The sequence below is a fragment of the Mycobacterium sp. AMU20-3851 genome, from assembly GCF_043974665.1.
Classification (GTDB): Bacteria; Actinomycetota; Actinomycetes; order Mycobacteriales; family Mycobacteriaceae; genus Mycobacterium.
Genome location: NZ_CP146371.1, coordinates 1529867 through 1641481, shown reverse-complemented (window position 1 = coordinate 1641481; position 111615 = coordinate 1529867). Strand labels below are relative to the sequence as shown.

Genomic DNA, 111615 nt, shown 5'->3' with positions numbered 1-111615 from the left:
TTCACCGAGACCACCTTCGAGCAGTGGCAGCGGGTGATCGACGTGAATCTCAACGGCACGTTCCACTGCATCCAGGCGGTGCTGCCCGAGATGATCGAGGCCGGCTGGGGCCGGATCGTCAACATCTCCTCTTCCAGCACGCACTCGGGTCAGCCCTACATGGCGCCGTACGTGGCGGCCAAGTCCGCCGTCAACGGGCTGACCAAATCGCTGGCGCTGGAATACGGGCCGATGGGCATCACCGTCAACGCGGTACCGCCCGGCTTCATCGACACCCCCATGCTGCGCAAGGCCGAGGACCGCGGGTTCCTCGGCGACACCGACAAGCAGATCGAGCAGACCCCGGTGCGCCGGATGGGCAAACCCGAGGACATCGCAGCAGCTTGTGCGTTCTTCATCTCCGAAGAGGCGAGTTACATCACCGGACAGATCCTGGGCGTCAACGGCGGCCGGAACACCTAGAGCGAGAAGGGATTCAATCGAGTGGGTAATGCAGAGGGCCGGGTAGCCGGAAAAGTCGCATTCATCACCGGCGCAGCCCGCGGCCAGGGCCGCAGCCACGCGATCCGGCTCGCCGAGGAGGGTGCCGACATCATCGCCGTCGACATCTGCAAGAACTACGACACCGTCGGCTACGCCATGGCCACGGCCGAGGATCTCGAAGAGACCAGGAACTACGTCGAGAAGACGGGCCGCCGCATCGTCACGGCGCAGGCCGATGTCCGCAATGAGGCCGAGCTGCGGGCCGCGCTCGACGCCGGGCTCGCCGAATTCGGCAAGGTCGACATCGTGGTTGCGCAGGCCGGCGTCGCCGCGATGAAGGGCCAGCCGCCCATGCAGGCCTGGACCGACGGCATCAACACCAACTTCGTCGGCACCATCAATGCCATCCAGGTGGCGCTGCCACATCTGACCGAGGGCGCCTCGATCGTCGCGACCGCCTCGGCCGCCGCCCTGATGGATGCGCACAACAAGCCGAACCCGGGCAACGATCCGGGCGGCATGGGCTACATGGTCAGCAAGCGGCTCATCTCCGAGTACGTGCACTATCTGGCCACCGAGCTGGCCGTGCGCGGCATCCGTGCCAACGTGATCCATCCGACCAACTGCAACACCGACATGCTGCAGAGCGAACCCATGTACCGCTCGTTCCGGCCGGACCTGGAGAACCCCACCCGCGCCGACGCAGAGCCGGTCTTCGGTGTGCAGCAAGCCATGAAGGTCAACTACATCGAACCCCAGGACATCAGCAACGCGGTGCTGTGGCTGGCCTCGGACGAGTCCCGGTTCGTCACCGGCATGCAGCTGCGTGTCGACGCGGGCGGCTACCTCAAGTGGTACGACTACCACGTCTGATGCTGAATTCACCGTCTCGTAAGGAGCTGGCGCAGTGAAGGTTTCCGTCGATGCAAGCCGGTGCCAGGGCCACACCCTGTGCGCGATGATCGCCCCCGACTCATTCGTACTCGACGATGTCGACGGGCACGCCTCGCCGGTGTCCGACATCGTCCCCGCCGACCAGGAAGACCTGGTGCGCGAAGCCGCGCACTCCTGTCCAGAACAGGCCATCGTCATCGAATGACCGAATCCGCTAGGGAGACAACGCCGTGAGCATCGACCGTGATGTCGTAACTGACGACGAGCGCAAGAAGCACAAGATCCACTTCGACCGGCATACCCCGGAGTACCGGGAGCAGTTCCAGGCCATCACCGAGGAAATGCATGCCAAGTGTCCGATGGCGTGGACCGATGTCTATGACGGTCACTGGGTGGCGGCGGACAGCAAGCATGTGTTCGAACTCGCCCGCTGCCCCGCCGTGTCCAACGATCACGACCTCACCGGTGAGGGAACCGGCTACCAGGGCATCAGCATCCCGGTGGCCAGTCGCGCCAAAACGGTGCGCGGCGGCATCCTGGAGATGGATGAGCCCGACCACGGCACCTACCGCGGTGCGCTGAACCCGTACCTGTCGCCGGCGGCGATCAAGCGCTGGGTGCCGTTCGTCGACGAGATCACCCGGGCCGCCCTGGACGAGCACATCGAGACCGGCCGGATCGACTTCGTCGACCACCTGGCCAACGTGGTCCCCGCGGTGCTCACCCTCGCCATGATGGGCCTCGACCTCAAGAAGTGGCACGTCTACAGCGAGCCGACGCATGCTTCGGTCTACACTCCCGAGCATTCGCCGGACCGCGAGAAGATCAACGAGCAGCACCGTGAAATGGGTATCGACCTGCTCACGAACATGTTCGCGTTCAAGGAGAATCCCAAGCCCGGCCTGATCAATGCGCTGCTGCAGCTTCGCATCGACGGCGAACCCGCACCCGACATGGAGATCCTGGGCAATCTCGGGTTGATCATCGGCGGCGGATTCGACACCACCACGGCGCTGACCGCCCATGCCCTGGAATGGCTGGGTGAGAACCCCGATCAGCGCGAACTGCTCAGCCGGGAACGCGAGACTCTACTCAACCCGGCCACCGAGGAATTCCTCCGGTACTTCACCCCCGCCCCCGGTGACGGTCGCACCTTCTCCGAGGATGTCGAGGTGGAAGGCACCCAGTTCAGAGAGGGTGAGCGGCTGTGGATCTCGTGGGCGATGGCGAACCGGGATCCGTCGGTGTTCGACGAGCCGCACAAGATCATCCTGGACCGTAAGGGCAACCGGCACTTCAGCTTCGGCATCGGCGTGCACCGCTGCGTGGGTTCCAACGTGGCCCGCACGGTGTTCAAGTCGATGCTGACCGCGGTGCTCGACCGGATGCCCGACTATGTGTGTGATCCCGAGGGCACCGTGCACTACGACAGCATCGGCGTCATCCAGGGCATGCGTAACCTGCCGGCCAGCTTCACCCCGGGCAAGCGCCTCGGCCCCGGCCTGGACGAGACGCTGGAGAACCTGCAGCGCATCTGCGACGAACAGGAACTGGCCCGGCCGATCACCGAGCGCAAGGAAGCCGCGGTCATCGACTGGAAGTAGTACAGACGTTTTCGGCGCGGCCCCGTATCCAGGTGCGGGACCGCGCCGAAAGCATGTTCGACGGGAATAGAGCGTGGTTTGTCCAGGTTTTGCCTGGGTAAAGGACTTGTGTGGATCAAGGTCGATCCTGTTAGCCTTTTAATCACAAGATCGGTAACGAAATCGAAGTCCTCCACGACAAGGAGGATGTCGCCCGAATCAGTCGGGTGGGGAAAGGTAAAAACCACATGCTCAAGGTGTCGCGCACGAAGCTTGCCGTCCTGGTTGGCGGTATGGCTCTGTCGGTGCCGATGTCGGTCGGGATCGCCTCAGCCCAGCCCGACCTCGGTCCGGTCATCAACACAACCTGCAGCTACGACCAGGTGATGGCCGCCATGAACGCGGAACGGCCCGACCTGGCCGCGCAGTTCAACGCTCAGCCGATGGCGCTGGGGATGCTGCGCAGCTTCATGAACTCCGGACCGGCCGAGCGCCAGAACACGGTCAACCAGATCGCCGCCTACCCGGGCGCCGCGAGCTACCTGGGTGCCACGCTGCAGTTGGCCGGGAGCTGCAACAACTACTGAGCTGTAAGCCGAAAAAGTCCCGCTTTCCGATGACGGAAAGCGGGACTTTTTGCGTGCGCCGGATCAGCCGCGGGGCAACCCCAGCACCTGTTGCGCGATGATGTTGCGCTGGATCTCCGAGGTACCGCCGGCGATGGTGCCGGAGAAGCTGCGCGCGTACCGCTCGAACCAGCTCGCGTAGTAGTGGTCCAGGTTCATGTGCGCGTACGGCCCGCTGAACGAGGGATGGATCAGCCCCTCGGATCCGGCTGCCACCAGGGCGTTGTTCGACGCCCGCAATTCGGCCTCGGCACCCAGCAGTTTCGGCACCGAGACGGACGCCACGTCGACCTCGCCGCGGGCCGCCTTGGCCAGCCCGACCGAGCCCAGCAGGCGCAGCGCCTGGTAGTCCATGATCGTCGAGGCCAGCTGGTCCCGTTCCAGCGGTGTGGACGGTTTGAAGTCGCCGATCGAGTTGGCGATCCGGTCCGCGAAGCCCAGCCACATCATGGTGCGCTCGTGCCCCAGGGAGCCGTTGGCCACCTTCCAGCCGCCGTTGAGCGGGCCGACGAGGTTCTCCACCGGCACCCGCGCATCGGCGAAGAAGACCTCGTTGAAGTCCTTGTTCTCCTCACCGCAGATGTCGGCGAACGGCCGGCACACCACCCCGTCGGTATCGGTCGGGATGATGAGCACACTGATGCCCTTGTGCTTGGGGGCATCCGGGTCGGTGCGCACGAAGGTCAGCAGCCAGTCGGCGTCATGCGCGCCGGAGGTCCACACCTTCTGCCCGTTGACGACGAAGTAGTCCCCGTCCTGGACGGCCTTGGTGCGCAGCGAGGCCAGATCCGACCCGGCGCTCGGCTCGCTCATCCCCAGCGAGGCGGTCTTCTCGCCGCGCAGCACCGGTACCGCCCACTGCTGCTTCTGCTCGTCACTGCCGAAGGTCAGCAGCGAGGCGGCGATGATGTTGACGCCCTGCGGGTTGAAGCTGTGGTAGATCCGGCGCCGGCACAGTTCCTCGAGATGGACGTAGGTCTGTAACACGGTGGCATTGCGCCCACCGAACTCCGGCGGCTGTGCGGGTAGCAACCAGCCGTTGTCGAACAGCAACCGCTGCCAGTCACGCGCCCACTGCGGCATGTGCGAGACCGAGCGCGGACGCTCCAAAGTGTCTGCCGCGCTGGGCAGATGCTCGTCGAGGAAGGCCGAGAACTCGGCGCGGAACTCTTCGACGTCGGGATCAAATTCGAGTTGCATCAAACTCCTCGGCGATAAGCGCGCGATGTTCGGCGGCGCCGCCGAGCAGAAGCTCGCCGGCCTTGGCCCGCTTGAGCGCGAACTGAAGGTCGTTCTCCCAGGTGAAGCCCATGGCTCCGAAGGTCTGCAGGCCGTGCTGGAAGACCAGCGTCTGGCACTCCCCCGCGCTGGCCTTGGCCATCGCCGCGGCGATCCGGCGGCGCGGGTCGTCGGCGGCGATGGTGAGCGCGGAGAAGTAGGACAACGCCCGCGCCCGTTCGATGGCCACATACATATCGGTGGCCTTGTGCTGGATGGCCTGGAACGAGCCGATGGGCACCCCGAACTGATGCCGGCTCTTGGCGTGTTCGAGCGCCAGATCCAGGATCCGCTGACATGCCCCGACCATGGTGATGGCCATCCCCATCAAGGCCACGTGCCGGGACCGCTCCACCAGCGCCAGCGCGGCCGACGGGTCCAGGTCCAGGCGGTCGGACTCCTCCACCCGGACCCGGTCGAAGGTCACCTCGGCGATGTGCAGGACCGGGTCGAAGACGTCCCTGCGCCGGGTGCTGACGCCCGAGGCTCCTGCTGAATTGACGGCTCCGCCGTCGACCAGGAACACCCCGGCCGGGGTCACGACGGCCAACTGCTCGGCACGGTCGCCGTCGAGCACGAACTTCGACGTGCCGTCCAGTTCCCAGCCCTGCCTGCTCCAGTTGGCGCTGACACCCTCATAGATCGCGGTGCCGGCCTTGGCCGGATCGAATCGCTCCCCGGCCAGCGGCGCGTACTGGGACAACGTGGCGAGAAACGGTGTCGGGTCGGTGGCCCGCCCCAGCTCCTCGAGCACGATGGCGAGCTCGACCGCATTCTCCGGGTCGGTCAGTTCCGTCCATCCGGCCTCCAGGTACGAGCGCCACAACCGGTCCGCCGCATCGGCGTCACCCGTTCCTTCTGCTATCCCGCGTACCAGCGACGCCGGGCACTGTTTGCCCACTGCATCGCGCACCGTTTCCTGCCAAAGCCGCTGATCAGCGTCGAACTCCAGAAGCATCTGACACCTCCCGCCTCCACTCGTTCCGTCCGCAGGAGAATAACATTCTCATGAATGGTGTTGAGATTCTCCGGACAGACCGGTCGACTTTCGCAAAATGGCCGCCACCCGACTGACCAGCAGACACTCTCACCAGCGACGATGTAAGCGTTCCGCTGGAGAACAATATTCTTGATATTGAAGAACAAGGATCTACACTGGGTTTCAGGATGGCGGCCGCGGTCGGCCAGAGCTGAAGGATGAAATCACGGTGAGAGAGTTCAAGGTCGGCGCCGGCGGTGAAGCGCGGGTTGTCACGACGCCCGTCATCGACACCAGCGTGCACATCTTCGTCGAGTCGAACAAGGATCTGCGCAAGAACTTCCTGCAGGAACCCTTCCGTAGCCGCGGCTTCCCGGACTACGAGATGGACTGGTACGGCGCGCCCGGCGGTGAATACGCCCCCAGGACAACGGGTCCCGACGGGCAGTACCCGGGCTCGGATCCGGCCGTCGCGGCCAAGCACCTGTTCACCGACCGGGGAGTGGACATCGCGATCCTGCACCCGATGACCCGCGGCGTCATGCCCGACCGCCACCTCGGCTCTGCGCTGGCCTCGGCACACAACGACATGATGGTGAGCCGCTGGCTGGATCATCCGGAGTTCGGCGAGCGCTTCCGCGGCACGCTGCGGGTCAATCCGGACGACATCGCCGGGGCACTGCGCGAGATCGAGCGGTACAAGGACCACCCGCGGATCGTGCAGCTCGGCGTCCCGCTGCAGACCCGCGAGCTGTACGGCAAGCCCCAGTTCTGGCCGCTGTGGGAGGCCGCGGTGGACGCCGGACTGCCGGTCGCAGTGCACTTCGAGGTGGGATCCGGGGTGATGCTCCCGCCGACCCCGAACGGAATCACCCGCACCTACGAGCAGTTCGTCGGCTTCACCGCGCTGAACTACCTGTATCACCTGATGAACATGATCGCCGAGGGTGTCTTCGAGAAATGGCCGACGCTCAAGTTCGTCTGGGCCGACGGCGCCGCCGACCTGCTGACCCCATTCATGTGGCGGATGGACTGCTTCGGCCGCCCGCACTTGGAGCAGACACCGTGGGCGCCCAAGATGCCCAGCGACTACCTGCCCGACCACGTCTATTTCGTGCAGGGCTTCCTGGACGGCCCCGGGGATGTCGACTTCGCCGGCGAGTGGGCCGGATTCACCGGCAAGGACGACATGGTCATGTACGGATCCAGCTATCCGCACTGGCAGCTCAACGAGTTGACGGTGCCGAGTTCCTACAGCACCGAACAGCGCGAGAAGTTGTGCTGGCGCAACGCAGCCGAGTTGTACGGCATCGACATCGACGCAACTTCATCCGTCGCCTCCGCGGCTGCGGCACAGTAGAGGTATCGAGGAGGAGAGCATGACCACTACAGCCAATCCCCGGACACCCGCCCCCGAACGGATCGCCGTGCGCTGCGTCGACTCCGACGTCCACCCCGCACCCCGGGCCGGCGAGCTGGGGCAGTACATCCCCGAGCCCTGGCGCAGCAAGTACTTCGGCACCCACAAGGTCGGCGACCAGATCTATTACGACGCACCCGACTACGCGCACACCTACGCCATGCGCGCCGACGCCTTCCCTGCCGACGGCCAATTCCCCTGCAGCGACCCGGAGCTGGCGTTCAAGCAGCTGATCATGGAGGCCGGCGCGGATATCGCGATCCTGGAGCCCGCCGCGTACCCCGCGCGCATCCCGGAGGCACAGCACGCGATGTCGATGGCCCTCAACGACTGGCAGGCCAACCACTGGCTGGACAGTCACAACAACTGGCACGAACGGTGGCGCGGATCGATCTGCCTGGCCATCGAGGAACCCGAGAAGAGTGTCGAGGAGATCGAACGCTGGGCCGGGCACCCGTACATGGCGCAGATCCTGATCAAGGCAGAGCCGCGACCGTCCTGGGGCAACCCCAAGTACGACCCGATCTGGGCCGCTGCCACCAAACACGACATCACCGTCAGCTGCCACCTGTCGCGCAGTCACTACGACGAACTGCCGATGCCGCCGGTCGGGCTGCCCAGCTACAACCACGACTTCATGGTCACCTACTCGCTGCTCGCCGCGAACCAGGTGATGAGCCTGATCTTCGACGGCACCTTCGACCGGCACCCGAACCTGCGGATCGTGTTCGTCGAGCACGCCTTCACCTGGATCCTGCCGCTGATGTGGCGGATGGACGCCATCTACGAGGCCCGCAAGTCCTGGATGGACATCAAGCGCAAGCCCAGCGAGTACGTCAAGGACCACATCAAGTTCACCACGCAGCCACTGGACTACCCCGAGGACAAGACCGAATTGTCCCGAGCGTTCGAGTGGATGGAATGCGAGAAGATCCTGCTGTTCTCCAGCGATTACCCGCACTGGACCTTCGACGACCCGCGTTGGCTGGTCAAGCATCTGCCCGAACACGCAAGGGAGGCCGTGATGTTCCGCAACGGGATCGAGACCTATCACCTGCCCGACACCGTGCCGGCGCTCGAGGGCCAGGTCCGGGTCTTCTAGGCATGACACAAGCGGACAAGACGCCCCGGCTGGCCCAGGGGCGTGAACACGTGGTGGCCACCGTCGACGAGATCCCGCACGGTACACACAAACTGGTGCCCATCGGGCGGCATGGTGTCGGGGTCTATAACGTCAACGGCACCTTTTACGCCATCGCCAACTACTGCCCGCACGAGGGCGGCCCGCTGTGCTCCGGGCGCGCGCGGGGGCTCAACATCGTCGACGAGAACGTGCCCGGCGACGCGGTGATGGTGCGCGACAAGGAGTACATCTTCTGTCCGTGGCACCAGTGGGGCTTCGAACTGGCCACCGGGACCACGGCGGTCAAACCGGAGTGGAGCATCCGCACCTACCCGGTGCGAGTGGTCGGCGACGAAGTGCTGGTGCAGGCATGAGCGTATCGACGGATTCCGGCCCCGCCCTGACGGCCGGCGAGCAGTCCATCGAGATCAACGGCGGCAACGTCGTCTACGAGATCCTCGGCGAGACGGGCGAATTGATCGCCCTGACCCCCGGTGGACGGTTCAGCAAGGACATTCCCGGCTTGCGCCCGCTGGCCGAGGCACTGGTCGAGGGCGGGTACCGGGTACTGCTGTGGGACAGGCCCAACTGCGGCAAATCCGATGTGCAGTTCTACGGGCAGAGCGAATCCCACATGCGGGCCGAGACGCTCTACAAACTGGTGACCGCACTCGACGCCGGGCCCTGCATCATCCTCGGCGGATCCGGCGGCGCCCGGGACTCGATGCTCACCACCATGCTCTACCCCGAGATCGTCCGAAAGCTGGTGGTGTGGAACATCGTCGGCGGCGTCTACGGCTCGTTCGTGCTCGGCGGGCACTATGTGACGCCCAGCATCCTCGCGGTCCGCGGCCTCGGCATCAAGGGCCTGCTGAGCGTGCCGGAATGGCGCGAGCGTATCGAGCAGAATCCGGTCAACCGGCAGCGCCTGCTCGACCTCGACGCCGACGAGTTCCTCAAGGTGATGCTGCGCTGGCTCAACGCCTTCGTGCCCAAGCCGGGGCAGACCATTCCCGGTGTGCCCGACGAGATGTTCGACAACATCACCGTGCCCACCCTGATCATCCGCGGCGGCGAGAACGACTGGGATCACCCCAAGCGCACCTCCCTTGAGGTGAGCTGCCTGATCAAGGGGTCGAAGCTGATCGACCCGCCGTGGCCCGAGGACGCCTGGGAGCGCGCCGGCGAGAAGTTCGCCCAGAGTGGCGGAAAGACGTTCTGCCTGTTCGACACCTGGGTACAGGCCGCCCCGGCGATTCTGGAGTTCCTGGGCACCCCGGACGCCTCGTGATGGCATCACCGGAGCAGGATGCGCACCTCGCTGTTCAACGAGGCTTCCAGCGCGGTGTGGATCCGGCTCTCGGGCACCCGTGCCAGGTCGCCCCGGTCCAGGGTCACCTCCACGATGTCCCAGCCCTGTCCACTCGGGAACCGGTTCACCTCGCCGGCCAGGCCGAACCCGGCCAGGACGCCGTGCGCATCGTCGTCGGTGCCACGGCTGACGAAGGTCAGCACACCAGGCTGGACGTCTTCTCCGAAAGCCTTGGCACACAACGTGACGACCTCGGCGCGCAGCGCCTCACCATCCTCGCCGGCCAGCAGCACCTCGACTTCCCGGCGGTTACTCGGCATCTCGGCCAGGTCCGCCGCGACCACCTCGGCGCCGATCGGCATACACAGCTCACGGAGTGTTGCCATGCCCTCGGCTAGCTGTGCGGGTGTCAACCGCCCAGATGGATCGACGTCGACACGCACCACTGCGGTTCTCACGGCCGCCAGCCTAACGGTGGAAAGGAGAATCCGGTCATGACAACCACCGCAACCGATCTCAAGGTAGACGTGTGGCCGGGACTGACCCCCCGGCTGCTACGCACCGGCACCGCCGCCGAAGAGCTCCCCGAGTACGTCGACGCCGGTGGCTACCAGCATCTCGAGGATTCGGGATTGCTGCTCGACGCGGTGTCCGGTTCCGGTCTGCTCGGGCGCGGCGGGGCGGCGTTCCCGATGGCCGTCAAGCTGACCACCGTGCGCGCCGCCGCGCGGGCCGGCCGTCAGACCGTGGTGATCGCCAACGGCGAGGAGGGCGAGCCCGCATCGGTGAAAGACCGTTGGTTGCTGCGCAACCGGCCGCACCTGGTGCTCGACGGTCTGCGCCTGGCCGCGCAGGTCGTCGGCGCCCGGCGCGGGTACGTCTACGTCTCCGACCCGCACGCCGCCACCGCGGTGGAATCTGCGCTGGCCGCCGCCGGCGAGCGGTTGGGACCGCTGCAGGTAACCGTGGTGACCGTCGACCCCGCCTACATCGCCGGCGAGGAATCGGCGGCGGTCCGGGTCATCAACGGTGGACCCGCCAAACCGACCGACAAGCCACCGCGGGTGTTCGAGGAGGGCGTCGGCGGTGACCCGACGCTGGTCAGCAATGTCGAGACGCTGGCGCACCTGCCGTTCATCCTGCGTCACGGCCCGGCCGAGTTCCGGCGCTACGGCACCGAGGCCTCGCCGGGCACCTTCCTGGCCACCGTCACCGGCGCCGGCCGCCCACCCGCGCTCTACGAACTGCCGCACGGCACCAAGACCGCTGATCTGCTTGTCCTGCACGGTGTCAACCCCGACTCGGTGAACGGTGCGCTGATGGGTGGGTACTTCGCCGGTCTGCTGAATCGGTCCATCGTCGAGGCCACCCTGGACCACGAGTCGATGCGGGCGCTGGGCAGCGGTCTGGGCTGCGGGGCGATATCGGTGCTCACCGAGGACTGCCCGGTCGCCGTCGCGGCCTCCGTACTGTCCTATTTCGACCGGGAGAACGCCGGGCAGTGCGGATCCTGCTTCAACGGGACCGCGGCCATGGCCGCCGTCGCCGAAGCGCTGCGCGACGGTGCGGCCACCTCCGACGATGTGGGCCGGTTGCGCCGCTGGTCGGTGGTGCTGCGTGGTCGGGGTGCCTGCGCGACGCTCGACGGCGCGGCGAACGTGGCGGCCGGCCTGCTGGACCAGTTCCCCGCCCTGGTGGAGAGCCACCTCGACGGCGGCTGCGCCGGCTGCGGCGGATTCACGGCCCTGCGACCCTTCGAAGTTGAGGCGGTGTCATGAGAATCAAACTCGACAGGACCCTGTGTGACGGGTTCGGTATCTGCGCCAAGCACGCGCCCGAGTACTTCTCCCTCGACGATTGGGGGTACGCGTGCCTGGAGGGCAACGGTGAAGTGCCCGAACAGGATCGCGACGCGGTGATGCGTGCTCTACTGGACTGCCCGGTGCACGCCATCATCGAGATCCCGGCACCGGGCAGTGCCGCCGCGGCCACCGATGCCCCGGCCACAACAGCAAGGAGCTGATTTGTCCGCCATCCCAGGGCGCCCCCTTCCCCAACTCACGCCGCAGAACGAGTTCTTCTGGACCTCGGGCGCCGACGGGAAGCTACGGATCCAGGAATGCCGGGTCTGCCAGGCCCTGATCCATCCGCCGGCACCCGTCTGCCGGTACTGCCGCAGCCACGATCTGGGCGTGCGGGAGGTGTCCGGGAAGGCGACGCTGTCCGGGTTCAGCGTCAACCACCGGTTCGGTTTCCCGGATCTGCCGCCGCCGTATGTGATCGCCGAGGTCGCCGTTCTCGAGGATCCGCGGGTCCGGTTGACCACCAACATCGTCGACTGCGATGCCGACAGCCTGGAGATCGGTCAACCCGTCGAGGTGAGCTTCCTGCATCTCGATGATGTCTGGCTGCCGGTGTTCAGCCCGTCCACCGATCCGGACGCTCCGATCGCACTGCCCGAAGACGAGATCCCGCCAACGGATTTCGGCAAGTACGTGCGGCCGATGCTGACCACCGAGAAGTTCGAGGACGCTGCGGCCATCACCGGCATCGGCGCCTCGCGCATGGGGCGCCGGTTGATGGTGCCGCCGCTGTCGCTGACCATCGAGGCCTGCGAGGCCGCCGTCGCCGACGCCGGGCTGACCTTCGACGACATCGACGGCCTGTCGACCTATCCGGGTCTTGACGTGGCGGGCATGGGCGAGGGCGGCGTCAGCGCACTGGAAGGCGCCCTCGGGCTACGGCCCACCTGGATCAACGGCGGCATGGACACCTTCGGGCCCGGAGGCTCGGTCATCGCGGCGGTGATGGCCGTGGCCACCGGGATGGCTCGCCACGTGCTGTGTTTCCGGACCCTGTGGGAGGCCACCTTCCAGCAGCTGATGAAGGAAGGCAAGATGTCCCCGCCCGGGGGCGCCCGGACCAGCAACTGGCAGCACCCCTTCGGTGGCATCTCGGCGGCACACACGCTGGCGCAGAACGCGTCCCGGCACTTCCACCGGTACGGCACCACCCGCGAGACGCTGGGCTGGATCGCGCTGAACCAGCGCGCCAACGCTGCCCTGAACCCGACGGCGATCTACCGTGACCCGCTCACCATGGAGGACTACCTGTCCGCCCGGATGATCACCACCCCATTCGGGCTCTACGACTGCGATGTGCCGTGTGACGGCGCGGTCGCCGTCGTCGTCTCGGCCGTCGACGCCGCGGAGGACCTGCCGCACAAGCCGATCCGGTTCGAGGCCGTCGGCACCCAGATCATCGAGCGCCTCGACTGGGACCAGACCACCCTCACCCACGAACCGCAGGTGCTCGGCCAGTCCGCTCACCTGTGGTCGCGCACCTCGCTACGTCCCGACGATGTCGATGTGGCCGAGTTGTACGACGGCTTCAGCTTCAACTGCCTGTCCTGGCTGGAGGGACTGGGCTTCTGCGGTATCGGCGAGGCCAAGGACTTCCTCGACGGCGGCAAGGCCATCGCCCGTGACGGTGTCATCCCGTTGAACACCCACGGCGGCCAGCTCTCGCACGGCCGCACCCACGGCATGGGGTTGATCCACGAGGCGGTCAGCCAGCTGCGTGGCGATGCCGGGGAACGCCAGGTCGCCGACGCCAAGGTCGCGGTGGTCAGCAGCGGCGGCCTGACCCCCAGTGGTGTGCTGCTGCTGCGGGCCGATGACTAGCGAAGGCGAGCGCGCGTGAGGATCGCGGCGAGCAACGAGCGAGGACCGGAGCAAGCGGGAGCCGAGCCGACAAACAGCGGCGGCCCACGATGACGGTCACGGTCCGTCCCCGGGTGGTGATGGTCGGCGCGGTGCCGATGTCCGCGTTGGTGGCCGCGGTACCGGAGCCGCGTGCGGTGATCGTGGCGATCCACGGCGGGGCGACGACCTCGGCGTACTTCGACTGCCCCGGCCGCCCGGACCTGTCGCTGCTGCGCGCCGGCGCGGCAGCCGGTTTCACGGTGGTCGCGCTGGACCGGCCCGGGTACGGCGCCTCGGCGCTGTACCAGGACACCATGGACGAGCCGGCCGCCCGGGTGGAGCTCGCCGTGGGCGCGGTCGACAAGATCCTCGGAGCGGGTCCCCGCGGAGCGGGCCTGTTCGTCTTCGCCCACTCGCTGGGATGTGAACTGGCGCTGCGGATGACGGTCGAGATGGGACCGTCGGATGTGCTCGGGGTCGAACTCGCCGGGACCGGTGTGCGGTACGCGCCGGGGGTCAAGGAGATGCTGAGCCAGGCCAGTGTGACGGCACGCCCGGTGGGCCTGCGCGAATTGCTGTGGGAGCCTGTCGAGTTGTATCCGTCCGAGGTACTCACCGGGGCGCTGAACGCGCCGGGCGTCGCCTATGAGGGCCGGGTGAGCGCGCATTGGCCGCGGCGGAATTTTCCGGCGCTGGCCGAGCAGGTGCGAGTCCCCGTGCAGTACAGCCACGCCGAGCACGAGCGGGTGTGGGAAACCTCCCCGGCCGCGCTGACCGACCTCGCGGCCTTGTTCACCGTGTCACCGCGGGTGCAGATCACCGAGCGGCCGGACAGCGGCCACAATCTCAGCGTCGGGCTGTCGGCGCCGGCCTATCACGCGCAGGTTTTGTCGTTCATCGAGGAATGTATCGCCACCGGATCCGGTGGTGTGAAAGAAGCGGAGGCCGGTTGATGCGGGTTGGATTCATCGGATTGGGCAGTCAGGGCGGGCCGATGGCACGCCGGATCGTCGAGGGCGGGTTCGATCTGACGCTGTGGGCCCGGCGGGCGGCGTCGCTGGAGCCCTACGCCGACACCGCCGCCAAGGTCGCGGCCAGTCCCGCCGAGCTCGGTGCCGCCAGCGATCTGGTGTGCCTGTGCGTGGTCGGCGACGACGACGTGCGCGAGGTGATCTCCGGCGAGAACGGGGTACTGGCCGGCATGGCGAGCGGCGGCACCATCGCCATCCACAGCACCATCCATCCCGACACCTGCCGCGAGATCGCCGAACTCGCGGCAGCGAAGGGTGTTTCGGTCATCGACGCTCCGGTCAGCGGCGGCGGTCCCGCCGTCGAGGCGGGCACCCTGCTGGTGATGCTCGGTGGCGACGAGGCCGATGTCGAGCGGGCCCGCCCGGTCTTCGCGACCTATGCCGATCCGATCGTGCACCTCGGCCCGATCGGCAGCGGGCAGGTCGCCAAGATCCTGAACAACCTGCTGTTCACCGCCAACCTCGGCAGCGCGATGAGCGCGCTGGAACTCGGCGAGTCCCTCGGTGTGCCGCGGGACCGGCTGTGCGAGGTGATCACCCGGGGGTCGGCCACCAGCAAGGCACTCGGCAGCATCGCCGCCTTCGGCGGCACGCTGGACAACCTGGCTCCGATCGCCGGCGCGCTGCTGCAGAAGGACTGCCGCCACGCCGCGGCGCTGGCCAAGGACGCTTCGGCCGCCGAGGGCGCGGTGTTCGACGCCGCCGATGCCGCACTGGGATTGATGGATCACCCGAGGTGAGCCGGGTCGGCTTCCTGGGCGCCGGCCGGATGGGCGCACCGATGGTGTCGCGTCTGGTGCAGGCCGGCCACGACGTGCGCGTGCTCGGGCGCAGCGAGGCGAAGCGGGCCGCGGTCACCGAGTTGGGTGCCGCCCCGGTCGCCGATGCCAACGCCGCGGTCGACGGGGCCGAGGTGGTGGTGGTGTGTCTGTTCACCGACGACCAGGTGCGCGAGGTCTTGCGCGCCGATCTGCTCGCCGCGATACCGGCGGGTGCGGCCCTGGTGGTGCACACCACCGGCAGCCCGCACACCGTCGAGCGGCTCCGCGATCTGGCGCCGCACCTGGCGGTGCTCGATGCCCCGGTGAGCGGCGGTCCGCACGATATCGCCGCCGGGCAGGTGACGCTGTTCGTCGGCGGAACCGAGGAGGCGGTGGCGCGGGCCCGGCCGGTGCTGGCCGCCTACGGCGACCCGGTGCTGCATGTGGGGGCGCTCGGCGCCGGCCAGAAGGTCAAGCTGATCAACAACACGCTGTTCGCCGCGCAGATCGGGCTGCTGGCCGAGGCAGCGAAGTTGGCCGGCAGCCTCGGCGTGCAAGAGAGCGCTCTGCTGGAGGCGTTGCCGCACGGCAGCGGTGCCAGCCGTGCGCTCGGCAACGTCGCGCGCGCCGGGTCCACCGCCGCCTTCATCGCCGCCGTCGGCGAATTCATCGGCAAGGATGTCGCGGTCGTCCGGCAGACCGTCACCGAACTGGGCGCCGACCTCGGGCGACTCGACGCGGTGGTGGACGCCGGTCTGGGCATCGGGTCCCAGGCGTGAACCGTCACGAAATCAGCCGTTTCGCACCTGCACTGTCAGGACTACTGTTAGCGTTACAGTTTCAAAGCCTTCCGTAACGCGCAAGGGGTGTCAGCCACACCCCGGAGGAGGACTCGGGTATGACCACTGCGGAACTCGTCTTCGACCCATTCTCGGACGAATACTTCGAGAACCCGTTCGAGATCTACCGACGGATGCGCAACGAAGCGCCGCTGTACTACTGCCCCAAACGCGACTTCTATGCCCTGACCCGGCATGAAGACGTCTCGGCAGCGTTGAAGGACCACGAGGCATTCTCCTCGTCGCGAGGCTGCGATCTGGCGATGGTGCAGTCCGGTGAACCGCCGCAGAAGTCGATCATCTTCATGGACCCACCGGATCACCGACACATGCGCAGCCTGCTCAACAAGGCCTTCACCCCCCGCGCGGTACAGGCCCAGCGGGACACCATCGTCGAGCAGGTCGACCACTACCTCGGCCAGATCACCTCCGACGAGTTCGACATCGTGCAGGACTTCTCCGGCCCGTTCCCCGTCGAGGTCATCACCCGGATGGCCGGGGTCGAACCGGACTACCGCCAGATGGTGCGGCACTGGATCGACACCAGCCTGTCCCGCGAACCCGGTCAGATCGGCTACTCCGAGGCCGGGATGCAGGCCAACATCGACACCGGCATCTACTACTACTCACTGGTGCAGAAACGTCGGGAGAACCCGACCGACGACATGATCAGCCGGCTCATCGCCGCGGAGATCCCGCGCGAGGACGGTGAACTGCACAAGCTCGACGACATCGAGATCACCGGATTCGCCACCCTGCTCGGCGGGGCGGGCGCCGAGACGGTCACCAAGCTGGTCGGCACCGCGATGGTGTTGTTCGCCCGCAATCCCGAGCAGTGGCAGAAGCTGCTCGACAACCGCGAGCTGGTGCCGGCCGCCGTGGAGGAACTGCTGCGCTACGAAGGACCGGTGCAGTACAACGTGCGCTACACGCTCAAGGATGCGCACGTGCCCAGCGGGACCATCCCGGCGGGCAAACCGGTCTTCCTGCTGAGCGCCGCCGCAAACCGCGACGAGCGGGCCTTCACCGACGCCGACAAGTTCGATATCGAACGCGACCGCACCGAGGCACAGAATCTGGGCCTGGGCTACGGCATCCACAGCTGCCTGGGCGCGGCGCTGGCCCGGATGGAAAGCGTGATCGCGCTGGAGAAACTCCTCGACTTCATGCCTCGCTACGAAGTCAAATGGGATGGGCTGCAACGCGTTCACATGCAGAACGTGGCCGGGTACTCGCACGTCCCGGTGCGCAGGCTGGCGTCATGAGCAAGATCGTCGTCGACTTCGGCCTGTGTGAGAGCAACGGTGTCTGCATGGGCATCATCCCCGAGGTGTTCGACCTCGACGAGGAGGATTACCTGCATGTGCTCACCGACGAGGTGACGCCGGACAACGAACAGCAGATCCGCGAGGCCGTGCGGCAGTGTCCCCGGCAGGCGATCTCCATCGAGACATAGTCGGATGCGATTCCTGTTCGTACACGGCGGGTTTCACGCTTCCTGGTGCTGGGATCGGACCATCGCCGCGCTGAACGAACTCGGCCACGACGGGATCGCCGTCGATCTGCCCGGGCACGGCGCCCGGGTGGACCAGGAGTCCACCTTGGCCAACCGTCGTGACGCGATTCTCGGGGTGCTGCGGGCCGGCGACGTCCTGGTCGGCCATTCCGGTGGCGGATTCGATGCGACGCTGGCCGCCGACGCCGCACCGGATCTGGTGCGCCACATCGTGTATCTGGCGGCCGCGCTGCCGCGGGAGGGACGCACGTACCCGGAGGCCATGGCCATGCGCGATGACGAGGAACCGGCCGAGGGCTTCGACGCCGATGTCGGGGAGATGCTGGGCTACCTGACGTTCGACGAGGACGGCGCCATGACGTTCGCCGACTTCGACGGGGCGTGGAAGTACTTCTACCACGACTGCGACGAGCAGACCGCCCGCTGGGCGTTCGAGCGGCTGGGCCCGGAACGGTTCGGCGACACCACGGTGACCCCGGTGTCGGTGCCCAGCTTCTGGGCCGCCGACCTGCCGCGCAGTTTCATTGTCTGCGAACAGGACAGGTCGATGCCGCGCTGGCTCGCCGACACCGTCGCCCGTCGGCTCGGGGTGCAGCAGCTGGCCATCGACAGTTCACATTCCCCGTTCCTGAGCCGCCCCGGCGAACTGGCCGAGTTGCTGGTGCACGCGACGACCACCCGGCCGATCGGGCCGCTGGTCCCGCACTGAGGCTGTTCTGTGGCAAGCCCTATCGCAATGTCATCCTGGCAGCGGCGTCATGCATATATATCGATGACGGCGCTCTCAGCGTGACATTGCGAAAGCCCCAACGCCGCTGACGCCGCGCCGGGGCTTCCCGGACTAAGTCGGAGCGGGAGGTCAGAAGCCGGAGAGGATCGCTCCGTTGCAGTCGGCGGCGGCCTGGCGCAGCTTGGCGGCCTCCTGGTAGGCGTCGGAGTAGTACCACTCCTTGGCCGCCTCGACCGACTCGAACTCCAGCAGCACGGTCTGGGTGCCGTGCCACTCCCCCTCCAGCGTCTCCACGGCCGGGCCGAAGCCCAGCACGGTGGCGCCGGCCATGGCCTTGCTGGCCAGCTTGCCGTACTCGGCCATGCCGGCCGGATCCTTGATGTCCTCGGTGATGATCACATAACCCTTGGCCACAGTTTCGAATCTCCTTGTCGGTGAACGTGGTTGGTCAGACGTAGTAGGTCAAACTTGGTGGATCGCATTCTCGGGACAGCAGTCGATGGCCTCCTGAACCGCGGCCTCATGCTCGGCGGGCACCTCGCCGGGCGCGGCCACCGCCCAACCGTCGTCGGACAGGTCGAACACCTCGGGGCACAGCGTCAGGCACATGCCGTGGCCGGCGCACCGGTCCTCGTCGACGGCAACCTTCATTTCACATCGAACTCCAGGTGCAGGTGGGTGAGCCCACGCAGGATGAACGTCGGGATGTAGTTGTAGTCGCGATTGTCCGCCGGGCCGTGGTGTTCCTCGGAGACGCGGATATCGGTGGTGCGGTCGAGCAACCGTTCCAGGCCGACGCGGGTCTCGGCGCGGGCCAGCGGTGCCCCGGGGCAGCTGTGGATACCGCGGCCGAAGGCCAGGTGCTGGCGGGCGTTCTTGCGGGCCGGATCGAAGTCGTCGGGATTCTCGAAGCGGCGCGGATCGCGGTTGGCACCGGCGTTGACGACCATGACCGTACGGCCGGACGGCAATTCCTTGTCCCCCACCGTGACCGGGGTACGGGACAGCCGGAAGTCACCCTTGACCGGGCTTTCGAAGCGCAGTGCCTCCTCGATGAAGTTCGGCAGCAGGCTGCGGTCGGCGCGGACCTGTCGCTGGATGTCCGGCCGGTCACCGAGCACCTTGAGCGCCGTGCCGAGCAGCCGGACGGTCGTCTCCTGGCCGGCCGAGAAGACGTTGGTAGCCACCCGTGCCACGTCACCGGGGCTCGGGGTGGTGCCGTCAGGGAACAGCGCGGTGGCCATTCCGGTCATGATGTCCGAACGGGGATTGGCGCGGCGGTCTTCGATGTACGCCTCGAACTGCTCGTAGAGGAATTCCAGCGGGCTGTGCGACAGCGCCTCGTCCCCGGTGCTGCCCACGCCGCCGCCGGAGTTCTTCGAGATCCCGTCGACAAAGGCGTTGCGGTCCTCCGGCGGGATACCGAGCAGATCGGCGATCACCAGCAGGGTGAAGGGGCTGGCGAACCCCTTGATGAACTCGCCCTTGCCCGGGACCAGGAAGTCGTCGAGCACCTCGTCGGCCAGCTGCCACATCGCGTCCTCGTTCTCCTTGAGGCGCTTGGGCGTGATCAGCCGCATCATCAGCGAGCGGTGATTGGTGTGCACCGGCGGATCCAGGGTGGGCAGCTGGTCGCTGAACGGCAGCTCGTCGCGGTGCTTCTCGATGAGTTCGGCGACATCGTCGCGCCCCTCCAGGGGCACCGGGAAGCCCGGGAACGGACCGGTGACCGAGGTGCACGAGGAGAAGGTCTGCTCGTCGTTGTAGACCGAGACGGCCTCCTCCCAGCCGGTCACCATGGTCACGCCGTAGATGTCCTCGGACTGGACCGGGCACTTGTCCCGCAGCGCGTTGAAATACGGGTAGGGGTCGTCGACCAGCCGGGGGTCCTTGAACCAGTCGATGCCGGCGGGATCGATCGCCATATGTGTCACTCCGTTCACTGACCGGTCTCAGAACTATGAGAATGCGACTCTCACGGTTGAGTATTACATTTCCATAGCGCCGCTTCGCCGTCAACGAGGGCAAACGCCTAATCGCCCCGCTCATCGCCACCAAGCGGAAACCAGATTCTCGCGATGTTGAGCGTTCGCTCAACATGACCCGGCTCAACGCCTATCCTCCGCTGAGGTAGTGCCGCACGGCACGGACGGGACACACCATGACATCCGAACTCGCATCGTCGGCAATCGGCGCCGACGAACCGAACCTGGCCCGCCCCTGGGCGCCACACCGTCGCAACGCCTATCTCGCCCTGACCGCGATCACCGGGTTCGCATTCACCGCGGCGGTGGTGGGCGTCGGTACGGGGTTGCTACCACCGACGTTCACCGTCGACGTCGTCGCCAACCTGGCCTTCGGCCTGCCGGTCATCGTGCTGCCACTGGTCTACCTCTGGACCGGACGGGACGAGCAGCGTCCCCGACTGGAACGCGCCGCCGAACTGACGATGATCTATCTGCCCTACACCGCCGGCAGCCAGCTCGGTTACGAGACCATCTTCCTCATCGGCCACCCGCTGAACTGGTGGACTCCGACCGCCGATCCGGGCTGGAAGTGGCTGTGGTGGCAGTACGGCCTGGCCGACACCCGCTACACCAGTGGCAACGCCTGGATCTTCGGCCTCGAGCTGGTCGGCGTCATCACCGGCACCCTTTTGTTCATCGTGTGGATCCGATTGATGCGCACCGATTTACCGATCGAGTCCCGGATCAGGAATCTGTGGGTCGCCTTCGCCGGCTGCGCCATGCTGATCAGCAGCACGGGTGTCTACTTCCTGTCCGAGGTCCGTGCCGGATTCGGCGACATCGGCCAGGGAGCGTTCGGCCTCTGGTTCAAGTTCATCGCCGAGAACGTGCCGTTCATGATCCTGCCGTTCTTCGCGCTCATCGCGATATACCGCCAGATCGACCATCTGACCCGCCGAGCGGGACCGAAGCCCTAGATCAGCCCCGGCGGCCGCGCCGGACCGCCACGATCACGCAAGCCCCGACCGCGCCGGCGAACAGACCCAGGATCAGGTGCCGCGGACCGCCGGTGGCTCCGTAGGCCCACAACTGCAATCCGCCGGCCACCAGAGCCAGCAGCCCGAACGCGGCACCCGCGACGCGCAACGCCATGTGACCAGTCTGCCAGCATCCTTAGTTGGACTCTGGTCAGCTTCCGTCTTCCACGGTACGGTGCGAAAGTGCCCGCATCACAGCGCAACGTGGAAGCTGACCGTGGTCAGCGCCGGGCGACGTTCCAACGCTCCAACTCGCGCGCGACCAAACGAATGCTGGTCCAGGCCGCCATGGCGCTGTGGCGCACCAACGGCTACGCCAACACCACCGTCGCCGAGATCTGCCGGGGCGCCGGCGTCTCGAAGGCGTTGTTCTACTTCTATTTCCCCCGCAAGGAGGACGTGCTCTTCGAGGTGGGCGTGATGTCCACCCGGTCCGCGCAGCGCACCATCGCCACCCTGCTGGACGACGACTACGACATCGACGCCGTGGTCGGCGCGGCGCTGACCGACCTGGAGCGGTCGATGACCCGCAATCCGCGCGAGCTGGTCATCGAGACCATCCTGGAGGGCTACCGGCACGAGCACCGCCTGCTGGCCAGCGGAGAGGGCCGTCCCGACCTGGACGGCGGCATGTTCACCGAGTTGTTCGAACGCGCGGTGGCCGACGGCAAATTACCTGCCGATATCGACACCGGCCACCTCGCCTATCTGGCCATGATGATGGTCAGCGAGGGCGCGCGGCACTGGGCCGCAGGCGCTTTCGGCACCCGTTCCTTCGTCGACGTCGTCGGCGCCGATATCGCCACCCTGATCGCAGGGACCACCGGACAAAGGAGACCGTGATGGCATGGGATTTCGAGACCGACCCGGAGTTCGCCGAACTCCTGGACTGGGCGAATGCCTTCGTCCGCGACGAGGTCGAGCCGCTGGACCTGATCTGGCCGCACCTGCAGTTCACCCCGCTGAACGAGGCTCGCCGGCGCGTGGTCGACCCGCTCAAGGAACAGGTGCGCCGGAAAGGGTTGTGGGCCACCCACCTCGGGCCCGACCTCGGCGGGCAGGGCTACGGGCAACTGAAACTCGCTCTGCTCAACGAGATCCTGGGCCGATCGCAGTGGGCGCCGATCATCTTCGGTTGCCAGGCGCCCGACACCGGTAACGCCGAGATCATCGCCCACTACGGCACTCCCGAACAGAAGGACCGCTACCTGCGCCCGCTGTTGGAGGGCGAGGTGTTCTCCTGCTATTCGATGACCGAACCGCAGGGCGGTGCCGATCCGACCCAGTTCACCACCGCCGCGGTCCGCGACGGCGACGACTGGGTCATCAATGGGCACAAGTTCTTCTCGTCGAACGCCTCGACCGCGTCGTTCCTGATCGTCATGGTGGTGACGAACCCCGATGTCAGCCCTTACCAAGGCATGTCGATGTTCCTGGTGCCGACCGACGCACCCGGGGTGACCATCGTGCGCAACTCCGGGCTCTACGGGGAGGCCGACGGCGACGGATCCCATGCGCTGATCCACTACGACAACGTCCGGGTACCCGACTCGGCACTGCTCGGCGGTGAGGGCCAGGCCTTCGTCATCGCGCAGACCCGGTTGGGCGGCGGGCGTATCCACCACGCCATGCGCACCATCGGGCTGGCGCAGAAGGCACTGGACATGATGTGTGAACGGGTCCTGTCCCGGCACACCGCGGGCAGTCTGCTCGCCGACAAGCAGGCGGTGCAGGGTTACATCGCCGACAGCTACGCCCAACTCAAGCAGTTCCGGCTGCTGGTGCTCTACACCGCGTGGGAGATCGACAAGTACAACGACTACAAGAAGGTACGCAAGGACATCGCGGCGGTGAAGGTCGTCATGCCCACCGTGCTGCACGACATAGCCTGGCGGGCCATGCAGGTGCACGGTGCACTCGGCGTCACCAACGAGATGCCCTTCCTCGGCATGGTGACCGGTGCCGCGGTGATGGGCCTGGCCGACGGACCCACCGAGGTACACAAGACCACGGTCGCCAAGCAGGTACTGCGCGGCTACACCGGTACCGACGGACTGTGGCCCACGGAATGGCTGCCCGGCAAGCGGGACGCCGCACGCGCCCGGTTCGCCGAGTACCTCGAGATGGAAGCGGGAAATCTGTGAGCGACAGCGCCCCCGCGATCGATGTTGCCCGCGTTGCCGATTGGATGGACGATGCCGGCCTGCCGGGCAGCGGCGCACCGCTACAGGCCCGGTTCCTGTCCGGCGGTACCCAGAACGTCATCTACGAACTCACCCGCGACGGTGAGCGCTGTGTCATCCGGATGCCACCGCCGGGAGCACCCGCGGACCGCGACAAGGGCATCCTGCGCGAGTGGCGCATCATCGAGGCCCTCGACGGCACCGATGTACCGCACACCACGGCCATCGGGGTATGTGACGATCCCGCCGTCCTGGGCCGGCCGTTCTACCTGATGGGGTTCGTCGACGGTTGGTCCCCCATGGACACCCACGGCACCTGGCCGGAGCCGTTCAACAGCGATCTGGGCACCCGCCCCGGCCTGAGTTACCAACTGGCCGAGGGCATCGCGTTGCTGTCCAAGGTCGACTGGAAGGCGAAGGGACTGCACGATCTGGGCCGCCCGGACGGGTTCCACGAGCGCCAGGTGGACCGCTGGATCGGATTCTTCGAGCGCATCAAGAAGCGCGAGTTGCCCGGACTGGACACCGCGACGGCGTGGCTCAAGGCACACAGGCCGCTGGACTTCATCCCCGGTCTGATGCACGGCGACTACCAGTTCGCCAATGTCATGTACAAGCACGGCGCACCGGCTCAACTCGCCGCGCTGGTCGACTGGGAGATGGGGACCGTGGGCGACCCCAAACTGGACCTGGGCTGGATGGTCCAGAGCTGGCCGGCGGACGAAAACGACACCGCCGCGATGAATTACGTCGACATGCGCGGCGCGCCGTCGCGTGACCAGGTGGTCGCGCACTACGCCGAGGTGTCCGGCCGCCAGGTCGACGACCTGGACTACTACCTGGTGCTGGCCAAGTGGAAACTGGCGATCGTGCTCGAACAGGGTTTCCAGCGCGCCGGTGACGACGAGAAGCTGCTGGCCTTCGGGCCGGTGGTCACCGACCTGATGCGCTCGGCCGCCGACCTGGCCGAGACCACCGACTACCGGTGAAGGCCGCGCTCTGCCCGGCCTACGGCCCGCCCGAGGTGGTCCGCGTCGAGGACCTGCCCGACCCCGTCCTCACCGACGGTCAGGTGCGCGTGCGGATCACCGCCGCGGCGGTCAACTTCCCCGACGTGCTGCTGGTCGCCGGCCAATACCAGGTGAAGGTCCCGCCACCGTTCGTCCCCGGCAGCGAGTTCGCCGGCGTCATCACCGAGACCTGTGGTGACACCGGGCATTTCACCGTCGGCTGCCGGGTGACCGGTGCCGGGATGTTCGGCGCCTTCGCCGAGCAGGTCTGCTCCCCGACCACGGGTCTGACACCGATCCCCGACACCGTCGACGAGTACACCGCCGCGGCGTCCGGGGTGGCGTTCCGCACCGCCTACCACACCCTGCGGTCGGTGGCCCGGATTCGCCCCGGGGATGAGGTCGTCGTGCTCGGGGCCGGTGGCGGTGTCGGCCTGGCAGCGGTCGCGCTCGCCACGGCGCTGGGCGCGCGGGTCACCGCCGTCGCGTCCTCGGCGGACAAACTCGACGCGGCTGCCCGGCACGGTGCGGCCGAGGTGATCGACCACCGGAGTGCCGAACTGCGGACAGCGCTCAAACAGACGCTGCCCGACGGCGCGGCGGCCGTCCTCGACCCGGTCGGCGGGGAGCTCTCCGAACCGGCACTGCGCGTATTGCGCCGCGGCGGCCGGTTCGTCACCATCGGGTTCGCATCCGGCACCATCCCGCGCATCCCGTTGAATCTGGTATTGGTCAAAGGCATTCAGATCATGGGCTTCCAGTTCCAGGACATCGACGCGCGCGAGTTCAGCCGCAACGAGGACGAGCTGGCGGATCTGCTGGTCTCGGGTGCGGTGACCCCGCACATCGGGGCGACCTACCCGCTCACCGACACCGCCGCGGCGCTGCGCCATGTCGCCGACGGGCACGCGATCGGCAAAGTGATCATCGACATCGGAGGACAGTGATGCGTATCGGACTGATGGTGGGCTCGGACCGGGAGCGCGCGCGCCCCGACCGGTTGCCGGGATTGCTCGCCGAAGCGGTCGCCGCGGAGTCGGCCGGATTCAGCTCGTTCTGGTTTCCGCAGGTGCCCGGATACTTGGACGCCCTGACCGCGGTGGCCCTGATGGGGGCGAGCACCTCCCGCATCGAACTCGGCACGGCGGTGGTGCCGATCCAGACGCGTCATCCGATGATCCTGGCTCAGCAGGCCCTGACCACCCAGGCCGCGTGCGGGGGCCGGTTCACCCTCGGCATCGGCCCCTCTCATGACTGGATCATCAAGGGACAGTTGGGGTTGTCATACGACCGGCCGGCCGCGCTGGTCCGCGATCATCTGGATGTGCTGCTCGCAGCCTTCGCCGGACCCGGAACGGTCGACGTCGACAACGATGCGTTCGCGGTACACAGCCCGGTGGACGTCACCGAGGAGACGGTGCCGGTACTGCTCGCCGCGCTCGGTCCGACGATGCTGCGGATCGCCGGTGAACGCGCCGAGGGGACCCTGCTGTGGATGGCGGATCAACGGGCGATCGGCGAGCACATCGCACCCCGGATCAACAAGGCTGCGGATTCGGCCGGACGCGCCCGCCCACGGGTGGTCGCCGGCGTTCCGGTCGCGGTGTGCGCACCCGGGGAGGTGGATGCCGCCCGCGCCCACGCGAGCGAGGTTCTCGGGCATGCGCATCTGTCGCCGAACTATGTGCGGCTACTCGAGCACGGTGGCGCCGAGGATGTCGGCGACACCATGGCCGCCGGTGACGAAACCGCGGTGCTCGCCTGCCTGCAGGGTTACCGGGACGCCGGCGTCACCGATCTCGCCGCCCGGATCGTCCCGATCGGAGCCGACGCTGCCGCGCGGCAGGCATCCCGGCGGCGCACTGCAGAGTTCCTGGCCGGGATCGGTGAACTCTAGTGCGCTGATTCGCTAGTGAGAATCCGTGGGCGGATAGAAGTATTCGCGCCACGCGACGATCTTCTCGCCCCGCACCTGATAAGCCCCCATGACCGGCCAGCTCTTCTGCTTACCGTCGACGACCCAGTGGTCGAAGCGTTCCATCAGCACCACATCGCCGTCCACCGCGAGATAACGGACCTCCAAGTCGACGCACTTACCACCGGCGAAGAAGGCTTTCATCATTTCGTGGATCGCCGCCCGGCCGGTCAACTTCGGCCAGTCGGGCCCGATATCGAACGTTGCATCCTCGGCGAAATGACTGATGACCTCGTCGACGTCGTTGCGGCCCCATGCGGCAATCTCGGCGCGGACGATCTGCTCGGCTGTCATTGTGTTCCCATCCAGCTGTTGCGACACTCTGTTTGCACTCCTTTGAAGATTCGTAGCGGGCACTTACCGGTTCCCCACCGGGTCATGACGCAACCATCGGCAGTTCCTCCCAACCCCGGACCGTGGACGTGGGTGACAGGCTCGCCGCGGCGAGGTCGACATCCCAGTCCGGGAATCGGGTCAGGAGCTCATCGAGGGCGATTCGGCCTTCGAGGCGGGTCAGGGCGGCGCCCAGGCAGAAATGCGCGCCTATCCCGAAGGTGAGCAGCCCCGAAATCTTGCGGTGGATGTCGAAGACATCGGGATGAGGGTGGACACGGTCGTCACGGTTGGCCGCACCCGCCACGAAAAGTATTGCGCTGCCGGCCGGAACCGGCTGGCCGTGGAACTCGGTGTCGACCGCGACGTACCTGCCGATATGCGGCGCGGGCGGCTCGAAGCGCAGGATCTCCTCGATGGCGCCCGGGATGAGGGACCGGTCCTCGGCCAGTTGCCGGCGCTGTTCGGGATGCTCGGCGAGCACCTTGGCCGTCCAACCGATCAACCGCGTGGTCGTCTCGTTGCCTGCACCGGCGACAACCTGGATGTAGGCCAGGATCTCACTGCGGGTCAGCCGCCGCTTGGTGCCGGTTTCATCCACGAACTCGGTGTGCAGCAATTCACTCATGATGTCGTCGGACGGATGGTCGACGCGCCAGTCGAGGTAGTCGGCGAACACCCCACTGCGAACGAGGTTGTCCTCCTTGAACTTCATGGCCTTACCGGGGGCTACCCGCAGGTTGGCATCACTGCGGTCGCGGATCTGTTCTTGATCCTCCTCCGGGATGCCGAGCAACATCCCGATGACCCGCATCGGCATCCGGGCGGCGAATTCGGCGATCACATCGAACCGGTCGAGTTCCATCAACGGGTCCAGGCAATCGGCCGAGAATGCCCGGATCTTCGGCTCCAGTGCGGCCACCGTCTTCGGAGTGAACATCTTGGACACCAGTTTGCGGTGGATGGCATGGGTGGGCGCATCCTCGTAAATGACCAGCCCGGGGGGCATCTCGATACCGGATTTGATCAGTTCGAGGATATTGCCACGCCCCGACTTGAACGTGTCGCGATCGGACAGGCCCTTCGCCACGTCGGTGTGGCGACTGACCGCGTAGAAGTCGTGCCGCTCGTTGTAGTACAGCGGTGCCTCATCGCGCAACCGCCGGAAGGTCGGGTAGGGATCGCGATTGATCTCCAGGTCGTAAGGGTCGTAGTACACGTCGCTCGCGGACATTACCTGCTGTGTGGGCATGTGGCCGGTCCCTTCGGTGAGTAGTGGCAATCCTCGGATGCTCGTGCGCGGCTTCGTCACCGCCACGTCATCACGCGCCCATTCCGCCGTCGACCGCGATGGCCTGGCCGGTGAGGAAGCCCGGGGCGTCGTCGCACAGCCACACGGCGATGTCGGCGATCTCGTCGGCCTCGGCAAGCCGACCGATGGGTGTGGCGGTGAGCAGACCCTCTATCACCTCCGCTGACATCGAGCGCCGGAACATCGGTGTGTCGACGGTTCCCGGGCAGATCGCATTCACCCGCACACCCTGGCCGGCGTATTCGCGCGCCGCCACCCGGGTCAGCCCGACCACGCCGTGCTTAGCGGCGGTGTAGGCCGGCACGGTCGGGGCGGCCCGCAGGCCGGCCACCGAGGCGCAGTTGACGATCGCCCCGCCACCGGCATCGATGATCGCCGGGATCTGATGCCGCATGCACGACCAGGTGCCGGTCAGATCGACGGCGATCACCCGGTTCCAGTTCTCCATGCTGCATTCGGCGGTGCGCTTACCGTGCTCTCCGTCGATGCCTGCCGAGTTGAAGGCGGCATCCAGACGGCCGAAGGTCGCTACGGTCCGGGCCACCGCAGCGGCGACATTCTCATCGTCGGTCACATCGCACGGCAGGAAACTGCAGGGACCCCAGGCACTGAGCTGCGCCTCGGCCTTGAGTCCGGCCTCCTGGTCGACATCGGCGAGTGCCACCGCGTATCCGCGCCGGACAAACGCCGCGGCTGCGGCCAGGCCTATTCCCGAGCCCGCGCCGGTGACGAACACGACCTTTTGATGCTGCGTCATGGGCACTGTTCCTCGTTCCTGGACACATTGCTGCTATCGGGCCGGCACTGCGCTGAGTTCCTTATGCGGCCTGTCGACCGCGTTGTCACCCAATCGATCGATGACCACGAGTCCATCTCGGATGACGGCCCGCAACGCCTCGTCGGGACGCGCGAGAAGCGACAGATCCTCGACGGGGTCACCGTCGACGATGATCAGATCCGCCAGTGCACCGGGTTCGATCACGCCGGACCGGGACGGCGGATCCACCAGCAGCTCACCGGCATTGGCCGTGCCCCAGCTGAGCACGTCGACCGGTGCCAGACCCTCGATCTGTCCGTAGTAGGCGAATTCACGACCGTAGTTGCCGACTTGGTGGTCCAGCGGGTCGTCGTCCATCACGTCACGGAAGACCCCGCTGTAATCGTCACCGATCAGGATGCGAACCCCGGCCGCCTGTGCCAGCGGCAACATCGCCCGGACATGGTCGTACTGTGCCCGGGTGACGCCGAACTTCTCGGCGTAGCCGAGCTCGAGCAAGCTGCGCAGGAAGATGAGGCTGGGCACCCAGAAGGTTCCGGCTTCGGCCATCGCGGCGATGACCTCCTCGTCGACCTCGTCGCCGTGGTCCACGACGTCGAGCCCGAGTTCGATGCACTCCATGATCATTGCTTTGTCGGCAACATGGGCGCGGACCTTGGCGCCCCGTTCATGTGCAGTACTGATGATCGCGGCGATCTCTGTGCGAGACATGTTGCGAATGGTGCGGTTCGGCTGGCCGTGCCCGGCACTGGCGAAGATCTTGATCGTTTCTGCTCCACGGTTGATCTCCTGGCGCACCAGTGCGCGCAGGGCATCCGGACCGTCGGCGCACACGTCGGTCCCCGGAGTTTCGTACGCCTTCCACCACCGACCGCCGTTGTTCATGTCGCCGGTGGTGCCGAGGTGATGCCCGCACGCCCGGATCCGGGGGCCCGGGATGATGTCCTCCTCGATGGCCATCTTCAATTGCGCATCAATGTCATTGGAGCACGACGCGCCCGAGAAGCCGGTGAAGCCGCTCTCCAAGAGCACCCGGCAGGTGCGCACCCCGATCGCCATCAGCACACCCGGCGGGCGTTCCTTGCCCAGCCGGTCGCTGTCGGCGATATTGAACTTGTAGAAGTCCGAATGCAAATGGCTGCTGATCAGGCCCGGCATCAGCGTCATGCCGTTGGCGTCGACGACATCGGCCGGCGGGACCGGTGCTGCGTCGTCGATCGTGCTGATCGTGTTCCCGTCGATGGTGACACTGTGTCTGCCGGACAACAGTTGTCGGCCGTCGAAGACCTTCGCGTTGGTGATCACCAGCATCCTCGTCCCCTTCCGTTCTATTCCGCGGCCCGGCCGCGCCGGCTCAGCCGCCAGTCCGGGGGAAATTGGCCATCGTTGTCCTTTACGGTGTCGGTCAGGTTGTCCAGGGTGTCCTCGTCCAGCTCCATACCGCGGGCATCGGGATCCGGCCGGAGCTGGTCCAGAGTGGATTCCAGCAGGCCCGAGACGATGCTGCCCATGTACTCACCTTGATGCTGCTTGTAGATCTCGAAGAAGGTCTTCTGGGCGAACACGGTGTCGGTGGGTCGACTGCGTGAACAGGCCAACGCGTACTTGTCTGTCATCGCCTCGAGTTCGTGGAAGGGAACCACGGCGTTGACGAAGTTGCAGTCGTACATCTCCTTGGCGGTGAACGGACGACCCGTGAACACCATTTCCATGAACTTGCGCGCACCCATCGTGTTACACCACTGCCATTGTCGCGCAGCGAAGCCCGCGTAGCGCCAGGCGGCGTGACCGAACAACGAGTCATCCGAGGCGACGACGATATCGGCGTCGGCGGCCTGGTAGAAGTGCCATCCGTAGCAGTAGCCCCGCACCTCGAGAATGCTGATCTTCTTGAAGTCCTGGAGGCTGCGCATCCCGGCGCTGGGGTCGGTGTAGAACTGCACGGTGGATGCGCGGCGACGGTAGGTGCCCACCGGCGGGTAGTTCACGTCGGCGTCCTCAGGAACGCGCACCGCAGCATTCATGCTGCCCTCTCCGCGCCCCGCCATGGTGTCGAGAAGCTCGGAGAGGTCGGCGCCGCTGCCCAGGTTCGGACCGTTGGCCCGGATGACAAGGACCTTCACGTCGTCGTCGATGCTGGCGTTGTGCACCAGATCGGCGTAGCGATGCTGAGCCGCGATCGTCATCGCGTTGAGTTCATCGGCACGATCCAACGTGATCGTCGCGATCCTGGTCTTGGGATCTTTGTAATAGAGCACGATCTGCTCTGCCGACGGACGATGGCCCTGCTCTGCACGCTGCGTCTGTTCGGTCATATGCCGGGCTCCTTCGAGGTTTTCCGTCACGGTGCGCCGATGCCGACGGGCTTCGACTCCGGGTTCACGCGTGCGGCGACCATCTCGGCCAGTTCGAACAACCGCACCTTTCCGGTCGGCGTCCTGGGTATGTCGTCGTGGCTGATGAACACGATTCGGCGGGGTACCTTGAAGCTGGACAGCGTCTCGCGCAGCGCCGCCCTCAGGTCGGCCTCGGATGGGTCATGTCCAGCTGCCGGCACGACCGCGGCCGCAACGAGTTCGCCGATCTCGGCATCCGGTAGTCCCGTGACGAGCGCGAGTTCCACCTCGGTGAGCGCATTCAGCGCGGCCTCGACCTCCAGACGAGATACGTTGGCCGAGTTGGTCTTGATCATGTCGCTGCTTCGACCGATGAAGAACGCGTAGCCGTCTTCATCGATGCGGACAAGGTCCTTTGTCGGGAAGAACCCGTCGGCGGTGAACACCTCATTGCGGGGCACCTTGTAGAGGCCGGTCATCAACGCCCCACCACGGAGCTGCAGCTCACCGATCTCACCGGCAGTGACCTCGATACCGGTTTCCGGGTCAACCACCCGACGTTCGATACCGTTGACGGCACGGCCGGCGGCACCGGCTTTCGAGTCCGGGAGCCGCCTCGTCACCGGCTCCGCGCTGTGCGGCGCGAAACTCTCGGACATCCCGAGCATCCTGGTCTGCAGATGCCGCGGGATGGATTCGCCGTTCTCATCCCAGGTGGGCCCCGTGGTGATCTTGATTTCGTCCAGGTTCATGTGCCGAGCCTTGGCGGCCGCCTGTAGCCGTGCCAGCAGGTGCCAGACCACGATGTTGGTGATCGCATGATCCTCGATGGTGTCGAGGATGACATCGACGTCGGGACTGCTCGGGTACACCAATGTGCTTCCGATGCTGAGGACCTGCAGTGCGGCCGATATCCCGCCCATCCAGAACGCCGGCAGCAAGGACAGCGTGCGATCGTGCGGTTGCACGTCGAAGTAGGTGGCCAGCACCGGGGGTTGGCGGGCGACGGACCATTGGCTGTGCACAACGGCCTTCGGCGCGGCAGTGCTCCCCGAGGTGTAAACCACGAAAGCGTCGTCGCCGGGCACCACCTCGTCCTCCAGCGCGGCCAGCAGCGCAATATCCGGAGCGTCAGGGGAGTCGGCGTGTTCGAGCAATTCCCCGACTGGACGCGCCCAAACCAGACCGGAGCAATCGTCCAGCCACACCGACCGCAGATAGGGCGCCGCCGCCAGCCGCAACGCCGCTGGATTCGCACCGTCCAGACCCGGCAGCGCGGCCTGCATGTTCCGCGCGAAGTCCCGGTTGAGAAAGCGACGGGCGCCGATCAGTATCTGCGCGTCACTGGTGCGCACGATGTGTGCCAGTTCTCTCGGCGTGGTCAGTGTGCTGATCGGAGTCACCAGCGCGCCGATGCGCAGCGCGGCGTAGAACGCAGTGAGCAGCAGCGCACTGTCCGGGGCCAAAAGAGCTATCCGAGTGCCCTTGCCGGCACCGACTGCCAGCAGCCCACGGGCCATCCGGGCCGTACGACGGTCCAGCTCGCGGTAGGTCAGCGTCTCTCCGGCATGGATCAGTGCGGCATGGTCCGCCCGTGCGGCCACGATCTCGGTGAACAGCTTTGGGAACGTCGATGCGGGTTCGGTGCGGTCCATCGGCACGGTCGGGCTCAGAACCGTGTGATCGGGTTGAGGCCATCCCACGACTGCGCGGCGGCACGCATGGCCGCGAACCCCGCTTCTCTGGCCGGGCTGGGTTCGAGCAACTCGACCATGAATCCGAGGGTGGCGGTGGTGTCGACCCAACAGGTCCGACTGTTACCGACCCGCGCCTCGAAGGCGAGATCCGCGCCCCTGGCGATGTAGGCGTCACGCTCGGCCTCGTAGTCGGTGCACACCACCGCCATGTGATGAAGCCCGGACTCACCCTGGGCGAACACATCCCGGAACACCCCCGGCTGGTCGTTGTCCTGGCATACCAGTTCGATCTGCAGGTCGCCGGCATACGCGATGGCAGCCGTGACGTCCGGGAACTCGGCCGGGGCGCCACGATGTCTACCGTCTGCACAGTCCACCCCGTCGAACCAGAAGAACGGTCCGACTCCGGCACTGCGGGACCAGAATTCGATGGATGCTTCCATGTCGGGAACGACCCAGCACACCTGCATGAAGTTCCGACCGGGAACGGGCAGCGCTTCTGTCACCGGAATGCCCTTCAGCCGATCAGCGGGAAGCGCTCGTCGTTCAACGCGGCCCAGGGCGCCATGTCGGTGGTGTCGAAGTTCGGGCACGGCGAACCGTTCCAACAGACGTCCTCCGGCTGAACCACCAGCAGATAGCCCCAACGCGGCCGGTCCATCATGTTCGCGCCCGCCCCGTGGATGGTGAGGTGGGTGTGCACGGTGATGTCACCCAACTCGTAGGTCATCTGCTCGCTCATCTCCAGGTCACGCAACTCCGGGAAGACCGCCAGCGCATCGTCGCCACCGTAGGTGGTGTAGTCACCGAGGACTCCGAGTCGATGCGAGCCGTTGACGAACGACATTGTCCCGGCCTCTGGACCGTAGGGCTCCAACGGGATCCAGAACGTCATGCCGCCGGTGCGGTCCACCGCGAACGTGATGTAGTCCTGGTGGAACGCCGTGGCGCCGTTGCCACCGTGCCGAGAATTCTTGGTGGACGGCAGTTTCGGCACGAAGAAGTCGTTGTAGTACCTGATCCCGACGGCCGATCCGGAATTGGTTCGCCGACTCAGCAGCTTCGTCGCGCTCCTGCCGATCTCGTCGATGAGTGGCCTCAGTACCGGGCTCGACAGGCCACCGCTCCGCTCGGCATTGAAGTACGCCAGCGCGCCCTTGGCTGCACCATCGGCGCCCACCGTCATACCCGCCTTGAGCGGATTGCTGTCGGCGTCCTCGCCCATTTTGGACTGGGCGACGTCGAGCATGCTGGCCAGCACATCGGGGTCGACGAATCGTTTCAACTGGACCCAGCCATACTCCCGGAGATGTTCGACCTCCTCGGCGGTAACCAGGCGACATGGCGACTTCAGGCCGGTGGCATCATCCATGGTGGGCTGTGATCTCCTCGCAGACAGGTGTTTTCGTGGGTGTGCCGATCGGCTACGACGCGGTCAGATGAAGATCCCCGGCCCGGTCCGGAAGGCGTAGAGACCCACCACGGCATCTTCAGGCAGGGTGTACGGCGTGGCCACTTCGGCGACCGTCGGCCCGATCCGGTCGGCGATCTTGGCCAACTTCGCACGGTCGAGGCCGTACAGGTCGATCGCGGTCTCACCCAGGAACTTCTGGGTGTACTTCGGGTCGATGTCGGAGAAGGTGAACCGCATCGCCTCACGGGTATCGGGGAAGGTGCCCTCCGCATGCGGATAGTCGTCGCCCCACATGACGTTGTCGACCAGGTCATGTTCGACCGACAGCTTGGCTTCACCGTTGGACATGAAACTCGCACCGATGAAACAGTTCCGGCGGAAGTACTCCGATGGCGGCTTGGGCAGTTTGGCACGGATGGCGGCGCCGGTCGGACCGTGATAGAGCCCGTCCATGTCGGCCATGGCGGCGGGAGCCCAATCCACCCACTGCTCGGTCAATACCAGCTTGAGGTTGGGATAGCGTTCGAAAACACCGCTGAAGATCATCACCCACAGCCCGCGGCGGGTACGGAACGGTGTCTCCATCATGTACATCATCTGTGCGCCCTGCCCCGCGTAGGGGTAGTGCTCACCGCCGCCGCCGTGCGTGTTGACCGACATTCCGGTGTCGTTGCAGGCGGCCCAAAGCGGTTCCCACGCTGGATCGTTGAGCATCGGGAAGTCGCCACGCGGCGCGGGGAGGTTGATTCCCTTCAGCCCGGCCTCAGCCGCCCACTCCACTTCTTTGGCGCACGCACTCAGGTCGGAGATCGGGATGTGGGCGATGCCGGCATGCCGTTCGGGTGCCAGTGCCACGAAGTCGGCCAGCCATCGGTTGTAGATGCGTACCCCGACCTTTTCGAGATAGTCGTACGCGGTGTCACCCCAACTGATCAGTCCGGTGGTCGAGAACGGGATCGACTGGCCGTTGAGGCCACCGTGGAAGATGACGTCCGCAGCCACGCCCTGCTCGTCCATGTCTGCGATACGCGCGTCGTGGTCCTGCAACCCGGGCGCCAGACTGTGCTCGTAACTCCGTTGCAGAAACCGGGCGCCCACCTGGTCCGCGTTGCGAATGCCGGCCTGTTTGCCGAACTTCTCCGCTTCGGCCTCGTCGAGCTTTTTCGCTTGATCCTGGCCCCGCTCGGCCTGCGACTTGCCCAGTGACCAGCTCTGTTTATCACCGGATTTGGCTTCCGAGGACCGCCAGCTCAACAGACCCTGACTTGCCATCTCCGCCACGAAGCGGTCGAAGTCATCGAGATGCTTGCTGTCGCAATAGGGGCGCAGCTGGTCTTTCACCGACGGGCCGACGTGGCTGTCGATCGACATCACGACGTAGCGCTGGTCATCGGTTTCCCTACCGCCCGAACCGGACTGGTCTCTCGACATGCCATCCCCCTCGACTGTGGTCTATGTGCGCCTCGGTGAGCCGGTGTGCCGGTTCGAGCGGCGCACGCTCAGGCGATCAGTTGCCAGTAATGGTAGGCACGGTACGCGCATTTTTGCAACGGCGTTGTACTTTTGCTCCGGTGTGGCAAATTTGGCCGGCGGCCACTGTGGCATGCGCATTGACTAGGGTTTTCGTCATGGGGTCCAGGGTTCAGGAACGGACAAGTCGACATGTGCTTGACGCTGCGCGGACCTTCATCGAGGAGCATGGGGTCGAACAGCTCTCGATGCGCCGACTGGCCAGTGAGGCCGGCGTCAGCGTCCGCACGCTCTACAACCATTTCGGCGACAAGGACGGACTGCTGACAGCGCTGGTCCAACGCTCCCTGGACTCCATCGACGTCGCCGTTCATCACCTGAACGCCACGGACCCGATCGAAAGGATCTGGGAGGCGATCGCCGTCTCGATCGACAAGACAGTGGCCGAAGTGCCCAAGGCGGTGGTCCGGGCCGTCGTCATGGACGACCGCCTGGTCGACCTGGTGAATGTCCGGTGGACCGGGTGGGACCTGATCGTCGCCGAGATCGGTGCGGCCACCGCCGCGGGAGCGCTGCGACCCGACATCGAACCGGCACTGCTGGCCGAGCACGCCGCGATGGTGTTGTTCCACCTGCAGCGCCGGTGGACGGCCGGCGACCTCGATGACGCCGAGTTACGGGCTGGAGCGTTGCACGCCTTCGACATCTGCTTGCTCGCTGTCGCAAAACCGCAGGCGCGCGAGCGGATCCTGGAACACGCTCAGTCCCTCACCGCCGATCGCCCGCGGCTCACCAAACGGTGATCGGCGCCGGCGTCACCTCGCCCGCAGCGCGCTGAACTTGTCGTCGGTCGACGGGACCTCGGCACCGTCGAGGTCCAACACGGCTTCGATGTTCTCCGCAATGGCCTCCGCCGTCAATGCGGAGCGGCGCAGCCCCTTGGCCGCGACGAAAGCCATCCGCGCCACCCCGCCCATTCCGACCTGCAGCACTTCGCCGTTGAGACTGCACGTCTCGTGCGCCAGATACGCCACGGCCGGAGCACACAATTCGGGCGGCATACTGGCGTTGACCTGGGCGATCTTCTCTTCTGACATTCCATACAGCGTCGACAGGTTGTCACAGTGGTCCGCCGACAGGCGCGTGTATGCCCGCGGTGCGACAGCATTGACCCGGATCCCGTCGGCCAGACCCTCGGTCGCCAGGTTCCGGGTCAGGCCGTACACGGCACCTTTGGCCGATGCGTAACTGGTCAGCCCGGACACGCCACCGAGCATGGCCTCGGAGACGGTGTTGACGATCCGCCCGTATCCGGCCGCCCGAAAGTGCGGCCAGGCCGCCCTGATCACGTACAGCGTTCCGAAGAAATGGACGTCGAGCATGCTGCGGAACTGGTCCAGGGACAGTTCGCCGAAGTTTGCCGGATCGTGGATGCCGGCATTGTTGACCACGATGTCGAGCCGACCGAATGCGTCGAGTGCCGTACCGACTATGGAGCTCGCCGAACTCTCGTCTGCCACCGACGCACAGCACGCGATGGCCTCACCGCCGCTGCCCCTGATCTCGGAGACCACCTCGTTCGCCGGCACCGATGACGTTCCGTTTCCCTCCGGATCGACGCCGTAATCGGCGACCACAACGCGAGCGCCTTTCTGCGCCAACAGCAGGGCGTGACCTCGTCCGATCCCGCGGCCGGCACCGGTGACGACCGCGACTCTGCCGTCAAATCGAAGCTCAGACATGACTTTTCCTCCCCGTCCCAATCCGATCGCCGCGACACTACCCCCTCGAATCCGCCAAAGCCATGACCGAATATGTTGTCCACCAATCAGATAGCGATCCCAGAACGGTCGCCGGGCACAATCCGCCATGTGGGTATCCGATGCTGGGGCCCCGTTGGCAGGTATGGCACGCCTCTCCAGCGCACGGAGTGGGCGCCGAATCCTTGACCTTCACTCAACCCACCTGCTAAGCAGGTGCTCAGTGGATCTCAGCCAATTCGCCGATTCGCGCATCCGAACCCGACCTCGACTCGATCGAGTCAGCCCTCCCCGATGGAGCCTCTGATGGCACAGCCAAGCACCGCGACCACCCCGGACCTCTACTACGACCCGTATGACGTGGACCTGAACATGGACCCCTATGCGGTGTTCGCCCGCATCCGGGAAGAAGCGCCGCTCTACTACAACGAAGAGCACGACTTCTATGCGCTGAGCCGGTACGACGATGTGAACGCGGCGGTCATCGACCACGAGACCTTCATCTCCGGTCGCGGGGCCGTGCTCGAGATCATCAAGTCAGGGATGGAGATTCCGCCGGGCACGCTGATCTTCGAGGATCCCCCGATCCACAACATCCACCGCAATCTGCTGTCGCGGATGTTCACGCCCCGCAAGGTCCTCGCGCTCGAACCGCAGATCCGGGAGTTCACCGCGCGTTGCCTGGATCCGCTCGTCGGTTCGGACCGCTTCGACTTCGTCAACGACCTCGGTGAGCAGATGCCCATGCGTGTCATCGGCATGTTGCTCGGCATCCCGGAAGATCGGCAACAGCAGATCACGGATCACGGCGAAGAGATCCTGCAAGGGCAGAAAGTCGAAGGACTCGCCACCGGTGAGGTATTCGCCGAGTTCATCGATTGGCGCACCGAGCACCCGTCCGACGACATCATGACCGATCTGCTCAATGCCGAGTTCGAGGACGAGACGGGCACCGTCCGTACCTTGCGCCGTGACGAACTGTTGCTGTACCTGACGGTGATCGCCACCGCCGGTTCGGAGACCACCACCCGTCTGATCGGTTGGGCCGGCAAGACGCTGGCCGAGCACCCGGATCAGCGGCGGGACCTCGTCGAGGATCATGGTCTCATTCCCCAGGCGATCGAGGAGATTCTGCGCTGGGAACCACCGGCCCTGCAGATCGCCCGCTACGTCACCCGCGACATCGAATACTACGGCCGGACCGTGCCCGAAGGTTCGGCGATGCTCATGCTCGTCGGCGCGGCCAACCGGGATCACCGCCGGTTCGCCCCGAACGGAGATGTATTCGATATTCACCGAAAACAGTTCTCACACATGACTTTCGGTGCAGGTACCCACTTCTGCATGGGTAACGCCCTGGCCCGGCTCGAAGGCCGGATCGCCTTGGAGGAGATCCTCAAGCGGTTCCCGGAATGGGAAGTCGACTGGCCCAATGCCGTTCCGTCGGAGACGGCCGCGGTACGTGGGTGGGCCGCCATGCCCACCTTGCTGGAGTGAGGATCCATATCCGAGAGGAGAGTGCCGATGCATCGAATACTCCTGAGCACGTTGCTCATCGACGCACCTTCAGACCACTACCAGCAGACAACACAGTTCTGGGCAGGAGCCCTGAACGCCGATGTGGTGCATCCACGGGGCATGGACGACTACCGCATCCTGCACGGCGCGTCCGATGATTTCCGGGTCGTCGTGCAGAACGTTCATTCCGGCCAGGCCGGGGTCCATCTCGACATTCACACCGATGATCTCGCGGCCGAGGTGGAGCGTCTGGTCGGACTCGGGGCGACGGTCGTCGACGATTCTAACGCCACCCACCCCGGGCAGTGGGTCATCATGGCAGACCCGGCAGGCAAGCAGTTCTGCGTCGTCTACGCGCTGAATCCGCGGCGCTCACAAGAAGACCGTGATGCGTTCGAGCGAAGGGCCAGGCCGGTCGGCTGAATTCAGCTGGCGGGCACCAGATCTGCGGCCACCGACGGACAGGACATCACGCCACACCGGAAGGCCTCGGTGCGGTCGACCGGATCGGTATGACCGGCCGCGGCCAGTGCCTGGGCTTTGAATGCCCGTGCCGCGGCGCTCAGTTCGTGCTGCACCAGATCGACGGTGCTGTCCAGCTCTTCGGGCCAGCTGTCGCCCCACAGCGTCACCTCGGTGAGCCCCTGATCCAGGGCGCCCAGGACGCCCTCCCGGACCCGCTCGTCGCTGACGAAGAGGTCCGCGGCGACCGCCACGGTCTGCGGATGCGGGCGTTCCTCCCACAGCCCCATCACCGTCTCCAGATCCGCGGTATCCACACCGAGGATCTGCAGCGGGCGGATGTCGTCGTCGCCGGTGATCATCACCGTGACGTCCCAGCCGGCCATCACCCGGTCGACCAGCCAGCCACCGGCGTTGCGCACCACTTCGGCGACGCTGGGCGCCACCACGTCGAGTCGGTACCGCATGTCTAGCTCCTCCCGGTCGCTGCGAAGTCGCGAGCCAGCGACTCCGTGTACCCCTTGAACACTGCGGCGAGCGGAATTGAAGGATCGAGTAGCCATGCGGTCTCCATTCCATTGACGAAGGCGAGAATCTCCACGGCCTTGGTGGCCGGGTCGAGGTCTGGGCGGTAGCGGCCGTCGGCCTGTCCCCGCCGGATGCCGTCGGCGACGATGTCGACGGCGGCCTGCTGGCGGGCCACCAGTCGGTCGTGCAGCGGCGCGTCGGGCTGGATGTTCTCCACCAGCAGCACGGTGAAGGTGCCGACCAGTTGCGGTGCGCGGTCGAAACGCTCGGCCACCCGGCCGATGTTGGCGATCAGATCGCCGCCCCGGTCGGCGTGGGTGTCGTCGTCGAAGTCACGGGCATCCAGCACCGCGTGCAGCAGCGCTTCCTTGGATTCGAAGTGATGCAGCAACCCTGCGGCGCTGACACCGGCCTCCTTGGCGATCTGCGCCAGCGACGTGTTCCGCCAGCCGTTACGGGCCAGCAGGCTCTCCGCCGCGGCGAGTATGCGCTGTTTGCGGTCCTCACCCTTGGCGAGCAGCGACTCGTAGGGCCGAGGCCCTGACGTCGCAGATATCGCTGTCACCGAACTCCCTGTCGTAGCCGATCAACCAACCAACTGAACACACAGTAGGTTGGTTTGGGGCCTTGTGACAAGGGTCTCACTTAACAATTTTCTTGACGGGTGTCACGCTGCTGGTCAGGCGCTCAGCGGACCCTCAGCGAAGGCTACAAACCGAGCGATTTGGCGATGATCACCTTCATGACTTCACTGGTTCCGGCGTAGATCCGGGCCACCCGGGCGTCGGTGTAGAGCCGGGCGATCGGGTACTCCATCATGTAGCCGTAGCCGCCGAACAACTGCAGGCAGCGGTCGATCACCCGGGCCTGCATCTCGGTGCAGAACAGCTTCACCCGGGCGGCGTCCGGCGCCGAGAGTTCACCGTCCACGTGCAGGGTGATCGCGCGGTCCAGCATGGCCTGGGCGGCTTCCACCTCCGTCGAGCAGGCCGCCAGTTCGAACTTGGTGTTCTGGAAAGACGCGACCGGCGTCCCGAATGCCTTGCGGTCCTTGGTGTAGTCGATCGCCGCGGCGATTGCCGAGCGGGCCTGCGCCACCGACCCGACGGCCACGGTGAGCCGCTCCTGGGCCAGGTTGTGGCCGAGGTAGCTGAACGCCTCCCCCACCTCACCGAGCACATTGGCCGCCGGCACCCGCACGTCGACGAACGACAGCTCCGCGGTGTCCTGCACCTTGCAGCCCATCTTCTCCAGCTCGCGGCCGCGGGTGAACCCGGGCATCCCGTCCTCGACGACGAACAGGGTCAGGCCCTTGCGCCGGTTGTCCGGGTCGGTGGAGGTGCGGGCCACCACGACCACCAGGTCGGCCTGCATACCGCCGGTGATGAACGTCTTGGCGCCGTTGACGATCCAGTGGTCACCGTCGGAGACCGCGGTGGTGCGCATGCCGGCCAGGTCCGAACCGGTGCCCGGTTCGGTCATCGCGACGGCGGTGAGCAGGGTGCCGTCGGCCAGCCCCGGGAACCAGCGCTTGCGCTGCTCATCGTTCGCGTAGTGCAGGAAGTACGGCAGGATCACCTCGAGCTGGGTGCGCACCGTGGACAGCGTCACCAGCGCCCGCGCCGCCTCTTCCTGCAGTACGACGTTGTAGCGGTAGTCCGGTGCCCCGCCGCCGCCGTACTCCTCGGGGATGGCCATGCCCAGCATGCCGAGCGAACCCATCTTCTCGAAGACGGCCCGCGGCATCCGGCCGCCCTTCTCCCACTCGGGATAGGCCGGCACCACTTCCTTCTCCACGAAATCGCGCGCGAGCTCGCGGAAGGCCTCGTGATCTTCGGTGAACAGATTGCGTTGCACTTCGCAGCCTTCCGACTAGGAGACGAGCTCGACCAGTGTGGCGTTGGCGGTGCCGCCGCCCTCACACATGGTCTGCAGGCCGTAACGAATGTTGTTGTCGCGCATGTGATGGATCATCCGGGTCATCAGGACCGCACCCGAGGCGCCGAGCGGGTGACCCAGCGCGATGGCCCCGCCCAGCGGGTTGAGCTTCGCCTCGTCGACCCCGGTCTCGGCCAGCCAGGCCAGCGGCACCGGCGCGAAGGCCTCGTTGACCTCGAAGACGCCGACCTCGTCGATCGTCACGCCGGCCTTGTGCAGCACCTTCTCGGTGGCCGGGATCGGGCCGGTCAGCATCAGCACCGGATCGGCACCGGTCACCGCACCGGCCCGGTAGCGCACCAGCGGGGTCAGGCCCAGATTCAGTGCCTGGTCCGCGGTCATCACCAGCAGCGCGGCCGCGCCGTCCGAGATCTGCGACGAGTTGCCGGCGTGGATGACACCGTCGTCGGTGAAGGCCGGCTTGAGCCCCGCCAGTTTCTCGACGGTGGTGCCGCGGCGGATCCCCTCGTCGGCGGTGATCACGTCGTTGTCGGTGAACACCGGCACGATCTGGTCGATGAACGCCCCGGCGTCCTGTGCGGCCGCGGCCCGCTCGTGCGACTGCGCGGAGTACTCGTCGCAGCGGGTCCGCGACAGGTCCCACTTCTGGCAGATCAGTTCCGCCGAGATGCCCTGGTTGAACGAGAAATCATCGTAGCGGGCAAAGACTTTCGGGCCGTAGGGTTGCCCGGTCGCCCGTGCGGAGCCCAGCGGAACCCGGCTCATCACCTCGACGCCGCCGGCCACCACCACGTCCTGCTGACCGGACATCACAGCCTGCACCGCGAAGTCCAGAGCCTGCTGGCTGGATCCGCACGCCCGGTTCACCGTGGTGCCGGGGATGCTCTCCGGCCAGCCGGCCGCCAGCACCGCGTAGCGGCCGATGTTGCTGGACTGATCGCCCACCTGGGAGACACAGCCCCACACCACGTCGTCGATGAGCGAGGGATCGACCCCGCAGCGCTCGGTGAGTTCGTTGAGCACCAGCGCCGACAGGTCGGCGGCGTGCTGATCGGACAGCCCGCCGTTGCGCTTGCCCACGGGGGTGCGCACGGCTGAGACGATGACGGTTTCGCGCATGAGTTACTCCTACTGTGTCGTTCCCCCGGGTCGCTCCGCTCCTGCCCCCGAGGAGGCGGGCGGAACCGCCCAGGTTCCGGTGAATTCGGGGTCGCGCTTGGCGGCGAAGGCCGCGTAGGCCTCCCCCGAGTCGGCGGTCGCGAAATTGCCGGGCTGGGCGCGGGCCTCGTTGCCCAGCGCCTCGGCGAAGGTGGCGGTGGCGCCGTCGTTGAGCAGGGCCTTGCTCTGCGACAGTGCGTACGGCGGCCCGGCGGCCAGTCGCTGCGCCAAGGTGTCGACGAAGGCGTCGATCGCGTCGGCCTCCTGCACCCAGGTGACCAGGCCGAGTTCGTGCGCCTCCGCGGCGTCGATCATATCGGCCAGCAGCACAAGGCGTTTGGCTTGTTGCAGACCGACGATCTTGGGCAGCAGCCAGGATCCGCCGAGGTCGACCGACAGTCCGCGCTTGGCGAAGATCTGGCAGAACTTCGATTCCGGGGTGGCGACCACCAGATCGCAGCCGAGCGCCAGGTTCCAGCCTGCGCCGACCGCCACGCCGGTGACCTTGGCGATGGTCGGCACCGTCAGATTGTGCAGTGCCAATGCGACGTCGGTGAGCCGCTGCAGCTTACGCCGGGGATGGACGGTCTCCCCGGTGCCGATGTCGGCTCCGGAGCAGAACGCCCCGCCGGCCCCGGTGAGCACCACCGCGCGCACGGCGTCGTCGGTATCCGCGGCACGCAGTGCCGCCGCCAGCGCATGCCACAGTTCGACGTCGATGGCGTTCTTGCGGTGCGGCCGGTTCAGCGTCAGGGTGCGTATCCCGTCGCGATCCTCCACGAGCAGGCTGTCGCTCATCCGCGATCCGCCTTCGCTCCTCGCCGGTCACTCATGGGGGTACTCCGGCCCGATGGCTCCTTCGCCGCGCAGCACATCCAGTTCGTCTGCGCTGTAACCGAGTTCGCGCAGGACCGTGTCGGTGTGCTGACCCAGGCCGGGCACCGGCCCCATGCCCAACTCGACCCCGCCGATGACCGGGGGCGGCAGCAGCGCGGCGATCTCACCGTTGGGTGTCTCGACCTGGCGCCAGCGGTCCCGCGCCTTCAGGTGCGGGTGGGCGATCACCTCGCTGGGCTTGTTGTACCGCGAGTTCCCGATCCCGGCGGCGTCCGCGGTCCGCTGGATGTCGTCGAGATCGTGTTGTGCACACCAGGTTTCGATGGCCGCATTGAGCTCGTCGCGGTGTCGGCAGCGGTCGGTGTTGGTCGCGAAGCGGGGGTCGTCGGCGAGGTCGGGGCGCTCGATGATCTCGCGGGCCAGTCGCTGCCACTCCCGGTCGTTGGTGGTGCCGAGCACCACCGTCTGCCCGTCGCGGGTTCCGAACGAACCGTAGGGCGCCACCGCGGGAGAGCTCATGCCCAGCGGTTCCTGGTCGATACCGGAGTGCTGGGTGTAGGTCAGCTGATAGCCCATGATGTCGGTCATGGTGTCGAACAGGCTGACCGCGACCGGCGGCGCCGGCTCGGCGGAGTTGGCGCGGGCCCGGCCCAGCAGCAGCGCCAGGATCGACAGGGCCGAGTACAGGCCGGTGGTGATGTCGGCGACCGGCGCGCCGGGTTTGGCCGGCATCCCCGGGTATCCGGTGGCGGCGCAGGATCCCGATTCCGCCTGCACCAGCAGGTCGTAGGCGCGCTTGTCGGACAGCGGACCGCCCGGGCCGTAACCGTCGATCTCGACCGGGATCACCTGCGGGTGGCGCTCGCGCAGATCCGCCGGTCCCAGCCCGAGTCGGGCGGTCGCACCGGGGGCGAGGTTGGACACGAACGCGTCGGCCCCCCCCAGCAGCCGGTGCAGCACCTGCATCCCCGCGGGTGATTTCAGGTTCAGAGTGACCGATTCCTTGCCCCGGTTGGCCCAGACGAAATGCGCGGCCTGGCCCAGCACGACATCGTCGTAGTCCCGTGCGAAGTCGCCGCCCTTGGGATTCTCGATCTTGATCACCCGGGCGCCGAAGTCGGCGAGCACCCGGGTACACATCGGTGCGGACACCGCCTGCTCCATGGCGATGACGGTGATACCGGCCAGCGGGCCCGTAGGCGTCGACTCGCTCAACATGACCACCGTTCGCTCGTGAACTCGCTCACCCGGTCACATAACCATGCCGGGACGGCACCTGGTGAGGCGGGTGATCGCGTGGCGCGGGAAAGCCCGGTTGGGCCGTCCGGTGACGGCAGATCGCGGCATCACGCGTCAGTAGCTCTTCGGCAGGCCAAGGACATTCGCGGACAGGAAGTTCAGGATCATCTCCTGGCTCACCGGCGCGATCTTCATCAGGCGGGACTCCCGGAAGAACCGGGAGATGTTGTACTCCTCGGAGTAGCCCATCCCGCCGTGGGTCTGCAGGGCACGGTCGGCGGCGCCGAACCCGGCGTCGGCGCACAGGTACTTGGCCATGTTGGCCTCCCGGCCGCAGGACCGGCCGTTGTCGTAGAGCCAGGTGGCCTTGCGCAGGATCAACTCGGCGGCGTCCAGGCGGGCCAGGGAGTCGGCCAGCGGGAAGGCGACGCCCTGGTTCTGCCCGATGGGCCGGTCGAACACCACCCGCTCGTTGGCGTACTTCACCGCGCGGTCCAACGCGACCCGCCCGATGCCGAGCGCCTCCGCGGCGATCAGCATCCGCTCCGGGTTGAGCCCGTGCAGGATGTAGGAGAAGCCCTTGCCCTCCTCGCCGATGCGGTCCTCGACCGGGATGCGCAGGTCGTCGATGAACACCTCGTTGGAGCTGACGGCGTTGCGGCCCATCTTCTTGATCGGCCGGATGTCGACATGGTCGCGGTCGATGTCGGTGAGGAACAGCGACAGCCCTTCGGTCGGCTTGCCGCCGCGACGCTCCACGTCCTCGCGGGACTCGGTGCGGGTGAGCAGCAGGATCTTCTCCGACTCCAGCGCCTTGGAGATCCACACCTTGCGGCCGTTGACGACATAGCTGTCGCCATCACGCTTGGCGAACGTGGTGATCCGCGAAGTGTCCAGTCCCGCACCGGGTTCGGTGACACCGAAGCAGACGTGCAGGTCTCCGGTGACGATCCGCGGCAGCGTTTGCTTCTTCATCTCCTCGGAGCCGAACACCACCACCGGCTGCATCCCGAAGATCGACATGTGGATGGAGCTGGCGGCATTCATGGCGCCGCCGGATCGGGCCACCTCCTCAGCCAGGATGGTGGCCTCGGTGATACCCAGGCCGTGTCCGCCGTACTCCTCGGGGATCGTCATGCCCAGCCAGCCGCCGGCGGCGATGGCCTCGTAGAACGCATGCGGGAACTCGTGCGCCTGGTCTCTTTCCATCCAGTAGTGATCGTCGAACCTGGCGGCCAGCTCGGCCACCGATTTCCGGATCAGCTGCTGGTCCTCGGTGAGCTCGAAGTTCATTCCCTCGGACACGGTTCCTCCTGTCGTCTGTGCACACGACGGCACGGTGCAGGTGTCCCCTGCACCGTCCGCCGAACTCGCCCTCTGGCTAGTCTCTGACGCCGCTGACCGCGCGCGCGTTCGCGGTGAAGTCGGCGACGTCGGAGCCGGTGCGCTTCTCGTGATGGCTCAGGGCCTGGATCGAGACGTCATGTCCTTCGGCGGCCTTTCGCAAGGCGCCGACGGTGGCCTCTTCCCGCGGGATGTGCTTGAACGGGTCGAAGTGGTACAGCCGCATGGCGTTCTCGTGGGTGATCTTGTTGATCTCGTCGTCGGGCACGTCGTAGGTCTTGAAGACCGCGTCGAGCTCCTCGGGGGCGCCGGGCCACATCGAGTCCGAGTGCGGGTAGTCCATCTCCCAGCAGATGTTGTCCACCCCGATCATGTGCCGGTTCTTCACGCCGACCGGGTCGGAGATGAAGCAGGTCATGAAGTGCTCGCGGAACACCTCCGAGGGCAGCTTGTCGCCGAAGTCCTGATGGGTCCACGTCGAATGCATCTCGTAGGTGCGGTCCACCCGGTCCAGGAAGTACGGAATCCACCCGGTACCGCCCTCGGACAGCGCGATCTTGAGATCGGGGTACGCCTTGATCGGCGCCGACCACAGCAGATCCGCCGCGGCCTGCACGATGTTCATCGGCTGCAGGGTGATCATCACGTCCATCGGGGCGTCCGGAGCGGTGATGGCCAGCCGCCCCGAGGATCCGATGTGCACGTTCATCACGGTCTCGGTGTCGACCAGGGCATCCCACATCGGCTTCCAGTAGTCCAGGTCATGGAAACTGGGATAGCCCAGCGCCGAGGGGTTCTCGGTGAAGGTCAGCGAGTGCACGCCCTTCTCGGACACCCGGCGGATCTCCTGGGCGCACAGCCCGGGATCCCAGATCGCCGGGATTGCCATCGGGATGAAGCGGCCCGGATGCGAACCACACCACTCGTCGATGTGCCAATCGTTGTAGGCCTGCACCAGCGCCAGCGAGAACTCGGCATCCTCGGTGGCGAACAACCGGGCAGCGAAACCCGGGAAAGAGGGGAAGTTCATGGTGGCCAGCACGCCACCGGCGTTCATGTCCTTGACCCGCTCGGCGGCGTCGTAGCAGCCCTTGCGGATCTCGTCGAGACCTTGGGGCTCCAGGCCGTACTCCTCCTTGGGCCGGCCGGCGACCGCGTTGAGCGCAACGTTCGGGATGACGGTGTCGCGGAACTGCCAGGTGTCGGAGCCATCGGGGTTGTGCACCAGCCGCGGCGCCTCATCGACGTACTTCGCGGGTAGATGGTTCTTGAACATGTCCGGCGGTTCGATGATGTGGTCATCGACGCTGATCAGAATCATGTCGTCGTGGTGCATGGGCTGTCCCTCCGGGGTCCATCGTTCAACGCGGGTGATTCTCGATACCTGCAAACTAACTTCTCACGTGACGAGAATCAACGTCCGAAACGGTCCTCCGTGGCTCTGACCGTGGTTTTTTGGCCCGCGCCGGCGATGGCAACGTGGTCGATGACCTGCATCTCCATTGACCTTACGACCAAAGACTGGAAATCTGTTAGTCACTTATGAGAATATGATTCTCGTACCGGAGAAGACGCCGACGCGAACCGATCAGCCCCGGCGCCGGACCCGAAGCAGAACCCGAACCAGGAGAGGTTGCACCGTGTCGTTTTTCCCCAAACCAGCAGCGGGAAGCTGGACCGAGAACTGGCCGGAGCTGGGCACTGCCCCGGTCGACTACACCGACTCGATCGATCCTGAGCAGTGGAAGCTCGAGCAGCAGGCGATCTTCCGCAAGACCTGGCTGCAGATGGGCCGCGTGGAGCTGATCCCCAAGAAGGGCAGCTACGTCACCCGCGAACTGCCCTCGGTGGGTCCCGGCACCTCGATCATCATCGTCAACGACGGGGATGAGATCCGGGCGTTCTACAACTTGTGCCGGCACCGCGGCAACAAGCTGGTGTGGAACGACTACCCCGGCGAAGAAGTCTCGGGCAGCTGCCGCCAGTTCGTCTGCAAGTACCACGCGTGGCGCTACAGCCTCAAGGGCGACCTGACCTTCGTCCAGCAGGAGGGTGAGTTCTTCGACCTCGACAAGGCCGACTACCCGCTCAAGCCGGTCCGCTGCGAGGTGTGGGAAGGCTTCATCTTCGTCAACTTCGACGACGATGCGGAACCGCTGGAGGACTACCTCGGCGAGTTCGGCCAGGGCCTGAAGGGCTACCCGTTCCACGAGATGACCGAGCACTACAGCTACCGCTCGGAGATCAATGCCAACTGGAAGCTGTTCATCGACGCGTTCACCGAGTTCTACCACGCGCCGATCCTGCACATGAAGCAGGCGGCGAAGGAAGAAGCGGAGAAGCTCGCGGAGTTCGGTTTCGAGGCATTGGCCTACGACATCAAGGGTGACCATTCGATGGTGTCGTCGTGGGGCGGCATGTCCCCGCCGAAGGACCTCAGCATGGTCAAGCCGATCGAGCGGATCCTGCACAGCGGCCTGTTCGGGCCGTGGGACCGGCCCGACATCGAGGGCATCCTGCCCGACGAGCTGCCGCCGGCCATCAACCCGGGCCGCCACAAGACCTGGGGCACCGACTCGTTCGAGTTCTTCCCGAACTGGACCCTGTTGTTCTGGGCACCGGGCTGGTACCTCACCTACAACTACTGGCCGACCGCGGTGGACAAGCACATCTTCGAGGCCGACCTGTACTTCGTGCCGCCGAAGAACCTGCGCGAGCGGCTCTCTCAGGAGCTGGCCGCGGTGACCTTCAAGGAGTACGCGTTCCAGGACGCCAACACCCTGGAGGCCACCCAGACCCAGATCGGCACCCGCGCGGTCACCGAGTTCCCGCTGTGCGACCAGGAGATCCTGCTCCGCCACCTGCACATGACCGCCCACCAGTACGTGGACCGGTACAAAGCCGAACTCGAAGCCAAGGCCAATGGCTCGGTCAACGGCACCGCCAGCGACGCGAAGGCGTCCGGAAAGGAGCAGGTCAATGTCTAAGCTGCCCGAGGAATTCGCCGATCTGGAGCGGTTCTCCGATTGGTGCCTGCCCTCCGAGGAGGATCGGTACCAGAAGCGCCTCAACTCGACGATGGCCGAGATGCAGGAGCTCTACGACGCCGGCATGGCCCGGCTCGAGGACATCATGGTCTACGTGGACGCGCGCTTCCCGCTCAAGAGCATGCCCGAGGATGCCAAGGCACTGGTGCACCTGGGCCAGTCGATCGTGATGGTGAGCTTCCCGGTCGAGGTGTGGAAGCAGCCGCGTGTGCTCGACAGCGGCGCCGCCTATATCAACCTCATCAAGGAGCCGGTGGTTTAGTCGTGCTGACCCTCAAAGCTGCGGGTCTTCTCGACGTCGATGCCGGGGCGATTGTTCGCCCCGGCATCGTTCGTGTCGATGGGGACCGGATTGTCGGCATCGGAGAAGGCCCGGAAGGCGAAAGCTCCGACGTCATTGACCTGGGTGACGCTTACCTGTTGCCCGGCCTGATGGACATGGAGGTCAACCTGCTGATGGGCGGCCGCGGGGAGAACCCGGGGCTGTCCCAGGTGCAGGACGATCCGCCGACCCGGGTGTTGCGCGCGGTGGGCAACGCCCGGCGCACCCTGCGCGCCGGGTTCACCACGGTGCGCAACCTCGGGCTGTTCGTCAAGACGGGCGGATATCTGCTCGACGTCGCACTCGGCAAGGCCATCGATGCGGGCTGGGTCGACGGTCCGCGCATCGTGCCGGCCGGGCACGCCATCACCCCCACCGGCGGGCATCTGGACCCGACGATGTTCGCCGCGTTCATGCCCGGCGCCCTGGAGTTGACGGTCGAGGAGGGCATCGCCAACGGTGTCGATGAGATCCGCAAGGCGGTGCGCTACCAGATCAAGCACGGCGCACAGCTGATCAAGGTGTGTGTCTCCGGCGGGGTCATGTCCCTCACCGGAGAGGCAGGCGCCCAACATTATTCAGATGAGGAGCTGCGCGCGATCGTCGACGAGGCGCACCGCCGTGGGCTACGGGTCGCCGCGCACACGCACGGCGCCGAGGCCGTCAAACACGCGGTGGCGTGCGGTATCGACTGCATCGAGCACGGCTTCCTGATGGACGACGAGGCCATCCAGGCCCTCGTCGACAACGACCGTTTCCTGGTCACGACCCGCCGGTTGGCCCAGGCAATGGATGTGTCGCATGCACCGAAGGTGTTGCAGGCCAAGGCCGCCGAGATGTTCCCGAAGGCAGAGACATCGCTCAAGGCCGCGTACGAGGCCGGGGTCAAGATCGCCGTCGGCACCGACGCACCTGCCATCCCGCACGGCCGCAACGCCGACGAACTGGTCACCCTGGTGGAGTGGGGCATGCCGCCGGCCGCGGTGCTGCGGGCCGCGACGGTGGTCGCCGCCGACCTCATCAACGCGACCGACCGCGGTCGGCTGGCCGAGGGCCTGCTCGCCGACATCATCGCCGTCCCGGGCAACCCGCTGGAGGACATCACCGTTACACAGGATGTTAAATTTGTAATGAAGGGCGGTAAGGTCTACAAGAATGGGTACGCCGATGGCTCCTAGCCGAACAGACGATCTTGTCGAAATCCAGCAGCTGCTGGCCAAATACGCGGTCACCATCACCCAGGGTGATGTCGAGGGGCTGGTCAGCGTCTTCACCCCGGACGGCACCTACAGCGCCTTCGGTGACACCTATACGCTCAACCGCTTCCCGGTACTGGTCGACGCCGCGCCCAAGGGCCTGTTCATGACCGGTACCGCGTTGGTGGATCTGGTCGAGGGCGCCGATACCGCCTCGGGTACCCAGCCACTGTGCTTCATCGAACACTCCAAGCACGACATGCGGATCGGCTACTACCGGGACACCTACGAGCGCACCGCGGAGGGTTGGCGCCTGAAAACCCGTGCCATGACCTTCATCCGGCGCAGCGGTGATCACGACCACGGCCGGCCGCACGCGATCGGCAGGCCGGAGGCCGGATGAGCGAGCGCAGCGAGCGAATGATGGATCTGCAATGCCGGAGCCGAGCCCGCGAGGCAACGGCATGAGCGAGCGCAGCGAGCGAATGATGGATCTGCAATGCCGGAGCCGAGCCCGCGAGGCAACGGCATGAGCGAGCGCAGCGAGCGAATGATGGATCTGCAATGCCGGAGCCGAGCCCGCGAGGCAACGGCATGAGCGAGCGCAGCGAGCGAATGATGGATCTGCAATGCCGGAGCCGAGCCCGCGAGGCAACGGCATGAGCGAGCGCAGCGAGCGAATGATGGATCTGCAATGCCGGAGCCGAGCCCGCGAGGCAACGGCATGAGCGAGCGCAGCGAGCGAATGATGGATCTGCAATGCCGGAGCCGAGCCCGCGAGGCAACGGCATGAGCGAGCGCAGCGAGCGAATGATGGATCTGCAATGCCGGAGCCGAGCCCGCGAGGCAACGGCATGAGCGAGCGCAGCGAGCGAATGATGGATCTGCAATGCCGGAGCCGAGCCCGCGAGGCAACGGCATGAGCGAGCGCAGCGAGCGAATGATGGATCTGCAATGCCGGAGCCGAGCCCGCGAGGCAACGGCATGAGCGAGCTGCATGATCCGGCCGTGTTCCGCACGGCGCTGCAGGCCTGGCTGGACGCCACCGATCTGACTCCTCCGGACGACCATTCGCTGGAAGCGCACATGACGCAGTTCCGCCGCGTGCAGCGGGCGCTGTACGACGCGGACTTCGGCCGCTACGGCTGGCCCGAGTCCGCCGGTGGGCTGGGCGGCCCGGCGATCCTGCGTGCGATCGTGGGCGAGGAGATCGTGGGCCGGCGGTTGGCCGAACCGGGCCCGTGGTCGATGCTCGAGGTGCTGGCGCCGACGATGATCGACTACGCGACAACGGAACTCGCCGCCGAGATGGTGCCGAAACTGCTGTCCGGCGAGGAGCAGTGGTGCCAGGGATTCTCCGAGCCCGGTTCCGGCAGCGACCTGGCCTCGCTGACCACCCGCGCCGTGCAGGACGGCGACCGCTGGATCATCAACGGCCAGAAGGTGTGGACGAGCTTCGCCCAGTTCTCGCACCGCTGCATCCTGCTCACCCGCACCGGTGAGGGCTCTGCTGATTCCCCGTCGCTTCGCTCGCCCCATGCCGGGATCACGGCGTTCTTCGTCGACACCGATACCCCGGGCATCACGATCCGGCCGTTGCACACCATGCACGATGTCGACGAGTTCTGCGAGGTCTATTTCGACGATGTGGTCGTCGATGCGAGCCGCATGCTCGGTAAGCCCGGCGACGGCTGGCAGCTCGCGATGGACCTGCTTCCCTACGAGCGGTCGACGTGCTTCTGGCAGCGCATCGCCTATCTGTACTCGCGGTTCGACGCGCTGATCGGCGAGGTCAAAGAGCAAGGCCAGGTGGTGGATTCGGATATGGGTGAGGCATACCTCGCCCTGCACACGCTGCGCTGCCGGTCCCGCGCCACCCAGCAACGCCTGGCCGAGGGCAACAAGCTGGGTCCGGATACCTCGATCGACAAGGTGTTGCTGGCCGGCGCCGAACAGCGGCTGTACGACACCGTTCGCGATCTGCTGCCGGGCACGATCGAGCTGGAGGACACCCCGTGGCGGACCGAGTACCTGTACTCGCGCGCCGCCACCATCTACGGCGGTACCGCCGAGGTGCAGCGCAACATCATCGCCCGTCGCCTGCTGGATCTCGGGAAGGAGTGAGCACGATGGATCGCGATTCACTCGAATTGCTGGAAGACGGTCTGCGCAAGACCATGCTGAGTTGCTCGGGCCCCGACCTCGACGCAGCGCTGACCGAGCTCGGCTGGGCCGACATGCTCACCGACATGCCCGAGATCGCCGTCCCGCTGGTGTTCCGACTTCTCGGTGAAACCGGTTCGCATGCATCGGTTCTCGTCGACGTAGTGCTGCACGCTACCGGGAACACCATCGGCGACACCGTCGAGCTGCCGCTGCCCTACGCGGGCAACTCATGGGTGGTGTGGGACCGGATCTCGGTCGAGAGTGCCGACCCCACATTGGGCGGCCTGCCACTGCGCCGCGAGGAGGAGGGTTATCCGATCCGGGTGGCCGAGGCCCGGGTCGCGGTGGGTTGGTGGCTGGTCGGATCGGCACGGGCAATGTTGTCGCTGGCGCGTCAGCATGCACTGGACCGCGTGCAGTTCGGTAAACCGATCGCGGGATTTCAGGCGGTGCGTCACCGGTTGGCCGAAACACTGGTGGCGATCGAGGGTGCCGAGGCGACGCTGACCCTGCCCGGGTCCGAGAGCCCCGACCTGACCGCGCTGCTGGCCAAGGCCGCTGCCGGCAAGGCCGCGCTCACCGCGGCCAAACACAGCCAGCAGGTTCTCGGCGGTATCGGCTTCACCGAGGAGCACGATCTGCACCGGCATGTGAAGCGCGCCCTGGTTCTCGACGGGTTGCTGGGCAGTTCCCGCGAGCTCACCAAGAAGGCCGGCGCGGGTCTGCGCGCCCGGGGTTCGGCCCCGAGACTCACTCACCTCTGACGTTTCTCAGTACGCCGACGCTACGGTTTCTGCGGCCCGACGGCCGAAAGTCGGGCACAAACCGTGGTGTCGGCGCGCCCGCACCGCAGGGAAAGAAGGTTTTCCGGTAGCCCTTCTGAAAATGCGAAAATGAGAATAGTATTCTCGTCATGAGAAAGCTAGAGTCTCCGACACGTACGTCGCGAGGGGGTGGAGCAGGGCGATGCCCAGGCATTCTCCGGTACAGTCCATTCATGCCCTTCCCACGCCGTTCGCATCTGAGGCGCCGGTGACCAGCGCAAGCGAGGAACCCGCCTGGAAGCAGCGCGCGGTCGAACGGTCCATCAAGACCGCCAAGTTGCGGGCCGCCCAACGCGTCCAGCGCTTTCTCGACGCAGCCCAATCGATCATCATCGAGAAGGGCAGCACCGACTTCACCGTCCAAGAGGTCGTGGACCGTTCACGTCAGTCGCTGCGCAGCTTCTACCTGCAGTTCGACGGTAAACACGAGCTTCTGCTCGCCCTTTTCGAGGATGCGCTGAGCCGGTCCGCGGACCAGATCCGGGCCGCCACGTCGGGTCAGACCGACCCGATCGAACGGCTCAAGGTCGCCATCGAGCTGCTCTTCGAGTCCTCGCGGCCCGACCCGACGGCCAAGCGCCCACTGTTCACGGACTTCGCGCCGCGCCTGCTGGTCTCGCATCCCTCCGAGGTCAAGGTCGCCCACGCCCCGCTGTTGGTGCTGCTCACCGAGCTCATGGAGGAAGCGCACGAGGCAGGGAAGCTGCGCCCCACCGTCAACCCTCGCCGGATGGCCGCGATGACGATGCAGACCGTGATGTTCGTCGCACAATCCAGCGGCAGCGATGACGCCACCAACAAGCCCATCAGCGCCGCGGAAGTATGGGACTTCGTCGCTCACGGTTTCACTACCGAAGACTGAGAATCACGTTCTCGGCCGGTTGCGTCCGACCCTCTTGATCTCGCCACGACGGGCCTTCGTATGCCCTCTGGAGAATCGCATTCTTCTCTCCTGAGAGTAGAAATATTCGGATTTGAGTCTGTCATTGACACGGGTGTGCTGCCGGTGACAGAGTGCTGAGCAAGTGCCAAACTTCAGCAGAATCGAGGACCACATGGCAGGGCGCGTAGAAGGCAAGGTCGCTTTCGTCACCGGCGCGGCGCGCGGACAGGGCCGCAGCCACGCAGTTCGACTGGCTGAAGAGGGCGCAGACATCATCGCGATCGACATCGCGGGCCCCATCCGCCCGGGTGTCGAGACCGCCATCCCCGCCGCCACCCCGGACGATCTCGCCGAGACGGCGAACCTCGTCAAGGGGCTGAACCGCCGCATCGTCACCGCCGAGGTGGATGTGCGTGACTTCGCCGCAGTCAAGGCCGCGGTGGACAGCGGCGTCGAGCAGCTCGGCAAGCTGGACATCATCGTCGCCAACGCCGGTATCGGCAACGGCGGCGACGTGCTGCACGAGACCAGTGATGAAGACTGGGACGAGATGATCGACATCAACCTGTCGGGCGTCTGGAAGTCGGTCAAAGCCGCTGTGCCACATATCATTGCCGGCGGGAACGGCGGTTCGATCGTGCTGACCAGTTCGGTCGGCGGGCTCAAGGCCTACCCGCATTGCGGTAACTACATCGCCGCCAAACACGGTGTGGTCGGCCTCATGCGGACCTTCGCGGTCGAGTTGGGCCAGCACATGATCCGGGTGAACACCGTCCACCCCACGCACGTCTCGACACCGATGCTGCACAACGACGGCACCTTCAAGATGTTCCGTCCCGATCTGGAGAACCCGGGTCCCGACGACATGGCGCCGATCTGCCAGCTGTTCCACACCCTGCCCATCCCGTGGGTCGACCCGGTGGACATCAGCAATGCGGTGCTGTTCCTCGCGTCCGACGAGGCCCGTTACGTCACCGGTGTCACGCTGCCGGTCGACGCCGGTAGCTGCCTGAAGTAAGCGATGACCGACACCGTCCTGGTCACCGGGGCGTTCGGTCTCGTCGGGTCGGCGACGGTGCGTGCCCTGGCCGCCGCCGGCCACCGGGTGGTGGCCACGGATCTGGACAACGAAGCCAATCGCACCAAGGCTGCGGGACTTCCGCTCGGAGTCGAGGCGCACTGGGCCGACTTGACCTCGCCGGCCGATGTCCAGGTGCTGCTCGCCGAGGTCGCACCGGACGCCATCGTGCATCTGGCCGCGGTGATCGCGCCGGCCATCTACCGTGTCCGCGAACTGGCCCGCAAGGTCAACGTGGAGGCGACCCGGACCCTGGTGGACACCGCGGCGGCGGCGCCGCGGCCACCCCGGTTCGTCCATGCCTCCAGCAATGCGGTCTATGGCTCGCGCAACCCCTACCGACACCCCGATCCGGTCACCGCGGACACACCGCCGCGCCCCAGCGAGCTCTACGGCGGGCACAAGCTGGAATCCGAGTCCTACGTGCGGAATTCGAGTCTGGAATGGGTCATTCTGCGTCTCGGCGGGGTGATGAGCACCGACCTGTCGGCACTGCCGCTGGGACTCGACGCGCTGTACTTCGAAAGCGCCCTACCGGTGGACGGTCGCATCCACATGGTCGACGTCCGCGATGTCGCAGCCGCTTTCGCCGCCGCCACCACCGCGGACGTGGGCGGGGAGATCCTGCTCATCGCCGGTGACGACACGCACCGGATGCGGCAGGGGGATGTGGGGTCGTCGCTGGCCGCGGCCCGCGGGTTCCCGGGCGTCCTGCCACCGGGCCGGCCCGGCGATCCCGACAGCGAGGACGACTGGTTCATCACCGACTGGATGGACACCACCCGCGCGCAGGAAGCCCTGCGATTCCAACATCATTCCTGGCCGGACATGCTCGCCGAGATCGCCGCGCAGGCAGGGTGGCAACGCCGACCGGCCGGGCTGATCGCGCCGCTGGCGCGGATGTTCGTCAAACGTCTCGGCGCCTACCGCAAGGAGCCCGGCATCTACGCCGATCCGTGGCGGGTGCTCAGCGCAAGGCTGGGTGACACCGGATTGGATACCCCGCGGTCATGACCGTATTGGTGATGGGAGCCAGCGGGTTCCTCGGCTCCCATGTGACCCGGCAGCTGGCATCCCGCGGCGACGATGTCCGGGTGCTGCTGCGCTCCTCCAGTGACACCCGCGGCATCGACGACCTCACCGTGCAGCGTCACTACGGTGGGTTGTTCGACGACGAGGCGTTGCGCACCGCGATGACCGGATGCAACACCGTCTATTACTGCGTGGTCGACGCCAGGATGTGGGTGCGCGACCCGGCGACGCTCTTCGCCACCAACGTCGAGGGACTGCGTCACGTCCTGGATGCCGCGCTGGACAGCGGCGTCGACCGGTTCGTCTTCACCAGCACGGCGGGCACGCTGGCCGCCCCCAACGGCCGCCCGGTCACCGAGGATGACCCCGCCGACTGGGACGGTGGCGGCCCATACATCGAATCACGCCGGGCTGCAGAGGATCTGGTACTGCGCTATGCCCGCGAACGTGGCCTGCACGCGGTCGCGCTGTGCATCTCCACCACCTACGGCCCGGGTGACTGGCAACCCACCCCGCACGGCGGGGCGCTGGCCATGGTCGCCGCCGGAAAGCTCCCGTTCTACTTCGGCTACTCCCAGGAAGTGGTGGGCATCGAGGACGCCGCCCGCGCCATGCTGCTGGCCGGCGAGCACGGCCGCAGCGGCCAGCGTTACATCGTCTCGGATCGCTTCATGAGTTCCCAGGAGGTGCACCGGATCGCGGCCGAGGCCGGCGGGGTCCGTGCGCCGCGGATCGGTATCCCGATGCCCGCCCTGCACGCCGGTGCCCGGCTGAACGACCTGGCCTCCGGACTGCTGCGCCGGGACCTGAAGTTCGCCGCCGTCGGCATGCGCATCGTGGAGAACATGGGGCCGCTCGATCATTCCAAGGCCACTCGCGAACTGGGCTGGACGCCCGAACCGACCGAGGAGTCGATCCGGCGCGCGGTCCGGTTCTACGCCGCGCGGCGCTGATGCGCTGGGTGATCGGGGACGGCACCGGTCTGGCGATCCCGGCCGATCCGGAAACCCTGCGCCACGCCGGCCCCGATTTCCTGACCACCGCGATGCGCCGATTCGGCACGCTCGACGCGGACAACACGGTCGACCGCATCACCAGATTCGAGGAGTGCGGCGGCGGAAGCACAGGCCGGAAGGCACTGCTGGATGTCGAATATGCACGCGCGCAACCCGGCCTGCGCACCGAACTGTTCGTCAAGTTCTCCCGCGACTTCGACCACCCACGCCGCGACCGCGGAAAGTCGCAGATGGAACTGGAGGTCGGGTTCGCCGCGCTGTCCGCGCGCACCGAACTTCCGGTGGCGGTACCGGCCTGCGCGTTCGGCGACTACCACCGCGAATCCTGCACCGGCCTGCTGGTCACCGAACGCATCGGCTACGGCAGGGGGAGGGTCGAGCGACACTACGAGAAATGCCTCGACTATGCGATGCCCGACCAACTCGGTCGCTACCGCGCGCTGTTGACCGGGGTGGCCCGGTTGGCCGGCGCGCACCGATCGGGTCTGTTGCCTGCCTCGGTGGACGCCGAGTTCGCGTTCGATGCCGAGCGGGTGAGCGTCGGCAAGCGCATCCGGTGCGACGATGCCGAACTCATCGATCGTGTCCGGCGGGTGGTGGATTTCGGTGCCACGCATCCGGGTCTGCTGCCTGACGGGACCGCGTTCGCCGACCGCATGCTCGGCGAAGTTGCACGGGTGGCGGCCGCCGAGGATGACGTGCTGACCTGGTTACAGGGCACCGGTGCCCACAACGCGCTGTGTCACTGGAATGCCAACGTGGACAACGCCTGGTTCTGGCGGGATCCCGACGGGGTACTGCGGTGCGGGTTGATGGACTGGGGCTGCGTCAGCGTGATGAACGTGGCGATGGCGCTGTGGGGTGCGCTGTGCAGCGCGGAGACCGAGCTGTGGCGCGACCACCTGGATGATCTGCTCGAACACTTCGCGACCGAATTCGCCGCCGCGGGCGGCCCCGAGCTGGATACCGGGCTACTGCGTACCCAGTTGGTCCTCTACGCCGTGGTGATGGGGGTCGCCTGGCTACTGGACACTCCTCGGATGGTGTGTGCGGCGATACCGGACCTGGCCGAGGTGACCGACCGGCGCGATCCGCGGATCGCCGGCGCCGAGGCTGTGCGGGCGCCGTTGCTGATGCTGTCGAATGTGTTGCACCTGTGGGAGACCGAGGATATCGGTGCGTTGATGCGACTGGTTCCGACGTAGACCGTCGCTCTCGCGGCCATTGCCTTTCCCAACCGCTGTCGACGCGGCGCTCCTCGCACACGGTCGGCGCGGGGATCGATGGTATCACCGAAGTCCTGATTTCAGGCCTGTAGCCGAGACCATAGAAAAGTGCTTGCGCGCCTCTGATTTTCGACGTTTGATCGAACAAACGTTCGAAGCAAAGAGGCTCCCGGCGCTATCGGTGAGCCCGTGTCGGCGCCCCACGGTCGCCGACAGGTTCGACAACCCTGGCGGGGGTTGGTCTGAGCCGTGGTGCCCCCATGGGGCGTGCGTGTGTTGGCCTTGTCCGAAAGGTTGGGTCCCGGGATGGACGCCACCGATCTCAATTGTGTTGTCGATGCTTTGATCGATGATCTTTCGCCGATTGCGCCGCCGGATGACGATGCGGAGCGCACGTTGTTCCATCTGCTGGAGCGTCCGCGACGGGTCATCGATGACGAGGCGTTGTTGGCGGTGCTGGCCGCGGCCGTCACCGCGGGGAATCTGTTGGCCTTTGTCGTCGCGTCGGCGGTCACGGCCGCGGAGCGGTCGGGCCTCCCGGCGCGCCGGCACCTACGCACCGGAACCGATCTCTTGGCGCTGTTGGGGATGGCCCCGGGGGCGGCGGCACGCGCGGTGCGGGTCGGGCGCGCGGCGCATCTGTTGCCGGCGTTGACCTCGGCCCAGCGCCTGGGCGGAGTCGGTATCGAGTTCGCCGACGCCGTCGGCAAAGGCGTCAACCACATCAATTCCAGAACCGAACTCTCCGAGCAGGATCGGGCGAGTGTGGTGACGAAGTTGATGACCAAGACCACCCCTGCCGCCGTGGACAAGAAGGCCCGGGCGATCGCCATCGACCGCGCAGTGAACTTGCCACCGGAAAACGGGCGGTGCCCGTCGCTGAGGACACCGCCCTCAACGCGATGACCCTGGTGCAAAACGAGGAAGGCCGCTTTGAGGCCGCCCTCGACCTGGACGTGGGTACCGGGGAAGAACTGTGTGCGGCATTGGATCCGTTGTGCCGTCCCGTGCCACTGCCGGACGGTTCGCCGGATCCCCGCCCCATTGATAGGCGCCGTGGTGACGCGATCGGGCAGATTCTGCGCACGTTTCTGGCGCAGTCGACGCGACCCATGTCCGGCGGGGTGCTACCGCACGTCACCCTCATACGGCCAGGCGCCGCGGCGGTGCGCAGCGAGGAGGCTGTGGACCGGCTCGGATTCGGTGGACCCGTCAGCGCCGCAACCGCCGACCTGATCGCGTGCGACTCCACGCTGACGTCGGTGATCGTCGACCACACCGGAGTACCACTGGGCGTCGGCCGCAGCGAGCGCCTGTTCACCCCCGCGATCCGCAAGGCGTTGGGGGTGCGTGACGGTGGGTGCGCGCACCCCGGTTGCGGGCGGCCGGTGTCCTGGTGCGATGCCCACCACATCCAACCGTGGAGTCACGGCGGCACAACGAGTTTGGACAACGGTGTGCTGCTGTGCCGGCTGCACCACACCCTGATCCACCACGGCGGCTGGCAGGTCTACCTCGGCCGCGACAGACACCCCTGGTTCATCCCACCCCGCAAGCCGGGTGCGTCCGAGCCGGAGCATCTGCGCTCCCACACCAGGCGCACCATGACCGACCTACCCACCGCCGCGTAACCCGAACCCTCACCGCACCTTGTCAACTGAACAGTGAATCCGGGTCCCGCTAGCGCGCCACCTTCCGGCTGCCGGGCTCGGTGCCGATCACGCCGAGTTCTTCCAGTGCCGCGATCTCCTCGCCGGACAGACCGAGCTGGGCAAGCAGCAGATGGTTGTGCTCGCCGAGCAGCGGCGCGGGCGCATGATGAAAGGAATCCGGCCCGTGCGACACCGAGATCGGCAACGTGCTGTGCAATGCGGCGTTGTTCACCGAATGCCCGACGAACTCGAAGAAGCGCCGGTGCCGCAGCTGGGGCAACTCGGTCTGCCGGTGCGGCTGCATCACCTTGGCCACCGGAACCCCGGCCGGCCAGAGGGTTTCGACGATCTCGTCGCTGCTACGCGGCAGACACCAGGCGGCCAGCTCCACATCGATACGATCGTGGTTCGCCCTTCGCCCGGCCGCGGTGCGCAGCTCAGCGGCCACCGCCCAGGCCGGCCGTCCCAGCGCATCGACCAGCGCCTCCCACTGGGCGTCGGTGGCCACGGCGATGGCCACCCAGCTGTCCGCCCGGTCGAATTCGTCCATGTCGGCGCTGCGGTAGAGGTTCTGCGGCGCGGCCGCCGGCCCGCGGTTGCCGTCCCGCTGCAGCAGCGCTCCGTAGGCGGAATGCTCGATCACCTGCTCGGCGGCGATGTTGAGCGCCGCGTCCACCATCGCCGCCTCGACCAGGACCGCCTCACCGGTACGGCGACGGTGCTCAAGGGCCAGCAGCAGCGCGTTGAGCGCGTGCACACCGGCGTTCGGGTCACCCACCGAGTAGGGCTCGAACGGGGTCCGGTCCGGGTATCCGGTGAGCCAGCTCAGACCCGAGGCGTCCTCGATGATGTAGGCGAAGGCCGGGTTGTCCCGCCAGGGGCCGTCCAGCCCGAACCCGGGCATCCGCACCATGATCACGCCGTCGCGTAGTTCGCGCACCGACTCGAAATCAAGGCCGATCTGATCGATCACCCGCGGCGTGAAATTCTCCACCACCACATCGCAGGTGGCGATGAGCCGGCGCAGCACCTCCCGGCCCTCATCGGTCTGGAAGTCGAGCGTGAGACCGAGCTTGTTGGTGTTCAGCGCGGAGAAGATGGGCGAACGCTCCCACCAGAGCTCCTCGCTGGCCGGGATGCCGGCGATCAGCCGGGTGCCGTCCGGACGGGCGGTGGACTCCAGATGGATCACCTCGGCGCCCAGCATCGCCAGCACGTGGGTGCAGGACGGACCCGCCCAGAACGTGGTCATGTCCAACACCCGCAGCCCGCTCAGCGGAAGCCGGTCGCGATCCGGTTCGCCCGCCGGACCCGGATGCGGTGGGAGTTCCTGCGCGGCTACCTCGTCGGTGTGCTGCCCGAGGGCCGGGGCCGCGGCAGCCGGCCGCAACGCGACACCGGATAACCGGTAGGGATGCGCCGGCTGCACGAACCCGCCGTCCGGGTGCTCCACGAATGCGCCACGCTCCACGAAATGGTCCATGCCGGTGACGTTCTCGCCGTTGCCGACCGGCGAGTTCGGGATCCGGAAGGCCGAGGCTAGCTCGCGCAGGTCATCGACCCGCTGTTCACGAACCCAGGCATAGAGCTCCTCGGCGTGCAGGTTGGCCTGCTCGGTGATGGTCAACGTGGTGTCCTCGTCGATCCATTCATCGTGCCCGGACATCGCACACAGGTCATGCCACTGCTGGGCCGTCCCGCACCCGAGCGCGACGAGTCCGTCGGCGGCCTCCGCGACACCCGGGACCGTCGGCTTGCGCTCGGTGCGCCACGGCTTGTCCAGCATCTCGAAATAGGTGACCGGATAGTAGGTGAGACAGAGGATCTGGGCTTCCAGCGCGGATAGGTCGATCAGCTCGCCGTGACCGTCGCGCAGCCGGCGGACCCGGAACGCCTGGGTCATCGCGGCGGCGTAGGCACCGGTCACCCAGTCCCCCACCTGTCCCCCGACGTGTACCGGGGCCCGGTCCTGCGACCCGCGGCCGATGCCCAACGCTCCGCCGGACCAGGCCTGCAGGGTGAACTCGGTGGCCGGTCGGCCCTGCCACGGGCCGTCCAACCCGAACGGCGTGATCGCGGTGACGATCAGGTGCGGGTACCGCCGGTGTACATCCTGCGGCGAGATCTGCTCCGCCACCGCGGATCCGGGTGACCAGATCAGTGCGTCGGCGCCCGCCAGCAGCCGGTCCAGTGCGACGCCCCGGGTGACGACGCTGCGCTTCCCCCCGGCCAGGAATTTGAACAGCGCACCGCTGTCCCCGGCGGGGATGTCCGCCCCGGAGGCCGACCATCGCCGCAGCGGGTCGCCTCCGGGTGGTTCCACCTTGATGACGTCGGCGCCACCGTCGGCGAGGATCTTGGTGCAATAGGCGCCCGCGATCCCCGTGGACAGATCGATGACGGTGAGCCCGGTTAGCGGTGCGTTCATGATCTACTCGGGCTTGCTCCGGTTCTTCTTGGACAACCGGAATTCCGGAGGGAACTTGCTGTCGTTGTCGTTGACGGCGGCCGACAGCCCGGAGTCGATCGACTCCATCATGTCCAGATCGTCGTCGTGATCGTTGGCCACCCCGTTGCCCATCGACTCGAAGAACGCGGACAGCAGGCTGCCCATGTACTCGCCCTGCTGCTGCTTGAAGATCTCGAAAAACATCTTCTGCTGAAACACGGTGTCCACCGGCCGGTTCCGGGCGCAGGCCAGTGCATACTTCTGCGTCTCGGCCTCCAACTGGTCCCGGGCGACCACCTTGTTCAGGAAGTTGCAGTCATACATCTCGGCGGCCGTGAACGGCCGGCCGGTGAAGACCATCTCCTGGAACTTGCGCAGCCCCATCATCTGCACCCAGGTCCACATCCGCGGCCCCCAGCCGTGATAACGGAAGGACGGATGCCCGAACAGCGCATCGTCGCTGGAAATCACCAGATCGGCGTCCGCGCACTGGTAGAAGTGCCAGCCGTAGCAGTAGCCCTTCGCCTCCACGATGCTGATCTTCTTGAAGTCCTGCAGGGCGCGGTTGCCGGCCTGGGAGTTGGCGTACCACGAACTGATGGTGGCGCCGTTGCGGAAGGTGCCCTTGGGCGGGTAGGTGACTTCCCCGACCCCGTCGTCCTCGAGGCGCAGTTCGGCCAGGCGCACGGCCGGATTGTCGTTGCCTTCCATGAATTCCGGCAGGTCCGCGCCGCTGCCCAGGTTGTCCCCGACGCCGCGGATGATCACGACCTTCACATCGTTGTCGGCGTTGGCCGCACGCAACACGTCGGCGTAACGCAGCCGGGCCATCGAGGTCGGCGCGTTGAGGAACTCCGGCCGGTTGAACGTGATGGTGGCGATCTTGGTCTTCGGGTCCTTCTCGTAGAGGATGATCTCCTCGGGGCTGGGCCGCTCTGCGGCGGGGCGCTGGATCCGCTCAGCCATGAACGGCCTCACCGTAGGCCGGGGCAGCCGACATCACATCGGCGCCGTCGGCGGTGATCAGGACCGCGTCACGGGTGAACACCGCCCCGACTCCTTCTTCCCACACATAGGCGGTCACCGCCATCACCATGCCTTCCTCGAGAATGTCTGCCTCCGCGGTGGCCCGCAGAGCCGGTGTCACCACCGGCGGGTCGAAACCGAGCCCGAGGCCGTGCGCCACGGGGATCGCCGGTAGCGATTCGCCGGACTGCAGGTAGGCATCCAGCAATCCGCTCGTCGGTGTGCCGGGCCGGCAGGCCTGCAACAGCCTGTCCCACAGGTCGTCTCGGCGGCGGTACAGGGCGCGCACCGCATCGGTCGGCTCGCCGACGTGCAGGGTGCGGGCGACCTCGGCGACATACCCGTCGGCCAGCACCCCGGCCGACAGGGCCACCAGGTCACCGTCGCGGACCGCGCCGTCACCGTCGGCACGACGCCAGGGATGTTGTTTCGACGTCACCCAGGCCGCGTCCTGAGTGGCCGGGGTGCTCACTCCGCCGGCGGCCTCGGCCTCCAGGACCGCACCGGAGAGCGCCCCCTCGGTGGTGTCCGGACCGAGCGCGGCGACACCCGCGGCCAGGCCCTGCTCGGCCACCCCCAGTGCGCGTCGCAACGCCTGGACTTCCTCGGTTGTCTTCACCCGACGGGCGGCCTGCATGGCCGGTTCGGCGTCGACCAACTCCGCGTTCGGGAAGGCCATCGGAAGCAGCTGGGCGAACATCGGTGTCAGCGCGTCGGTTCCGACCCGACGCACGGTGTCCGCGCCCTCGATGTTCTGCAGGATCCCGACCAGGGTCATCGGGTTCCACGCGAACCCGTACAGATTCTCGTGTGGGATCTCCTCCGGGATGCCCTCGTCCCAGGTGCTGTTCAGGTGGATCTCGCCGGTGGCCCGCACGAACTCGCAGATCGGCCCGAACGGCCGGGTGCCCACCACCCACAGTTGCGGGGCGCCGGTGATGTAGCGGACGTTGGCCTGCCTGCCGAGCACCAGCATGTCGAGGTCGTGTGCTTCCATCTGCGCGAGTGCGCGCTCCCTACGGCTCATCCGCAACGCCCGGCCGTCGGCCTCGATCTCAGTTCCCACCGGACACCTCATAGGGGTCGTACGGATAAGCGGTCAGCGGCATCCAGCCGCCCTCGGTGACCACCACGATCTCCTCGCCGCGGTAGCCGCCGGTGCCGTCCTCCCACACCACCGGCTCGAACACCAGCAGCATGCCGGCCGGGAAGACGAACTTGTCATCCCAGTCCTGGCCGAGATCGGTGCCGATCATGGGCATCTCGGCGGCACTCGTGCCGATGCCGTGGCCCAGGTAGAAGTGCGGTAGCCACGGCTTGTGCCCGCCCGCGGCTGCGGTCGCGGCCCGCCCGAGATCACCGCAGGTGGCGCCGGCCCTGGTCACGGCCAGCACGGCGTCCACGATGGTGCGCCACTTGTCGAACTGCTCCTGTTGGGCCGGGGTCGGGTCCTGCCCGACGATCCAGGTGCGGCCGTGGTCGGAGCAGTAGCCGTGGTAGGCGATGGACACGTCGGTCCACAGCACATCGCCCTGCTGCACTTCGCGTTCGGTGGTCAGCAGCGGCAGCGCCAGATCGCCGGTGGTAGTCCAGGTGCCCTCGGCCTTCGAGGTGGGCATCACCTGCCAGATGGAGTCGAACATGTTGGTGGTGGCGCCGAGTTCGAAGGTGCGGCGCACGAACTCGGCGGACAGGTCGATCTGGCGGGCGCCGGGTGCCAGCGATCGCTGGATCTCGGCGACGGCCTGTTCGGTGATCTGGCAGGCCCGCCGGATGCAGGCGATCTGGTCGATGGTCTTGACCAGTTTCGCCGCGCCGATCACCGGTGCGGCATCGACCGGCCGGGTGGGGAACAGCGCTGTGCCGGCGCGACGCATGGATCCGGTCAGTTCGTCCACACCGACGGTGGCACCGGAGGGCACCAGCCCCGCCAGGATCTTGCCGAATTCGGATACGCCCTCGTCGAATTCGAGGTAGACGGGTCCGTGTAGGTGATCGGTGGGCAGCCCGGTCTCCGAGGCGGCGCCTTCCCGGAACGGCAGGAACAGGTGCGGATGCTCGTCGCCGGCCAGCACGATCGCCACCGGGCGCTCGACGTGCGAGAGTCCGGCGTCGGCCAGCGGCCAGCTGATGCCGGTGGCGTACATGACGTTGCTGTTGCCCAGCAGCACCAGCGCGTCGACACCCTGCTCGGCCATCGCCGCCTGCAGGCGTGCACCGACCTCCCGGCGTAACCTCGCGAAGTCCGGTTCGGCCGGGATGTCCAGCCAGCTGTAACCGGTCCGGGCGATCTGAGTGACACCGGACTGTGTCGCAGTGCTCATGCGCGATCCGCTCCGCTGCTCGCTGACGCCGTCATGACAAGCCCAGGAACTTCTGGATGTTGGTGGAGACGATCTTGGTGGCGGCCTCCGCACCGACCGCGTCGACGACGGTGGACAGTGACTTCTCCGAGTAGCCGAACGTGGACTCGTTGTGCGGGTAGTCGCTGGACCACATCACGTTGTCCACGCCGATGTCGTCGATCAACCGCAGCCCCAGCGGATCCACCATGAACGACGCACTCATGTGGTTGTTCCAGTAGTGCCGGATATCGTGCTGCAGCTCGTGATTGAACATGTGCCGGTAGGAGGCCAGCAGATGTTCACCGTCCTGCAGTGCCGTCGGCACCCACGCGATACCGCCCTCGAACCAGCCGACGTTGAGCTTCGGATGACGGTCCAGGATGCCGGAGAACAGGTACTTGGCGAACTGTTCGCGGAACGAGTCGACGTTGACCATCATGCCGACCACCACGCTGTTGTTCTCACACGGCGTCTTGGGTGGGGTTTCGCCGATGTGGTGGCTGACCGGCAGTCCGGCGTCCTCGATCTCGTCCCACACCGCATCCATCTCGGTGCTGCCGTAGTCGTAGATGTTGCCGTCGTCGTCCTTGCCCGGGTTCAGCGGAAGCAGGAACGTCTTGATCCCCAGGGACTTCAGTTCCGAGAGGGTGGCGCGGGTCCCCTTGGGATCCCACCAGTTGATCAGCCCGACACCATAGAAGTGTCCGTTGCTGCGCTCCTGCAGATCGGCGATGTGCTCGTTGTAGATGCGGAAGACCCGCTCGCGCAACGATTTGTCCGGGTAGTGGAAGAGCGCCAGCACCGCGTTGGGGAACGCCAGTTCCTTGTCGATGCCGTCCTCTTTGAGCTCCCGGATACGGGCTTCGATGTTGTTCGACGCGGCGCCGGCCAGATCGTCGTACTGCATGAGCACCCGGCCGAAGTCACCACCGGTCCAGGCCTTGCCCTTCATCCCGACCATGTAGGCGCCGTCCTCGTACCAGATCCTCGGCGCGGCACCCTTGAGCTCTTCGGGGAAGCGGTCATAGAAGATGTCGTCGGCGACCGAGATGTGGTTGTCGGCCGAGAAGATCTCGGTGCCGGCCGGTAGTCCGGCCAAGCCGTCCTTCGACGCGTGTCCCTTGCGGTGCTTGGGTGCTCCGAAACCCTCGGGCGGATAGAGAGCGGTGGCTGTAGACATTCGATGTCTCCGATCGGACTGGACTGTGGGCTGAAGGTTCGGGGAACTACCAGGTGACCGGCAGTTCGTAGACGCCGTACGCGAGGCGGTCGTGTTTGAAGGGCACCTCGTCGAACGGGATGGCCAGACGCATCGTGGGGATGCGGCGCAGCAGGGTGTGGAACACGATCTGCAGTTCGGCGCGGGCCAACTGCTGGCCGACGCATTGATGCCGGCCGTAACCGAAGCCGAGTTGCTGCCCGGCGTTCTCGCGGTTCAGGTCCAGCTTGTCGGGTTGCGGGTAGGCCTTGGCGTCCCAGTTGGCCGGGGCCAGGTCGATGATGATGCCCTCGCCGGCGCGGATGGTCTCGCCGCTGATCTCGATGTCCTCGATGGCCACCCGGCGCTGACCGTTCTGGATGATCGAGAGGTACCGCATCAGTTCCTCGACCGCGTTCGCGATGACCTTGGGGTCCTCGGTGTTGCGCAGGAAGTCGGCCTGTTCCGGATTCTCCAGTAGCGCAAGAACACCGATACCGATGACGTTGGCGGTGGTCTCATGGCCGGCGATCAGCAGGCCGGTACCCAGCTGGGCGGCCTCCTTGACGCTGATCTCCCCGGCGGTGACGCGCTCGGCCAGATCCGACACCGCGTCCTCGGCGGGCTCGGCCTGCTTCTTCTCGATGAGGTCGATCAGGTACTGGTGCAGGCTCATCGCGCCCTTCTGCATGGCGTCCGCGGCGGCGTAGCGGGCCAGGCCGGCGTTGGCGTGCTCCTGGAAGAACTCGTGGTCTTCGTAGGGCACACCGAGCATCTCGCTGATCACTACCGTGGGCACCGGCAGCGCGAGCTTGTCCACGATGTCGGCGGGCTGCGGGCCGGCCAGGATCTCGTCGATGCACTCGTCGGTGACCTTCTGGATGACCGGGCGCAGCCCCTCCACCCGCCGGAAGGTGAACGGCTTGGACAGCATTCGGCGGAAGCGGGTGTGCTCCTCGGCATCGGAGGTGAACACCGAACGGGGCCGCTTGTCCACGGTGGCCAGCATGTGCTCGTTCCAGTGCGGGAAGCCGGAGCGGCGGTCGTCGACGCTGACCCGGGAGTCGGCGAACAGGGTGCGGGCCTCCTCGTAGCCGGTGATCAGCCACGGTGTGTCGCCGTTCCAGATCTTCACCCGTGACAGCCCTTTGGCGTTGCCGAGCATCTGTGGAGGAGGCGCGAACGGGCAGCGCAGATCGCGCTCCATCGGGTAGTCGGGGATATCAACTTCGGTCAGCGTTTCCGACATGTCATTCCTCAATATTGATGGCAAGGGCTGGGCAGGCCGCCGCGGCGGCGCGGGCATTGTCGGCCTGATCGGGGCCGGGCTCGGGTACCAGAAGTTCGACGACGCCGTCCTCGTCGCGCTGGTCGAACAGGTCCATCGCGTTCAGGACGCACTGCCCCGATGAGACGCATTTGTCTTGGTTGACGGTGATTTTCATGCCGACGCCCCGGTGACCGGGGCCATCCACAGCCCGACGATCGCGTCGATGAGTCCGGCACCGGCGTCGGCCCAGGTCCGGCCGGCCGGCGCGGCGCCCGCGGTGAGTGCCCGCTCCCGGTCGGCACAACTGTGCATCAACAGGTTTCGCGCCATGATGTTGCGCTCGTAGGTGACCTCGGCCGGCAGGTCGGGCAGGCAGCGGTTGATGCCCTCGATCACCTGGACCAGCGATGCCGAACTCAGCGCATCCTTGACCACGATGCCGTGATAGGCGGGGTCGGTCATGGCCTGCGCGGCGAACCGGGCGTACCAGGTCGGGTTGCCGAGCGCGTCCAGGTGGTCGGTGAGCGGGCGCACCAGGCACCCCACCCAGCCACGCAGGTCGGTCTGCGTGTCGGTCTGGGCGATCAAGCGTTCGCGGATCGCCTCGATGGGCTCGCGGTGCCGCTGCTCGATGGCGCGCACCAGGTCGGTCTTGGTGCCGAAGTGATAGCCCACGGCGGCGTTGTTCCCTTGTCCGGCAGCCTCACTGACCTGCCGGTTGGAGACGGCGAAGACACCGTGTTCGGCGTAGAGCCGTTCGGCTGCGGTGAGGATGGCCTCCCGGGTGGTGCTGGCCCGGTCGGTGCGCAGGGGTCTGGCCGCGGTCACCGTTACAGTCAACGCCCCTCCTGTAATTAAGTCAAGCAGTTGATTTAATCTCCGCCGAGCCGCACAAACGGGCCGAGAAGTACGAGAGAAATCCACCAAAACGTTCGTCTCGGCGGCCGCTCAGGACTTGCGGACGATCACCTTGCCGGCCACCGTGCCGCCATCGATGGGCAGGATCGTCCCGGTGACGTAGCGGGACTTGTCGGTGGCGAAGTACAGCGCGGCCTCGGCGACGTCGTCGACGGTGCCCTCCCGCTTGAGCGGCCGGTCGTTGCGCATCTGGGCACGGATCTTCGCCTCGAACTCCTCGAGGCGTTCCCGGTCCTCCCCGGCCGCACTCTTGCGCACGATCGCGGTGCGGATGTTGCCCGGAGCGATCGCGTTGACCCGGATCTCGTGGTGCGCCAACTCGATTGCCACCGACTTGGTGAACTGGATGACGGCGGCCTTGGACGCCCGGTAGGTCTGCACTCCCCCACCGGCCTGGATGCCGCCGATGGAGGTCAGGTTGATGATCGAACCGCCGCCGTGCTCGGCCATGTGCCGGGCGGCGTCGCGGGTACCGGCCATCACCGCACGCAGGTTGACACGCAGCACGGAGTCGAAGTCGGCCAGATCGTCGTCGAGGAACCGGCGGTGCATGGTGCCCGACACCCCGGCGTTGTTCACCATGACATGCAGACCGCCGAAGTCGGTGACGGCGGTGTCGATGAGCGCGGCCACCTGGCTCAGGTCCGTGACGTCGCTGACCAGAAACCGTGCCGCCGAACCGAGTTCGGTGGCCAGCGCCTTCCCACCCTCGGCGTCGACGTCACCGAAGACCACCTGGGCACCCTCGGCGACGAACCGGCGCACCAGGCCCGCGCCGAGACCGGAGGCCCCGCCGGTGATGACGGCGACCTTGCCTGCCAGTTCGCTCATGACACGCCTTTCAGAAAGTCCAGCAGCAGTTCGTTGACGGCCTCGGGTGCCTCGATGTGCGGGCAGTGCCCGGCTCCCGGCACCACGGCCGAAGTGGCCCCGCGGATCTGGCTCGCAATTTGCGCGGCCCAACCCGGGGGCAGCAGTTTGTCGGCGCCGCCCTCGATCACCAGCACCGGCACGGCGATCCGCTCGTAGGCCCGCACACTCGACGGTGTCGGCGGGGCGTCCAGGCCGGGCCGACGGAACCGCGCGGCCGCCAACGACTCCCAGGCCCCCGGCGCGATGCTGGATTCGTAGCGCCGCTGCACGTACGCGTCATCGGCCGGATAGGCCGGATCGGCGAACAGGGCCGCGACTATCGCGCGCATCGCGTCGAAGGTGGCGTCGTAGTCGTACAGGGCGCCGACATGTTCGTTGCGTTGGATGTCCCCGCCCCCGCAGATGGCCACGAGGGAGCGCACCGGCAGCACCGGTCGCTCGGAGGTGGTGTCGACCAGCAGGTTGATCGCGCCCATCGAGTTGCCCACGAAGTGCGCCGCGGCCACACCGAGCACCTCACAGAACCGGGCGATGTGCCGGATCCGCATGCCGCGCCCGTCGGTGAAGTCGACGACCTTGGCCGACTCCCCGAACCCCAGCATGTCCGGCGCGAGCACCCGGTAGTGCTCGGCGAGCGTGGAGATGGTGTTCTCCCAGGCGATCTCGGCGCACCCGCCGAACTCACCACCGTGCAGCAGCACGACGGGATCGCCGGTGCCCGCCTCCAGATAGCTGGTGGTCAAGCCGTCGACTGTGACGGTCTTGCGGTCAAAGCTCATTTGATCGCAATCGGGCTCACCGGGGCCCCGACGGCCCCCACCACCTTCAGCGGTGGTGCGATCAGCTGGAACTCGTACACCCCGTCCGCCGCGCAGTCGGCGGCCAGCGCGCCCAGATCCCAGTACTCGCCCAGCATCAGACCCATATCGCGTAGGCACAGCATGTGCATCGGCAGGAACGTGCCCTCCACCCCGTTGGCGGGATCGGGGTCCTCCACCATCAGGTTGTCGGCGGCCACGGCCGCCACCTCGTGGTCGTGCAGCCAGGACGCGCACGTCCAGTCCAGACCCGACCCGGGCTCCTGGCCGTCACCGGTGGTCAGGAACCGCGTCCACCAACCGGTGTGCACCACCACCACATCGCCGCGGCGAATCTCTATGCCCTGCTTGGCCACGATGTCGTCGAGTTCGGCCGGCGTGATCGGGTTGCCGGGTTCGCAGTACACCTCGGCGCCGCGGTGTGCCACCACGTCGAGCAGCACACCGCGGGAGGTGATGCCCTTGGCGTCGACCTTGTCGATACCGCAATGGTAGGCCCCGAAGCTGGTCACCGAATCGGCCGGAAATCCGTTGTACAGCTTGTCTTCGTAGTAGACGTGCGACAGCGCATCCCACTGGGTGGCGGCCTGCAGCGGCATGGTGATCATGTCGTCGTTGAACCGGAAGGGGTTGTCCACGAAGAACGCGCTGAGGTCCTGCGCCACGGAGTTGCGCGCCCAGTCCGGCGCATACTTCACCAGGGTCTCGGCATCACCGCCGTCCACGGTCATCACGTGCACCGGGTTCTGCCGGAACTTGAAGGCACCCTGCGGCCCGTTCGAGCCGAAGTCACCACCCAGGGAGATGACGGCGCCCTTCTTCACGGTCGCCGCCGCCTCGGCCACCTTGTCCGCGGTGATGAAGTTCAGGGTGCCGAGTTCGTCGTCGTCGCCCCAGCGCCCCCAGTTGCGGACGTCGTCGGCGACGCGACGGAAATCTGTCATGCTGGCCACTATTCGGGTACCTCCAGTGCCGTCTGCGCCGTCTCCGACGGCAGTGTCGCGGCGATCTTACCGGCGACACTGCCGCCATCGACCCAAATCACCTGTCCGGATATGTAACTGGCCGCCGGACTGTTCAGGAACGCCAGCACCGAGGCTTGCTCGTCGGGTCCGCACACGTGGCCCAGCAGGGTCGGGAACGCGTCGAGATAGTTCTGCCCGTAGGCCGACTTCAACTGGTCCAGGATCGGTGTCTCGGTGACGCCCGGCCCGGTGCAGTTGATCCGAATGCCCCGCTCGCCGAGGTCCAGCGCGCGCTTCATGCCGTAGAGGATGACGGCCTCCTTGGACAGCCGGTATCCGCCGTCGGCCAGTGCGTCCGGGTGCGCCTCACACCACGAAATGCCTTCGGCCATCGAGCCGGTCGCGAGCAGACCCGCGGACACGGCAGTGTTGGCGAGGTAGTTCGACGCGGCCAACGACGACACGTTGGCGATGGCCGAACCGGGTTTCATCCGGCCCACCAGGGCCTCGGTGAAATGCCGCATGCCGAGGAAGTTGATCGTCACCACCAGCAGAGGGTTGCCGATTCCCGAGGACACCCCGGCCACATTGAACAGCGCGTCCACCGGGTCCTCGATCGCGCCGACGGCCGCATCGATCGACGCGGCATCGGAGAAGTCCACCTCGATGAACGCGGCGGGAGGCCGGTCGGGCCGACGCAGGTCGAGCCCGGTGACGTGGGCGCCGAGTTCGGCCAGCTGGTCGGCGAGGTGCGCGCCGATCCCGGACGCGCACCCCGTCACCACCACCCGGCGGCCGTCATACCGCCAGCGATCAGACGTCATCGACGATTCGCCCCGTGCGCGTCGGTCACGTCAGCCCTTCGCCTCGCGCTGGTCCTTCTCCAGCTGGGCGGCCTTGACGCGGCCCTCGTTGATCTCGGCCATCGCCTCCGGGATCTCCCCCGCGGTGAACTTGCCGCCGCGGCCGGTGGGCAGACCGCCGAACGAGTACGTCTCGTCGAACAGCGGAGCGTCCGAGGGACGGCGGCGGGCCTCGACCTTCTCGATCACCGGTGCCAGCCGGGTGGCCTTGGCCGCCACCGCCTTGGCATCCCGCTCGATGAACTCGGGCAGGATCTCCTTGCCCATGATCTCGATGGACTCCATGGTGCCCTCGTGACTGCGCGGGTTCAGCAGCAGAATGATCTCGTCGACGCCGCTGGCCTCGTAGCCGCGCAGGAACTCGCGCACCGTCTCCGGAGAGCCGATGGCGCCGCGCCCCGGGCCGTAGGCCAGGGTGGGATCCTCCTTGACCGCCTCCTGGTAGAGGTCCCACACGCCGGTGCGCCCCGGAGTGTGCATACCGGTCAGGTAGTAGTGCATGATGCCGAACGAGAAGAAGCCGCCCCCGGTGCCCAGCCGCTTGAGAGCCTCCTCGTCGGTCTTGGCCACCATCATCGACAGGTCGCCGCCGATGGCGAGGATGTTCGGGTTGATGGCCGGCGTGACAGGTGCACCGGCCTCCTCGAATTCCTTGTAGTAGCCGTCCACCCGGTCCTTGAGCGCCTCCGGACCGGTGTAGGCGAAACTCAGTGCGCCGATGGCCTTCTGGGCGGCCATCTGCACCGACGACGGGCGGGTGCAGGCCACCCACACCGGCGGGTGCGGCGACTGCAGCGGCTTGGGGATGACGTTGCGGGCCGGCATCTCGACGTGCTCGCCCTTGAACCCGGTGAACGGCGCCTCGGTCATACAGCGGATGGACACCTCGAGGGCCTCCTCCCACATGGTGCGCTTGTCCGCCGGGTCGATATCGAAGCCGCCCAGTTCGGCCACCGAGGAGCCCTCACCGGTACCGAACTCCACCCGCCCGTTGGACAGGTGGTCCAGGGTGGCCACCCGCTCGGCGATGCGCGCCGGATGGTTGATCGGCGGCGGCAGGTGCATCACACCGAAACCCAGCCGGATGTCCTTGGTGCGCTGGCTGGCCGCGGCCAGGAACATCTCCGGCGCGGTGGAGTGGCAGTACTCCTCCAGGAAGTGGTGCTCGGTGAGCCAGACCGTGGAGAACCCCGCCTTGTCCGCCGCCTCGACCTCGTCCAGACCGTGCTGGAACAGCTGGTGCTCATCGTCCTCGGACCACGGGCGCGGCAGCGGGAATTCGTAGAACAGCGAGATCTTCATGCGGTTACCTCTCTATTGGAGTTCTCAGATATGTGTTGTGCCGCAACGTAGCCAAACGTCATGGCAGGTCCGATGGTGGCGCCGGCGCCGGCATAGCTGCGTCCCATCACCGCCGCCGAGGTGTTACCGGTGGCATAGAGACCGGTGATGACGCTGCCGTCCTCGCGCAGGACTCTGGCGTGTTCGTCGGTCAGCAACCCGCCGGACGTGCCGAGGTCACCGAGGATGATCTGGAATGCCAGATACGGCGGCTTGCCCAGCGGAGCCAGATTCGGGTTCTCCAGGGTGGGGTCGCCGTAGTAGTTGTCGTATGCGCTGTCCCCGCGGTTGAAGTCGTCGTCGTGACCGTGGCGGGCCAGCTGGTTGAACCGCTCGGCGGTACTGCGCAATTCGGCCGGCGGGACTCCGATCTCGGTGGCCAGTTCCTCGAAGCTGCCGGCGGTCTTGACGATCCCGGAGTCCAGCCAGGCCTGCGGGATCTTGCGGCCGGTGGGCACCGGGGCGAACGGCACCTTGGGGATCGGCAGATGACCGCCGACGACATAGCGGTGAAACGACGCGATGTCGGTGACCAGCCAGCACGGGATGTGCTGTGTGCCGGACTGCTGGCCCTCGATCATGGCGTGCGCGAAGTCCATGTAGGGCGCCGCTTCGTTGATGAAGCGTCTACCCGCGCCGTTGACCACGAACTGCGCGGGCATCATGCGTTCGTTCAGCATGAACTGCAGCCGGCCGTCGGGCCAGCACATCGCCGGGAACCACCATGCCTCGTCGAGCAGATCGGTGGCGGCACCGACCTTCTCACCGGCGCGGATCCCGTCGCCGGTAGCGGCCGGATTGCCGAAGCTCCAGTCCTTCTCCAGCAGCGGGAGGTACCGGCGACGCCACTCCATGTCGTGGTCGAAGCCGCCGGTGGCCAGCACCACACCGCCGCGGGCGGCGATACGGATCGGCTTGCCGTCCCGTTCGACCACGGCGCCGACCACGGTCCCGTCGACGTCGGTGATCAGTTCGGTCATCGGGGCTGACAGCCACAATGGGATGTCGTGCTCGGAGAGGGCCAGCCGCATCCGGGCCATCAGCGACTGGCCGATGGCGGCCATCCGATCTCCGAACACCCGGGCCCGGAACATCCGCCAGATCAGCTTGACCAGCACGGCTTTGCCGCGCCAGTTCTGCCGGACCTGATAGAACAGCCGAAGGTCCTTCGGGGCGAACCATATTCCCTTCGGGGCCAGCGCGAGCGGGGCGAGCAGATTCTGCTCCTCCTCGCCGAGCTTGCGCAGGTCGATCTCGGGCACGTTGATGGTGCTGCCGCGCTCGGACCCGCCGGGCAGTTCGGGGTAATAGTCGGCATAACCCGGTTTCCAGACGAATTCGAACCAGTCGCTGGAGCGCTCCAGGAAATCCATCATCTCCGGTGCGGCGTCGACGTAGGTGCGCAGCCGGGCGTCACTGACCAGCCCGCCGGTGATGGTCTTCAGGTACTCGAACACGCCGTCGGGGTCCGGGGTGTAACCGGCCCGGCGCTGTGACGGCGCCCCGGGAACCCAGATGCCGCCGCCGGGCAGGGCGGTGGACCCACCGAACTTGGCCGACTTCTCCACGATCAGGGTGGACAGCCCGGCGGCCTTGGCCTTCAGCGCCGCGGTCATGCCGCCGCCACCGGACCCGATCACCAGGACGTCGACGGTGTGGTCGTACTGCCCGCCACCTTCACTCATGTAAGCACCGCCGTCCGGATCGCGAAGCCCGCGATCAAATCTGGAGCAGCGCGGTAGTAGCGCTGCTCGGTCCGATAGCTGCCCTGGGCCGACAGCGCCGCGAACGCGGCTACCCAGGTCCGTATTTCGTGCGCGGAGTTGCCGGCCGCACCGGCGATCCACTCGTTGGTCCAGCCGTCCACCTCGGCGATGCGGCCGTCGTCGAGCAGGTCGAGGAATGCGTGATCCCAATCCGGGTTCAATGGCTGCAGCGGGCTCTCGCCGTGCGCGAAATCGTGCGCGGCGGCGATCACCGCCTCCTGGCGGGCCGCGCGCGCCTCCGGGGTCATCGGCTTACCCCCGACGATCCGTTCCAGCGCGGCCGGCGGCGCGGTCGCCAGCGTCGGGACCGGCGGATCATGCGACAACCCACCCGAGCCGAGCAGCAGGACCCGTTTTCCCAGGGTGCCAAGATGCTTCCCGATGGCGCTGCCGAGCGCCCGGGTCCGTTTCAGCGGCCCCAGCGGGGTGGCCACGGAGTTGATGAACACCGGCACGATCGGGGGCGCGTTGAGCCCGGATTGCCCGTCTCCGAAGAGGATCTCCAGCGGTTGGACCGTGCCGTGGTCGACGTCCATGGCCGCCGACAGCGATACGTCCACCCCGTCGTCCCAGGCCGCGGTGGCGATGTCGGTCGCGAGCTGGGCGTCCACGCCCAGTGGACCCGACAGGGTGCCGTAGTCGCCGACACCGGTGGCGGCGGTGCCGATGCAGAACGGTGGCATCAGCCGGTAGAAGAATCCGTTGTAGTGGTCCGGGGAGAACACCACCACCAGTTCGGGATCGAACTCCTGCACGAATGCCCGGGTCTGCACCAGTTGGGTTCTGATGTCGTCAAGAAGCTCCGCCGACGGTCCGGGCAGATTCAGCAGGGGGCTGTGCGACATGCAGCAGAGGGCGACTGGGGACATGGGTTTCACCTCCCGCCGTCAGGTAGAGGGCGTCGAACAGTTTGGTGCTCGTCTCATCGGACAGCTGGGCGATGCAGGACGCCGCGATACACCGGTCCGGGCGGAGGAACAGCACCGATTCGCTGTGCGCGTCGAAGAACTTCTTCAGCGCGCCGGTCCGGTCACCCACCACGGTGACGTCCGGATCGTCGTGCCCGGTCCAGTTCAGCTGGGTGTTCGGCCGCACTTCGATCAGCTTGGCGCCCAGTGCTTTCCACCTGGCCGCGATGTCGTCACCGAGCAGGGCGCGCGGGTTGTTGTTCCAGGCCAGTACCGCGAAACCGGTGCCCAGCACGTCGTCGAGCAGGACGTTCTGCGCGGTGCGGGTGTCCACATTCGGTTGGATGAACAGCGTTCCGGTCGGCGAGCCGGCCGCCGGTTCACCGTCGTGCACGACGGCACCGGTGTCATAGCGCGGCATCGGTTTGAACCGCATCTCCAGCACGTATCGCTTCAGCGTCGGCACCACCGACGCTCCCCGGATCACCTTGTCGCGCAAGGTGGCGACCCGCGGATTGGTGGGTGAGATGACCCGGCCCACCAGGGTGGACAGGTCGATCATCGCCCGGGCGTGCTTGCGGCGTTCGGCGTCATAGCTGTCCAGCAGTCCGTCGGTGGCCTCGCCCTTGACCACCGCGGCGAGCTTCCAGCCCAGGTTGGCCGCGTCCCGGATACCGCTGTTGTAGCCCTGGCCCTGCCATACCGGCATGAGGTGCGCGGCATCGCCACCGAGCAGCATGCGGCCCTTGCGGAACGAGCCTGCGATCCGGGAGTGGTGGGTGTATACCCGGTGCCGGATGATGTCCACCTGGTCCGGGTGCGGTACGAACGGGGCGAGCATGCGCGCGATGAACTCCGGCTGCTCCACCTGCTCGTCGGTCTCGTCGGCGTGGATCATGAACTCGAAGCGCCGGACTCCGTGCGCGATCGAGATGGATGCGTACGGGCGGCGCGGGTCGGCGCCCACCTCGCTGTTGGGGTGGCCGAGCGGATCGGAGGCGAGGTCGACGACCAGCCAGCGCGTCGCCGACGTGGTGCCTTCGAAGGACACCCCCATCAGGTGGCGGGTGGCGCTGCGGCCGCCGTCGCAACCCACCAGGTACTGGGCGCGCAGGCTGGACAACTCACCGCCGGTCACCACGTCCGCGGTGACGCCGTCGGCGTCCTGGACGCAGTTCTCCATCCGGGTGCCCCAGCGCACGTCGACATGGTCGAACCGGTCGAGTCCACGCAGCAGTTCGGCGTCGACGAGCGGTTGGACGAACCCGTTGCGCTTCGGCCAGCCGAATCGGGCGTCGGGAGGCGCCATCTCGGCGAGCAGCCGACGTTTGCCGTCGAAGAACCGCAGGATCTGGTTGGGCACGGTGTGCGGCAGGATCGCCTCGACCAGCCCGATGGACTGGAAGGTGCGCAGCGATTCGTCGTCGAGTCCGACCCCGCGCGGATAGTCGATCAGCGTGTCGCGGTCCTCCACGACCAGCGTCCGGACTCCTTGGAGGCCAAGGATGTTGGCCAGGGTGAGCCCGACCGGGCCGGCGCCGACAATCAGGACATCGACCTGCTGACTCATGACTTACCCAGCAGGAAGTCGATGTGCAGGCGGTTGAACGTCTTGGGGTCCTCATACTGCGGCCAATGCCCGCAGCCTTCCATCACCTCGAAGCGCGCACCCGGGATCATCTCCGAGATGCGTCGCCCCTCGCTGACGTCGGCAGTCGGGTCATCGCTGGTCCACAACACCAGGGTGGGTGCCGTGATGGCGCCGTAGTCGGCGGGCGTGATCAGGTTGCGGGCCCGGATCTCCGGGTCCTGCAGCGCCATGATGTCGCTCATCGCAGCGACGAAACCCGGTTGTTGGTACACCTTCTGGCGGCTGGCGACGATGTCGTCATAACCCTTGGACTTGTCGGCCATCAGCCACTTGATCCGCGCCTGCACGGTGTCCCAGTCCGGGTTCTCGGCGGCGGCCATCGACAGTGTGATGATGCGTTTCATCACCTCGGGGTCGGCCTGCGACCCGCCGGCGGTGTTGAGCACCAGCCGCTCGATGCGGTCCGGGTGTTCGGCGGCCGCGCGGGAGGCGACCCACCCGCCCAGCGATTCCCCGGACAGGTACACCTTCTGCGCGCCGATGGTGTCGAACACGGCCAGCAGGTGATCGACGTAGTGCGACACCTCCAGCGGGTGACCCGGCTTGTCGGTGTAGCCGTGGCCGAGCATGTCGATCGACCAGGTGGAGAAGTGTTCGGCGTGGGCCTCAAGATTGCGCACGTACGCCTCGGCATGGCCGCCGGATCCGTGCAGCAGCACCAGAGCCGGCTTACCGGCGTCGCCTGCGTGCAGGTACCGGGTCCGCACCCCGCCCGCGTCGAGGTAACCCTGGGAGAAGGGCACGCCCTGCAGATCACTCCACACGCTTTCATGAACCGGCGCCGCCGCCATGCCACTCCTCCCGCTTCCGCCTGTGCGGAAATGCCATTCTCGCTATCGGGCAATCTTATGTGCTAATATCGAACACTAATGTGCACTATCTATAGAGCATCACTCTCGCAATGACGTCTGTCAAGGGACTAGGCCCAAGCTCAGGGCCCGAATCTGCGGCCGCGACCACCGGCCGTCCCGCGGCCGGCTCACAGACGCTCGCCCGGGGGCTTTCCGCGTTACAGGCGGTGGCCAGCGCACCCTCGGGTGTCACGGCCGCCGAGGTCGCGGACTTCGTCGGTGTGCACCGGACCATCGCCTACCGACTGCTGAGCACCTTGGCCCAAGCCCGTTTCGTGACCAAGGGCACCGACGGCAAGTACCGGCCAGCCGCGGCCCTGGCCGTCCTCGGCGCGTCCTTCGACAACAACGTGCGCCAACTGGCCGTCCCGACACTGCGATTACTGGCCGACGACCTGGGCACCACGGTGTCGCTACTGGTCGCCGAGGGCGATCAACAGGTCGCCATCGCCGTCATCGTGCCGACCTTGGTCTTCTACCAACTGTCCTTCCACGAGGGCAGCCGCCACCCGCTGGAGCGCGGAGCGGCGGGCGCGGCACTGCTGGCCAGCATGCCGCCGCGCCCCGGCGAGCGCGAACTCGTACGGCAGGCCCGCGAGCAGGGCTGGGTCATCACCCACGGTGAGATCGAACCGGACACCTACGGTCTGGCCGTTCCGGTCCGCCGCCGCCCGCCGTCCCCGCCGACCTGCATCAATCTGATCTCCCACCGGGAAGACGTCGTCCTCAACGGACGCGACGCGGTGGTGCGAGCGGCCAAACAACTCTCCGACATCCTGAGCTGACCGGAAGGACTGTGGCAGTGCCCGATTCACAAACGTCCGATTCACAGAAGTCCGAATCAGAAACGATCCCGTGGGACCAGGAGTACGACGTGGTCGTCCTGGGTAGCGGCGGCGCCGGACTGTCCGCCGCGCTGACCGCCGCGACCAACGGTGCCCGGGTCGCGATCTTCGAGAAGGCCCCCACCGTCGGCGGCACCACCGCGGTGTCGGGTGGCATCACCTGGATCCCCGCACACGGCCGGCTCGCCGGCACCGAGTTGTCCGTCGAGGATGCGCTGGCCTACCTGGAAGCACAGTCGCTGGGGGCCATGGACCGCGAACTCGTCGAGACGTTCGTGCGTACCGGCCCGGCGATGCTGGATTATCTGGAACAGCACAGCGATCTACGGTTCGAGATCGCCGAGGGCTTCCCGGATTACAAGCCCGAGCTGCCCGGCGGACGGCCCGGGGGTGGACGGTCGCTGGCAGCCGCCCCGTTCGACCTGGCCAAGCTCGGCGACTGGGCCGGCCGCATCACCGCCTTCCCGGTGGACTTCAGCAATGTCGGTATCGATGCCGAGACCCGCGCCCGCATCCACGCCGCCGCCGACGACCTCGAGGGTGACTACTGCGTGGCCGGGGCCGCCCTCATCGCCGGACTGCTCAAGGGACTGCTGGACCGCGGCGTCACCCCGGCCACCGAGGCCCGCGCGGTGGAGCTGTTCGGTTCCGCCGACGGCATCACCGGCGTACGGATCCAGCAGCACGGCAAGGACATCCGCGTCCGGGCCCGGCGCGGTGTCATCCTGGGCACGGGCGGCTTCGAATGGGACGCCCGACTGGTCGAGGCCTACCTGCGCGGTCCGATGCGCGGTGCGGTGTCCCCGCCCAACAACACCGGGGACGGTCTGCGGATGGCCATGGCGCACGGCGCCGACCTGGCGAACATGGGCGAAGCGTGGTGGGTGCCGATCGTTCGGATTCCCGGCGACACCCTGGGCGGGCACCCGCGCAGTCGCAGCGTGCGACTGGAGCGCACCCGTCCGCGCAGCATCATCGTCAACCGTGCCGGACGGCGATTCCTCAACGAGGCCGGCGAATACAACTCGATGGCCGGGCCGTTCCACCACCTCGATCCGCGGGCCGGATACCTCAACGACCCGGCCTGGATCGTCTTCGACGCCGGCCACCTCAAGCGCTACGGCTTCCTGGGCGTGGAACCGGACGCACCGGCACCGGACTGGTTCAACGAATCGGCGAGCCTGGACGCATTGAGCGCCAAGATCGGCGTCGCCGCCGAGGGACTGCGCCGCACGGTCGAAGCCTGGAACGCCAATGTGGCCGACGAGATCGATCCCGACTTCGGCCGGGGCGCAAGCGCATACGACGGGTACTGGGGTGACACATCGGCGCCGACCCCGGCGCTGCAGACCCTCGGCCCGCTGGACACCGCACCGTTCTACGCGGTGCCGGTGGCCGTCGGCGCGATGGGCACCAAGGGCGGCCCACGCACCGATCGCGACGGCCGGGTGCTGCACGTCAGCGGAAAGGTCATCCCCGGGCTGTTCGCCGCAGGCAATGCAATGGCCGGGGTGACCGGGAAGGCCTACGGCGGCGCGGGCGGCACGCTCGGGCCGGCGATGACGTTCGGTTACCGCAGCGGGTACGCAGCCGCCACCGGCGAATCCGCCCCCATCCCCTGACCTCCCCGAGCGATTTGTGGAGTCCCACCCAGCACGGGTGAGACTCCACAAATCGTGAAAAAGATCTAGGGCTGGTCCTTGACGGCGGGCTTGGGCGGCTCGGCGGTGCGCCAGTCGATCAGCCCGTCCTCGGCCAAGCCGACCGGGAATCCGTTCTCGTGCACCTGCGCCCAGTGACTGTGGTTCAGCTCGTGCAGTGTGAAGCAGGCGTTCAGTGAGTTGTAGAAGCCCTGGTTGTCCTGGGTCTGGTTGACCGATTCCTTGATCAGCAACGCCGCCATGGTCGGCACCTGGGCGATACGGCGGGCGAACTCCAGTGTCTTGTCGGCCAATTCGTCACTCGGGAAGATCTTCGACACCATGCCCAGCTGATGTGCCTCCTCCACCGACAGCGTGTCGCCGGTGAGCATCAGCTCCTTGGTCTTGCGGGCACCGAATTCCCATGGATGTGCGAAGTATTCGACACCGCACATGCCCAGCCGGGTGCCGACGACATCGGTGAACCGGGTGTTGTCGGCCGCGACGATCAGGTCGCAGGACCACATCAGCATCAGCGCGGCCGCGTACACGTCGCCGTGCACCGAGGCCACCGTGATCTTGCGCAGATTGCGCCAGCGCCGGGTGTTCTCGAAGTAGTGATGCCACTCCTGCAGCATCAGGCTCTCCGCACCCTTGCGGGTCCCGCCGTTGACCGTGAAACTCGGATGCTGGTCCGGCCCAGGGGTGTATTCCGCGCGCTGCACCTTCGAGCCGACGTCGTGCCCGGCGGAGAACATCGGGCCGTTGCCGCCGAGAATCACCACACGCACGGTGTCGTCGGCCTCGGCACGCAGGAAGGCCTCGTGCAACTCGACCAGCATGCCGCGGTTCTGCGCGTTCCGGGCCTCCGGCCGGTTCAGCATGATGCGGGCGATGGTGCCCTCATCCAGGGTTTCGTACGTCACGAAGCGATAGTCGTCAGCCATGAATCGGACTCTATTCCTATGAGAATGGCGTTACCGATGGGCCCCCGCGGACGAGGGCCCGCCGGCGACGTCAGAGCGAGAGGATGGTCGCCGATGCGGTGCCGGGCGCGCCGTACACCTGAGCCAACCCGACCCGCGGGTTGCCGGGAACCTGACGCTCCCCCGCTTCGCCACGCAACTGCCGGACCAGTTCGTGCATCTGGCGCAGACCGGACGCACCGATGGGCTCGCCGTTGGCGATCAGACCGCCGTCGGTGTTGACCGGGATCCTGCCGTTGATCTCGGTGGCACCGTCGATCAGCATCTTCTCCTGATCGCCGTCGGCGCACAGCCCGGTCTCGGCCATGTGGATGACCTCGGCGCCGGCGTCGGTGTCCTGCAACTGCGCGATGTCGACGTCCTCGGGTCCGATACCGGCGGCCTCATAGGCCGCCTTGGCGGCGAACACCGTCGGTGAGGGATCCTCGTCCAGCGGTGCGGAGGTGGCGTGCACCTCGTAGGCGCCGAAGGTGCGGGTGCGAATCTCGCTGGCGCGCACGTAGACCGGCTTGTCGGTGTACTTGTGCGCGATGTCCGCGCGGCACATGATCACCGCCGCGGCCCCCTCGTCGGGCGCGCAGAACATGTACTGCCGCAGCGGGTAGTTCAGCACCGGCGAGGCCATGATCTCCTCGACGGAGATCTCCTTGCGCCGGAACGCATTCGGGTTCAACTCACCGTTGCGGAAGTTCTTGTTGGCCACCCGCGCCAGCGTCTCCTCGGAGATACCGTGCTTGTGGATGTAGTGGTTGGCCTTGATCCCGAAGAACTTGGTGGTGACGAACTGACCGTTGTTGGCATACCACTGCGGCAGCGCGAGTTTGGCCGGATCGTCGGTGAACGCGCCGCGCGGGTGCTTGTCCAGCCCCACCGCGATGCCGATGTCGTACTTGCCCAACCGGATGGTGTCCGCAGTCTGCTGGATGGCACTGGCCGAGGTGGCACACGCGTTGAACACGTTGGTGAAGGTGATGCCGGTCAGCCCGACCAGCCGGGTCACGGCGTCGGGGTTGGACACCTCGTAGCTGCCGCCGAAGCCGAACTGGATGTCCTTCCACTCCACGCCGGCGTCCTGGAGCGCACCCTGGATCGCCTCGGCGCCCATCTCCATCGCGGTCTTGTCGAAGCGGCCGAACGGGTGGATACCGACGCCGATGATGGCTACGTCATTGCTCATGTGTATCAGCCTCTCTAGACCGGCTTGAACCAGAAGGTGACGAGCTCGTCGCCCTCGGCATCGGTGGCGAACGGCTCCATGGTCAGCTCGACCTCCATGCCGAACTTCAGCTTGGCGGGATCGTTCTCGGTGAGCCGGCCTTCGACGCGGATCAGGTCACCGAGTTGCACGAGTCCGACCCCGAACGGCTCGAAGTCCTTTCCGGTGGGGCCGGCGTACGGCGCCCCGGGCGGGAATCCCTGCGTGGTCCAGGCGATGACGGTGCCGCGCCTGGGCAGCAGCAGGTCCGACATCTCGGCCTTGCTGCACTTGGGGCAGTGCTGCTGACGCGGGAATGTCGTCGCGGAACAGGCACCGCACTGGCTGCCGATGAGCTGGGGGTTCTCATCGGGCCAGGTGGAGATCTCGGGGGCAAGCGCCTTCTGCATCAGGCTCCTCGGCTACCAGGAAGAATTCATTAACGAATTCGTACAATAACATTTCTGGTAACTGGAAACCATATTCTCATTGAGGTTTGACCTGCGCTCCGTCCAGCAATCGGGCGGTCGCCGAGTACACGTCGAGGTCACCGTCGGCCACCGCGGCGGCCAGTTCGGCCAGACCGGGATGGGCCTGCAGCGCACTCTGGGCCAACGACAGGATCTGCAGCCGCGCCCGGATGGCCCGGCGTTCGGCGGAGTCGGTCCGGTGATGGGCATCGATGGCCCCGACCAGATCGTCGATCCCGGTGCCCTGGGCAGCGATGAGTTTGAGGATCGGCAGCCCGGTCTCGATGTGCAGATCCCTGGCGGTCTGGTCCGCACCCTCGCGGTCGGCCTTGTTGACCACGATGATGTCGGCGATCTCCAGCAGACCGGCCTTGGCGGCCTGGATCGCATCGCCGGCACCGGGATTGAGGATGGCCACCGTGGGATCCGCCACTGCGGCGATCTCGATCTCCGACTGGCCCACGCCCACCGTTTCCAGCACGACGACGTCGTACCGCAGGGCGGCGAGCAGCCGGATCGCGGCCGGCACCGCGGCGGCCAGCCCGCCCAGGTGCCCGCGGGTGGCCACCGACCGGATCAGTACGTCGGGGTCGTTGATGTGTGCGGCCATCCGGATCCGGTCCCCCAGCAGGGCTCCCCCGCTGTACGGCGAGGACGGGTCCACGGCCAGTACCGCCACCCGCAGGCCGGCGGACCGGTACGCCGCCACCAGCACCGCGACCGTGGTCGATTTTCCGGCCCCAGGCGGACCGGTGATACCGACGGTACGCACGGCCCCCGCCGGCAGTGCGGCGAGGACCTCGTCGCGGCGGTCGCTCTCGACCAGGCTCAACAGCCTGCCGACGGCCCGGACCGAGCCGCCGCGGGCGGCTTTCAGGAGTTCATCGATGTCCATCGGTTCAGACCCTAGGGCCGCCCGGGCAATTCGCGTACCGGGCGACGATCACGGCCTCTGGCATCGGAACTGCCCCTCTCAGACGGGTATGAGAATGCTATTCTCCCCTGCAGAGAGTCTTAGTTGCAAGGAGGCAGTAAATGGACATCGCCGGTAGCTCCGCACTGGTCGTCGGTGGCGCGGGAGGACTGGGCGAAGCGACCGTCCGCCGACTGCACGCGGCCGGGGCCAAGGTCGTCATCGCCGACCTCGCCGACGAGAAGGGGCCCAAGCTCGCCGACGAACTCGGCGTGCGCTACGTCCGCACCGACGCCACTTCCGAGGAGTCCGTCAACGCCGCCATCGCCGAAGCCGAAGCCCTTGCCCCGCTGCGCATCTCGGTGGACACCCACGGTGGCCCCGCCGCCGGCGGCCGACTGATCGGCAAGGACGGATCACCGCTGGCCCTGGACGGCTTCGAGACGACCATCAAGTTCTACCTGACCGCGGTGTTCAACGTGCTGCGCCTGGCCGCCGCGGCGATCGCCCGCACCGAACCGCTGGCCGACGGCGCCCGCGGCGTCATCGTCAACACCGCCTCCATCGCCGGATACGAGGGCCAGATCGGCCAGTTGCCCTACGCCGCCGCCAAAGGAGGTGTGCTCGGGATGACCCTGGTCGCCGCTCGTGACCTGTCCCCGTTGGGCATTCGGGTCAACACCATCGCACCCGGCACCATCAACACCCCGGCCTACGGCAAGGCCGCCGATCAACTGGAGCAGTACTGGTCGCCGCAGATTCCGTTCCCCAAGCGGATGGGGCGCTCGACCGAGTACGCCCAGTTGGCCCAGAGCATCATCGAGAACGACTACCTCAACGGCGAGATCATCCGCCTCGACGGAGCGCTGCGGTTCCCGCCGAAGTGACTCGGACACTCGAGGGCAAGACGGCGTTCGTCGCCGGCGCCAGCCGCGGTATCGGGGCGACCATCGCCCACGCGCTGGCGGCCGCCGGCGCCTCCGTCGCGGTCGCGGCCCGCTCCGAACAAGAGGGCAAGCTGCCCGGCACCATCGGTGAGGTGGCGGACTCGATCCGCGCCCAGGGTGGCACCGCGCTCGCCGTCGCGTGTGACGTCACCGACGAATCGTCGGTCGAAAACGGGGTAGCCACAGCGGTTTCGGAGTTCGGCGGCATCGACATCCTGGTCGCCAATGCGGGCGTGCTGTGGCTCGGACCGATCGAGACGACCCCGCTCAAGCGCTGGCAACTGTGCCTGGACGTCAACCTCACCGGGGTGTTCCTGGTGACCAAGGCCGTCATCCCGCACGTCCGGGCACGCGGTGGCGGCTCACTGATTGCCATCACCACCACCGGGGTCGGGATGCCGGGCGCCAATGCCTACTGGGTGTCCAAGGCCGCCGCCGAGCGGCTGTACCTGGGCCTGGCACAGGATCTCAAGCCCGACAACATCGCGGTGAACTGCCTGAGCCCGTCGCGGGTGGTGCTCACCGAGGGCTGGCAAGCCGGGGGCATGGGCGTCGAGATCCCCCCGGAGATGGTGGAACCGCCCGAGGCGATGGGCCGGGCGGCGGTGCTTCTGGCCGGACAGGACGCCGGGGGCGTCACCGGGACCGTGCAGCGCTCCGAGGAACTCACCTTCTAACGCGAGCAGACGCGAATGGCCTCATTTTTCGGGGTTTTCGCGGCCATTGGCGTCTGCTCGCGAGTGGAAGGTGTCCGCGGCTCGCGCGAACTCGTCGCGCAACAGTCGGCGCAGCACCTTGCCCGATGGCAACCGCGGGATCGCGTCGACGACGATCACCCGGCGGGGCCGCTTGTACGACGAAAGCCGCTCGCCCACCAGGGCGATCAGCTCCTGCTCGGCCACCGGCTCGGCGACCGTCACCGCAGCGATGACCGCTTCACCGTCGGCGCCGTCGGGAACCCCGAACACCGCGCAGTCGGTGACCGCCGGGTGTCCGTGCAGCACCGCCTCCACCTCGGCCGGGGCCACCTGGAACCCGCGAACCTTGATCATCTCCTTGAGCCGGTCGGTGATCCGCAACCAGCCCTCGTCGTCCAGGTGGCCGATATCGCCGGTGCGGTACCAGCCCTCCTCGAATGCCGCGGGGGTGTTCTCCTCGGGCAGGTAGCCGACCATCGCCGACTCCGATCGCACCTGGATCTCCCCGTCGGCAGCGATGCGCACCTGCACCCCGGGCACCGGTTTGCCCACCGTGTCCAGCCGTGCGTCACCGATCGGGCAGCACGCGATCACCGGAAGCTCGCTGGCGCCATAAGCCGAAACCCACTGCACCCCAACCCGCTCGGTGACGGCGTCGGCCACGCTCGGGGTGACCGGCGTGGCACACCACATGATGTAGCGCAGCGAGGACAGGTCGTAGCGCTCCAACTCCGGATGCGCGGCGATCGCCAACGCGATGGGGGCGACCGCCATCTCGATGGTGATCCGGTCGTGCTGGATGTGGGTCAGCATCCGGTCGATGTCGAACCGGGGGTGCAGCCGCATCCACGCCCCGGTGTCCAGGATGGTGGCGATGTTGAGCAGCCCCAGGATGTGTGACGGCGGCGTCATGATCTGCATTCGGTCCTCGGCGGTAAGCCCCAGCGCGGTGCGCCAGTGCCGCACCGCCGCGGCGAACCCGGCGTGGGTGTGCCGGACGGCCTTGGGCATCCCGGTGGTGCCGGAGCTGAAGACGAACAACGCATCGGCCTCCGGCGGCGCCGGAGGCCAGGCGCCGTCTGCCGGCGTGATCGGCTCGTCGAGGTGCAGCGTCGGGAGCAGTTCGGCGAGCAGAGGTGCGTCGCCGACCCCCAGGACCGGGTTCGTCAGCGCCAGCGCATGCGCGACCTCGGCCCGCTTCCACGCCGAGCTGACCAGCACGACCGCGGCCCCGACCCGCCAGATGGCGCGCAGGGCGATGACGAATTCGGGCCGGTTCGACGACATCAATACGACCCGGTCGCCGACGGTCACCCCGCGAGCCGCCAGGGTGGCGGCCATCCCGCTGGTCAGGGCGTCGAGCTCGGCCAGGGTGTATTCGCGATCCTCGAACGCGAGGACCGGGCGATCTTGTGCCATCATCAGCCCCCTACCCTATCCCCAACGGAGAATGATATTCTCTTTTTGCCAGAATACGATGCCCGGGAGATGTGATGACGGCCGAACCAGTGCCCGCCGACGAAGTGACCATCGTGCTCGACGGCGCCAGCACCACGACGCTGCCGGTCGCCGGCGACACGCTACTGGAGACGGCACGCCGCGCCGGACTGACCCCGCCGTTCGCCTGCGAAGCGGGCAACTGCGGCACCTGTATCGCGAAGCTCACCGAGGGCAGTGCCACCATGCGGGTCAACGACGCACTCGATGACGACGAGGTCGAAGAGGGCTACGTGCTGACCTGTCAGGCAATCCCGGACCCGGGCCCGCTGACGGTCAACTACGACGATTAACTACGAGGCCGATCAACCGGCGGTCGGCTGGTTCTCGAAGACCGGCGCCGGGCGGTACTGCGGCCGATAACCCTCGACCTTGATGGGACTGGCCACCAGCCGGAAGTCGCCGGCGGTCACCACCATCTCCGGGGTGTCCTCCAGCGCCTCGGGTAGGGAACGCACCGCGGCCGCCGGGATCCCCAACGGTTTCAGGCGAGCCTCCCAGTTCACCGCACTGTCACCGGCCAGCGCCGCGAACACCAACGCCAGGAGTTCCTCCCGGCGCGCGGCCCGCTCGGCCATCGTCTCGAACCCGGTGATGCCGGCTTCCCCGGCGAAGGACCGCCAGAAGCCATCGTGCGTGATGAACAGCGCCAGGTGGCCGTCGGCGGTCGGGAAGAGTTGCGCCGGCACGTAATACGAGTGCGCCCCGTACGGGTAGCGGCGCGGTTCGGCCCCGTCGTTGAGATACGCGGCCGCACGGTAGTTCAACTGCGAGAGCATGACGTCGCGCAGGCTCACGTCCACCTGGCCACCGTGGCCCGAGACGATCTTGGCGAGCAACCCCAGTGCCGCGGTCAGACCGGTGGAGTTGTCGGCGGCCGAGTAGCCGGGCAAGGTGGGCGGGGCATCCGGGTCACCGGTCATCGCCGCCACGCCGGTTGCCGCCTGGATCACGTAGTCGAAAGCCGGGTCGTCCCCGCCGTGCAGCCCGTACCCGGTCAGCGCCACGCAGACGATCTTCTCGTTGTACCGGCGCAGATTCTCGTACGTCAGGCCCAACTTCTTGATCGCCGACGGCTTCATGTTGACCAGCAACGCATGCGAATCTGCCACCAGCGCACCGAGTTCGGCACGGCCCGCCTCCGAAGCCAGGTCCAGGCAGACACTGCGCTTGTTGCGGTTGAGGCTCGCGAAGTAGCTATCGCTGACCTGCCGGGAGATCTCACCGCCGGGCGGCTCGACCTTGATCACCTCGGCGCCCAGATCGGCCAGCAGCATGGTGGCATACGGCCCGGCCAGCATCACGCCGACCTCGATGACCCGGATACCCGCCAGCGGCCCCGGGGTCACGACACCTGCTTGGCGAGTTCCGCGATCACCTCACGGGTCCGGTACTTCGACGCGATCAGCTCGTCGCGGTTGTCCCCGATCGGCAGCAACCGGACCGACAGATCGGTGACGCCGGCATCGGCGAAGGCCTTGAACCGCTTCAGGATCGACTCCTCGTCACCGGCGGCGCACAGATCGCCGACGGTGCGTGCGTCACCGCGGTCGAGCAGGCGCTGATAGTTCGGGGAGGTCTCGGCCTCGGCCAGGATCCGGTTGGCCCGGTCCTTGGCCTCCTCGATCTCGGAGTTGGCGCACAGCGTCACCGGGATGCCGGCCACTATGCGCGGCGCCGGCTTGCCGGCATCGGCGGCGGCCTTGTTGATCTTCGGCGCGATGTGTTCTCCGATGGCCTTCTCGTCGGCCATCCACAGCGAGGTGCCGTCGGCGTGCTCACCGGCGATCTGCAGCATCACCGGGCCCAGCGCGGCGACCAGCACCGGCATCGGCGTCTCGGCGGCGAGCGCGGTCGGGTTGTGCACGGTGAAGGTGTCGTTCTCCACATCCACCGGGCCCGGGCCGGCGATCGCCGCGTTGAGCACCTGCAGATAGTCGCGGGTGTAGGCGGCCGGCTTGTCATAGGGCAGGCCCAGCATGTCGCGGATGATCCAGTGGTGCGACGGTCCCACACCGAGAGCCAACCGGCCGCTCGAGACGGCGTGCACCGAAAGTGCTTGGCGGGCCAGCGCGATCGGGTGCTGAGCCTGCAGCGGCACCACGGCGGTGCCGAGTTCGATCCGGGTGCTGTGCGAGGCCATCAGCGCGACCATCGTCAGCAGGTCGAAATCGTCGGGTACCTGCGGCATCCACGCGGTGGCCAGCCCGGCCGAGTCCGCCCACTCGATGTCGGAGATCAGCTTCTTGACCTTGCGGGACATATCGCCGCGTTCGGCCCCGATCATCACGCCCAGTCTCATTGCTGGTCCACCTTTTCCGTCAGTGCGCGCACCTCGGTGACCAGGGTGTCCAGCGCCGTCCCGGTCGGGAACACCGCCGCCGCACCGGCGTCCAGCAGCTTCTGCACATCGGACTCGGGGATGGTGCCGCCGACCACCACCGCGATGTCACCGGCGTCGGCGGCCCGCAGGGCGTCCACCGTCCGCTGGGTCATCGCGACGTGTGCACCGGACAGGATCGAAAGACCCACCAGGGCAACGTCTTCCTGCAGCGCGATGGACACGATGTCCTCGATGCGCTGACGGATACCGGTGTAGATGACCTCGAAGCCGGCGTCACGCAGGGTGCGCGCGACGATCTTGGCGCCCCGGTCGTGGCCGTCCAGGCCGGGTTTGGCGACGAGTACTCGTGTGGCCATGTGCGAGAAACACTCCCCTTCTAGAAGACGACCGGCTGCTGGAACTCGCCCCAGACGGCCTTGAGCGCGGACACCATCTCGCCCACCGTGCAGTACGCGTTGGCGCAGTCGATCAGCTTGTGCATCAGGTTGTCGTCACCTTCGGCGGCCCGGGACAACGCGGCCAGCGCCTCTTTCACTGCGACGTCGTCGCGCTCGGCCTTGACGTTCGCCAGCCGCGCGAGCTGCTTGTCGCGCCCCTCGGCATCGAGTTCGTAGGTGGCCAGATCGGGTGCCGGTTCGTCGACGACGAACTTGTTCACCCCGACGACGGGGCGCTCCCCGGACTCCACCTCCTGATGGATCTTGTACGCCTCGTCGGCGATCAAACCTTGCAGGTAGCCGTCCTCGATACAGCGCACCATGCCGCCGTGCTCCTCGAGATCGCGCATGATCTCGACGATCTTCTCCTCGGTGGCGTCGGTGAGCGCCTCGACGAAGTAGGAACCACCCAGCGGGTCGGCCACTTTGGTCACGCCGGTCTCATAGGCCAGGATCTGCTGGGTCCGCAGGGCCAGGGTCGCGGACTCCTCGCTGGGCAGCGCGAACGGCTCGTCCCAGGCTGCGGTGAACATCGACTGCACCCCGCCGAGCACCGAGGCCAGCGCCTCGTAGGCGACCCGGACCAGGTTGTTCTGCGCCTGCGGTGCGTACAGCGACGCTCCGCCCGACACACACCCGAACCGGAACATCGCGGCCTTGTCCGAGGTGGCGCCGTAGCGTTCCCGCACGATGGTGGCCCAGCGCCGGCGTCCCGCGCGGTACTTGGCGATCTCCTCGAAGAAGTCACCGTGGGTGTAGAAGAAGAACGAGATCTGCGGGGCGAACTTGTCGATCGTCATCCGGCCGCGCTCGACCACGGTGTCGCAGTAGGTGACCCCATCGGCCAGCGTGAACGCCATCTCCTGGACCGCGTTGGCACCGGCGTCGCGGAAGTGCGCACCGGCCACCGAGATCGCGTTGAACCGCGGCACCTCGGCGGCACAGAACTCGATGGTGTCGGCGATCAGCCGCAGGGACGGTTCGGGCGGCCAGATCCAGGTGCCGCGCGACGCGTACTCCTTGAGGATGTCGTTCTGGATGGTGCCGGTGAGCTTCTCCCGCGGTACACCCTTCTTCTCCGCGGCGGCCACGTAGAACGCGAGCAGGATGGCCGCGGTGCCGTTGATGGTGAAGCTGGTGCTGATCTTGTCCAGCGGGATGCCGTCGAACAGGATCTCGGCGTCGGCGAGCGTATCGACGGCGACGCCGACGCGACCGACCTCCTCGCCGTACTCGGGATCATCGGAGTCATAGCCGCACTGGGTCGGCAGGTCCAGGGCCACGCTCAGCCCGGTCCCGCCCTGGTCCAGCAGGTACCGGTAGCGCTGATTGGACTCCTCGGCCGTGCCGAACCCGGAGTATTGCCGGAAGGTCCAGGTCTTGCCCCGATAGCCGGACGCGAAGTTGCCGCGGGTGAACGGATAGTCACCGGGCGCGGGCGGGTCGCCCGCGCGGTCGGCGGGACCGTACACGGGAGCCAGCGGGATGCCAGAGGGAGTCGTTACCCGGGGGTCGCTTTGGTCGTTCATCACTGGATAACGTACTTGCAAAAAATGAGAATGCCAATACCGCACGCGGGAAACATGCACCCAGATGAGCTAAGGCAGGCCTCAAAATGGCTAGCGACCATCCCTCGCCGAACCCCCGCTGGCGCGTCGTCGCTGGACATGAGCGAGTATGACACTTGCTGAAAATGAGAATGCCAATACCATCAGGGGAAGCAAGACCCCTTCCGCCCGAGGAGTCAGTATGTCCAGCGCGCAACGGCCGCTCGCCGATCGAACCCTGGTGGTGTCCGGCGGCAGCCGCGGCATCGGCCTGGCCATCGCCCTAGGCGCCGCCCGTCAGGGGGCCAACGTGGTGCTGTTGGCCAAGACCGCCGAACCACACCCCAAGCTGCCCGGCACCGTGCACACCGCGGTGGCCGAGGTCGAGGCCGTCGGCGCCAAGGCGGTGGCCGTGGTCGGCGACGTCCGCAAGGAGGAGGACGTGCAGCGGGCCGTCGACGTCGCGGTGCAGACCTTCGGCGGGATCGACATCGTCATCAACAACGCCAGTGCGATCGCCACCGAACCCACCGAGCAACTCGCCGCCAAGAAGTTCGACCTGATGATGGACATCAACGTGCGCGGCACCTTCCTGCTCACCAAGGCTGCACTGCCGCACCTGAGGCAGTCCCCCGGTGCACACGTCATCACCCTGGCGCCGCCGCTGAACCTGAACCCCTACTGGCTGGGCGCGCACCCGACCTACACGGTGTCCAAGTACGGCATGACGCTGTTGTCGCTCGGCTGGGCCGAGGAGTACCAGGATTCCGGCATCGGCTTCAGCTGCCTGTGGCCACAGACCTACATCGCGACCTCGGCGGTGACGAACCTGGCCGACGGCGACAGCCTGGCCTCCTCGTCGCGCAGTCCGGAGATCATGGCCGACGCCGCGGTGCAGATCCTCACCGGGCCGGCCAAGGAAGCCAACGGGCAGACCTACATCGACGCCGACGTGCTGGCGGCGGCCGGAATCACCGACCTGTCCCGCTATGGCGGTGGCGAGGATCCCATCTGGGATATCTTCGTCGACAAGGAGTGATCGACAGATATGAGTATCTCGCTGCTGCTGGAAATGGCATCCTCGACCGATCCGGACCGGACCGCGATCGTCGCGGGTGACTTGCGCCTGACCACCGGAGAACTCAGCGAACTCGCCGACGGTGGTGCCGGCCTAGTGGCTGCCTCCGGCGCCGCGCATGTCGCCTACGTCGGCGCCGGCGGTGCGATGCTGCCGCTGCTGTTGTTCGCCTCGGCACGCGCCGGGGTGCCGGTGACCCCGCTGAACTACCGGCTCTCGGCCGACGGTCTGCGCGCCCTGATCGCCCGGCTGCCGGACCCGATCGTAGTCGTCGACGATGAGTACCGCGAGGCCGTCGGTGACGGATTCCGGGTGATCGGCTCGGCGGAGTTCCTGGCGCAGGCACGCAACGCCGAGCCCGCGGCCGAGTTCCCGGATCCCGACTCGGTCGGCGTGGTGCTGTTCACCTCGGGCACCACATCGGCGCCGAAAGCCGTTGAGCTGACCCACAACAACCTGACCAGCTACATCACCGGCACCGTCGAGTTCGCATCCGCCGAACCGGGCGACGCGGCGCTGATCTGTGTGCCGCCGTACCACATCGCCGGCGTGTCGGCCGCACTGTCGAATCTGTACGCGGGCCGAAAGATGGTTTACCTCACCCAGTTCGACGCCCGTGAATGGGTGCGGTTGGTCGAGACCGAGAACGTCACCTCGGCCACAGTGGTGCCGACCATGCTGGACCGCATCGTCACCGTGCTGGATGAGCAGGGGGCGACCCTGCCCACGCTGCGCACGCTGGCCTATGGCGGCTCCAAAGTGGCGCTGCCGCTGGTGCGCAAGGCCCTCGAGCTATTGCCCGGTGTCGGATTCGTCAATGCGTACGGCCTCACCGAGACCAGTTCGACGATCGCCGTGCTCACCCCCGACGATCACCGGGTCGCCCTCGGCTCCGATGATGCCTCGGTGGCCAAACGGCTGGGGTCGGTGGGCCAACCGGTGCCCAGCATCGAGGTGCAGATCCGGGGCGAGGACGGAACCGTGCTCGGCGCAGGCGAAACCGGCGAGTTGTTCGTCCGCGGCGAGCAGGTCTCCGGCCGCTACACCGGCATCGGATCGGTGCTCGACGACGAGGGCTGGTTCCCCACCAAGGACGTGGCGACCCTGGACGAGCACGGCTACCTGTACATCGGCGGCCGCTCCGACGACACCATCATCCGAGGCGGGGAGAACATCGCACCCGCCGAGATCGAGGACGTGCTCGTCGAACATCCGCACGTCCGTGACTGCGCCGTGGTCGGCCCCGAGGACCCCGAATGGGGCCAGATCATCGTCGCCGTCGTGGTCCCGGCCGCGGGTACCGACCCGCAACCGGAGGACCTGCGTGATTTCGTGCGGGCGCAATTGCGCGGATCCCGCACCCCGGACCGGGTCGTCTTCCGAGACGAGCTGCCCACCAACGCGACCGGCAAGGTGCTGCGCCGCGATCTCGTCAGCGAATTGAGTTCAGCCGCAAAGGAGCCCGCATGATCAAGAACGGCACCCGCCTGCAGAGTCAGGTCTGCGACACCCAGGTCATCGTGGTGCGCGCCTCCGAGGGCCTCGATGACCTACGTGCCGGTGGCGCACCGCTGATTCCGGTCGGCGAGGCGGTCACCGAGGGTCTGACGCTGGATCCCGCACTGTCCGACGGCAACCTGATGGGTAAGCGCTACGTCGACGACGCCGGCGCCGAGATCCTGGTGACCAAGGCGGGCAAGGGCACGCTGAGCATCGGGAGCACCCCGCTGGCGATCAAGGAGGCCAAGCCGCTTCCGGCCAGCGACTGAGTTCCATAAGGCGAAATGGCTGCTCCCGCCGTGCGGGAGCAGCCATTTCGTCACTGCACTTGTGAACTCAGAAGGTGGGCACGAACGTCCCGTTGATCCAGACGCCCCAGTGATTCCAGCCGGAATCCCAGACCTGCGGGTTGCCCTGGGCCCAGATCGGATCGGCCGGCTTCGGCGGCGCCCAGGCCGGCGCGGTGCCCACCGAAGGACCTGCCGGCGGCAGCGCCGGCGCGGGAACCGGTTCCGCACTTGCCATACCGGCCATCGCGAACGGGCCGATGAAAAGGCCACCCGCGACAGCGGCCCCGACGATCATCTTTTTCACATTCATTACGCGATCCTCTTTCTGAGCACCTACGAAAGCGGCTGCCCCGTTGCAGCCTGAACTGCCGATGTGTACCGCCGCCTCGGCCCGCGTAAACCTGGTCGTGCTGTGATCTGCCTCATCGCGTCGACAGCCAGGTCAGCACGTCCGTCGCTCGTGCGGCTTGGCGCCGCGCGCGGCCCGCACCACATCGTCGGTGAAGCGTTCCAGCAGCAGCGATTGCGTGGCGGCCAGGTGTTTGCGCGCGATGCGTTCCGCCGCGGCGGCGTCACCTGCCGCGATCTCCTCGACCAGCCTGCGGTGGGTGCGCACCGCGGACCGGGCCTCCGCCGGAGACGGATACTCACCGCGGCCGACGACATAGTCGGCCCACTTCTCCTCCTGCGCCGACCACAGCGCCACCAGGCTGCCGACCACATGGCGCACGGTCGCATTCGGGGTGTACTCGACGACCAGATCATGGAATTCGCGGGCGATGCGCGTGAACGCCGCACCATCGGCCACCGCCTCTTCGGATGCGTCGACATTGCCGGTGAGCACCGGCACCACCACCTTGAGCCGGTCGGCGCGCCGGGCCACCTCCGCGACACACAGGGGTTCGAGCAGTTGCAGACCCGCCGCCAGATCGCCCAGCGGCACCGCCGCTCCCTGTAGCGCCAGGCCGAGGTGATAGGCCGCCGACGACTCGTCGGGGCGATGCACCTCGGCCCCACCGACACTGCCCCGACGCACCGTCACCAGCCCCTCGGTCTCCAGGATGCGCAGCGCCTCGCGGACCGACGGATAGCTGACGCCGAACTCGGTGACCAGCTGATCCTGGGTGGGCAGCCGGTCCGCGCCGGCCAGGATCCGGTCACGCAGTTCGCCGGCGACGGTCTCGGCGATGCGGTGCTGCGGGGTACGGCGGGCCGCGCTCATTCTCGAAATACTAGCAATCCTTGTAAGGATTGACCTACGATCGGCGGCGTGGACTTCGACATGGGCCCCGATGCCGCCGCCCTGCGTACCCAACTGCGCACCCTGGTGAAATCGCATGTGCCCGACGATTACCTGGGCGCCTTCACCCATGACCCGGCCGACCTGGAGGTGGCGCAGGCCTTCTGCCGGTTGCTCGCCGAACGCGGACTGCTGTGCATGTCCTGGCCGGAGGAGTTCGGCGGGCAAGCCTCCTCCCCCTGGGAGCAGACGGTGGTGCGCGAGGAGATGTGGGCCCACCACGAACCCCGAGGTGCGCAGTACATGGGCGTCAACTGGGTGGGGCCGATCATCATGCGGCACGGCACCGAGGAACAACAGCGCACCCACCTACCCCCCATCGCCCGCGGCGAAGTGATCTGGTGCCAAGGCTTTTCCGAACCGGAGGCCGGATCCGACCTCGCCTCGCTGCGCACCTCGGCGGTCCGCGACGGTGACGGTTGGCTGATCAACGGCCAGAAGATCTGGACGTCGTACGCGACGATGGCGCAGTGGTGCTTCCTGCTGGCACGCACCTCCAAAATTGGCGAGGATCCGGCTCGCAAAAAACAACACGGCCTGACCATCTTCCTGGTCCCCATGTCGGATCCGGCGATCACCGTGCGCCCGATCCAGACCATGATGGGCCCGCACCATCTCAACGAGGTGTTCTTCGACGATCTTCGGGTGACCGACGCGGATGTGCTGGGCACCGTCGACGACGGCTGGACCGTGGTGCAGAGCGTGCTGGCCTTCGAGCGGGTCGGCATCGCCCGCTACGCCCGCTGCGAACGCCTGCTGCAACTCGCCCCGAAAGCGCTCGGCGAGCACTGGTCCGAGCTGCCCGACGAACTGCGCGGTCGGTGGGCCCGGATGTTGACGCATTGCCGCCGGGCCCGACTGATGGCCTACCGACTGGTGGCCCTGCAGGCCGAAGGGCAGGTGCGCCCCACCGATTCGGCCGCCTACCGTATCGCGGTCACCAAGCTCGACCAGGACAGCGCGGAGGTGCTGATGGAGATCATCGCCGCACTGCCGGAAGGCAAGTCGGAGGTGTTCCAGGCCGAGGTCGAGGACCACTGGCGGTACTCGCAGCCCTCGACGGTGTCCTCCGGCAGCATCGAGATGCAACGCATCCTGCTGGCCCGCACCCTGCTCGCGGCGTCGTGAACATCGACCTGAGCCCGGAGGCCCGGGAATTCGGCGAACAGGCACTACGCGCATTCGAGTCGGCCGGTGGTGACGCGCTACTGCAGCGCGCCGAAGCCGACCCGTCGCAACGGGAGTCGCTGGTGGCACCGGTGCTCGCCGGTCTGGGCGCCTGGGATCTGGACCCGCGCACCGATTCCGACTCAGCCGAGGCGGCCGCCGCCCTGTGCCGCAGCGCCGGCTACTGGGGCCTGCCCTACCCGCTGGCCGAACGCCTTTCCCGGGCAAGTGACCTCGATGCCGACGGACTCATCGTGGTCGCCGGCCCGGCACCGGCCGCCACCCTCGCCGGCATCGACGGGCACTGGGCCACAGTCACATTGGACGGACACCGAGCCCGGGTGACGGGCACCTCCGGCGACCGGACCGCCTTCGTCACCTCGCTGCAGTTGGCCGCCCTCGACGAGGCGGGCGCCCAGGACGTCGCCCTGGCCCTGGTGCTGCCCTGCTGGACGTTGCTCGGCATGCTGGACCGCGCCCTGGAACTCACCATCGCGCACGTCAAGCTGCGCCAGCAGTTCGGCCAACCGCTGTCCGGATTCCAGGGTGTGCAATTCCAGCTCACCGACGCCGAGGTCGAACGCAGCGGCCTGGAGATGCTGGCCCGCTACGCGCTGTCCACCGTCACCGGACCCGACGCGCTCGCCGATGCACTGGCCCTGCGACTGGCCGCACTGGAAGCCGCCGAGGTGGTCTTCCGGGTCACCCACCAGTTGCACGGTGCGGTCGGGTTCTGCGACGAGACGGTGCTGTCCTGGCTGTCGCGGTACAGCCAGCCGCTGCGCCGGCTGCCGCTGGGCCTGTCCGCGACGCGGGCTCACCTGACCGACCTGCTGGGCACCCGCGGCCTGACCGGACTCTACAGCGACGCGACATGACCGAGGATCTCGAACAGTTCCGGCATCGGGTCCGGCAATGGTGCGCCGACCATGTGCCCGCCGACTGGCGCGCCGCGCAGACCGGCGTCGGCGACGAAGAGTACGTCCGCTTCCAGAAGGCCTGGTTCGCCGAACTGCACGCGGCCGGGTTCGCGGTGCCGCACTGGCCCGCCGAGTGGGGCGGCGGCATGTCGGTGGCCGAACAGATCGTGCTGTACTCCGAACTCGCCGCCGCCGATGCGCCGCGGCTGGTGCTGGCCTTCGTCGGCATCCACCATGCCGCGTCGACCCTGCTGGCCGCCGGCACCGACGAACAACGGCGACGGCATCTGCCCGCGATCCTGGACGGCGAGATCTGGGTGCAGGGGTTCTCCGAACCCGAGGCCGGGTCCGACCTTGCCGCGCTGCGCACCACCGCCCGCCGCGACGGCGACGAGTTCGTGGTCAATGGCCAGAAGGTCTGGGCCAGTGGCGGTCTGCACGCCGACTGGTGCCTATTGCTGGCCCGCACCGACCCGGGCGCCAAGAAACGCCACGGCATCTCCTATCTCCTGATGGACATGACCAGCCCGGGCATCGAGGTGCGCCCGATCCGGCAGGCCACCGGCGAATCCCATTTCTGCGAGGTGTTCCTCAACGACGTCCGGGTCCCCGTGGCCAATCTGGTCGGCCCGGAGAACAAGGGCTGGCAGGTCGCCCAGGAGACGCTGGGCGCCGAACGCGGAATGACCATGCTCGAGCTGGCCGAACGGCTCGGCAACGCGGGTTTCCGCTGGCTGGTCGACGAATGCGCGCGCGCCGGCGTGCTCGACGATGCGCTGGTCGCAGATCGGCTGGCGCAGTTCGAGATCGAGATCACCGGGCTGCGCGGACTGTGCCGCGACCTGGTGGAAGGCAGGACCGACTCCCCCGCCGATGCATCGGTGGTGAAACTGTTCTACAGCGAACTGCTGCAACGGCTGACCGACTTCGGCGCCGAGATCAGCGGCCTGGCCGGGCATACGGTGCTGGCCAAGCCGATCTCCAGCGGGTGGGAGTCCGGCGCCTGGGTGCTCGACTTCATCGGCTCCTGGGAGTGGACCATCCCGGGCGGCGCCAGCGAGATCCAGCGCACCATCATCGGTGAGCGCGGTCTGGGCCTGCCCCGCGAGCCGGCGGGAACATAATGACAAGCGAATTCGCGGAGTTACACCAGGATCTGCGCTCGGTGGCACGGGACCTGCTGGCCACCGGCAACCCGGACTGGTCGGTGCTCGCCCAGGCCGGCTGGCCCGGTCTGGAGATCGCCGAGTCCTTCGGCGGCGCGCACGTGTCGTTCGCCGAAACAGCCGTCGTGGCAGAGGAACTCGGCCGCGCCGCAGCCCGCAGCAGCCACCTCGGCGTGAGTCTCGGGATCGGTGCGCTGCTGGCCGTGCCCGCCGGGGAGCGTCGCGATGCCGCCCTGTCGGCGGCCGCCGCGGGTACCGATCTGCCCGTCGCCGTGGTGCACACCGAGACCGTCGGCGCCGACCCGGTATTCAGCGTGGGCCCCGACGGCAACCTGACCGGCTCGGCCGACTTCGTACCCGACGCCGCCGAGGCGACCCGGCTGCTGGTGCTCGCCACCGACACCACCGGCGCACCGGTGCTGGCCGATGTGAACCCGGCCGGCCCCGGCCTGACCGTCACGGCCCGGCCGACCCTCGATGACACCCGCCGCCTGGCCACCGTCAGCGCCGCCGGAGCACGCCCCGACCAGATCTGGGCATACCCCGCGGCCCGGTGGCTGCCGGCCCGCGGGTCGGTGAGCATCGCGCTCGACAGTCTCGGCCTGGCCGAGGCGATGCTCGCCGCCACCGTCGACTATGTCGGGATCCGTCATCAGTTCGGCCGCCCCATCGGGTCGTTTCAGGCCGTCAAACACGCATGTGCCGACATGCTGGTCCGGATCCGGGTGGCACGCCAACTCGTGGACGCCGCTGTCGACGCGGTGGCAGCGGGCCCGGAGTCCCAACAGGACCCGTCGGTGGCGGCCTCGATGGCCAAGGCGTACGCAACCGACACCGCGGTCGCCGTGGTCGGTAAGGCCATGCAATTGCACGGCGGCATCGGGTACACCTGGGAGAGCGGTGTACACGTCTACCTCAAACGGGCCACCCTGAACCGGTCCCTGTTCGGGTCACCGACCGCGCACCGACGCGTCCTGGCGGCACGCTTCCGATAATGCTGCTCGGCACCGCTGGCATGTGCCATGGTGACGCTATGCCTCGATGGTCGGCGGTGGGGTCGGCGTTTCTCACAGCGGCAACGTTGACGTCGTGCTCGGTGCCGACCGACAAGAGCGTCAGCAGGGAACGGCTTCAGGACCAGATCACCGAGGAGGTCACCGAACAGTCCGGTGCGGGCCCGGTTTCGGTGAACTGCCCGGACGGTCTGGCCGCCGTGGTCGGCGCGACCCTGGACTGCACGCTGACCGACCAGCGGGAGCAGCGCCGGGTCAGCGTCACGGTGGGCAGCACCGAGGGTGACCAGGTGGATCTGTTCATCGTGCAGAACATCGGCAAGGACACCGTCGCCCGACAGATCACCGAGGAGATCACCCGACGGATCGGTCGAGCCCCGGGCTCGGTGACCTGTCCGGCCGACCTCAAGGGAGATGTGGGCGCCACCTTGCGGTGTGTGCTCAACGACGGCGGCCAGACCTACGGGGTGACCGTGACGACCGTCGACCGTGGCGACCTGGCCTTCGACTTCACCGTCGACGAGCACCCGCAATAGTGTTCGTGGCTGCGGCCACGGCGCGGCATCTTGTTAGCCTGTCGGCATGTACCGACGGGCCGGACGCCTCGCCGGCTGGCTCAGCCTCGCGCTCACCGCAACACTGATCCTGGCCGGATGCGGTACCACCGTGCTCGACGGCCGTGCGGTGTCGATGCTGTTCGATCCGTCCCGCGCCGGTGGCCTGCCGGCCGGCGACGGGCCCAGCGGTCCGCGACCGGATGCCCCGCCGCCGTCCCGCAGTGCGGAGCACAGCGACAACGGCCCGGTGGACCGTTTGGCCATGACGGCCATCGACGATCTGGAGCAGTTCTGGTCCGAGCACTGGAACGGCGCCCTCACCGGCACGTTCACTCCGGTAACCGGCGTGGTCTCGTATGACGCCGCCGACCCGGCAGCACCGCGGGTGTGCGGTAACGATCTCTACGGCCTGTCCAACGCCTTCTACTGCTACGACGGCGACGTGATGGCCTGGGACCGCGGACAGTTCATCCCGGGCGCCGCCCAGTATTTCGGCGAGATGGGCGTCGTCGGCGTGATGGCACACGAGTTCGGCCATGCGGTTCAGGCCAAAGCGCACCTGGTCGAGAAGGCCACCCCGGTGTTGGTCAAGGAGCAGCAGGCGGACTGCTTCGCCGGGGTGTACCTGCACTGGGTCGCGGCGGGCAAGTCCCCACGCTTCGTGCTGAGCACCGGGGACGGACTCAATCACGTGCTGGCCGGCGCCATCTACATCCGCGATCCGCTGATGACTCAGGAGGAAGCCATCCTGACCGGAGACGCGCACGGATCAGCGTTGGACCGGATCAGCGCCTTCCAGATCGGATTCAGCGGTAACGCCGACCAGTGCGCGGCCATCGACATGGACGACATCGTGGAGCGTCAGGGCGACCTGCCGCAATTCCTGGCCTACGACGCCCACGGAACGCCGGCCCTCGGCGACAGCACCATCGACGCTGAGCTGCTCGCGGACCTGATGACCACACTGGGCGGTGTCTACACGCCCCAGAATCCTCCCGCGCTGAGCCTCGAGCTCGCCAACTGCCCTGATGCGGAAACCATCTCGCCCGCCTCGTACTGCCCGGCGACGAACACCATCAACGTCAATCTGCCCGCCCTGCAGGAACTGGGCACCCCGAAGTCCGAGGAACAGGGCGTGCTGCTGCAAGGTGACAACACCGCGCTGTCGGTGGTCACGTCGCGTTACGCCCTTGCCGTGCAACGGGAACGCGGTCTCCCGCTGGAGTCCCCGGTGACGGCGCTGCGCACCGCCTGCCTGACCGGTGTCGCGCAGGGCCGGATGGCCGAGCCCGGCAGTCCGCTTGCGCTGTCGGCAGGCGACACCGATGAGGCGATCTCCGGGCTGCTGACCAACGGTCTGGCGGCGAGCGACGTCAACGGCGTGACCGCGACCGCCGGCTTCACCAGGATTCTGGCGTACCGGGCCGGGTTGTCCGGCGACCCGGAGCAGTGCTACCAACGGTTCGCGTCATGACCCGGCCACCGGATCCACAGCAGCCGTGGTGGGCCCGCCCCGGCGGCGCGCCGCCGCCCGGCGCGGGACCGCAGCCCGGCCCGCCGCCGCGGCAGCCCTATCCTGCTGCGCCGCAACCACATCGTGCACCGCACCCTGGATATCCGCCGCCCACGCAGCGCCCGGTTCCGCCGCCGCAGCCGCCGCTGCCGCCACGTCCGCCGCAACCGCAGCGCCCGGCGCCGGTGATCGACCCGAACCGCTACCAACTGCCGCCGGGCACGCCCGCACCGCACCGGGCACCGCCGAAACGAACCGACGGCCGGCGGTGGCTCATCGGCGGCGCCATTGCTATCGCCGTCATTGATGCCGGAATTGCGGTGTGGCAGTTCGCTTTCCGCGATTCCACCGTCATCCGCGTCGAGCAGGCCGAGGAGGGGGTCCGGCAGATCCTGTCCGACCCGATCAACGGGTACGGCGCCAACAGCATCAGCGCGCTGCGCTGCAACGGCGGCAAGGATCCGTCCGCGGCCAAGGGCGACAGCTTCACCTGTGCGGTGGAGATCGACGGAGCCATCCGTCAGGTCTATGTCGAGTTCCAGGATGACAAGGGCACCTTCGCCGTCGACGGCCCCCGGTAGCGGAACAGGCTTACCTCCGCCCCGTGGTGGGTACGAAGACGCCATGGCTGAGGATTCATGGACGGTGCAGATCGGCGTGGTGGACGATCCGACCACCGACGGGGTGCCGCCGGTTCCGACCGACGTCTACTCCGGTGACGAGGACGGTGCGCGAGCCGAGTACGCCGAAAGGTCCGCCGAGGCGTCGGAAGCGGACTATCGCTACGTGATGTTGCGCCACCTGGGTGACGTGGTGGAGTCCTGGGGGACGCCGCCGGCCGCGGGTTAGCGGCCGTTCAGCCACACTGAAGGGTGCGGGCGGTGGGATTCGAACCCACACGCTCTCTCGAGCACCGGCACCTAAAGCCGGCATGTCTGCCGTTCCATCACGCCCGCAAGCGCGCCTCAGACTACCGTCTCACCGCGCGCATTTGGTTGTCGGTGGGAGCAACTAGCGTCGACCGCAATCAGCGGGAGGCCCGATGCGCTCGGTCGAGGAGTTCGAAACCGTACGGCAGCTCATCGAGAGTGGGCTGAACGACTGTGAAATCGCACGGCGAACGGACATCCCCCGGCGCACCGTGTGCCAGTGGCGGCACAACCCCAGCGCGATCACACCCCGCGACAGCTGCAGCAAGCACGACTACAGCCTGCTGCCGTCGGACGCGTACAGCTATCTGCTTGGCATGTATCTCGGCGACGGCTACATCAGCCGCGCGCGCTCTGCGTGGCGGCTCCGGGTCACGCTCGACAAGAAATACCCGGGGATCATCGCGAGCTGCTGTGCCGCCATCGACAAGATCATGCTCGGCCAGAGCGCGACAGTGTTCCCTCGCAAGACTGGCTGCGTGGACGTGTCCCTTTTCTCCAAACACTGGCCGTGTCTCTTCCCGCAACACGGGCCCGGCCCCAAGCATCTCCGCCCCATCGTCCTGGAACCGTGGCAGCAGGCCCACGTCGACGCCGCCACCGAGGACTTCGTCCGCGGCCTCATCCACAGTGACGGCTGCCGCGTGGTCGCCAACGATCGCGGGGTCGCCAGCGTCCGCTATCACTTCACCAACCACTCCACCGATATCCGCAACCTGTTCTGCGCGGGCCTGGACACGCTCGGCATCCCATGGACCCAGAACAGTCGCTACATGATCGCGGTATATCGAAAAGCGGCGACCGCTCGCCTCGATGAGTTCATCGGCCCAAAGGCCTGATCGAGGCAGACGGTAAAGTTGACCCATGTCCACTACACGCCGTAGGAGACCAGCGCTGTTCGCGCTGGCCGCCGTCGCCGCCGGCGGCTGCCTGCTGCTGGCGTGGTGGCAGTGGACCCGCTACGAGTCGACCGCGGGCACCTTCCTGAACCTCGGCTACGCCCTGCAGTGGCCGATGTTCGCCGCGTTCTGCGTGTACGCGTACTTCAAGTTCGTCCGCCTCGAAGAAGCGCCGCCCGAATACGAGCAGAACGAGGCCGGCAAGCTGACCGCGATCCCCGACGGCCTGCTCCCCGACCGCCCGAAGGCCGCGGCCCCGGCCGGCGGCGACGACGACGACCCGACGCTGCGCGAGTACAACGCCTACCTCGCCGGCTTGGCCCAATCCGACCCCGATAAGAACCCAGACGACAGGACCACCCGATGAGCACGCCCGAGACGCCGACCGGAGCCGAGAGCCAGCAGACCGATGCACCGCTGGTGCCGCTGGCATCCATTCAGAAGGCGCTGGCCAGCTACCGGGTGCTGGCCTGGGCGACCGGCCTGTGGCTGATCGCACTCTGCTACGAGATGGTGCGTAAGTACGGCTTCGGCGACGATTCGCTGAGCTGGATCGCCGTCGTGCACGGCTGGGTCTACTTCGCCTACCTGATCGCCACCGCGAACCTCGCGGTGAAGGTCCGCTGGCCACTGGGGCGCGCGATCGGCACCCTGATCTCCGGAACGGTTCCGGTGCTGGGACTCATCGTCGAACACTTCCAGACCCAGGACGTCAAGAAGCGCTTCGGTCTGTGACCTACTGCGTCTCGTTCGGCTGACGGACCGCCGGGATCAGCAGCGTCAGCACGGCCGAGACCGCGGCGACCGCCGCCGCCACGATGAGCGCCACCCGGAACCCGTCCAGGGTCGGTACCTCGTGCCCACCGGCCGTCATCGTCATCGCCGCCAGGATCGCGCCGAGCACCGCGCTGGAGATCGAGGTCCCCAGGGAGCGCGCCAACGCGTTGAGACCGTTGGCGGCCGCGGTCTCCGACAGCGGGACCGCGGCGTTGATCAGTGCGGGCATGGACGCGTAGGCGAAGCCCACCCCGATGCTGATGAGCACGTTCAGCGCGAGGACCTGCGGGCCACTGCCGAGCAGCCACAGCCCCGACAGATACGAGCCGGCGATGATGACGCAGCCGACGAAGAGCGTGAAGCGCGGGCCGCGGGCACCCGACACCCGCGCCGCGATGGGCGCCATCACCATCATCGCCAGACCGCCGGGCGCCATCCACAGGCCCGCCTCGAGCATGGACATGCCCAGGCCGTAGCCGGTGTCGGTGGGCAACTCCAGCACCTGGGGCGCGATCAGGGTCAGTGCGAACATCGCGAACCCCACCCCGATCGAGGCGATGTTGGTGAGCAGGACCGGCGGGCGCACGGTGGTGCGTAGGTCCACCACCGGGGAGTCGAACCGCAGCTGCCAGAACACGAAGACCGCGAACACCACCACCGATGCCCCGAACATCGCCACCGTCGTGGCCGAGGTCCAGCCCCAGTCCCGGCCCTTGGTGATGCCGAGGAGCAGCGTGATCAGCCCGGCGGCGAGCAGCAACGCCCCCAACGGGTCGAGCCGGTCGGTTGAGCTGGCCGGGACCGCGGGCACCAGCGCCACGAACAGCACCAGCAGCACGACGCCGAGTCCGGCGGCGAACCAGAACAGCGCGTGCCAACTGAACTGCTGGGCGATCGCGGCGGACAGCGGCAACCCCAGCGCGCCACCCACGCCGAGTGAGGAACTCATCAACCCCATCGCGCTGCCGACCCGCTCCGGCGGCACCGAGGCCCGCAGCACGCTGATGCCCAGCGGGATGATGGGGATGCCCACACCTTGCAGGCCGCGACCGATGACGAACGGGATGAGGCTGCTGCTCAGCGCCGCCACCAGCGATCCGGCGATCAGCACCGAGGCGCAGACGATCAGGATGGGTTTGGGCCCGTACAGGTCACCGAGCCGGCCGAAGACCGGTGTGGCCACGGCGGCGGTCAGCAGCGTGACGGTGATCGCCCAGGACGCATTGGACGGACTGGCATCGAGCAGCTTCGGCAGTTCCGGGATGAGCGGGATCATCAAGGTTTGCATCAGCGAGACGCTGATGCCGGCAGCGCACAGCACGGCGATGAGAACGCCGGGATGGGCCGACATGACCCTCCGCAGGGGCCGCCGCTGCTCGGTTGCAACCACGGCCGCGAGCATTACACGTTAGTTGCGCTATGCAAAATTTCGGACGCTCACCCGGGCCCCGCGCGGAAACGAGTCAGGCAAGGTTGCGCAGCGCGGGCACCAACAACGCCAGCGCCCGGCCGCGGTGTGAGGCCGCGTCCTTCTCCGCCGCCGACAGCTCGGCGGCCGAGCGGGTCGAACCGTCGGGCACGAAGATCGGGTCATAGCCGAACCCGTTCTCGCCTCGCGGTTCGCGGGCGATCAAACCCGTCCACTCCCCGCGGACGACCACACTGTCGGCCGCACCGGGGCCATGGACCAGGGCGCACGCCGAGACGAACGCCGCACCACGCCGCTCGTCGGGGACATCGCGCAACTGGCCCAGCAGCAGTTCCAGGTTCGCCCGGTCATCGCCGTGCGCGCCGGCCCACCGCGCCGAGAGCACCCCGGGCATCCCGTTCAACGCCGCGACGGCCAGCCCCGAATCATCGGCCACCGCGGGCACCCCGGTGGCCGCAAACGCGTCGCGGGCCTTCGCCAGCGCGTTCTCCTCGAAGGTCGCGCCGGTCTCGGGGGCCTCGTCGAACTCGGCCACATCGGACAGCGACAACAGCGTCACCCCGGTCAGACCGGCCGCGTCGAGCACCCGACGCAGTTCGGCCAGTTTCTTCGCGTTGCGCGAGGCAACCAGTAGCTCGGTCAGCTTCCGAACGCCTTCTTCGCCGGACCGCTCGGCGGCTCGGGCAGCACACCCGGGTAGGGCAGCTCCAGGGCCGCCCGCTGGATCGTGAACAGTTCCTCGCACGAGGCCAGTGCCAGGTCGAGCATCTTGTCCAGGGTCGAGCGCGGGAACGTCGCACCCTCGCCGGTGCCCTGGATTTCGACCAGGGTGCCGGTATCGGTGGCGACGACGTTCATGTCGACCTCGGCACGGGAGTCCTCGGTGTAGGGCAGGTCGACGCGGACCCGGCCGTCGACGACGCCGACCGACACCGCCGCGATCGCGCAGGACAGCGGGCGCGGATCGGACAGCCGGCCGGCCGCGGCCAGATAACTGACGGCATCGGAGAGCGCCACGTAGGCGCCGGTGATGGCGGCGGTGCGGGTGCCACCGTCGGCCTGCAGCACGTCGCAGTCGATGGCGATGGTGTTCTCCCCCAGCGCGCCGAGGTCGATGCAGGCCCGCAGGGAACGCCCGACCAGCCGGCTGATCTCCTGTGTGCGGCCGCCGACCTTGCCCTTGACCGATTCCCGACCGGAACGCTCGTGGGTCGCCGCGGGCAACATGGCGTACTCGGCGGTCAGCCAGCCCTGCCCGGAGCCCTTCCGCCAGCGCGGGACGCCCTCGGTCACCGAAGCGGTGCACATGACCCGGGTCTGGCCGAACTCGACCAATACCGAACCGGCGGGATGGGAGGTGAAACCGCGGGTGATGACCACTGGCCTCAGCTCGTCGTCAAGCCGGCCGTCTTCTCGTCTGGACACCCGCCAACCCTAGCGCGGGCTCGGCCCGGACTCAGTGGCGCGTGACGTCGAATGTCTCGCCGCACACCACCGCGTGCACCGGACCGTCGAATTCGGCCTTGGCCTCGGTGATGACGTCCTCGCGGGAGGTCCACGGCGGGATGTGGGTCAGCAGCAGCTCCCCGACCCCGGCGCGGGCGGCGATCTGGCCGGCCTCGGTTCCGGACAGATGCAGGTTGGGCGGGCGGTCCGGCGAATGCGTCCAGGACGCCTCACAGAGGAAGACGTCGACACCGCGCGCCAATTCGACCACCGCGTCACAGATTCCGGTGTCACCGCTGTAGGCGAACGTGACGCCGTCACGGTCGGTGAAGCGCATGCCGTAGGACTCAGTGGGATGGCACACCAGCCGCGGCTCCACCGTCAGCGCCCCCAACCGCAGCGACTGCCCGTCGACCCAGGACTGCACCTCGAAGATGTCGGAGATGTCGTCCACCTCGCCGCCCTCGGGCGAGGACGCCGCACCCAGTCGCTCCCAGGTGTGCGTCGGGCCGAGCAGCAAGGCACGGCCCTTGGGCGGGGTGGGGTGATACCGGCGCCAGACGAACAGGCCCGGCATGTCCAGGCAGTGGTCTGCATGCAGGTGCGAGAGCAACACGTTCACCGATCCGGGATCGGCATGACGCTGCAGCGCGCCGAGGACGCCGCCACCGAAGTCGAGCACCATCGGAACGGTGTCGGGTTCGGTGAGCAGATATCCGGACGCGGGCGAATCGGGGCCGACAACGCTGCCGGAACAACCCAGTACGGTGACTCGCACACGTCTAGCTTGCCATGCCCCCCAGCACGGCGGCGAAGGCATCACCGCATTGGGCGACAAGTTTCATCTTGTGTCCCCGCCGTGACCCGGAGCAGCACCGGAACGGTACGTCTCCCACCTATCAATGGCACCGTCCGCGTGGTTCGAACCACAGCAGCAAACCAGCACTCAGAGCCGCGACGGAGCCCCGGTGCGGCGTCGCTCGCGCGCCTTGCGTTCCGGTCCGGACAACACGTATGCGGCGATGAAACCGGCGATCGCACCGCACAGATGCCCCTGCCAGGACACCCCCGGGGTGCCCGGCAGCACCCCGAGCAGGATGCCGCCGTAGAGCAGCGCGACGACGACGCCGACGATGATCTCCCAGGCCGTGCGGGTGAAGAACCCGAACACGATGAGGTAGGTCAGCCAGCCGAAGATCAACCCGGAGGCGCCGATGTGGTTGGTGGTGCACTGCACGCCGACGTAGGGGCAGTGTGCGCCGATGTTGCCGATCAGCCAGGTGCCGAACCCGCCGAGCACCCAGATGATGGCGGTGGCGGCGACGAACCGGCCCATGCCCGCCAACGTCATCAGGAAGCCCAGCACGAGCGCCGGAACGGTGTTGGCGATCAGATGCGGCCAGCCGCCGTGCAGCAGCGGCGCCCAGAGGATGCCCCACAGTCCGTCGGTCTCCAGCGGGCGGATGCCGTCCTGGTCGAGCCGGTGCCCCATGACGGTGTCGACCGCCTCCATGACGTAGAGCAACGCCACGAAGCCGACGATCGTGATGCCGCCGACCAGCCAGGCCGGCTTGTTCTTCTGCTCCGGAGTGCCCGGGAGATTCATCGCCATGCCCAGTCCCCTGGTCTCAGGCCCACAACTGGCCTTCCAACGCATCCTCTGCGTCATCGAGGCTACCGGCGTACGCGCCGGTCGACAGATACTTCCAGCCCGCATCGCAGACCGTGAACGCGATATCGGCCCGTTCACCGGCCTTGACGGCCTTGGTCGCCATCCCGAGAGCGGCGTGCAGGATGGCCCCGGAGGAGATCCCGGCGAAGATGCCCTCGACCTCGACCAGTTCACGGGTGCGCTTGACGGCGTCGAAGGCCCCGACGGAGAACCGGGTGGT

At 67.1% G+C, this 111615-nt stretch carries 118 protein-coding genes and 1 tRNA gene (2 of these 119 only partly in view); 59 read left to right on the top strand and 60 right to left on the bottom strand.

Annotation, left to right across the window (positions count from 1 at the left end):
• From V4U86_RS08040 to V4U86_RS08020, 5 genes are all read left to right on the top strand, one after another.
• A protein-coding gene (locus V4U86_RS08040) for an SDR family NAD(P)-dependent oxidoreductase (protein ID WP_395310735.1) crosses the window boundary here: on the top strand, positions 1 to 462 show its 3' portion. It extends 240 nt beyond the left edge of the window; 462 of the gene's 702 nt are visible here — the last part of the coding sequence; its start codon lies beyond the left edge, outside the window; the stop codon is at positions 460 to 462.
• A gap of 21 nt (positions 463 to 483) precedes the next feature.
• The gene (locus V4U86_RS08035) at positions 484 to 1356 is read left to right on the top strand and encodes a mycofactocin-coupled SDR family oxidoreductase (RefSeq protein ID WP_395310734.1); all 873 of its coding nucleotides are present in this window, start codon (positions 484 to 486) and stop codon (positions 1354 to 1356) included.
• A 34-nt stretch (positions 1357 to 1390) separates the two neighbouring features.
• Positions 1391 to 1582, top strand: a complete 192-nt coding sequence (locus V4U86_RS08030; RefSeq protein WP_395310733.1) for a ferredoxin — start codon at positions 1391 to 1393, stop codon at positions 1580 to 1582.
• A 25-nt stretch (positions 1583 to 1607) separates the two neighbouring features.
• Positions 1608 to 2981, top strand: a complete 1374-nt coding sequence (locus tag V4U86_RS08025) for a cytochrome P450 (RefSeq protein WP_395310732.1) — start codon at positions 1608 to 1610, stop codon at positions 2979 to 2981.
• 227 nt (positions 2982 to 3208) lie between these two features.
• Positions 3209 to 3547, top strand: coding sequence for a hemophore-related protein (locus tag V4U86_RS08020; RefSeq protein ID WP_395310731.1), 339 nt, complete (start codon positions 3209 to 3211; stop codon positions 3545 to 3547).
• A gap of 63 nt (positions 3548 to 3610) precedes the next feature.
• On the opposite strand, the gene V4U86_RS08015 is transcribed toward V4U86_RS08020, so the two are convergent.
• Positions 3611 to 4786 (bottom strand): acyl-CoA dehydrogenase family protein, encoded by a 1176-nt coding sequence (locus tag V4U86_RS08015; RefSeq protein ID WP_395310730.1) that lies wholly within the window; start codon positions 4784 to 4786, stop codon positions 3611 to 3613.
• Positions 4770 to 5822, bottom strand: coding sequence for an acyl-CoA dehydrogenase family protein (locus tag V4U86_RS08010; RefSeq protein ID WP_395310729.1), 1053 nt, complete (start codon positions 5820 to 5822; stop codon positions 4770 to 4772). The genes V4U86_RS08015 and V4U86_RS08010 overlap by 17 nt, the downstream gene beginning before the upstream one ends.
• Positions 5823 to 6072: 250 nt before the next feature.
• Here V4U86_RS08010 and V4U86_RS08005 point away from each other — a divergent pair, with 250 nt between their 5' ends.
• Genes V4U86_RS08005 through V4U86_RS07990 form a run of 4 tightly spaced genes read left to right on the top strand, consistent with a single transcriptional unit; the run spans position 6073 to position 9677 of the window.
• Positions 6073 to 7203 (top strand): amidohydrolase family protein, encoded by a 1131-nt coding sequence (locus tag V4U86_RS08005; RefSeq protein ID WP_395310728.1) that lies wholly within the window; start codon positions 6073 to 6075, stop codon positions 7201 to 7203.
• A 19-nt stretch (positions 7204 to 7222) separates the two neighbouring features.
• Positions 7223 to 8365, top strand: a complete 1143-nt coding sequence (locus V4U86_RS08000; protein WP_395310727.1) for an amidohydrolase family protein — start codon at positions 7223 to 7225, stop codon at positions 8363 to 8365.
• A gap of 2 nt (positions 8366 to 8367) precedes the next feature.
• A complete protein-coding gene (locus V4U86_RS07995) occupies positions 8368 to 8760 on the top strand; it encodes a Rieske (2Fe-2S) protein (RefSeq protein WP_395310726.1) in 393 nt (130 codons plus the stop codon).
• Complete coding sequence (locus tag V4U86_RS07990; protein ID WP_395310725.1) at positions 8757 to 9677, top strand: alpha/beta fold hydrolase; 921 nt, start codon at positions 8757 to 8759, stop codon at positions 9675 to 9677. Before V4U86_RS07995 ends, V4U86_RS07990 begins: the two co-directional genes overlap by 4 nt.
• A gap of 5 nt (positions 9678 to 9682) precedes the next feature.
• On the opposite strand, the gene V4U86_RS07985 is transcribed toward V4U86_RS07990, so the two are convergent.
• Positions 9683 to 10156 carry a hypothetical protein gene (locus V4U86_RS07985; protein WP_395310724.1) on the bottom strand — a complete coding sequence of 158 codons (474 nt, stop codon included), beginning with the start codon at positions 10154 to 10156 and terminating at the stop codon, positions 9683 to 9685.
• Between the two features lie 36 nt (positions 10157 to 10192).
• Between V4U86_RS07985 and V4U86_RS07980 the strand changes: the two genes are divergently transcribed.
• From V4U86_RS07980 to V4U86_RS07940, 9 genes are all read left to right on the top strand, one after another.
• A complete protein-coding gene (locus V4U86_RS07980) occupies positions 10193 to 11476 on the top strand; it encodes an NADH-ubiquinone oxidoreductase-F iron-sulfur binding region domain-containing protein (protein ID WP_395310723.1) in 1284 nt (427 codons plus the stop codon).
• Positions 11473 to 11721 carry a ferredoxin gene (locus V4U86_RS07975; RefSeq protein ID WP_395310722.1) on the top strand — a complete coding sequence of 83 codons (249 nt, stop codon included), beginning with the start codon at positions 11473 to 11475 and terminating at the stop codon, positions 11719 to 11721. The genes V4U86_RS07980 and V4U86_RS07975 overlap by 4 nt, the downstream gene beginning before the upstream one ends.
• Before the next feature lies 1 nt (position 11722).
• Positions 11723 to 13381, top strand: coding sequence for a thiolase C-terminal domain-containing protein (locus V4U86_RS07970; protein WP_395310721.1), 1659 nt, complete (start codon positions 11723 to 11725; stop codon positions 13379 to 13381).
• An 89-nt stretch (positions 13382 to 13470) separates the two neighbouring features.
• Complete coding sequence (locus V4U86_RS07965; RefSeq protein ID WP_395310720.1) at positions 13471 to 14355, top strand: alpha/beta hydrolase; 885 nt, start codon at positions 13471 to 13473, stop codon at positions 14353 to 14355.
• Positions 14355 to 15173, top strand: coding sequence for an NAD(P)-dependent oxidoreductase (locus V4U86_RS07960; RefSeq protein WP_395310719.1), 819 nt, complete (start codon positions 14355 to 14357; stop codon positions 15171 to 15173). The genes V4U86_RS07965 and V4U86_RS07960 overlap by 1 nt, the downstream gene beginning before the upstream one ends.
• Positions 15174 to 15202: 29 nt before the next feature.
• On the top strand, positions 15203 to 15973 hold the full coding sequence (locus V4U86_RS07955) for an NAD(P)-dependent oxidoreductase (RefSeq protein WP_395311958.1): 771 nt from the start codon (positions 15203 to 15205) through the stop codon (positions 15971 to 15973).
• A gap of 119 nt (positions 15974 to 16092) precedes the next feature.
• The gene (locus tag V4U86_RS07950; protein ID WP_395310718.1) at positions 16093 to 17298 is read left to right on the top strand and encodes a cytochrome P450; all 1206 of its coding nucleotides are present in this window, start codon (positions 16093 to 16095) and stop codon (positions 17296 to 17298) included.
• The gene (locus tag V4U86_RS07945) at positions 17295 to 17489 is read left to right on the top strand and encodes a ferredoxin (protein ID WP_395310717.1); all 195 of its coding nucleotides are present in this window, start codon (positions 17295 to 17297) and stop codon (positions 17487 to 17489) included. The genes V4U86_RS07950 and V4U86_RS07945 overlap by 4 nt, the downstream gene beginning before the upstream one ends.
• Before the next feature lie 4 nt (positions 17490 to 17493).
• The gene (locus V4U86_RS07940) at positions 17494 to 18258 is read left to right on the top strand and encodes an alpha/beta fold hydrolase (protein ID WP_395310716.1); all 765 of its coding nucleotides are present in this window, start codon (positions 17494 to 17496) and stop codon (positions 18256 to 18258) included.
• 150 nt (positions 18259 to 18408) lie between these two features.
• Here V4U86_RS07940 and V4U86_RS07935 read toward each other — a convergent pair whose 3' ends face one another.
• The 3 genes from V4U86_RS07935 to V4U86_RS07925 are packed head-to-tail and all read right to left on the bottom strand — an operon-like array spanning position 18409 to position 20204.
• Positions 18409 to 18693 (bottom strand): DUF1330 domain-containing protein, encoded by a 285-nt coding sequence (locus V4U86_RS07935; RefSeq protein WP_395310715.1) that lies wholly within the window; start codon positions 18691 to 18693, stop codon positions 18409 to 18411.
• Between the two features lie 48 nt (positions 18694 to 18741).
• Positions 18742 to 18930, bottom strand: coding sequence for a ferredoxin (locus V4U86_RS07930; RefSeq protein ID WP_395310714.1), 189 nt, complete (start codon positions 18928 to 18930; stop codon positions 18742 to 18744).
• Positions 18927 to 20204, bottom strand: coding sequence for a cytochrome P450 (locus V4U86_RS07925; protein ID WP_395310713.1), 1278 nt, complete (start codon positions 20202 to 20204; stop codon positions 18927 to 18929). The genes V4U86_RS07930 and V4U86_RS07925 overlap by 4 nt, the downstream gene beginning before the upstream one ends.
• A gap of 236 nt (positions 20205 to 20440) precedes the next feature.
• Here V4U86_RS07925 and V4U86_RS07920 point away from each other — a divergent pair, with 236 nt between their 5' ends.
• On the top strand, positions 20441 to 21223 hold the full coding sequence (locus V4U86_RS07920) for an emopamil-binding protein (RefSeq protein WP_395310712.1): 783 nt from the start codon (positions 20441 to 20443) through the stop codon (positions 21221 to 21223).
• 1 nt (position 21224) lies between these two features.
• On the opposite strand, the gene V4U86_RS07915 is transcribed toward V4U86_RS07920, so the two are convergent.
• Positions 21225 to 21398, bottom strand: a complete 174-nt coding sequence (locus V4U86_RS07915) for a hypothetical protein (RefSeq protein ID WP_395310711.1) — start codon at positions 21396 to 21398, stop codon at positions 21225 to 21227.
• Positions 21399 to 21466: 68 nt separating this feature from the next.
• Between V4U86_RS07915 and V4U86_RS07910 the strand changes: the two genes are divergently transcribed.
• From V4U86_RS07910 to V4U86_RS07890, 5 genes are read left to right on the top strand one after another with little or no spacing between them, the layout of a single operon-like run.
• Positions 21467 to 22126: a TetR/AcrR family transcriptional regulator gene (locus tag V4U86_RS07910; protein ID WP_395310710.1), complete on the top strand. Its 660-nt coding sequence runs from the start codon at positions 21467 to 21469 to the stop codon at positions 22124 to 22126.
• Positions 22126 to 23427 (top strand): acyl-CoA dehydrogenase family protein, encoded by a 1302-nt coding sequence (locus V4U86_RS07905; protein WP_395310709.1) that lies wholly within the window; start codon positions 22126 to 22128, stop codon positions 23425 to 23427. The genes V4U86_RS07910 and V4U86_RS07905 overlap by 1 nt, the downstream gene beginning before the upstream one ends.
• Before the next feature lie 44 nt (positions 23428 to 23471).
• Positions 23472 to 24455 (top strand): phosphotransferase family protein, encoded by a 984-nt coding sequence (locus V4U86_RS07900; RefSeq protein ID WP_395311957.1) that lies wholly within the window; start codon positions 23472 to 23474, stop codon positions 24453 to 24455.
• Positions 24452 to 25423: an NADPH:quinone oxidoreductase family protein gene (locus V4U86_RS07895; protein WP_395310708.1), complete on the top strand. Its 972-nt coding sequence runs from the start codon at positions 24452 to 24454 to the stop codon at positions 25421 to 25423. The genes V4U86_RS07900 and V4U86_RS07895 overlap by 4 nt, the downstream gene beginning before the upstream one ends.
• The gene (locus V4U86_RS07890; RefSeq protein WP_395310707.1) at positions 25423 to 26373 is read left to right on the top strand and encodes a TIGR03564 family F420-dependent LLM class oxidoreductase; all 951 of its coding nucleotides are present in this window, start codon (positions 25423 to 25425) and stop codon (positions 26371 to 26373) included. The genes V4U86_RS07895 and V4U86_RS07890 overlap by 1 nt, the downstream gene beginning before the upstream one ends.
• 12 nt (positions 26374 to 26385) lie before the next feature.
• Here V4U86_RS07890 and V4U86_RS07885 read toward each other — a convergent pair whose 3' ends face one another.
• From V4U86_RS07885 to V4U86_RS07845, 9 genes are all read right to left on the bottom strand, one after another.
• Positions 26386 to 26745 (bottom strand): limonene-1,2-epoxide hydrolase family protein, encoded by a 360-nt coding sequence (locus V4U86_RS07885; RefSeq protein ID WP_395310706.1) that lies wholly within the window; start codon positions 26743 to 26745, stop codon positions 26386 to 26388.
• 82 nt (positions 26746 to 26827) lie between these two features.
• Entirely contained in the window at positions 26828 to 28018 is a 1191-nt protein-coding gene (locus V4U86_RS07880) for a cytochrome P450 (protein WP_395310705.1), read from the bottom strand.
• An 88-nt stretch (positions 28019 to 28106) separates the two neighbouring features.
• On the bottom strand, positions 28107 to 28853 hold the full coding sequence (locus V4U86_RS07875) for an SDR family NAD(P)-dependent oxidoreductase (RefSeq protein ID WP_395310704.1): 747 nt from the start codon (positions 28851 to 28853) through the stop codon (positions 28107 to 28109).
• Between the two features lie 33 nt (positions 28854 to 28886).
• Positions 28887 to 30185 carry an amidohydrolase family protein gene (locus V4U86_RS07870; protein WP_395310703.1) on the bottom strand — a complete coding sequence of 433 codons (1299 nt, stop codon included), beginning with the start codon at positions 30183 to 30185 and terminating at the stop codon, positions 28887 to 28889.
• 17 nt (positions 30186 to 30202) lie between these two features.
• Entirely contained in the window at positions 30203 to 31189 is a 987-nt protein-coding gene (locus V4U86_RS07865; RefSeq protein WP_395310702.1) for an enoyl-CoA hydratase/isomerase family protein, read from the bottom strand.
• A 26-nt stretch (positions 31190 to 31215) separates the two neighbouring features.
• A complete protein-coding gene (locus V4U86_RS07860) occupies positions 31216 to 32865 on the bottom strand; it encodes a class I adenylate-forming enzyme family protein (protein ID WP_395310701.1) in 1650 nt (549 codons plus the stop codon).
• 14 nt (positions 32866 to 32879) lie between these two features.
• The gene (locus V4U86_RS07855; protein ID WP_395310700.1) at positions 32880 to 33413 is read right to left on the bottom strand and encodes a VOC family protein; all 534 of its coding nucleotides are present in this window, start codon (positions 33411 to 33413) and stop codon (positions 32880 to 32882) included.
• Between the two features lie 11 nt (positions 33414 to 33424).
• Positions 33425 to 34279 carry a phytanoyl-CoA dioxygenase family protein gene (locus V4U86_RS07850; RefSeq protein WP_395310699.1) on the bottom strand — a complete coding sequence of 285 codons (855 nt, stop codon included), beginning with the start codon at positions 34277 to 34279 and terminating at the stop codon, positions 33425 to 33427.
• 63 nt (positions 34280 to 34342) lie between these two features.
• Positions 34343 to 35752: an amidohydrolase family protein gene (locus V4U86_RS07845; RefSeq protein WP_395310698.1), complete on the bottom strand. Its 1410-nt coding sequence runs from the start codon at positions 35750 to 35752 to the stop codon at positions 34343 to 34345.
• A 233-nt stretch (positions 35753 to 35985) separates the two neighbouring features.
• On the opposite strand from V4U86_RS07845, the gene V4U86_RS07840 reads away from it, so the two are divergent.
• Positions 35986 to 36594, top strand: coding sequence for a TetR/AcrR family transcriptional regulator (locus V4U86_RS07840; protein ID WP_395310697.1), 609 nt, complete (start codon positions 35986 to 35988; stop codon positions 36592 to 36594).
• Between the two features lie 12 nt (positions 36595 to 36606).
• Here the strand turns inward: V4U86_RS07840 and V4U86_RS07835 are convergent, their stop codons facing one another.
• Positions 36607 to 37533, bottom strand: a complete 927-nt coding sequence (locus V4U86_RS07835) for an SDR family NAD(P)-dependent oxidoreductase (RefSeq protein ID WP_395310696.1) — start codon at positions 37531 to 37533, stop codon at positions 36607 to 36609.
• A 324-nt stretch (positions 37534 to 37857) separates the two neighbouring features.
• Between V4U86_RS07835 and V4U86_RS07830 the strand changes: the two genes are divergently transcribed.
• Together V4U86_RS07830 and V4U86_RS07825 are read left to right on the top strand one after the other, a co-directional pair.
• Entirely contained in the window at positions 37858 to 39048 is a 1191-nt protein-coding gene (locus V4U86_RS07830) for a cytochrome P450 (RefSeq protein WP_395310695.1), read from the top strand.
• Positions 39049 to 39075: 27 nt separating this feature from the next.
• The gene (locus tag V4U86_RS07825) at positions 39076 to 39492 is read left to right on the top strand and encodes a VOC family protein (protein ID WP_395310694.1); all 417 of its coding nucleotides are present in this window, start codon (positions 39076 to 39078) and stop codon (positions 39490 to 39492) included.
• Positions 39493 to 39494: 2 nt separating this feature from the next.
• On the opposite strand, the gene V4U86_RS07820 is transcribed toward V4U86_RS07825, so the two are convergent.
• The 8 genes from V4U86_RS07820 to V4U86_RS07785 all read right to left on the bottom strand — a co-directional run bounded on the left by V4U86_RS07820 (position 39495) and on the right by V4U86_RS07785 (position 47872).
• On the bottom strand, positions 39495 to 39998 hold the full coding sequence (locus tag V4U86_RS07820; protein WP_395310693.1) for a hypothetical protein: 504 nt from the start codon (positions 39996 to 39998) through the stop codon (positions 39495 to 39497).
• A gap of 2 nt (positions 39999 to 40000) precedes the next feature.
• On the bottom strand, positions 40001 to 40615 hold the full coding sequence (locus V4U86_RS07815; RefSeq protein ID WP_395311956.1) for a TetR/AcrR family transcriptional regulator: 615 nt from the start codon (positions 40613 to 40615) through the stop codon (positions 40001 to 40003).
• A gap of 152 nt (positions 40616 to 40767) precedes the next feature.
• Complete coding sequence (locus V4U86_RS07810) at positions 40768 to 41916, bottom strand: acyl-CoA dehydrogenase family protein (protein WP_395310692.1); 1149 nt, start codon at positions 41914 to 41916, stop codon at positions 40768 to 40770.
• 15 nt (positions 41917 to 41931) lie between these two features.
• Positions 41932 to 43077, bottom strand: a complete 1146-nt coding sequence (locus V4U86_RS07805) for a thiolase family protein (RefSeq protein WP_395310691.1) — start codon at positions 43075 to 43077, stop codon at positions 41932 to 41934.
• A gap of 9 nt (positions 43078 to 43086) precedes the next feature.
• Entirely contained in the window at positions 43087 to 43914 is an 828-nt protein-coding gene (locus V4U86_RS07800; RefSeq protein WP_395310690.1) for an enoyl-CoA hydratase/isomerase family protein, read from the bottom strand.
• 27 nt (positions 43915 to 43941) lie between these two features.
• Positions 43942 to 45117 (bottom strand): CaiB/BaiF CoA transferase family protein, encoded by a 1176-nt coding sequence (locus V4U86_RS07795; protein WP_395311955.1) that lies wholly within the window; start codon positions 45115 to 45117, stop codon positions 43942 to 43944.
• 189 nt (positions 45118 to 45306) lie between these two features.
• Complete coding sequence (locus V4U86_RS07790; protein ID WP_395311954.1) at positions 45307 to 46485, bottom strand: acyl-CoA dehydrogenase family protein; 1179 nt, start codon at positions 46483 to 46485, stop codon at positions 45307 to 45309.
• Between the two features lie 88 nt (positions 46486 to 46573).
• Positions 46574 to 47872, bottom strand: coding sequence for an amidohydrolase family protein (locus tag V4U86_RS07785; RefSeq protein ID WP_395310689.1), 1299 nt, complete (start codon positions 47870 to 47872; stop codon positions 46574 to 46576).
• A gap of 304 nt (positions 47873 to 48176) precedes the next feature.
• Between V4U86_RS07785 and V4U86_RS07780 the strand changes: the two genes are divergently transcribed.
• From V4U86_RS07780 to V4U86_RS07720, 13 genes are all read left to right on the top strand, one after another.
• Positions 48177 to 49523, top strand: coding sequence for an aromatic ring-hydroxylating oxygenase subunit alpha (locus V4U86_RS07780; protein ID WP_395310688.1), 1347 nt, complete (start codon positions 48177 to 48179; stop codon positions 49521 to 49523).
• Positions 49516 to 49845, top strand: coding sequence for a hypothetical protein (locus V4U86_RS07775; RefSeq protein ID WP_395310687.1), 330 nt, complete (start codon positions 49516 to 49518; stop codon positions 49843 to 49845). The genes V4U86_RS07780 and V4U86_RS07775 overlap by 8 nt, the downstream gene beginning before the upstream one ends.
• Positions 49846 to 49847: 2 nt before the next feature.
• The gene (locus V4U86_RS07770) at positions 49848 to 51083 is read left to right on the top strand and encodes a metal-dependent hydrolase family protein (protein WP_395310686.1); all 1236 of its coding nucleotides are present in this window, start codon (positions 49848 to 49850) and stop codon (positions 51081 to 51083) included.
• On the top strand, positions 51073 to 51504 hold the full coding sequence (locus V4U86_RS07765) for a nuclear transport factor 2 family protein (RefSeq protein WP_395311953.1): 432 nt from the start codon (positions 51073 to 51075) through the stop codon (positions 51502 to 51504). Before V4U86_RS07770 ends, V4U86_RS07765 begins: the two co-directional genes overlap by 11 nt.
• 581 nt (positions 51505 to 52085) lie before the next feature.
• Positions 52086 to 53225: an acyl-CoA dehydrogenase family protein gene (locus V4U86_RS07760; RefSeq protein WP_395310685.1), complete on the top strand. Its 1140-nt coding sequence runs from the start codon at positions 52086 to 52088 to the stop codon at positions 53223 to 53225.
• 5 nt (positions 53226 to 53230) lie between these two features.
• Positions 53231 to 54031, top strand: coding sequence for an acyl-CoA dehydrogenase family protein (locus V4U86_RS07755; RefSeq protein ID WP_395310684.1), 801 nt, complete (start codon positions 53231 to 53233; stop codon positions 54029 to 54031).
• Positions 54032 to 54233: 202 nt separating this feature from the next.
• A complete protein-coding gene (locus V4U86_RS07750; RefSeq protein WP_395310683.1) occupies positions 54234 to 54953 on the top strand; it encodes a TetR/AcrR family transcriptional regulator in 720 nt (239 codons plus the stop codon).
• Between the two features lie 193 nt (positions 54954 to 55146).
• Positions 55147 to 55992 (top strand): mycofactocin-coupled SDR family oxidoreductase, encoded by an 846-nt coding sequence (locus V4U86_RS07745; protein ID WP_395310682.1) that lies wholly within the window; start codon positions 55147 to 55149, stop codon positions 55990 to 55992.
• A gap of 3 nt (positions 55993 to 55995) precedes the next feature.
• Positions 55996 to 57066 (top strand): NAD-dependent epimerase/dehydratase family protein, encoded by a 1071-nt coding sequence (locus V4U86_RS07740; protein ID WP_395310681.1) that lies wholly within the window; start codon positions 55996 to 55998, stop codon positions 57064 to 57066.
• The gene (locus V4U86_RS07735) at positions 57063 to 58037 is read left to right on the top strand and encodes an NAD-dependent epimerase/dehydratase family protein (protein ID WP_395310680.1); all 975 of its coding nucleotides are present in this window, start codon (positions 57063 to 57065) and stop codon (positions 58035 to 58037) included. Before V4U86_RS07740 ends, V4U86_RS07735 begins: the two co-directional genes overlap by 4 nt.
• A complete protein-coding gene (locus tag V4U86_RS07730; RefSeq protein WP_395310679.1) occupies positions 58037 to 59305 on the top strand; it encodes a hypothetical protein in 1269 nt (422 codons plus the stop codon). The genes V4U86_RS07735 and V4U86_RS07730 overlap by 1 nt, the downstream gene beginning before the upstream one ends.
• Positions 59306 to 59632: 327 nt before the next feature.
• Positions 59633 to 60232: a hypothetical protein gene (locus V4U86_RS07725; RefSeq protein ID WP_395310678.1), complete on the top strand. Its 600-nt coding sequence runs from the start codon at positions 59633 to 59635 to the stop codon at positions 60230 to 60232.
• Complete coding sequence (locus tag V4U86_RS07720) at positions 60229 to 60957, top strand: HNH endonuclease signature motif containing protein (protein WP_395310677.1); 729 nt, start codon at positions 60229 to 60231, stop codon at positions 60955 to 60957. Before V4U86_RS07725 ends, V4U86_RS07720 begins: the two co-directional genes overlap by 4 nt.
• Positions 60958 to 61006: 49 nt before the next feature.
• On the opposite strand, the gene V4U86_RS07715 is transcribed toward V4U86_RS07720, so the two are convergent.
• The 17 genes from V4U86_RS07715 to V4U86_RS07635 form a co-directional block, all read right to left on the bottom strand.
• Positions 61007 to 63406: a CaiB/BaiF CoA transferase family protein gene (locus V4U86_RS07715; protein WP_395310676.1), complete on the bottom strand. Its 2400-nt coding sequence runs from the start codon at positions 63404 to 63406 to the stop codon at positions 61007 to 61009.
• 3 nt (positions 63407 to 63409) lie between these two features.
• Positions 63410 to 64393: an enoyl-CoA hydratase/isomerase family protein gene (locus V4U86_RS07710; RefSeq protein ID WP_395310675.1), complete on the bottom strand. Its 984-nt coding sequence runs from the start codon at positions 64391 to 64393 to the stop codon at positions 63410 to 63412.
• On the bottom strand, positions 64386 to 65519 hold the full coding sequence (locus V4U86_RS07705; protein WP_395310674.1) for a M24 family metallopeptidase: 1134 nt from the start codon (positions 65517 to 65519) through the stop codon (positions 64386 to 64388). The genes V4U86_RS07710 and V4U86_RS07705 overlap by 8 nt, the downstream gene beginning before the upstream one ends.
• Positions 65509 to 66777, bottom strand: coding sequence for a M24 family metallopeptidase (locus V4U86_RS07700; RefSeq protein WP_395310673.1), 1269 nt, complete (start codon positions 66775 to 66777; stop codon positions 65509 to 65511). The genes V4U86_RS07705 and V4U86_RS07700 overlap by 11 nt, the downstream gene beginning before the upstream one ends.
• A gap of 31 nt (positions 66778 to 66808) precedes the next feature.
• Entirely contained in the window at positions 66809 to 67978 is a 1170-nt protein-coding gene (locus V4U86_RS07695) for an amidohydrolase family protein (protein WP_395310672.1), read from the bottom strand.
• Positions 67979 to 68024: 46 nt separating this feature from the next.
• On the bottom strand, positions 68025 to 69245 hold the full coding sequence (locus V4U86_RS07690; protein ID WP_395310671.1) for a cytochrome P450: 1221 nt from the start codon (positions 69243 to 69245) through the stop codon (positions 68025 to 68027).
• Position 69246: 1 nt separating this feature from the next.
• Positions 69247 to 69441, bottom strand: a complete 195-nt coding sequence (locus V4U86_RS07685) for a ferredoxin (RefSeq protein WP_395310670.1) — start codon at positions 69439 to 69441, stop codon at positions 69247 to 69249.
• On the bottom strand, positions 69438 to 70106 hold the full coding sequence (locus V4U86_RS07680) for a TetR/AcrR family transcriptional regulator (protein ID WP_395310669.1): 669 nt from the start codon (positions 70104 to 70106) through the stop codon (positions 69438 to 69440). The genes V4U86_RS07685 and V4U86_RS07680 overlap by 4 nt, the downstream gene beginning before the upstream one ends.
• Before the next feature lie 108 nt (positions 70107 to 70214).
• On the bottom strand, positions 70215 to 71015 hold the full coding sequence (locus V4U86_RS07675) for an SDR family NAD(P)-dependent oxidoreductase (RefSeq protein ID WP_395310668.1): 801 nt from the start codon (positions 71013 to 71015) through the stop codon (positions 70215 to 70217).
• Positions 71012 to 71836 (bottom strand): alpha/beta fold hydrolase, encoded by an 825-nt coding sequence (locus V4U86_RS07670; RefSeq protein WP_395310667.1) that lies wholly within the window; start codon positions 71834 to 71836, stop codon positions 71012 to 71014. Before V4U86_RS07670 ends, V4U86_RS07675 begins: the two co-directional genes overlap by 4 nt.
• Complete coding sequence (locus V4U86_RS07665) at positions 71833 to 72819, bottom strand: cyclase family protein (protein ID WP_395310666.1); 987 nt, start codon at positions 72817 to 72819, stop codon at positions 71833 to 71835. Before V4U86_RS07665 ends, V4U86_RS07670 begins: the two co-directional genes overlap by 4 nt.
• Positions 72820 to 72827: 8 nt before the next feature.
• Entirely contained in the window at positions 72828 to 73664 is an 837-nt protein-coding gene (locus V4U86_RS07660; protein ID WP_395310665.1) for a coniferyl-alcohol dehydrogenase, read from the bottom strand.
• Positions 73665 to 73694: 30 nt separating this feature from the next.
• Positions 73695 to 75005: an LLM class flavin-dependent oxidoreductase gene (locus tag V4U86_RS07655; protein WP_395310664.1), complete on the bottom strand. Its 1311-nt coding sequence runs from the start codon at positions 75003 to 75005 to the stop codon at positions 73695 to 73697.
• Positions 75002 to 76729, bottom strand: a complete 1728-nt coding sequence (locus tag V4U86_RS07650; RefSeq protein WP_395310663.1) for an FAD-binding protein — start codon at positions 76727 to 76729, stop codon at positions 75002 to 75004. The genes V4U86_RS07655 and V4U86_RS07650 overlap by 4 nt, the downstream gene beginning before the upstream one ends.
• Positions 76726 to 77655 carry a 3-carboxyethylcatechol 2,3-dioxygenase gene (locus tag V4U86_RS07645; RefSeq protein ID WP_395310662.1) on the bottom strand — a complete coding sequence of 310 codons (930 nt, stop codon included), beginning with the start codon at positions 77653 to 77655 and terminating at the stop codon, positions 76726 to 76728. Before V4U86_RS07645 ends, V4U86_RS07650 begins: the two co-directional genes overlap by 4 nt.
• On the bottom strand, positions 77603 to 79288 hold the full coding sequence (locus tag V4U86_RS07640; RefSeq protein ID WP_395310661.1) for a bifunctional 3-(3-hydroxy-phenyl)propionate/3-hydroxycinnamic acid hydroxylase: 1686 nt from the start codon (positions 79286 to 79288) through the stop codon (positions 77603 to 77605). Before V4U86_RS07640 ends, V4U86_RS07645 begins: the two co-directional genes overlap by 53 nt.
• Positions 79285 to 80160, bottom strand: coding sequence for an alpha/beta fold hydrolase (locus V4U86_RS07635; protein ID WP_395310660.1), 876 nt, complete (start codon positions 80158 to 80160; stop codon positions 79285 to 79287). The genes V4U86_RS07640 and V4U86_RS07635 overlap by 4 nt, the downstream gene beginning before the upstream one ends.
• A gap of 110 nt (positions 80161 to 80270) precedes the next feature.
• Between V4U86_RS07635 and V4U86_RS07630 the strand changes: the two genes are divergently transcribed.
• Positions 80271 to 81005, top strand: coding sequence for an IclR family transcriptional regulator (locus V4U86_RS07630; protein WP_395310659.1), 735 nt, complete (start codon positions 80271 to 80273; stop codon positions 81003 to 81005).
• Between the two features lie 17 nt (positions 81006 to 81022).
• Positions 81023 to 82687, top strand: a complete 1665-nt coding sequence (locus tag V4U86_RS07625) for an FAD-dependent oxidoreductase (protein ID WP_395310658.1) — start codon at positions 81023 to 81025, stop codon at positions 82685 to 82687.
• 65 nt (positions 82688 to 82752) lie between these two features.
• Here V4U86_RS07625 and V4U86_RS07620 read toward each other — a convergent pair whose 3' ends face one another.
• The 4 genes from V4U86_RS07620 to V4U86_RS07605 form a co-directional block, all read right to left on the bottom strand.
• Positions 82753 to 83652: an enoyl-CoA hydratase gene (locus tag V4U86_RS07620; RefSeq protein ID WP_395310657.1), complete on the bottom strand. Its 900-nt coding sequence runs from the start codon at positions 83650 to 83652 to the stop codon at positions 82753 to 82755.
• 70 nt (positions 83653 to 83722) lie between these two features.
• On the bottom strand, positions 83723 to 84868 hold the full coding sequence (locus V4U86_RS07615; protein ID WP_395310656.1) for a thiolase family protein: 1146 nt from the start codon (positions 84866 to 84868) through the stop codon (positions 83723 to 83725).
• Positions 84869 to 84882: 14 nt separating this feature from the next.
• Positions 84883 to 85296: a Zn-ribbon domain-containing OB-fold protein gene (locus tag V4U86_RS07610; RefSeq protein ID WP_395310655.1), complete on the bottom strand. Its 414-nt coding sequence runs from the start codon at positions 85294 to 85296 to the stop codon at positions 84883 to 84885.
• A gap of 76 nt (positions 85297 to 85372) precedes the next feature.
• Positions 85373 to 86251 (bottom strand): ArgK/MeaB family GTPase, encoded by an 879-nt coding sequence (locus V4U86_RS07605; protein WP_395310654.1) that lies wholly within the window; start codon positions 86249 to 86251, stop codon positions 85373 to 85375.
• Between the two features lie 140 nt (positions 86252 to 86391).
• Here V4U86_RS07605 and V4U86_RS07600 point away from each other — a divergent pair, with 140 nt between their 5' ends.
• Together V4U86_RS07600 and V4U86_RS07595 are read left to right on the top strand one after the other, a co-directional pair.
• Entirely contained in the window at positions 86392 to 87156 is a 765-nt protein-coding gene (locus V4U86_RS07600; RefSeq protein WP_395310653.1) for an SDR family NAD(P)-dependent oxidoreductase, read from the top strand.
• The gene (locus V4U86_RS07595) at positions 87153 to 87893 is read left to right on the top strand and encodes an SDR family NAD(P)-dependent oxidoreductase (protein ID WP_395310652.1); all 741 of its coding nucleotides are present in this window, start codon (positions 87153 to 87155) and stop codon (positions 87891 to 87893) included. The genes V4U86_RS07600 and V4U86_RS07595 overlap by 4 nt, the downstream gene beginning before the upstream one ends.
• 21 nt (positions 87894 to 87914) lie before the next feature.
• Here the strand turns inward: V4U86_RS07595 and V4U86_RS07590 are convergent, their stop codons facing one another.
• The gene (locus V4U86_RS07590) at positions 87915 to 89336 is read right to left on the bottom strand and encodes a class I adenylate-forming enzyme family protein (protein WP_395310651.1); all 1422 of its coding nucleotides are present in this window, start codon (positions 89334 to 89336) and stop codon (positions 87915 to 87917) included.
• Between the two features lie 71 nt (positions 89337 to 89407).
• On the opposite strand from V4U86_RS07590, the gene V4U86_RS07585 reads away from it, so the two are divergent.
• Positions 89408 to 89704 (top strand): 2Fe-2S iron-sulfur cluster-binding protein, encoded by a 297-nt coding sequence (locus tag V4U86_RS07585; protein WP_395310650.1) that lies wholly within the window; start codon positions 89408 to 89410, stop codon positions 89702 to 89704.
• Positions 89705 to 89716: 12 nt separating this feature from the next.
• Here V4U86_RS07585 and V4U86_RS07580 read toward each other — a convergent pair whose 3' ends face one another.
• From V4U86_RS07580 to V4U86_RS07565, 4 genes are read right to left on the bottom strand one after another with little or no spacing between them, the layout of a single operon-like run.
• Complete coding sequence (locus V4U86_RS07580; protein ID WP_395310649.1) at positions 89717 to 90760, bottom strand: CaiB/BaiF CoA transferase family protein; 1044 nt, start codon at positions 90758 to 90760, stop codon at positions 89717 to 89719.
• Positions 90757 to 91713, bottom strand: coding sequence for an LLM class F420-dependent oxidoreductase (locus tag V4U86_RS07575; protein WP_395310648.1), 957 nt, complete (start codon positions 91711 to 91713; stop codon positions 90757 to 90759). Before V4U86_RS07575 ends, V4U86_RS07580 begins: the two co-directional genes overlap by 4 nt.
• On the bottom strand, positions 91710 to 92111 hold the full coding sequence (locus tag V4U86_RS07570; RefSeq protein ID WP_395310647.1) for a cobalamin B12-binding domain-containing protein: 402 nt from the start codon (positions 92109 to 92111) through the stop codon (positions 91710 to 91712). Before V4U86_RS07570 ends, V4U86_RS07575 begins: the two co-directional genes overlap by 4 nt.
• Positions 92112 to 92131: 20 nt before the next feature.
• Positions 92132 to 93721, bottom strand: a complete 1590-nt coding sequence (locus tag V4U86_RS07565; protein ID WP_395310646.1) for a methylmalonyl-CoA mutase family protein — start codon at positions 93719 to 93721, stop codon at positions 92132 to 92134.
• 220 nt (positions 93722 to 93941) lie between these two features.
• Here V4U86_RS07565 and V4U86_RS07560 point away from each other — a divergent pair, with 220 nt between their 5' ends.
• The 3 genes from V4U86_RS07560 to V4U86_RS07550 are packed head-to-tail and all read left to right on the top strand — an operon-like array spanning position 93942 to position 96586.
• Positions 93942 to 94778 carry an SDR family oxidoreductase gene (locus V4U86_RS07560; protein ID WP_395310645.1) on the top strand — a complete coding sequence of 279 codons (837 nt, stop codon included), beginning with the start codon at positions 93942 to 93944 and terminating at the stop codon, positions 94776 to 94778.
• Between the two features lie 9 nt (positions 94779 to 94787).
• Positions 94788 to 96287 carry a class I adenylate-forming enzyme family protein gene (locus V4U86_RS07555; protein ID WP_395310644.1) on the top strand — a complete coding sequence of 500 codons (1500 nt, stop codon included), beginning with the start codon at positions 94788 to 94790 and terminating at the stop codon, positions 96285 to 96287.
• Positions 96284 to 96586, top strand: a complete 303-nt coding sequence (locus tag V4U86_RS07550; RefSeq protein ID WP_395310643.1) for a hypothetical protein — start codon at positions 96284 to 96286, stop codon at positions 96584 to 96586. Before V4U86_RS07555 ends, V4U86_RS07550 begins: the two co-directional genes overlap by 4 nt.
• 67 nt (positions 96587 to 96653) lie before the next feature.
• Here V4U86_RS07550 and V4U86_RS07545 read toward each other — a convergent pair whose 3' ends face one another.
• Positions 96654 to 96917: a hypothetical protein gene (locus tag V4U86_RS07545; protein ID WP_395310642.1), complete on the bottom strand. Its 264-nt coding sequence runs from the start codon at positions 96915 to 96917 to the stop codon at positions 96654 to 96656.
• A gap of 132 nt (positions 96918 to 97049) precedes the next feature.
• Complete coding sequence (locus V4U86_RS07540) at positions 97050 to 97829, bottom strand: FadR/GntR family transcriptional regulator (protein ID WP_395310641.1); 780 nt, start codon at positions 97827 to 97829, stop codon at positions 97050 to 97052.
• 48 nt (positions 97830 to 97877) lie between these two features.
• Between V4U86_RS07540 and V4U86_RS07535 the strand changes: the two genes are divergently transcribed.
• The 8 genes from V4U86_RS07535 to V4U86_RS07500 are packed head-to-tail and all read left to right on the top strand — an operon-like array spanning position 97878 to position 105092.
• A complete protein-coding gene (locus V4U86_RS07535) occupies positions 97878 to 99035 on the top strand; it encodes an acyl-CoA dehydrogenase family protein (protein ID WP_395310640.1) in 1158 nt (385 codons plus the stop codon).
• The gene (locus tag V4U86_RS07530; RefSeq protein WP_395310639.1) at positions 99032 to 99952 is read left to right on the top strand and encodes an acyl-CoA dehydrogenase family protein; all 921 of its coding nucleotides are present in this window, start codon (positions 99032 to 99034) and stop codon (positions 99950 to 99952) included. The genes V4U86_RS07535 and V4U86_RS07530 overlap by 4 nt, the downstream gene beginning before the upstream one ends.
• A complete protein-coding gene (locus V4U86_RS07525; protein ID WP_395310638.1) occupies positions 99949 to 101118 on the top strand; it encodes an acyl-CoA dehydrogenase family protein in 1170 nt (389 codons plus the stop codon). Before V4U86_RS07530 ends, V4U86_RS07525 begins: the two co-directional genes overlap by 4 nt.
• Positions 101118 to 102155: an acyl-CoA dehydrogenase family protein gene (locus V4U86_RS07520; RefSeq protein WP_395310637.1), complete on the top strand. Its 1038-nt coding sequence runs from the start codon at positions 101118 to 101120 to the stop codon at positions 102153 to 102155. Before V4U86_RS07525 ends, V4U86_RS07520 begins: the two co-directional genes overlap by 1 nt.
• A 38-nt stretch (positions 102156 to 102193) precedes the next feature.
• On the top strand, positions 102194 to 102709 hold the full coding sequence (locus V4U86_RS07515) for a DUF4333 domain-containing protein (protein WP_395310636.1): 516 nt from the start codon (positions 102194 to 102196) through the stop codon (positions 102707 to 102709).
• Between the two features lie 46 nt (positions 102710 to 102755).
• Entirely contained in the window at positions 102756 to 104204 is a 1449-nt protein-coding gene (locus V4U86_RS07510; protein WP_395310635.1) for a neutral zinc metallopeptidase, read from the top strand.
• Positions 104201 to 104824 (top strand): DUF4333 domain-containing protein, encoded by a 624-nt coding sequence (locus V4U86_RS07505; RefSeq protein WP_395310634.1) that lies wholly within the window; start codon positions 104201 to 104203, stop codon positions 104822 to 104824. Before V4U86_RS07510 ends, V4U86_RS07505 begins: the two co-directional genes overlap by 4 nt.
• Before the next feature lie 43 nt (positions 104825 to 104867).
• On the top strand, positions 104868 to 105092 hold the full coding sequence (locus V4U86_RS07500) for a hypothetical protein (protein WP_395310633.1): 225 nt from the start codon (positions 104868 to 104870) through the stop codon (positions 105090 to 105092).
• A gap of 24 nt (positions 105093 to 105116) precedes the next feature.
• Here V4U86_RS07500 and V4U86_RS07495 read toward each other — a convergent pair.
• Positions 105117 to 105199, bottom strand: a tRNA-Leu gene (locus V4U86_RS07495).
• A gap of 86 nt (positions 105200 to 105285) precedes the next feature.
• Here V4U86_RS07495 and V4U86_RS07490 point away from each other — a divergent pair.
• Genes V4U86_RS07490 through V4U86_RS07480 form a run of 3 tightly spaced genes read left to right on the top strand, consistent with a single transcriptional unit; the run spans position 105286 to position 106806 of the window.
• Complete coding sequence (locus tag V4U86_RS07490; protein WP_395310632.1) at positions 105286 to 106011, top strand: helix-turn-helix domain-containing protein; 726 nt, start codon at positions 105286 to 105288, stop codon at positions 106009 to 106011.
• A gap of 25 nt (positions 106012 to 106036) precedes the next feature.
• Positions 106037 to 106438, top strand: a complete 402-nt coding sequence (locus V4U86_RS07485) for a hypothetical protein (RefSeq protein WP_395310631.1) — start codon at positions 106037 to 106039, stop codon at positions 106436 to 106438.
• Positions 106435 to 106806 (top strand): DUF3817 domain-containing protein, encoded by a 372-nt coding sequence (locus V4U86_RS07480; protein WP_395310630.1) that lies wholly within the window; start codon positions 106435 to 106437, stop codon positions 106804 to 106806. Before V4U86_RS07485 ends, V4U86_RS07480 begins: the two co-directional genes overlap by 4 nt.
• 1 nt (position 106807) lies before the next feature.
• Here V4U86_RS07480 and V4U86_RS07475 read toward each other — a convergent pair whose 3' ends face one another.
• From V4U86_RS07475 to V4U86_RS07450, 6 genes are all read right to left on the bottom strand, one after another.
• Positions 106808 to 108199 carry an MFS transporter gene (locus V4U86_RS07475; RefSeq protein ID WP_395310629.1) on the bottom strand — a complete coding sequence of 464 codons (1392 nt, stop codon included), beginning with the start codon at positions 108197 to 108199 and terminating at the stop codon, positions 106808 to 106810.
• A 112-nt stretch (positions 108200 to 108311) separates the two neighbouring features.
• Positions 108312 to 108920, bottom strand: a complete 609-nt coding sequence (gene rdgB / locus V4U86_RS07470; RefSeq protein ID WP_395311952.1) for an RdgB/HAM1 family non-canonical purine NTP pyrophosphatase — start codon at positions 108918 to 108920, stop codon at positions 108312 to 108314.
• Positions 108917 to 109702, bottom strand: a complete 786-nt coding sequence (gene rph / locus V4U86_RS07465; protein WP_395310628.1) for a ribonuclease PH — start codon at positions 109700 to 109702, stop codon at positions 108917 to 108919. Before rph ends, rdgB begins: the two co-directional genes overlap by 4 nt.
• A 31-nt stretch (positions 109703 to 109733) precedes the next feature.
• On the bottom strand, positions 109734 to 110501 hold the full coding sequence (locus tag V4U86_RS07460) for a cyclic nucleotide-degrading phosphodiesterase (RefSeq protein WP_395310627.1): 768 nt from the start codon (positions 110499 to 110501) through the stop codon (positions 109734 to 109736).
• Positions 110502 to 110669: 168 nt separating this feature from the next.
• Positions 110670 to 111335: a rhomboid family intramembrane serine protease gene (locus V4U86_RS07455; RefSeq protein ID WP_395310626.1), complete on the bottom strand. Its 666-nt coding sequence runs from the start codon at positions 111333 to 111335 to the stop codon at positions 110670 to 110672.
• A 16-nt stretch (positions 111336 to 111351) separates the two neighbouring features.
• A protein-coding gene (locus V4U86_RS07450) for a cysteine synthase (RefSeq protein WP_395310625.1) crosses the window boundary here: on the bottom strand, positions 111352 to 111615 show its 3' portion. 705 nt of this gene lie beyond the right edge of the window; only the last 264 of its 969 coding nucleotides appear in the window; its start codon lies off the right edge, out of view — the gene reads right to left on this strand; it ends in the stop codon at positions 111352 to 111354.

What these genes read in the sequence shown, in the direction of transcription:
- V4U86_RS07630 (WP_395310659.1), top strand. Translation starts at nt 80,271, where the DNA reads ATGACGTCTGTCAAGGGACTAGGCCCAAGCTCAGGGCCCGAATCTGCG.
- V4U86_RS08000 (WP_395310727.1), top strand. Translation starts at nt 7,223, where the DNA reads ATGACCACTACAGCCAATCCCCGGACACCCGCCCCCGAACGGATCGCC.
- V4U86_RS07880 (WP_395310705.1), bottom strand. Translation starts at nt 28,018, where the DNA reads ATGTCCGCGAGCGACGTGTACTACGACCCTTACGACCTGGAGATCAAT.
- V4U86_RS07710 (WP_395310675.1), bottom strand. Translation starts at nt 64,393, where the DNA reads ATGGCTGAGCGGATCCAGCGCCCCGCCGCAGAGCGGCCCAGCCCCGAG.
- V4U86_RS07755 (WP_395310684.1), top strand. Translation starts at nt 53,231, where the DNA reads ATGGATCGCGATTCACTCGAATTGCTGGAAGACGGTCTGCGCAAGACC.
- V4U86_RS08020 (WP_395310731.1), top strand. Translation starts at nt 3,209, where the DNA reads ATGCTCAAGGTGTCGCGCACGAAGCTTGCCGTCCTGGTTGGCGGTATG.
- V4U86_RS07670 (WP_395310667.1), bottom strand. Translation starts at nt 71,836, where the DNA reads ATGAGCTTTGACCGCAAGACCGTCACAGTCGACGGCTTGACCACCAGC.
- V4U86_RS07695 (WP_395310672.1), bottom strand. Translation starts at nt 67,978, where the DNA reads ATGTCTACAGCCACCGCTCTCTATCCGCCCGAGGGTTTCGGAGCACCC.
- V4U86_RS07765 (WP_395311953.1), top strand. Translation starts at nt 51,073, where the DNA reads ATGGCTCCTAGCCGAACAGACGATCTTGTCGAAATCCAGCAGCTGCTG.
- V4U86_RS07875 (WP_395310704.1), bottom strand. Translation starts at nt 28,853, where the DNA reads ATGACGCAGCATCAAAAGGTCGTGTTCGTCACCGGCGCGGGCTCGGGA.
- V4U86_RS07740 (WP_395310681.1), top strand. Translation starts at nt 55,996, where the DNA reads ATGACCGACACCGTCCTGGTCACCGGGGCGTTCGGTCTCGTCGGGTCG.
- V4U86_RS07615 (WP_395310656.1), bottom strand. Translation starts at nt 84,868, where the DNA reads ATGAGCAATGACGTAGCCATCATCGGCGTCGGTATCCACCCGTTCGGC.
- V4U86_RS07845 (WP_395310698.1), bottom strand. Translation starts at nt 35,752, where the DNA reads ATGTCGAGAGACCAGTCCGGTTCGGGCGGTAGGGAAACCGATGACCAG.
- V4U86_RS07950 (WP_395310718.1), top strand. Translation starts at nt 16,093, where the DNA reads ATGACCACTGCGGAACTCGTCTTCGACCCATTCTCGGACGAATACTTC.
- V4U86_RS07730 (WP_395310679.1), top strand. Translation starts at nt 58,037, where the DNA reads ATGCGCTGGGTGATCGGGGACGGCACCGGTCTGGCGATCCCGGCCGAT.
- V4U86_RS07480 (WP_395310630.1), top strand. Translation starts at nt 106,435, where the DNA reads ATGAGCACGCCCGAGACGCCGACCGGAGCCGAGAGCCAGCAGACCGAT.
- V4U86_RS07920 (WP_395310712.1), top strand. Translation starts at nt 20,441, where the DNA reads ATGACATCCGAACTCGCATCGTCGGCAATCGGCGCCGACGAACCGAAC.
- V4U86_RS07675 (WP_395310668.1), bottom strand. Translation starts at nt 71,015, where the DNA reads ATGAGCGAACTGGCAGGCAAGGTCGCCGTCATCACCGGCGGGGCCTCC.
- V4U86_RS07820 (WP_395310693.1), bottom strand. Translation starts at nt 39,998, where the DNA reads ATGCGGTACCGACTCGACGTGGTGGCGCCCAGCGTCGCCGAAGTGGTG.
- V4U86_RS07960 (WP_395310719.1), top strand. Translation starts at nt 14,355, where the DNA reads ATGCGGGTTGGATTCATCGGATTGGGCAGTCAGGGCGGGCCGATGGCA.
- V4U86_RS07485 (WP_395310631.1), top strand. Translation starts at nt 106,037, where the DNA reads ATGTCCACTACACGCCGTAGGAGACCAGCGCTGTTCGCGCTGGCCGCC.
- V4U86_RS07995 (WP_395310726.1), top strand. Translation starts at nt 8,368, where the DNA reads ATGACACAAGCGGACAAGACGCCCCGGCTGGCCCAGGGGCGTGAACAC.
- V4U86_RS07905 (WP_395310709.1), top strand. Translation starts at nt 22,126, where the DNA reads ATGGCATGGGATTTCGAGACCGACCCGGAGTTCGCCGAACTCCTGGAC.
- V4U86_RS07805 (WP_395310691.1), bottom strand. Translation starts at nt 43,077, where the DNA reads ATGCGCGAAACCGTCATCGTCTCAGCCGTGCGCACCCCCGTGGGCAAG.
- V4U86_RS07930 (WP_395310714.1), bottom strand. Translation starts at nt 18,930, where the DNA reads ATGAAGGTTGCCGTCGACGAGGACCGGTGCGCCGGCCACGGCATGTGC.
- V4U86_RS07975 (WP_395310722.1), top strand. Translation starts at nt 11,473, where the DNA reads ATGAGAATCAAACTCGACAGGACCCTGTGTGACGGGTTCGGTATCTGC.
- V4U86_RS07800 (WP_395310690.1), bottom strand. Translation starts at nt 43,914, where the DNA reads ATGAGCGACAGCCTGCTCGTGGAGGATCGCGACGGGATACGCACCCTG.
- V4U86_RS07925 (WP_395310713.1), bottom strand. Translation starts at nt 20,204, where the DNA reads ATGGCGATCGATCCCGCCGGCATCGACTGGTTCAAGGACCCCCGGCTG.
- V4U86_RS07825 (WP_395310694.1), top strand. Translation starts at nt 39,076, where the DNA reads ATGCATCGAATACTCCTGAGCACGTTGCTCATCGACGCACCTTCAGAC.
- V4U86_RS07860 (WP_395310701.1), bottom strand. Translation starts at nt 32,865, where the DNA reads ATGGACCGCACCGAACCCGCATCGACGTTCCCAAAGCTGTTCACCGAG.
- V4U86_RS07590 (WP_395310651.1), bottom strand. Translation starts at nt 89,336, where the DNA reads ATGATGGCACAAGATCGCCCGGTCCTCGCGTTCGAGGATCGCGAATAC.
- V4U86_RS07775 (WP_395310687.1), top strand. Translation starts at nt 49,516, where the DNA reads ATGTCTAAGCTGCCCGAGGAATTCGCCGATCTGGAGCGGTTCTCCGAT.
- V4U86_RS07490 (WP_395310632.1), top strand. Translation starts at nt 105,286, where the DNA reads ATGCGCTCGGTCGAGGAGTTCGAAACCGTACGGCAGCTCATCGAGAGT.
- V4U86_RS07500 (WP_395310633.1), top strand. Translation starts at nt 104,868, where the DNA reads ATGGCTGAGGATTCATGGACGGTGCAGATCGGCGTGGTGGACGATCCG.
- V4U86_RS07715 (WP_395310676.1), bottom strand. Translation starts at nt 63,406, where the DNA reads ATGAACGCACCGCTAACCGGGCTCACCGTCATCGATCTGTCCACGGGG.
- V4U86_RS07760 (WP_395310685.1), top strand. Translation starts at nt 52,086, where the DNA reads ATGAGCGAGCTGCATGATCCGGCCGTGTTCCGCACGGCGCTGCAGGCC.
- V4U86_RS07645 (WP_395310662.1), bottom strand. Translation starts at nt 77,655, where the DNA reads ATGTCGCACAGCCCCCTGCTGAATCTGCCCGGACCGTCGGCGGAGCTT.
- V4U86_RS07885 (WP_395310706.1), bottom strand. Translation starts at nt 26,745, where the DNA reads ATGACAGCCGAGCAGATCGTCCGCGCCGAGATTGCCGCATGGGGCCGC.
- V4U86_RS07515 (WP_395310636.1), top strand. Translation starts at nt 102,194, where the DNA reads ATGCCTCGATGGTCGGCGGTGGGGTCGGCGTTTCTCACAGCGGCAACG.
- V4U86_RS07835 (WP_395310696.1), bottom strand. Translation starts at nt 37,533, where the DNA reads ATGTCTGAGCTTCGATTTGACGGCAGAGTCGCGGTCGTCACCGGTGCC.
- V4U86_RS07720 (WP_395310677.1), top strand. Translation starts at nt 60,229, where the DNA reads ATGACCCTGGTGCAAAACGAGGAAGGCCGCTTTGAGGCCGCCCTCGAC.
- V4U86_RS07940 (WP_395310716.1), top strand. Translation starts at nt 17,494, where the DNA reads ATGCGATTCCTGTTCGTACACGGCGGGTTTCACGCTTCCTGGTGCTGG.
- V4U86_RS07665 (WP_395310666.1), bottom strand. Translation starts at nt 72,819, where the DNA reads ATGACAGATTTCCGTCGCGTCGCCGACGACGTCCGCAACTGGGGGCGC.
- V4U86_RS07690 (WP_395310671.1), bottom strand. Translation starts at nt 69,245, where the DNA reads ATGTCGGAAACGCTGACCGAAGTTGATATCCCCGACTACCCGATGGAG.
- V4U86_RS07850 (WP_395310699.1), bottom strand. Translation starts at nt 34,279, where the DNA reads ATGGATGATGCCACCGGCCTGAAGTCGCCATGTCGCCTGGTTACCGCC.
- V4U86_RS07890 (WP_395310707.1), top strand. Translation starts at nt 25,423, where the DNA reads ATGCGTATCGGACTGATGGTGGGCTCGGACCGGGAGCGCGCGCGCCCC.
- V4U86_RS07915 (WP_395310711.1), bottom strand. Translation starts at nt 21,398, where the DNA reads ATGGCGTTGCGCGTCGCGGGTGCCGCGTTCGGGCTGCTGGCTCTGGTG.
- V4U86_RS07570 (WP_395310647.1), bottom strand. Translation starts at nt 92,111, where the DNA reads ATGGCCACACGAGTACTCGTCGCCAAACCCGGCCTGGACGGCCACGAC.
- V4U86_RS07965 (WP_395310720.1), top strand. Translation starts at nt 13,471, where the DNA reads ATGACGGTCACGGTCCGTCCCCGGGTGGTGATGGTCGGCGCGGTGCCG.
- V4U86_RS07560 (WP_395310645.1), top strand. Translation starts at nt 93,942, where the DNA reads ATGTCCAGCGCGCAACGGCCGCTCGCCGATCGAACCCTGGTGGTGTCC.
- V4U86_RS07990 (WP_395310725.1), top strand. Translation starts at nt 8,757, where the DNA reads ATGAGCGTATCGACGGATTCCGGCCCCGCCCTGACGGCCGGCGAGCAG.
- V4U86_RS07545 (WP_395310642.1), bottom strand. Translation starts at nt 96,917, where the DNA reads ATGAATGTGAAAAAGATGATCGTCGGGGCCGCTGTCGCGGGTGGCCTT.
- V4U86_RS07725 (WP_395310678.1), top strand. Translation starts at nt 59,633, where the DNA reads ATGGACGCCACCGATCTCAATTGTGTTGTCGATGCTTTGATCGATGAT.
- V4U86_RS07575 (WP_395310648.1), bottom strand. Translation starts at nt 91,713, where the DNA reads ATGAGACTGGGCGTGATGATCGGGGCCGAACGCGGCGATATGTCCCGC.
- V4U86_RS07650 (WP_395310663.1), bottom strand. Translation starts at nt 76,729, where the DNA reads ATGAGTGAAGGTGGCGGGCAGTACGACCACACCGTCGACGTCCTGGTG.
- V4U86_RS07520 (WP_395310637.1), top strand. Translation starts at nt 101,118, where the DNA reads ATGACAAGCGAATTCGCGGAGTTACACCAGGATCTGCGCTCGGTGGCA.
- V4U86_RS07555 (WP_395310644.1), top strand. Translation starts at nt 94,788, where the DNA reads ATGAGTATCTCGCTGCTGCTGGAAATGGCATCCTCGACCGATCCGGAC.
- V4U86_RS07600 (WP_395310653.1), top strand. Translation starts at nt 86,392, where the DNA reads ATGGACATCGCCGGTAGCTCCGCACTGGTCGTCGGTGGCGCGGGAGGA.
- V4U86_RS07475 (WP_395310629.1), bottom strand. Translation starts at nt 108,199, where the DNA reads ATGTCGGCCCATCCCGGCGTTCTCATCGCCGTGCTGTGCGCTGCCGGC.
- V4U86_RS07795 (WP_395311955.1), bottom strand. Translation starts at nt 45,117, where the DNA reads ATGGAGCAGGCGGTGTCCGCACCGATGTGTACCCGGGTGCTCGCCGAC.
- V4U86_RS07540 (WP_395310641.1), bottom strand. Translation starts at nt 97,829, where the DNA reads ATGAGCGCGGCCCGCCGTACCCCGCAGCACCGCATCGCCGAGACCGTC.
- V4U86_RS07750 (WP_395310683.1), top strand. Translation starts at nt 54,234, where the DNA reads ATGCCCAGGCATTCTCCGGTACAGTCCATTCATGCCCTTCCCACGCCG.
- V4U86_RS07900 (WP_395311957.1), top strand. Translation starts at nt 23,472, where the DNA reads ATGGACGATGCCGGCCTGCCGGGCAGCGGCGCACCGCTACAGGCCCGG.
- V4U86_RS07585 (WP_395310650.1), top strand. Translation starts at nt 89,408, where the DNA reads ATGACGGCCGAACCAGTGCCCGCCGACGAAGTGACCATCGTGCTCGAC.
- V4U86_RS07700 (WP_395310673.1), bottom strand. Translation starts at nt 66,777, where the DNA reads ATGAGCACTGCGACACAGTCCGGTGTCACTCAGATCGCCCGGACCGGT.
- V4U86_RS07785 (WP_395310689.1), bottom strand. Translation starts at nt 47,872, where the DNA reads ATGCACCACGACGACATGATTCTGATCAGCGTCGATGACCACATCATC.
- V4U86_RS07865 (WP_395310702.1), bottom strand. Translation starts at nt 31,189, where the DNA reads ATGACCGAACAGACGCAGCGTGCAGAGCAGGGCCATCGTCCGTCGGCA.
- V4U86_RS07635 (WP_395310660.1), bottom strand. Translation starts at nt 80,160, where the DNA reads ATGGCGGCGGCGCCGGTTCATGAAAGCGTGTGGAGTGATCTGCAGGGC.
- V4U86_RS07455 (WP_395310626.1), bottom strand. Translation starts at nt 111,335, where the DNA reads ATGGCGATGAATCTCCCGGGCACTCCGGAGCAGAAGAACAAGCCGGCC.
- V4U86_RS07945 (WP_395310717.1), top strand. Translation starts at nt 17,295, where the DNA reads ATGAGCAAGATCGTCGTCGACTTCGGCCTGTGTGAGAGCAACGGTGTC.
- V4U86_RS07955 (WP_395311958.1), top strand. Translation starts at nt 15,203, where the DNA reads ATGGGCGCACCGATGGTGTCGCGTCTGGTGCAGGCCGGCCACGACGTG.
- V4U86_RS07605 (WP_395310654.1), bottom strand. Translation starts at nt 86,251, where the DNA reads ATGGACATCGATGAACTCCTGAAAGCCGCCCGCGGCGGCTCGGTCCGG.
- V4U86_RS07620 (WP_395310657.1), bottom strand. Translation starts at nt 83,652, where the DNA reads ATGGCTGACGACTATCGCTTCGTGACGTACGAAACCCTGGATGAGGGC.
- V4U86_RS07610 (WP_395310655.1), bottom strand. Translation starts at nt 85,296, where the DNA reads ATGCAGAAGGCGCTTGCCCCCGAGATCTCCACCTGGCCCGATGAGAAC.
- V4U86_RS08015 (WP_395310730.1), bottom strand. Translation starts at nt 4,786, where the DNA reads ATGCAACTCGAATTTGATCCCGACGTCGAAGAGTTCCGCGCCGAGTTC.
- V4U86_RS07565 (WP_395310646.1), bottom strand. Translation starts at nt 93,721, where the DNA reads ATGAACGACCAAAGCGACCCCCGGGTAACGACTCCCTCTGGCATCCCG.
- V4U86_RS08010 (WP_395310729.1), bottom strand. Translation starts at nt 5,822, where the DNA reads ATGCTTCTGGAGTTCGACGCTGATCAGCGGCTTTGGCAGGAAACGGTG.
- V4U86_RS07525 (WP_395310638.1), top strand. Translation starts at nt 99,949, where the DNA reads ATGACCGAGGATCTCGAACAGTTCCGGCATCGGGTCCGGCAATGGTGC.
- V4U86_RS07870 (WP_395310703.1), bottom strand. Translation starts at nt 30,185, where the DNA reads ATGCTGGTGATCACCAACGCGAAGGTCTTCGACGGCCGACAACTGTTG.
- V4U86_RS07685 (WP_395310670.1), bottom strand. Translation starts at nt 69,441, where the DNA reads ATGAAAATCACCGTCAACCAAGACAAATGCGTCTCATCGGGGCAGTGC.
- V4U86_RS07735 (WP_395310680.1), top strand. Translation starts at nt 57,063, where the DNA reads ATGACCGTATTGGTGATGGGAGCCAGCGGGTTCCTCGGCTCCCATGTG.
- V4U86_RS07510 (WP_395310635.1), top strand. Translation starts at nt 102,756, where the DNA reads ATGTACCGACGGGCCGGACGCCTCGCCGGCTGGCTCAGCCTCGCGCTC.
- V4U86_RS07640 (WP_395310661.1), bottom strand. Translation starts at nt 79,288, where the DNA reads ATGAGTCAGCAGGTCGATGTCCTGATTGTCGGCGCCGGCCCGGTCGGG.
- V4U86_RS07660 (WP_395310665.1), bottom strand. Translation starts at nt 73,664, where the DNA reads ATGACGTCTGATCGCTGGCGGTATGACGGCCGCCGGGTGGTGGTGACG.
- V4U86_RS07505 (WP_395310634.1), top strand. Translation starts at nt 104,201, where the DNA reads ATGACCCGGCCACCGGATCCACAGCAGCCGTGGTGGGCCCGCCCCGGC.
- V4U86_RS07790 (WP_395311954.1), bottom strand. Translation starts at nt 46,485, where the DNA reads ATGAACTTCGAGCTCACCGAGGACCAGCAGCTGATCCGGAAATCGGTG.
- V4U86_RS07655 (WP_395310664.1), bottom strand. Translation starts at nt 75,005, where the DNA reads ATGAAGATCTCGCTGTTCTACGAATTCCCGCTGCCGCGCCCGTGGTCC.
- V4U86_RS07830 (WP_395310695.1), top strand. Translation starts at nt 37,858, where the DNA reads ATGGCACAGCCAAGCACCGCGACCACCCCGGACCTCTACTACGACCCG.
- V4U86_RS07550 (WP_395310643.1), top strand. Translation starts at nt 96,284, where the DNA reads ATGATCAAGAACGGCACCCGCCTGCAGAGTCAGGTCTGCGACACCCAG.
- V4U86_RS07745 (WP_395310682.1), top strand. Translation starts at nt 55,147, where the DNA reads ATGGCAGGGCGCGTAGAAGGCAAGGTCGCTTTCGTCACCGGCGCGGCG.
- V4U86_RS07980 (WP_395310723.1), top strand. Translation starts at nt 10,193, where the DNA reads ATGACAACCACCGCAACCGATCTCAAGGTAGACGTGTGGCCGGGACTG.